This is a genomic window from Arthrobacter sp. S2(2024) (assembly GCF_036662515.1).
GTDB lineage: Bacteria > Actinomycetota > Actinomycetes > Actinomycetales > Micrococcaceae > Arthrobacter.
Map to the genome: position 1 here is coordinate 171,693 of NZ_JAYKZI010000003.1, position 115,343 is coordinate 287,035.

Genomic DNA, 115,343 nt, shown 5'->3' on the forward strand with positions numbered 1-115,343 from the left:
CACCGGATTCCACCTGCACCGCGGTGCCATGGCGGCCATGCATCGCCCCGCACCGGTGCCCCTCGAGGAACTTCTCGCCGATTGCGTTCGTGCACGAGGGCGATCAAGGATCGCAGTGCTTGAGGACCTTACCGACCATACAAATGTCGGAGCCGTGTTCAGGTCAGCCGCGGCCATTGGCGTCGACGCCGTGCTGGTGTCACCTCAGTGTGCCGATCCGTTGTACCGGCGCTCGATCAGGGTCAGCATGGGCACAGTTTTTCAGGTGCCGTGGACAAGGGTCGACCCGTGGCCAGCTAGCATCGAACAGCTGAAAGAGGCGGGCTACTTCGTGGCAGGCATGTCCCTGGGGGAGGGAGCCATCACTCTGGATGAGCTGGTGGCCCAGGATCATCAAAACCTGGTGCTGGTTTTCGGAACCGAAGGCGACGGGCTGAAGCCCGAGACAGATCAACTACTTGACGCCCGCGTGACGATTCCGATGATGAACGGCGTCGACTCGCTGAACGTTGCTGCGTCGTCGGCTGTCGCCTTCTACGCGACGAGGTAACGAATGGCACGAAGGAAAATCTGAGACGGGTCAGGGTGCCCAGACATGCATCTGACCGGGTCATTCGCTTGCTCGAGTCATCACCGCAGGGGATCGTCTTTGCGCCGTGCCGCCTGCTTCAGCTCGGCGATCCGCAGCCGAAGGAAAACAATGACGAGGACCAGGGCGTACACCGCCAGTCCAGCCAGCACGAACGTGACGATCGCGTACAGAACCCAATAACACTGAAGGCTGGACTTAAATTCACTGGTTCCCCCCAATAATCGTTAGCCCTAGGCTACGCGGGCGGGGACAGTTATCAGATCAGGTGGACGCCGCCCTCTGGCGTCACGTCGCTGTCACAGATCGGGCTCGGGTGGTGTCTTCATGTCATAGGACCCAGAACAGACCCGCAGGAGGAGTCATGACCAGCAGGATCCCGGCCGCAGAGATCACCGGTTTCTACGGCGCACTCATCAAGAAATTCAGCGCGAAGATGTTTGGCAAAGTCCCGGAATCGTTGGGCGTCATGTGGCACAACCAGCCCGTTCTCAAGGCATCCATGGGCTTCGGACAGAAGCTGCAGAAGTGGAACAGGTGTGACGAGTCGCTGAAGTCCTACGCGCACATGGCCGTGGCCTCACTCATCGGTTGTACGTGGTGCCTGGACTACAACTACTTCATGGCCCACAACCACGGCCTCGACCTGGAAAAGGCACAGCAGATCCCGCGCTGGCGTGATTCCGGGGTCTTCACGCCCCTGGAGCGGGACGTGCTGGAATATGCCGAAGCGATGAGTACGACCCCCGTAACGGTCACTGACGAGCTCGCTGCCCGGCTGCTGGAGCAGCTCGGCTCACCGGGCCTGGTTGAGCTGACCAGCGTTATCGGCTTTGCCAACCTCACGACCCGCGGCAACGTCGCCCTGGGCATTGAGTCCGAGGGTTTCGCGGATGCCTGTGGCTTGAAGCCGCTCGCGGCACGAAGCGGCGCGCGGTAGCGTGGCGGGCATGAGTAGCTCCGGCGCCGCCGACAGCTTGGACCTTTTCGTCACTCATCGCAGCCTGCTCTTCACCGTCGCCTACGAAATGCTTGGCTCCGCCGCCGATGCCGAGGACGTGGTGCAGGAGGCCTGGCTGCGGTGGTCTGACCTGGGCACCGGAGCCCGCGCGGAGGTGCGTGACCCGCGGGCCTATTTCGTCCGTATCGTCACCCGCCAAGCGCTCAACCGCCTCCGCACGCTGTCACGACGGCGGGAGGATTACGTCGGGGAATGGCTGCCCGAGCCCCTGCTCACCGTGCCGGATGTCGCCGAGGACGTGGAACTGGCCGAAAGCGTCTCGATCGCCATGCTCACCGTTCTCGAATCCCTCACCCCTGTGGAGCGGGCGGTCTTCGTACTACGGGAGGTTTTCGACGTGCCCTACGAGGAGATTGCCGAGGCCGTGGGCAAGTCAGCGGCCGCCGTGCGCCAGATCGTCAGCCGTGCGCGCTCTCATGTGGCCGCCCGCTGCCCCCGCATGCGCGTGGACCGCAGCGAGCAGCAGGAAGTCGTCGAACGGTTCCTGGCGGCGGTCACCACCGGGGATGTGCAGGGCTTGATGGATGTGTTGGCGCCGGACGTCGTACTCATCGCCGACGGCGGCGGCATCGCGCAGGCGGTTCGGGTGCCGGTGTACGGTGCGAAGAAGGTGACAAATCTGCTGCGGTCCTTCCCAGAGGCCGCGCTCAACCCGAAAATCGCTCTGCTTTGGCTCAACGGCGGCCTCGGCATCCGGATCGACGACGAAGCAGGCGGTCCGTCGCTCATCAGCCTGGTGGTGGAGGACGGCAGGATCGCGCGGATCTTCGCCATGCGTAACCCGGACAAGCTGGGCCACTTGGAGGAGGAGACCCAGTTGGTGCGCTAACCGCTCCGACCCTCCATTGCGATCTCGGCGCAAGTCGGCGTGGCCTCGTACAGCTGAAGTGGGATCCACCGCTCCACATGCGGACTTCTGAGACAAAGTGCAGCCTGATTCTTTGGCTGGGGTCTGCTGTCTCTTCGCCAACTCGAGCCCGCGATTCCGACCCGTCGAACACTAGACGGGCGAGCCAAGCAACAGCCGGCGCTCTGCCCCGGTCGGGCACGCCTGCGGCGCGAAGGGTCTGAGCGTCGTTATCCGGCTCATCCGATAGGTGGACCAGGCAAAACCGAATCGGCGCACAATCTAGTCCCAGAGGATGACGTTTCCGTCGACGCCGCAAAATAAAGTGAAAGACGGCTATCACCTTTGGCGTTGCTGATTCCAAGTCAATCAGAGGTTAGGGGACAACTTGATGAATGCACTGAAGAAGTTGCTCACGGGAACCGCGGCAGCGGCAGCTTCCGCGGACTTCTCCATGTCGATCCCGGACGGGTACGTCGCAGAACTCACCAACGACGGCGGCGTGCAGCTCCGCAACCAGTCCTCCCGCATCGTGATTCCATTCATCAGTGCCCCATGGGCACTCGACTCCAACGGCAAGAAGCTCCCGACGTCGTATACCGTCAACGGGTCCAAAATCACCCAGCACGTCAACACCAACGGTGCTGCCTATCCAATCGTCGCGGATCCCTCGATCCAGTGGATTCCATACCCGGTCGTCGCCATGTACGGCTGGGAGGCTGACACCATCAGCAACATCGGAAACGTCTGGCAGTCCAGCTCAGGGCTTCTCCTGTGGGGTTGCTACGGATTCAGGATTTGGAATCCTGGAGCCGGGGCCATACCCATGCCAGCCCGCGACTGCGCATAACGCACGAGGAGAAACATGCTTGTCTTCCGGTACATCTATAGTGCTGTATTCGTCTTCGCAATGTTCTGGGCGATCTTTCTCGAAGACCTCCCTGTCTTCGGGCGGCTCGTCTTCCCGCTCTTTGTGCTCATTCCTCTGATACTCAACGAAATACAGATCCAGAAGACGCGGAAGCTGAAAGCAGAACTCCGCTCACGCGAGGCAGAGTCCCTGCCGAACGACGTCCACCACGACTACAGGGAAGCAAACTAGCCAGGACACTTGCAGGCACTCCTGACAGGCGCGGCCAATGAGGAGACCGCCCCCGCGGCTGACCTCGGTTCGTTTGGCCCTGCGGTTTCCGCTATGATTGGTTGTTGGCCCGACCGCTGAAATTTGCAACATGGAAGCAACGGACCACCTCCATTCATACCTGGCAGCTGGCAAAATCCAGCTGCGTGAACAAAGGTCCCATTATGAAGTCTGATATCCACCCGAAGTACGAAGCTGTTGTATTCAACGACCTGGCTTCCGGCGTCAAGTTCCTGACCAAGTCCACCGTGTCTTCTTCCAAGACCATCGAGTGGGAAGACGGCAACACCTACCCGGTCATCGACGTCGAAATCTCCTCGGAGTCCCACCCGTTCTACACGGGCAAGCAGCGCATCATGGACTCTGCAGGCCGCGTCGAGCGCTTCAACGCTCGCTTCAAGGGCTTCGGCGGCAAGAAGTAATCAACTTCACCTCCAAGCTTCTGTGAAAGCCCGCACCCGCCGTATCTTCGGTGGCTACGGGCTTTTGCGTTTTCCGGCAGGATGGAAGCCATGACTTCCAGCATGGCTTTCGAGCAACCCGATCCCCTGCTCCACGGCGAATATAAGGTCCACGGCGGAAAGCTCGTGGTGGTCGACCTCGACGTCGTGGATGGGCAGTTCGCGCACGTCTCGCTCAGCGGAGACTTCTTCCTGGAACCGGACGAGGCCCTGCAGGACATCAACCGGGCGCTCACGGGCCTTCCGGAAAGTTCGACGCCGGCAGAGATTTCCGCTGCCGTCTCCGCCGCATTGCCCGCGGACGCTGTCCTGTTCGGCTTCTCTGCCGACGCCGTCGCCGTCGCTGTCCGCAGGGCGCTGTCCAAGGCGAGCGGGTGGGCGGACCACCAGTGGGAGGTCATCCCGCCGTCGGTCCTTCCCACCCACCTCAATGTAGCGCTGGACGAGGTCCTCACCGAACAGGTCGGGGCCGGGCTACGCAAGCCCACCCTGCGCTTCTGGGACTGGGAAGAGCCGTCGGTGGTAATCGGCAGCTTCCAGTCTTACCGCAACGAGGTGGATCCCGACGGCGTTGCTCGCCACGGCATCACGGTGGTCCGCCGCATCAGCGGCGGGGGAGCGATGTTCATGGAAGCGGGGAACTGCATCACCTATTCGCTCTATGTGCCACAGAGCCTCGTCGATGGCATCAGCTTCGCCGACTCCTACGCGTTCCTGGACGCGTGGGTCATGGCTGCCCTGGAAAAACTGGGCATTACCGCGTTCTACGTCCCGCTCAATGACATCGCCACCGAGCAGGGAAAGATCGGCGGTGCGGCGCAAAAGCGCCTCGCCAACGGCGGCATGCTGCATCATGTCACCATGAGCTACGACATCGACGCCGACAAGATGGTGGAGGTTCTGCGCATCGGCAAGGAAAAGCTTTCCGACAAAGGCACCCGCAGCGCAAAGAAGCGCGTGGATCCACTCCGGCGGCAAACCGGCCTGGCGCGGACGGACATCATCAAAGCCATGCAGGAAGTCTTCACCGAGCGCTACGGCGCCACGGAGTCCCGCATCACCGACGCTGAATTGGCGATAGCCCGGGAGCGGGTGCAGTCAAAGTTCGGTACTGAAGAATGGCTGCACCGTGTCCCTTAACTGCACCGTGTTCCTTAACTGCGGGTGTTCCCTCGTTAACCGGCCCGGTACGCGTCCACTGCCTGTTCCAGGACCGGACCGTAGAGCGGCCATGAATCGGCGGGAGCCGCCACGATGAGGACGCTGATGCCCTTACTCCCCGCTACGAGGCAAGCCATTTCCCGGTATTGGTTGTTGCCGACGCGGGTCACGTAGCTGTCCTCGACACAGGATCCCGTACCGCCAAGGAAAGCCATTCCGGATCGCTCGGCGATTTTGGTGGGCGACGAGGAGTTCTCGTCCGCCAAGTGATCGATCCTGAAGGTGCTCCAATTGTCCAGCGACTCGCTGCCCTGCCGGGGCGTGGCGTTGAAGTAGATCCGAAGTTCACCGGTTGAGGACGAGACAGCCGCGGACACGCTGCCCGGGTCGCTTTCCGCAGGACTCGCATCGGCAGGGACCGAAAGGACCCCGGTGCCATCCGGGAGGTCCATGGTTCTCCAGCCTGCCGGGGCCGGTGCCGCCGTGAACCACCCGAACGGCGCTTCCGCAGACTGCTCGGGGCGGGAACCCGGGCTTTGACCAGCGGAACTGCAAGCTGCGACGGCGATTATCGCAGCAGCCGTGCCCAAGGAGAGCCCGGCGGACAGTGCCGGTTTATTGCGAGGCGGCGTGCTAGCGGTTTCCATCGCCGTCGTCCGGTCCGCCGTTATCGTCGCCGTCGCGGTCGCCGCCATTGGGGTGCCGCGGGGTCGGCGGCGCCATGTGCGGTGGCGCCGGTACCGGCGGCGGGACCACGGCTGGCGGCGCTGGGGGTGGCGGAACGACGGCTGGCGCTGCGGGTGGAACCGTGGCTGGAACGACGGCGGGTGGGGCAGCAGGCGGCGCGACCGGCGTCGCCGTCGGCGCGGGTGACGGTGTGCTTGGGGCGGGCGTTGTACTCGCCGGCGGCCTTGCGGGCGCCGGAGCGGCAGGTTGTCCGCCGAAGCAGCCCCCGAGCAAAAGGCTGGCACCCAGCGCCGCGACGGCAAGCACGGGGCGAGGAATCTTCATGGTGACCGTCCTCAAGAAAGGCCCATGCGGAGCGCCGGGCTTTGCAACTAAAGACGATGCCGGCGATCCCCTTGGTTCAAGGCCAGCAGTCCACCCCGGGATCGCCGGCTCCTGCGTCAGCCCCGCTCGAGCGCCACAGCTTCCCGTTGCGGGGCACCGGCGGCTTGCGCCGCCAGGGCGCGGAACAAATGGCTTCGCTGCTCAATGACGATGCGTCGGAGCGCCCGCGGGGCTGACGTGTGGGTGCCTAGCCAATCGTCCGTGCGTCGAAGCACCGGATGATCTGCCGGCGCCATGCCGGCCTGAAGATCCTGGGCCGAGGGGAACAGCCCCCGGACAATCCGGCCCGCGATCTCGATGCTCCGGGACTGCCATATGTCTTCCAGGCAGTCGAAGTACGGTTCGGTGAAGCCGTCCAGGAGCCCGGACGGGGCAAGGGAGAAGCCTGCGATTGTCGCGCCCAGAATCTCGTTGGAGAGCCCGGTGTCGTTGACTGCGGCATTCCATGCGGCCGTCTTGACGTCGGCATCGGGACGGGCAGCCGCGGCCAGTGCATGGCCTTCGCGTCCGGAGGCGGTGTGGTCCAGGGCGAGTTCGGCATCCAATTCCGGGAGCGTGGCCGCTCCGTTCGCTGCCAATGCCTGCCACAGGCTCCATCGGAGATCCGCATCCACCGCCAGCCCGTCCACTACGACGTTGCCGGAGAGAATGCCGCGGAAGAATTCGACGTAGGCGCCATCATGCCGCGACAAGTCTGCCAGGGTCCTGGCCCACGCGAGTTGCTGGTCCGAACCCGGCCCGGAGCTTCGCAACCGCATCGCGCTGGCAGCCATCAGGCCCTCCCGGACCTCATCGCGCTGCGGAGCCGGTACGTAGCGCTCGACGGCGGTCACCGCGTTGCCGAGAACGTTGAGGAGGACGCCGATTCCTGGCTCGGCGGGCGCGAAGCGTTCGACGGCGGCGACGTACAGTGCCGCCGGGGTCACGGCGTCGCGAGCTGAATCCCATAAGGCTGTCCAGCACAATGCCCGGGCCATCGGATCGCTGATCCGGTCCAGGGAGGAACGTACTGTTGCTTCGGACCCCGCATCCAGGCGGACCTTCGCATAGCTGAGGTCGTCGTCGTTGACGAGAAGGAGGGCCGGGCGCTGCTTGCCGGCGAGTCCGCCCACGGTAGTGTCGGCGCCGTCGAGGTCGAGCTCGATGCCCTCGGTTCGGAACAACTGTCCGCCGTCGTCAAAGTTGTAAAGACCTATCCTGAGCCTATGCGGCCGGTGCTCCTGCTTGCCGGTGATGGGGTCCACGGAGTCCTGGCGCAGGGTGACCGCCGCCATGGCATCGCCGCTCCCGGAGATCTCGGCCGCAATGGTGGAGATCCCCGAGGTCTGCAGCCACTGCCGGGCCCAGGTTCCAAGGTCCCGGCCCGATGCCGTGCCCAGGGCTTCCAGGAGGTCGGTCAGCGAGGTGTTGCCGTATTCGTGATCCCTGAAGTAGCGTCGCGAGCCGGCAATGAACGCCTCGAACCCGACGTAGGCCACCAATTGCTTGAGGACGGAAGCGCCCTTTGCGTAGGTAATGCCATCGAAGTTCTGCTTGGCGGCTTCCAGGTCGGGAATGTCCGCCACGATGGGGTGGGTCGTGGGCAGCTGGTCCTGCACATAGGCCCAGGACTTGCGCTTGTTCGCAAAATTCACCCAGGCGGTGTCCCAGTCCGTGGCCTTGTCCACGCCGAGGGTGCCCATGTAGTCGGCGAAGGATTCCTTGAGCCAGAGGTCGTCCCACCAGGTCATGGTCACGAGGTCTCCGAACCACATGTGGGCCATCTCGTGCATGAGGGTGTTGGCGCGGGCTTGGTACTGGGCATCGGTGGCCCGTGAGGTGAAGACGTACTTCTCCGTGAAGGTGACCAAGCCGGGATTTTCCATCGCACCGAGGTTGTACTCCGGCACGAACGCCTGATCGTACTTGCCCCACGGGTAGGGGTAGTCGAAGAGATCGTTGAAGAAGTCCAGGCCGTTCTTCGTCAGCCGGAAAAGCTCCGCGGCGTCGAAGGACTCCTGCATGGATGCGCGGCAATAGAGCGCCAGCGGAACCTCAAGGCTGGTGCCGTCGTCGAGCGTCTTGCTCCAGCGGTCAGTAGCGCGGAAATAGGGACCGGCGAGGACGGTGGTGATATAGGTGGACATCCGCTTGGTGGTGGCGAAGTCCCAGCGGCTCGTAGCCGGGTCGCTGGTCAGTTGCGTCCGGGCAAGCTCTGCGCCGTTCGAAGCCACCTGCCAAGCGGAAGGCGCCATGACGTGGAAGGTGAATTCGGCCTTCAGGTCCGGCTGCTCGAAGTTCGCGAACACGCGGCGGGCATCCGCCGGTTCGTATTGCGTATAGAGGTAGCACTGCCCGTCGGCCGGATCGACGAAGCGGTGCATGCCCTCGCCGGATCGGCTGTAAAGGGCGGTTCCGGTGACCGTGACCTGATTTTCGGCCTGGAGATTGTTGAGGTGGATCCTGTCGCCGTCCACCACCTCGGCGACGTCGAGTCCTTTTCCATTGAGGAAGACGCTGTGCACGCCGCCGTGGATGAAATCCAGGAACGTGGAGGAACCAGGCTCCGCGGAGAAGTCAATGATGCTGCGGCTGGTGTACCCCGGCACGCCGGTATCTGCGGCTTCGCGGACGTCAAGGGAGACATCGTAGCTGTGGGTGCTGATCAGGGCTGAACGGGTGGCGGCTTCAGCGCGCGCCAAGTTGTGATTCGACACCCAGCTATCTAATCATGAGGAAGACTGCGCCCAGGCCCAAGATGGCGATAAGGAACCAGGAGCCAAGCGCGACTAGCGCGGCGCGGCCACCCGTGTGCAACAGCGTGCGGACGCGGACCGCCGAACCCAGCCCGAACAAGGCCGAGGCGAGCAGGATGTCCTGGAGCCCTCCTGCGGCGTCCAGCACGCCAGGACCGAGCCAGCCAACGGAACGGACGGCCACCATCGCGATGAACCCGAGCACGAAGAGAGGGACGATCGGCGGAAACTTACCGCCGTCGTCGTTCGCCTCCGTACCGTTGCGCGACTTCCGCCGCATGGACCATCGTTGCGCAAGGCCCGCCCCGGCCACGATGGGGGCCAGCAGGACCACCCTGGTCAGTTTCACGACGACGGCGAGCGCCAGCGCCACCGGACCGGCAGTCTGTGCAGTCGCGACTACCTGGCCGACGTCGTGCACGGAAGCCCCGGTCCAGGCGCCGAATTGTTCCGGGCTCAGGCCCAAGGGGTGCATGAGCAGGGGCAGGACGCCGATCGCGAGCGTGCCGCAAAGGGTCACCAGGGCAACCGGCAGGACGGTGTCCTGGTGTTTGATGCGGCGTACCGCGGCCATGGCTCCGATCGCGGAGGCACCGCAGATGGAGAAGCCGGTGGCTATCAGCAGGGCGCCCTCGCGGGGAAGCTTTACCAAGCGGGCCAGCCCATAGGTGCCCGCGAAACTGAGGAGCACGACGGCGGCAATCAGGACGAGAGCAAACCAGCCAAGGTCGAGGACATCGACAACGCTGACCTTCAGGCCCAACAGCACGATGCCCGCCCGCATGTGGTGCTTGCCGGCGAAGTCGAGGCCCGGGCGGGCGCGTCCGGCAGCCCAAGCCGCGGTGCCCGGTATATTTGCAGCTAACAAACCCAGCGCTACAGCGGCTGTCATGGCAGGGATGGGGGGAAGCAGGGCATGGACAATGAAGGCAAGTCCAGTGGCTGCCACTGCCATGACGATCCCGGCTCCCAATCGGGAGACCGGGGCCGGGAAACGATTGGAGTGCATTCGTCAACCTTGATGCATGCAGGCGCTGAAATGCGAACCGGGTTCACGCTTGGTGTCGCAACATGCAGAACGCGAAATGCGTTCGTAATCGAAAAGGTGATTGTCTGAATCCCATGTCAGAGCTATTCCGGGATTACTCCGAGGCCGCCGCCCGTTCCGGCGCCTACGACGAAATGTTCGCCCCAGGCACCGTTGCCCGAAAGTCCTACGGCCAGGTTGACGGCGCACTTCGCGAGCTTTCGCTTGCGGATGTGAGCGCGCGTGCCGAGTCGATGGCGCGGACCTTCTTGGACCGGGGCGTGACCTTCGATTATGCGGGGGAGGAGAGACCCTTCCCGCTGGATATCGTGCCGAGGGTGATTCCGGCTGACGAGTGGGGTGTCCTCGAGCGCGGGGTGGCGCAGCGGGTGCGGGCGCTGGAGGCTTTCCTGGACGATGTCTACGGGCGGATGGCGGTGGTCGCTGATGGCGTGGTGCCGCGGGCATTGGTGACCACGAGCGCGCATTTCCACCGTGCCGTGCACGGTTTCGAACCGGCCGGTGGCGTGCGGGTGCACGTGTCCGGTATCGACGTTGTCCGCGATGCGGCGGGCACCTTCCGGGTGCTGGAGGACAACGTCCGTGTGCCTTCCGGCGTGTCCTACGTGCTGGAGAACCGGCGGGCGATGGCGAAGGGTTTGCCGGAGGCGTTCGGGCAGCAGCACATCCGTCCGGTCGAGGAATACCCGCGGCGTCTGCTGTCGGCGTTGCGGAAGACGGCGCCGTCCGGGGTCGATGACCCCACGGTGGTGGTGCTTACCCCCGGTGTGTTCAACAGCGCCTACTTCGAACACACGCTGCTGGCCGGGTTGATGGGCGTTGAACTGGTCGAGGGCAGGGACCTGATCTGCCGCGGTAACCGGGTCTACATGCGCACCACGGCCGGTGAACAGCGGGTGGACGTGATCTACAAGCGGATCGACGACGAATTCCTGGATCCGCTGCAGTTCCGCTCCGATTCCATGCTCGGGTGTCCGGGACTCGTGAACGCGGCCCGGGCGGGCGGTGTGACGATCGCAAACGCCGTTGGAAACGGGGTGGCCGATGACAAGCTGGTCTATTCCTACGTGCCGGACCTGATCCGGTACTACCTGCACGAAGAGCCGGTGATCGCGAACGTGGAGACTTTCCGGCTGGAGGAGAAGGAAGCCCGGGAGCAGGTCCTGGACCGGCTCGAGGAACTCGTGGTCAAGCCGGTGGACGGTTCCGGGGGCAAGGGCCTGGTGATCGGTCCGGATGCTTCACGGGACGAGCTGGACGCCTTGCGGAGGCGGGTGCTGGCGGATCCGCGAGGCTGGATCGCGCAGCCGGTGCTGCAGCTTTCCACCGTGCCCACCCTCTCGGGAGACCGCTTCGGGCCCCGCCACGTGGACTTGCGTCCGTTCGCGGTCAACGACGGCGACGACGTCTGGGTGCTCCCGGGCGGGCTGACCCGGGTGGCACTGAAGGAGGGCTCGTTGATCGTGAACTCTTCCCAAGGCGGCGGTTCCAAGGACACGTGGGTACTCTCCGACTCCCCGCAACTGCCCGCCGTCGAACTGCCCCGTTCCTCCATCACGGTGCGTGAACAGGTCTCGGTCTGGCCCGTCGAAAGCAACTGGCGGGACCGCCAATCGGACCAGCAGCAGTGATCCGTCACGCTATGGTGCCGGAGCAGGATACATTCATCGTCACAACGCAGGACCCGAAGGAGGCACAGCCCCATGCTGAGCCGTATTGCTGAATCCCTTTTCTGGATCGGCCGTTACGTGGAGCGGGCCGACGGAACGGCCAGAATCCTGGACGTCCATCTAGAACGCCTAAACCACCTTCCGCTCGAGGAGCAACGCAGTGTGGCGAGGGAACTCCTGGCTGTCATGGGAGCCCGGCCACAGAGCGAGGAATTCGGCTTGCCGGAGCTGCTGCACGCCCTCGCCTACGACAAGACGAGTGCCACCTCGATTGCCGGGTCCCTGGGGGCCGCGCGTGAAAATGCGCGGCGCGCGCGCGAGACTGTGTCCTCGTCATTGTGGGAGAGCCTCAACACCACCTATTACGGGCTGAACCAGCACCGTAAGGACGTCGTGGGTACGTACCGCTTCTGCAACTGGGTCCTGGAACGCACCGCAATGGTCAGGGGACTCGCGGACACTACGGTGAGCCACGACGAAAGCTGGCTCTTCCTGGTCCTCGGCCGCTCGCTCGAACGCGCCGACATGACCGCGCGGATGCTCTCCACCCGGGATGTGCTCTCCGCCGGAATGTCCTGGGTGAACATGTTGCGTTGCGCCGGCGCCTACGAGTCGTTCCTTCGGACCCGCCGTGCGGCGTTCGGAGACCAACACGCCGCGGAGTTCCTCCTGCTGGACCGTTTGTTTCCCCGCTCCATCGTCTTCGCCCTGCGCGACGCCGACGAATGCCTGGCCAAGCTGGATCCCTCCGCCCAGCGGGTGGGCTTCATCAACGACGCCCGTCGGATCGTCGGCCAGGCCCGTACCTTCCTTGAGTTCCATCGCACGGACGATCTCATGTCCGAGCTGCCCGAGCACATGGACCGGGTGCAGAAAGCCGTCACGCAGGCCTCCGACGCGATTTCCCGTAAGTACTTCAATCAGGCGGATGAACTGGCCTGGGTGGGAGAAGTTTCATGACCCGGCTGAGCATCGTCCACAAGACGGCCTACAAATACAACCGCCGAGTGACCCTGTCGTACAACGAGGCACGCATGACCCCGTTGACCGATCCGCAACAGGTGGTGCTTGAATCCTCGCTGAAGATCACGCCGTCGCAAGCTGCCGTGAGCACCTACCGTGACTATTGGGGCACCCGCGTCACCGCCTTCGATATGCAGATGCCGCACGAGCGCCTCGAAGTGGTGGCAACCACCACCGTTGAGGTCCACCGGGTGGAGCGGGTCGCCCTGGACGACGAGATTGTGGGCTGGGATGTGATGGCTTCCGACGAGATCCGGGACCAGTTCAGCGACTGGCTGCCCCAGTCGCAGCTCACGGGTCCGGGGGAGGAAGTCCTCGGCATCATTCCCGCCGTCGTCGCCGGCAAGAATCCGCACGAGACAGCCATGGCCATTTTCGAATGGATGCGCGGCGAAATGAGCTATGTGAAGGGCACCACGGGCGTCACCACCAACGCCGAAGAAGCCTGGAACCAGCGTCAAGGAGTCTGCCAGGACCTGGCCCACTTGGCTATCGGCTCACTCCGCAGCTGCGGCATCCCGGCCCGGTACGTGTCCGGGTACATCCATCCGCGGCCCACGGCAGAGATCGGCGAAACCGTCGCGGGCCAATCCCACGCGTGGCTGGAATGGTGGGACGGCGAATGGCGCAGCTGGGATCCCACCAACCACAAGCCTGCCGGAGATCTCCACGTCACCGTGGCGCGGGGCCGGGATTACCGGGATGTTCCGCCCTTGAAGGGGATCTTGTCCGGGGGCGGCGGCTCAGGCCTCACCGTCACTGTCGAGATAACCCGGCTCACTTAGCAGGACCGCGGCCCTCCGCCTGGATTTACCAGGGGGAGGGCTTGTAGTCCTTCAGGAAGACGCCGTACTGGTCTTCGCCGTTTTCGCCCATGACGATGGGATCGTAGACACGCGCCGCTCCATCCACGAGGTCGAGCGGTGCGTGGAAGCCTTCCTCCATGAGCCGCACTTTGGTGTAATGCGGGCGTTCGTCCGTGATCCATCCGGTGTCGACGGCGGTCATCAGGATCCCGTCGCTGTCCAGCATCTCTTGCGCACTGGTCCGCGTCATCATGTTCAACGAGGCCTTTGCCATGTTTGTGTGCGGGTGCCCGGGGCCCTTGTAGGCGCGGGAGAACTGCCCTTCCATGGCCGAGACGTTCACGATGTACTTCCTGCGTGCGGTGGAACGCTTCATGGCCCCTCGGAGTCGGCTGACCAAGAGGAACGGCGCCGTGACGTTGCAGAGTTGAACCTCGAGCATCTCCAGCGGATCTACTTCGTCCACCACCTGGGTCCAGCTATTGATGGCCGCGAGGTCCGGAACCAGGCCGCCGGCATCGATCGCGGTGCCTGTCGCTATCCGCTCCAACGACGCGGAGCCCGTGGACAGCGCGAGCGAGGTAATCGCATCTCCCGCGAGCACGGGATGTTCCGTGACGCTGTGGGTGATGGCCAACGGGTGTTTGTCGTGGGCATGCCCGAAGGTGACGAGTTCGGGGCCGCCGTTGGCTGCCTCCAAGGCCTCAGGCAGCGGCTCGTCCTCGGCATCGACCAAGGGCTTGTACGCATTCCCCGAACGCCGGACGGTCTGGGCGGCGTTGTTGATGATGATATCGAGCGGGCCGGCTTCGTTGAGGGAATCGGTGAGGGCCATGACCTGTGAGGGGTCCCGGAGGTCGATGCCCACAATCCTGAGCCGGTGCAACCAGTCAGCACTGTCTTCCATGGCGGCGAAGCGTCGTGCCGCGTCTTTGGGGAAGCGGGTGGTGATCGTCGTGTGTGCGCCGTCGCGGAGCAAGCGGAGGGCGATGTACATGCCGATCTTGGCGCGCCCGCCCGTGAGGAGGGCGCGGCGTCCGCTGAGGTCGGTACGGGCATCGCGCTTGCTGTGGCTGAAGGCCGCACATTCCGGGCACAACTGGTGGTAGAACGCGTCTACCTGCGTGTAGTGCTGCTTGCAGATGTAGCAGGGCCTGGACCGGATGAGGTGGCCGGCGATTTCGCCCGTCGCCGAGGTTGCCAGCTTGTTGCCGCGGGTTTCGTCGTCGATCCTGTCCGGGGCCGCGGTGGCGGTCAGTGCGATGACGGCGCGGTCGGCTTCCGCGATCTCGTCCCGTTTGGTGACCCGGCGATGCCGTTTGACGGCTTTGAACATCTTTCCCGTGGCGCGACGGATTGCGACGTAGTCCGGGTGCTCCTCGTCGTAGGCGTGGATGGTGTTCAAGACCTTGAGGCAGGCCTGGATCTCTTCAGGCGTCAAATCGGCGGGGCTCATTGGGTCAATTTTACAGGGTCAGGCACAGCAAAGCCTCCCGGGCAACAGAGGCTGGAGGCCTGCTGTCGGCCGGGAGGCCGGGGGCTATCCTGGTTCCGGTGTTCCGGGTCAGACCTCTACCGAGTCCGCCTGGATTTTCGTGACCTGCTCCGCGGAGTCCCTGATGTCGGGGAACTTCTCCGTGGCAGCCTTGATTGCTTCCGGCACCGAGCGGCGGTACTCGGCAGCCAGGGCAAGCTCGGAACCGTCAGGCTCCGGTACTACCTGACCCTTGGCGAGTACGGTGATTCCGGATTCGGTGACCTTGAAGCCGCGCGCGCGGTCGAGGTCGGCATCCAATCCAATGGCGGCCCCGGCAGGAACCTTCACGTTCTTGTCGATGATGGCCCGCTTGATGACGGCGCCTTCACCGATGCGCACCTTGTCCATCAGCACCGAGTCCTGGATCCTGCTGGCCGGTCCAACGTAGACATCGTTGGAGAGGACGGACCCTTCCACGATTCCTCCGGAGATCACCGAGCCGCTGGCCACGATGGAGTCCAAAGCGGTGCCGACCGTGTTGTTGTCTCCCCGGACGAACTTGGCCGGCGGAGAGATGCTCTGCCGCGTGTAGATGGGCCATTCCGAGTTGTACAGGTTGAACACGGGGACCGGGGAAATCAGGTCCATGTGGGCGTCATAGAACGAATCGATGGTTCCAACGTCACGCCAGTAGGTGCGGTCGCGGTCGGTGGATCCGGGAATGTCGTTGAGCGTGAAGTCGTAGACGCCGGCCTCACCCTGGGACACGAAATAGGGGATGATGTCGCCGCCCATGTCGTGCTTGGTGTCCAAGCGCTCCGCGTCGATGCGAAGTGCTTCCACCAGGGCATCGGCGTCAAAGACATAGTTGCCCATGGAAGCAAGGAACTGCGAGGGATCGGCGGCGAGGCCTTCCGTTTCAGCGGGCTTTTCCACGAACGCCGAGATCTTCTGGGGATCGTTCTTGTCGACCTCGATGACGCCGAACTGGTTGGCCATGTTCAGCGGCTGGCGGACGGCCGCAACCGTGGCCTTGGCTCCGCTCGCAACGTGCTGTTGAACCATTTGCTGGAAGTCCATGCGGTAGACGTGGTCCGCTCCGACAACCACCACAATGTCCGGGTTGGCGTCGTGAATCAGGTTCAGGGACTGGTAGATGGCATTCGCGCTGCCGAGGAACCAGCTCTTGCCCACGCGCTGCTGGGCCGGAACCGAGGCGACATATCTTCCCAGCTGGGTGGACATCCGCCAGGTCTCGGAGATGTGGCGGTCAAGACTGTGCGACTTGTACTGGGTCAGCACCACGATCTGGAGGTACCCGGAATTGACCAGATTCGAGAGAGCGAAATCGATCAACCGATAGCCCCCCGCAAACGGCACCGCAGGTTTTGCCCTGTCTGCCGTCAATGGCATAAGGCGGTTTCCTTCGCCGCCTGCCAACACAATTGACAATACTTTCTTCAACGCCATGGTGTTTGCTCTCCCTGTACGTCTTTGTAGCCCCCGAAAAAAGCCCGGGTTGCCGGACCCTTTCACACTAGAACACATACTCCGGAAGGACTACGTTAGGTAGCGTGCGCGTAGACATTGTGACTAAAGAGTTTCCACCCGAAATCTATGGCGGGGCCGGTGTGCATGTTGCCGAGCTCAGCCGCGTCTTGGCGAAGCACGTGGATCTGCAGGTGCGTGCCTTTGGCGCGCCCCGTGATGCGGACTTCCACGGGGCAACGGTGACGTCGTATTCCACACCGGATGATCTGGGCGCGGCCAATGCCGCTGTCCAGACCCTTGGCGTGGATTTGCGCATCGTGCCGGACATCGCCGGAGCGGACCTGGTCCATTCCCATACCTGGTACGCCAACATGGCCGGCCACCTGGCGTCCCTGTTGCATGGGATACCCCACGTGCTCAGCGCACATAGCCTGGAGCCGTTGCGCCCATGGAAAGCGGAGCAGTTGGGTGGCGGCTACGCGTTGTCCTCATGGGTTGAAAAAACCGCCTATGAGGCTGCCGCCGCTATCATCGCCGTCTCGGAAGGCATGCGGAAGGACATCCTGCGCAGCTATCCGAACGTGGATCCCGCCAAGGTCCGCGTCGTCCACAACGGCATCGACGTCGACATGTGGCAGCCGGACGAAGGCGAAGACGCAATCCGTGCCCTCGGCATCGACCCCGCCAAGCCGAGTGTGGTCTTCGTCGGGCGCAACACCCGGCAGAAGGGCGTTCCTTACCTCCTGAAGGCTGCGGCCAGCCTGCCCGACGATGTGCAGCTTGTGCTGTGCTTGGGCGCGGCGGACACTCCGGAACTCGCGGCCGAAACGGCCCGGCTCATCGAGGAATTGCAGGGCAAGCGCGAAGGTGTCCTGGTCATCGAACGCATGCTTCCGCGGCATGAGCTCATCCAGGTCCTCAGCCATGCCACGGCCTTCGCCTGCCCGTCGATCTACGAACCCCTCGGCATCGTCAACCTTGAGGCCATGGCATGTGGCGCAGCCGTGGTGGCCAGCGCTACGGGCGGCATCCCCGAAGTGGTTCAGCACGGTGAAACAGGACTGCTGGTGGAACTGGAGCAGGTCACGGACGGTACCGGCACCCCGCTGGATCCCGAAAAGTTCGTCGCAGATTTCGCCGCCGCCCTCAACGAGGTGGTGTCCGATCCTGCGCGAGCCAAGGTCATGGGCGCCGCGGGCCGCGTCCGGGCGGAGGAACACTTTTCCTGGGAATCGATCACCGAAACAACCCTTGAGGTCTATCGCTCGGTCCTCACCCAGTAGCCCACCAGCCCAACTGACTCGCAGTAAGTGTCGTTATGAGGGCTCATAACGACAACAAATGCGAGTCAGTTGGGGAAGAACGACGGCGGCGCCGCACTCCCGCTGAGGGGTGCGGCGCCGCCGTCGTTAAAGGATTCGGCAGATGTTCACCGGCCGGTCACGGCAGGATGCTAGCTGGATTTTCTTCCCTTCAAGGCGAGGAGGCTCTTCTCCTCGGCGGGTGCCTCGCCGCTTGCCCTCTGCGCCTGGAAGTAGACCCGGGCTTCGTCCTGGCGTTCCTTCTCGGCCCCCGAGGCGATGGCCGCCCGCAAGTGCTCCGGACCGTAGCCGAAGGAATCGACCAGGTCCAGGGCGTGGGGACGGATCTTGACGAGCAGCCTGTTGATGTAGGCCCCCACAGTGCGTCCGCGCTGCATGGAGAGGCGGCCGTTCATGAGGTACCAGGACAAGTGCTTCTCAATGAGCGAAAGGCCGAACAGGTCGCGGAGCCAGGTCAGCACTCGCAAGGTGCCCGGATCGCCGACCTTGCCAAGGGCTTCCGTGAACGCTTCCCATTGCAGTAGCTCGGCGTGGGCCTGGGCGGCTTCAATCAGATCGTCCTGGTGCTGGTTGAACAGGGCGGCGCCTTGGTGCTGCGGAAGCTTGTTCGCACCCTTGAGCGCCGAACCGACCTCCGCCACCATGGACTGCACCCGGTCCGTCAGGAGCGTGCGTTGGCCTTCCTCGTCCCGCAGGGCCAAAGCAGCCTTCTGGACTGATCCGGTGTCCGCCACGAACTGCGCCACTTGCCGCAGGCCGGTCCGGTTGATGGCGACGTCGGCAGCCTGGGCAGCGACGAAGCGGGCCAGCACGCCAAAGTCGACATTGCGGAACTCTTTGGCATAGTCCGCCAGGAGGCGCTTAGCCACGAGCTGCAGAAGCACGGTGTTGTCACCTTCGAAAGTGGCATAGACGTCCAGGTCCGCACGCAGCGAGGCGAATCGGTTCTCGATCAGGAATCCGGCGCCGCCGCAGGCCTCGCGGCACTCTTGCAGGGTGTCGAGGGCGTGCCAGGTGCTCATGGGCTTGAGGGCGGCGGCCAGGGTCTCGAGGTCCTGGCGGTCGGCGTCAGTGTCGTGCCGGCCGGAGAAGACGTCGTCGAACTTTTCGAGCAGCTGCTCATGCGCGAAGCTCGCCGCAACGGTGGTGGCAAGGCGAGTGAACAAGCGGCGCTGGTGCCGCTGGTAGTCCAGCAGTACTTCCTCGTCCGTGGGGGATGAGGCGTTGAACTGGCGCCGTTCGGCGGCGTACCGGATGGCTGTCGTCAAGGCCACCTTGCTGGCTGCGACTGCGGCTCCGTCGAGGGAGACCCGGCCTTGCACCAAAGTGCCGAGCATCGTGAAGAAGCGCCGTCCCGGGCTGGCGATCGGCGAGGTGTATTCGCCGTCGGGGGCGACGTTGCCGTAACGGTTGAGCAGGCTGGTGCGCGGGACGCGGACGTCGGTGAAGTGGAGGCGGCCGTTGTCGATCCCGTTGAGCCCGCCCTTGATGCCGTCGTCCTCGCCGCCGATTCCGGGCAGGAACTCTTTGGTGTCCGGGTCCCTCAGCTCGACATAGAACGCGTGGACGCCATGGTTCACATTGCGGGTGACCAGTTGGGCGAATACGACGGCGGCCAGGCCATCCTCGGCTGCGTTGCCGATGTAGTCCTTCCACGCGGCGCGGAACGGAGTGTTGATGACGAACTCCTGGGTGGCCTCGTCGTAGGTGGCCGTGGTGGCAATGCTCGCAACATCGGAGCCGTGCCCGGTTTCGGTCATGGCGAAGCAGCCGGGGATCTCCAGGCTCATGATCCCGGGCAGCCATTTGTCCTGGTGCTCTTTCGTGCCGAGGTGCATCACGGCTGAACCGAAGAGGCCCCACTGGACGCCGGCCTTGATCTGCAGTGATGGATCGGCAGTGACGAGCTCCTCGAAGCCGGCGATGTTGCCGCCGTGGTCATCCGAACCGCCCAGGCTGGTGGGGAAAGCCCGGTGCACGGCGTTGTTGTCCACGAGGTACTTGAGCTGCCCGAAGACGCGCTTGCGGTGCTCGGTATGCGTCAAGCCTTCGATCTTGTGCACCTCGGGGCGGCCCGCGAGGTCACGTGCCGTGTGCCGGATGTGGGCCCACTTGCCGAGCAGCAGTTCGCCAAGGGCCGCTACGTCCACCGTGGGGGCGGGCTCAACTGGCTGTGTGGTTGCAGCCGTTTCCGCGGCCACCCGGTTGCTGGAGGAGGTGCGGTCCACTACTTCAGTCATGGTCATTCCTTCTTTGGTTCCGAACAACGTGGAGTCATTGCTGATATTCAGGGGAGTTGATCTTGAGTTCCGGGGCGATTCCCACGCACAGCCAATCGGTGATCCGGGCCGCCATGGTTTCCTGGTCGGGCTTAGCGGGGGAGGCGGGACTGCCGAGCCACCTCTCGCCGGCATTGCGGACAAGCCCGATGGCGGCGGTGGGCCAGTAGTCGATCAACGCTTCCTTTTCCGCCCCCAGGTGTTCCCGCATGGGCCTGGCGATCATGGCGCTGATTGATTCGAAGAAGTGGCCAAGGGCTCCCGAAGCTGCGATGGCGTCTTGCGCCGATGGTTCCCCTTGCGAGAGCCGCGTGATGAACGCGTAGACGGCGGGGCTGGACTCCGCCATCTGCAGGTACGCGGAAACCATGGCGAACAGGCCTTCGCGGGGAGTTTGAGCGCTTTCTGCCGCTTCCTTCATTCGTCGTTGCATTTGTCCGAGGACTACTTCGCCCATGGCTTGCTGCAAGCCGGCTTTGTCCCCGAAATAGCGGTAGTACACCGACTTGGAGGTGCTGGCCGCGGTCGCGATGTCCTCCATGGAGGCGTCGCTGCCCAGTGCATGGACGGCTTTGCGGGCGGCCTTGATGAGTTCCCGCCGGCGTTCTTCGCGGTGGACCTGCCAGCGGGCGGCACGGCCGTCGACGGCGGGAGCCTCGCTGTCCGCGGGGGGCGGGGTCACGGCGTCGCGGTCGGCGGGAAGTCCTGGGCTGGGGATGTTCACGATACTCAGCGTATCAGGTACGCTGGGTATCAGTAACCCGATGTGATCTAAGGAGCAACGCATGCCTGCAGCAGCACATTCCGCGAGCGCGCCACACGAATCCCCGGTAGCCCCGGGTACAGTCCGCAAGGCAGTGGTGGTTGGCGGGAACAGGATCCCCTTTGCCCGTACCGGGGGCGCCTACACCAAATCCTCGAACCAGGACATGCTGACGGCTGCACTGGACGGGCTGATCGCACGCTTCGGCCTTCAGGAGGAACGGATCGGTGAAGTCGCAGCCGGAGCTGTCCTGAAGCACTCCCGCGACTTCAACCTGACACGCGGAGCGGTGCTTGGCTCGGCCCTTTCGCCGGAGACACCCGCCTACGATCTCCAGCAGGCGTGCGCCACCGGCCTTGAAACCGTCCTGGGCCTCGCCAACAAGATCAAGCTTGGCCAGATCGACTCGGCCATCGCCGGCGGCGTCGACTCTGCCTCCGATGCCCCGATTGCCGTCAGCGAGGGCCTCCGCGAGGTCCTGCTCGACCTCAATCGCGCCAAGTCCCTGCCCGATCGGCTCAAGGTCCTCTCGCGGCTGCGTCCCAAGGACCTCGCCCCGGATGCTCCAAACACAGGGGAACCGCGTACCGGCCTCTCGATGGGAGAACACCAGGCGCTGACCACGGCCCAATGGAAGATCAGCCGCGAAGCCCAGGACGAGATCGCGTTCAACAGCCACCACAACCTCGCCGCGGCCTACGATCGTGGCTTCTTCGATGACCTCGTCACTCCATACCGCGGGCTGAGCCGTGATTCGAACCTCCGGCCCGATACGTCCATGGAGAAGTTGGCCACCCTCAAGCCCGTCTTCGGCAAGAGCCTTGGCGCGGAGGCCACCATGACGGCCGGCAACTCGACTCCGCTCACGGACGGCGCCTCCACGGTGCTCCTCGGCACTGAGGACTGGGCTGACGCCCGTGGCCTGCCCAAGCTGGCCGTCGTCGTTGACGGAGAGGCGGCCGCCGTCGATTTCGTCCACGGCAAGGACGGACTCCTCATGGCCCCGGCCTTTGCGGTACCGCGACTCCTCGCACGCAACGGGCTGTCCTTCGAAGACATCGACTTCTTCGAAATCCACGAAGCCTTCGCGGGCACCGTCCTGAGCACGCTCGCCGCATGGGAAGACGAGGAATTCGGCCGAACCAGGCTGGGACTGGACGGTGCGTTCGGCAAGATCGACCGCGCCAAGCTCAACGTCAATGGCTCGTCCCTCGCCGCCGGACATCCTTTTGCCGCCACTGGAGGACGCATCGTGGCTTCGCTGGCGAAGATGCTCCACGACAACGGCCCGGTTGACGGCCGCCCTGCGCGCGGACTCATTTCCATCTGCGCTGCCGGAGGGCAGGGCGTCGTCGCGATCCTCGAGGCCTACTCCGCTCCGGAAGGTCGGTAACCGGCATGACGGACAAATACACGCAGTTTGTCAGCCACGGGATCGGCAAGGACCTGGCCAAAAAGCTCGGACTGCCCCAACCTGCCGTGCTCCGGAGGTACAAAGAGGGAGAGCCGCTGGTTCCGGGTCCGGTCCTGGTACTCGGGAGCGGCAACGGCAGAACCGCCGGCTCCGACGACTTGGCTGCCGCCCTGGCGGGCTGGGGCCTCGACGTTCGGCGTTCCGCCTTGCCCAAGGAAAAGCTGGGTGCGATCGTCCTGGTGCTTGACGCCGTCGAGCATCCGGAAGAGCTTGCCGGACCGGTTCTCACTGCGGCTCCGTCGCTCCGCGATTTGGCCCCCGGCGCGCGGGTGGTCACGATCTCCCGCACCTCCGCGTCCGCTGCCACCCCGGCTGTTGCCGCCGGCCGTCAAGGCGTCGACGGGCTGCTGCGTTCGCTCGCCAAGGAACTCCGGGCGGGTGCCACGGCCAACGGCATTCTCCTCGGGGACGGTGCCGGCACCACGAGCCCGAGCACGCTCGGCGCGCTGCGCTTCTTCCTGTCCGGCCGGTCCGCGTTCGTGGATGGTCAGTTCCTGACCGTCACCTCAGGCGCCGGCCAACTTTCCGCCGACCCCGACAAGCCCTTGGCCGGGAAGGTCGCCGTCGTGACGGGAGCCGCCCGTGGGATCGGCGCGGCGATCGCACGGACGCTGCACCGGGACGGCGCCCGGCTCGTGGTGGTGGATATTCCCGCGGCGGGTGACCACCTCGCCGCCGTCGCCAACGAGGTTCATGGCACTGCCCTGCAATTGGACATCACGGCCGGGGACGCCGGGAGGCGGATCATCGACCACGCCGTGGAACGCCATGGCGCGCTGGACATCGTCATCCACAACGCGGGTATTACCCGGGACAAGCTCCTGGCCAACATGGATGAGGGCCGCTGGAATTCCGTCATCGGCGTGAACATCGCCTCGCAGTTGAGAATCAACGAGGCACTCCTTGGTGCGGACCAGCTCCACAAAACCCCGCGGATCGTATCCGTGGCCTCCACGAGCGGCATCGCGGGCAACCGCGGTCAGACAAACTACGCCGCATCCAAAGGGGGAGTGCTCGGCATGGTGAGGGCCACGGCACCCTTGCTGGCTGAACGCGGCAGTTCCATCAACGCCGTCGCGCCCGGCTTCATAGAGACAGAAATGACCGCCCGGATCCCCTTCGCCACCCGGGAAGTAGCCCGCAGGCTTAATTCGCTGCAGCAGGGAGGCCTGCCCGGCGACGTGGCAGAGGCAATCGCGTTCCTGGCATCGGACGAGGCCGGTGGAATCACGGGAGAAGTGCTCAGGGTCTGTGGACAGAACCTGGTGGGTGCATGACTACGGAACAACCGCTCATCCTGGGGGAACTGCCGTCCCTCTCTAAGCTGTATGTGAACGCGGCGGCGACGGCGGCACGGCGGAGGGTGATGGGGTTCCAGGCAGCCACCGCGCTGCCCCACGGGAGCCACGAGGTCCGCGGGGTGCGGGCCGACGTCGCGAACCTCACCGCCTACCAGCACCTGATCGGCGAGACAGCGAGTGACGCACTGCCGGCGGGCTTCATCCATGCCCTTGCGTTCCCGGTTGCCATGAGCGTGCTTAACCGGGACGACTTCCCGCTTCCCTTGCTGGGGATGATCCATTTGAAGAACCATGTGGAGCAATTGCGGGCAGTCCAGTTCAGTGAGCCGCTCGACGTCCGGTCCTGGGCAGAGCACATGCGCGGCCACAGGGCTGGAACCCAGCTGGACGTCGTCGCCGAAGTCCGGTCAAGCAACGGCGGGGCCTTGCTCTGGCGCGGCGTCTCGACGTACCTCGCCAAGGGGGTCTTCCTTCCGGGAGTCGACAAGGCCGCCGCGGCCGCCGCTCCACCGGAGTTCAGGGCGCCCGCACCAACCGCCGTCTGGCAGCTCGGAGTGGATACCGGCCGCCTGTACGCCGCCGTATCCGGGGACTTCAATCCGATCCACTTGAGCCTGCTCTCGGCCAAGGCGTTGGGCCTGCCGCGGTCGATCGCGCACGGCATGTACCTTGCGTCCCGGGCCTTGGCTGACGTGGGCTCGGTGAAGTCGGAAGCGTTCCGGTGGGACGTGAACTTCGAGGCGCCGGTGTTCCTTCCGGCGCGGGTGGCCCTGGAAATCGGCACGGTCCACTCCGCGTCAGGCTCGTGGGAGCGTTCGGACTACGTGGCCTGGAACCCGCGAAGCGGCAGGAGGCACTTCAGCGGATCCGTGACGGCGCTGTAGGGCGCCGGTTTCGGGTTCCAGGTTCAGGGGCAAGCTTCAGGGTCACGGTCCAGGGTCCAACAACAGCTACGACGACGGCGGTCACCCACGCGGGCGGCCGCCGTCGTCGCGCCTGACGGAGCCGGATTCAGAGCCGGGTCCCGGAGCCGGGCTCGACGGCGGATTCATTACCGGTGGTGAATTCCCAGTAATGCAATTTAATAAATGTGATGAACGCCGCATTAGCGTCCGAAAAGGCAAATTCAGGTTAAACAAACAAGGCCTGGAATTCTCAGAATTCCAGGCCTTGCAATTGTGCGCGGAGGGGGACTTGAACCCCCACCCCCTTTCGAGGACTAGCACCTCAAGCTAGCGCGTCTGCCATTCCGCCACCCGCGCAGGTGGTGTTCGGAGCGTTCGTTCTGCGCCTCTCGGCGCTTCTCTTTCCTCCGAAGCAGCGAGAAAAACTCTAACACGGTTTCTGGGAAATAAAAAAACCGGAGCTCGAGACGGCGCTGTCAACGGCAATTGGGCCTCGCCAATCCGCGCCAAAACGCGGGAAAGCGCGCGGCCAAACGGGCATGCGGTGGGTAGGCTGAGGGAAGCGCGCGGGGAGCGTCCGCACCATCTGCCTTCCCGCCGGAGTACGTCCATCCCAGCCAGCAAGGAGAGTTCCATGACTGATATCCGACCCGAGGACGAAGTAGTCCGGATCTGCCAGGAACTCATCCGCATAGACACCTCGAACTTCGGTGACGATTCCGGTCCTGGCGAACGCGCCGCAGCGGAATACACGGCGGCGCTTATTAATGAAGTTGGATTGGACGCGGAAATCTTCGAGTCGGCTCCGGGCCGGGCCAATGTTGTCACGCGCATGGCCGGGGAGGACCCCTCGGCCGGCGCCCTGGTGGTGCACGGCCACCTCGACGTGGTTCCGGCGCTCAAGGACCAGTGGTCCGTGGATCCCTTCAGCGGCGAACTCAAGGATGGACTCATCTGGGGACGCGGCGCCGTGGACATGAAGGACATGGACGCCATGATCCTCGCGGTCATGCGTGACTTCGCCCGGACGGGACGCAAGCCCAAGCGCGACATCATCTTTGCCTTCTTCGCCGACGAGGAAGCCGGGGGCAACCACGGCGCGCGCTACGCCGTCGGGCATCGCAGGGAACTCTTCGACGGCGCAACGGAAGCGATCTCCGAGGTAGGTGGGTTCTCGGCCACCATCGGGGGCCAGCGCACCTACCTGCTGCAGACCGCGGAGAAGGGACTTTCCTGGCTGCGCCTCGTGGCCCACGGCCGTGCCGGGCACGGCTCGCAAATCAACACCGACAACGCGATCACCCGCCTGGCCGGGGCAGTCACGAGGATCGGCGAATACCCCTGGCCGATTGAGCTGACCCCCACTACCCGTCAGTTCCTCTACGGCGTGACGGAACTGACCGGCGTCGAGTTCGATCCGGACAATCCCGAGGCCCTGCTGAAGGAACTCGGCACCGTCGCCCGCTTCGTCGGAGCCACCCTTCAAAACACCTCGAACCCCACGCTGCTGAGCTCCGGATACAAGCACAACGTCATCCCCGAATCGGCCGAAGCGCTGGTGGACTGCCGCACGCTCCCCGGCCAGCAGGAGATGGTCTTCGAAACCGTCAAGAAACTCGCCGGAGACGGCGTGGAGGTCAGCTACGTCAACAAGGACGTGTCCCTGGAAGTGCCGTTTGCCGGCAACCTGGTGGACGCCATGATCGATGCCTTGCACTCGGAAGACCCCGGCGCCAAAGTGCTGCCCTACACCTTGTCCGGCGGCACCGACAACAAGTCGCTCAGCAAGATCGGCATCACGGGCTACGGATTCGCCCCGTTGATGCTCCCGGAGGAACTCGACTTCACTGGCATGTTCCACGGGGTCGACGAACGCGTTCCTGCCGATTCGCTCAAGTTCGGATCCAGGGTGCTCAACACCCTGCTCAGCAACTACTAGGGAGAACGCCTTGACCCCCGAAGAGATCCTGCCGGACGAGATGCTCCGCCGCATCCGGGACCGCGCCGCGGGGTACGACCAGAACAACTCGTTCTTCCACGAGGATCTTGAGGAGCTCGCCGCGGCGGGATACCTGAAGATCTTCGTCCCGGAGTCCGACGGCGGACTGGGGCTCGGGCTCGAAGCCGCGGCGGCGCTTCAGCGCCGGCTTGCCACGGCTGCCCCGGCCACGGCGTTGGCCGTCAACATGCACCTTGTCTGGACCGGCGTCGCGCACGTCCTGGCGAGGCGCGGCGACGGCTCCCTCGACTTTGTGCTGAAGGAGTCCGGACACGGCGAGGTCTTTGCCTTCGGGATTTCCGAGCCGGGAAATGACTCCATGCTCTTCGACTCAGGGACCACGGCGGAACCGCAGCTGGACGGCGGGTACAGCTTCACCGGGCGGAAGATCTTCACGAGCTTGTCGCCGGCATGGACCCGCCTCGGCATCTTCGGCAAGGATGGCGGCGCACGGGAGGGGAGTGGTGAGCTGGTTTTCGGCTTCATCCAACGCGACGCACCCGGCCACGAGACACTGAATGACTGGGACACCCTGGGCATGCGTGCCAGCCAATCGAACACCACGCTCCTCCACGGCGCCATGGTGCCGCCGGAACGGATCTTCCGGAAACTGCCCGTAGGACCCAACCAGGATCCGTTGATCTTCGCGATCTTCGCGTGCTTCGAAACGCTGCTTGCCGCGGTCTACACAGGCATCGCGGAGCGGGCATTCACGCTGGCGGTCGAGGCCGTCAAGCGCCGTACCTCGGCCAAGTACGGGGGCCGAAGCTTTTCGCAGGACCCGGACATCCGCTGGACGATTGCCGACGCCGCCATGGCAATGGATTCCATCCAGCCGCATTTGGCGTCGGTGGCCCGTGACGTGGATGCCCTGGTCGATCACGGGTCGCAGTGGTTTCCCAAGTTCGTGGGGCTCAAAGTGCGGGCCACGGAGAACGCCCGGACCATCGTGGACGTGGCGATACGAGTTTCGGGAGGCTCCAGCTACTTCCGGGGCTCCGAACTCGAACGGCTGTACCGCGATGTGCTGGCCGGGATCTTCCATCCCTCCAATGAGGAATCCGCGCACACCACAGTTGCCAACGCGTGGCTTGGTCCGCTCGAAAGCTGAAACGCTCGAACACTGGAGCGGGGACCCTGAAATAACGGCCGTGCTGCTTACACGGTGCGCTGTACGTTGAGTACTCTGCGGCGCAGCCAGAACCGGCGACCGCCGCCGATATAGAGGATGCTCCGCTCCAGTTCCCACTTGCCGTATTCGGAGTGCTCCACGAGCCGACGCCGCGCCTCGGGCAAGGAATCGTCAGGGCTGACAGTCAGTACGAGGTACTCGTACTGCCTTGCGTAGTCCCGCTGACGCTCCACTGAACTGCTCAGAAATTGTTCTCTCATCCCTCTCCATTTTCGTCTTTTTCGGGCTAACGTGAAGTCATGAGCATCGATCCGCGTGTCGCGCTTCAGTCATTGACAGCAGCCTTGGAAGAGCACCTGATTGCCGCTTCCGCCCGCCGGGGCGAAGGAGATCCCACTGTGGAGGCAGCGTTTTTCGCCGTTGCAGATGCCTTTGAGGTATATGAGGACTCACTATACGAGGCCTACTCGGAAGTCACACCACTTCAGGTGTTCGACGACGATGAAGAAGATGACGACGAGGACAACAATGAACTCCTCGACGAAGACGAGCTGGAGATCCTCGACCAGTAAGCCCGATCAGTAATGCCCGAGTTTCAGTTGAGTCAGATCGCTGAAACGTCTTCCAGTGCCCTCGAAATTTCGGCGGGAAGAGGCGAAAGCTGCGCATCGAGCAGTTCCTTGAGCTGGACCGCATTGCGTGCGCCCACTATGGCGGTGGATACCCCAGGGCGCGAGAGCAGCCAGCTCAGGGAAACATCGACGGCGGACCGTCCCAAGCCGCGCGCAGCCATGGCTGCCGCTTCGACGATCCGTGCTCCCCGCGCATCGAGGTACTTCTCGACGTAGCCGCTGAGGCGGCCTTCAGCCGCCCGTGATTCGGACGGAATCTGTCCGCGGTATTTGCCGCTGAGCACTCCGCGGCCCAGGGGCCCCCACGCCATGAGGCCGAGGCCGGCGTCCTCGATGGCGGGCACCAGTTCGTCTTCGGGCTTCCTGTGCAGGAGCGAGTATTCGGATTGGTTGGCCACCAGGGTGAATCCCGCGATCGCCGCAGCCTTGGCGGTCTGCCAGCCGTTGTAGTTGGAGATGCCGACGTACCGTGCGCGGCCCGAGCGCAACGCGAGGTCCAGCGCGGAAAGGGTTTCCTCGAGCGGTACGTTTCCGTCCCAAGCGTGCGCGAACCAGATGTCCACGTAGTCGGTTCCCAAGCGGGCGAGGCTGGCGTCGAGAGCGGACAGCATGGATCCGCGGGACGCATCGACGCTGCGCCGGCCGTCCGACGTCGAGACGCCCGCTTTCGTGGAGAGGACAACCTCCGAACGCGCCACAAGGTCCCCCAGCATGGAACCCATCAGGGCTTCGGCCCGTCCACCGGCGTAGGAAGCGGCGGTATCGATCATGGTGCCGCCGGCAGCGATGAACGTATGGAGCAGTTCCCGTGCATCCTGTTCGTCCGTTTCTTCCGCCCAGGACATAGTGCCCAGGGAAAGGGTGGACACCCGAAACCCGCTGTTGCCGACGTAACGCTGCTGCATAGCTGATAGCTTACGGGGAGATCGGGTAGATCATGACGTAGGGTCTATTCACGTGAACTGGATAGAAGCAGCCTTCCTTGGCCTCGTGCAGGGCCTGACAGAATTCCTTCCGATTTCTTCAAGCGCACACCTGCGAATTGTCGGCTCGTTCCTGCCCAATGCGGCGGATCCCGGAGCTGCTTTCACGGCCATTACCCAGCTAGGCACCGAGACGGCCGTCATCGTTTTCTTTTGGCGCGACATCGTCAGGATTGTCGGCGCCTGGCTCGGATCGCTGCGGGGCAAGGTTTCCAGGGACGATCCCGACGCGCGGATGGGCTGGTTGGTCATCCTCGGCAGCGTGCCTATCATCGTGCTCGGCCTGCTCTTCCAGGACCAGATCGAATCCGTCCTGCGCAGCCTGTGGATCGTCGCCACGATGCTCATCGTCTTTGGCATGATCCTCGCGGTGGCCGACGCCCTGGGCAAGCAGGAACGCGAGCTGAGCCAATTGACCGTCAAGCACGGCATCCTTTACGGGCTGGCCCAGGCCATGGCTCTCATTCCGGGCGTCTCCCGCTCCGGCGGAACCATTACGGCCGGCCTCTTGATGGGGTACACGCGTGAAGCCGCCGCACGGTATTCGTTCCTGCTTGCCATACCCGCTGTCTTCGGCAGCGGCCTGTACCAGCTGTACAAGGTGGTCTCGAAGGAAGGAATCACCGGACCCTTCGGCCTTCCGGAAACAGCCTTGGCCACCGTCATCGCCTTCGTGGTGGGCTTCATCATCATTGGCTGGTTCCTGAAATTCATTTCCACCCACAGCTACCGTGCCTTTGTGTGGTACCGCATTCTCCTGGGACTAGCCCTCTATGTATTGCTCGGTTTCAATGTCATCAGCGCCTAGCACTATGGTTGAGGCTGTGAAATCGTGGATCTCCCGCCCTGTGCCTGAACTACCCGGCAGCATGCCCCCGTTGAGGCTGTTCGACACCGCCCTCGGGTCCCTCGTGGAGGTCGAGCCACGTGCGGAGCAATCCATGTACGTCTGCGGCATCACGCCGTACGACGCCACCCACATGGGCCACGCCGCCAGCTACGTCGCCTTCGACCTGCTCAACCGGGCATGGCGGGACAGCGGCCAGCGCGTTGCGTACGTCCAGAACGTCACCGACGTCGACGATCCGCTCCTGGAGCGGGCCACCGCCACCGGCGTTGACTGGCGGGAGTTGGCGGCGAGCCAGATTGAGCTTTTCCAGACCGACATGGACGCCCTCAATGTGCTGGCCCCGAATTACTACATCGGAGCCGTCGAAGCGATCCCGATGATCGTTCCGGCTATCGAGAAATTGATCGCGGACGAGCTCGCCTACCGTGTGCACGGCACGGGTGGCGAACCCGACGGCGACGTCTACTACGACGTCGAGGCAGCCGGCAAGGCGTCGGATAGCCCGGACGCGTGGACCCTCGGGGACATTTCGGGGCTCGGCGAAGTGGAAATGCTCGAGCTTTTCGCCGAGCGCGGCGGCGATCCCGGCCGCTCCGGCAAGCGGAATCCCCTTGATCCCGTGCTATGGCGCGTTGCCCGCGACGGCGAGCCGAGCTGGCCGGGCGCAAGCCTCGGTGACGGACGTCCCGGCTGGCACATTGAATGTACGGTCATCGCGCAGAAGTACCTGCCGGAACCGTTCACCGTGCAGGGCGGCGGATCTGACCTCGTTTTCCCGCACCACGAAATGGGCGCCGGACACGCGTATTCGCTAAGCGGCATTCCCCTGGCACGCCACTACGCCCATGCTGGAATGGTGGGCCTGGACGGTGAAAAGATGAGCAAGTCCAAGGGCAACCTGGTGCTGGTGTCCAAGCTCCGTGCAGCAGGCGAAGAGCCCGCCGCAATCCGCCTGGCGATCCTGGCCAACCACTACCGCTCGGATTGGTCCTGGACCGATGAAGGCTTCGCCCAGGCCAAGGAACGCCTCAACACGTGGCGGGCCGCCCGGGACATCGCTCCCGAGGGAACAGCGGCGGAATTGCTGACGCGGATGCGTGCCGAGCTGGCCAACGACCTGAATGCTCCCGGCGCGGTCGCCGCCGTCGATGCCTGGGCCGCGGCGGCTCTCAGTAATCCGTCCACCGCTAATCCGAGTGCACTGGATTCCGCCCTGGTGAGCGACGCGATCAACGGATTGCTCGGCGTCGAGCTTTAAGCAACGCGGGGTCACTTACGGCCCATAATGTCCCCTTGGACGGGCCGTAAGTGACCCCGCGTTGGGTTAGGGCTTGTCCTTGCCCCTGCGTTTGAGATAGCGCTCGAACTCGCGGGCGATGGATTCGCCACTGGCCTCCGGCAGGTCGGCCGTGTCCTTGGCCTCCTCGAGCTGCCGCACGTAGGCGGCGATTTCGGGGTCTTCGGTGGCCAGTTCGTCCACGCCCCGCTCCCAGGCCTCGGATTCCTCGTTGAGGGCGTGGGTGTCCAGCGGCACCTGGAGCAGGTCCTCGATCCTGTTCAAGATGGCCAGTTGCGCCTTGGGGGAGGGCGGTTGGGCGACATAGTGCGGCACGGCCGCCCACAGCGACACCGTGGGCAAGCCCGCGAGCAGCGCGAATTCCGCCAGCACGCCCACAATGCCTACCGGACCCTCGTACTGCGAAGCCTCCAGGTTCAACCGCTGCCGCAATCCGCTGTCGTCCGAGGTGGTGCTCACGGGGATTGGGCGGCTGTGCGGGACATCGGCCAGAAGGGCGCCGATCAACACCACATAGTCGACCTTGAGCGTTTCAGCGTGGACCAGAAGCTCGGCCGTGTAGGCACGCCAGCGGTAGGACGGCTCGGTGCCGAGCACGAACACCACATCGACGTTGCTGTCCGGGACGCTGGCCTTGTACAAGCGCGTGGAAGGCCACTTCACTTTGCGCGTCCCGGCGGCCGTGCGTCGCACAGTCGGCCTGGTGAACTGGAAGTCGTAATAGTCGTCGGCATCAACGGATGCCACTTTCTTTCCTTGCCACAACTTGTTCAAGTAGTGCAGGGAATCGCTGGCCGCCTCACCGGCGTCGTTCCAACCTTCGAAAGCCGCGAGCATCACGGTGATGCGCTGACCTTCGGCTACAGGCTGGAGAAGGCGCTCAGGCTCCGGTGAAGTGGCCTGTCCGTCAGGGGCTCCGTCCAAACTGTTCATTCACTCACCCTACGTCCAACACCGCCACCGATGCATGGCGTGCGGGGACCGGCGTGGCCATACTTCGCCCCGGGCGTAGAGCGGCAATCGCCCTGCCTCCTTCCACGTAGACTTTAGGCATGCTTGCTTCAGCCACCCAGCCCTTTGTAAAAGCCGAGCTCAAAGCCGCGCTATGGGACATGGATGGCACCCTGGTGGACACCGAGCCGTATTGGATTGCCGCAGAGCGCACCCTCGTGGAGTCCTACGGAGGCGCCTGGAGCCATGAACAAGCCATGCAGCTCGTAGGGCAATCGCTCATGCACTCGGCCGGCATTCTCCAAAAGGCTGGAGTGAACCTGGAGAAGCGGGAGATCGTTGACTCCTTGAGCGCCCAGGTCATCGACCGCCTCCGCGTCGAGGTGCCGTGGCGGCCCGGTGCCAAGGAGCTGCTGGACGAACTGTATCAATCGGGCGTCCGGTGCGCTCTCGTGACGATGTCCGAAGGCCCGATGGCGCGGGAAGTCGTCGCCAACCTCCCCAAGCCCTACTTCGAGTTCCTCATCACGGGGGACACCGTCAGCCGAGGAAAACCCCACCCCGAGGCTTACCTCGCCGCCGTCGAGCGGCTCCAGGACACGGATCCTGCGCTGACCGTGGATCACTGCGTCGCCCTCGAGGATTCCGTGCCGGGCGTTGCGTCCGCGATCGCCTCCGGGGTGGTCACGGTGGGAATTCCGCACCAAATGGCTTTGCCCGAGGATGCCCGCCGGGCAACCTGGGACACCCTGCAGGGACGGAAGGTCTCCGACCTTGAGGCGCTTGTCGCCGCCCGCGCTTCCGCCACCATGCCCGCTGCGGCTTTCCTTGGACAGGCAAACTAAGTGAGCACTCCCCGGAACGGTGGCCACAGCACACGCAGCAGCAGGAAGGACGGGATTCCGCTCGGCCGCATCGCGGGAATCCCCGTGTACCTTGCGTACTCCTGGTTCATCATCGCCGCGTTCACGGTGATCGTCTTCGGCCCGGCGCTGCTCATCCGAGACCACACGTTGGGTATCGCCGCGTACTTCGTTGCCTTTGCTTACGCGCTGCTCCTTGCGTTCTCGGTCCTTGTCCACGAACTCGCCCATGCCTTGAGCGCCAAGGCCTTCAACTGGCCCACCGAGAAGATCGTGTTGAATCTCTGGGGCGGGCACACGCAATTCGAAAGCTTCATCGCGTCCCCGGGCCGTTCGGTGGTTGTCGCCTTGGCGGGGCCCGCCGCGAACTTTGTCCTTGCGGGGGCCACATGGCTGCTGCGAGCGGCAAATGACTTCACTGGGGTAGCGGACACGCTGACGAACATCCTCATGGCCGCCAATGTGCTCATCGGCATCTTCAATGTGCTCCCGGGTCTTCCCCTTGACGGAGGTCGCCTGGTGGAGTCCGCGGTATGGAAAGCCACGGGTAGCCAGGAAAAGGGAACGGTGGCGGCTGGCTGGGCGGGGCGGGTGATCGTGATCGTCTTGATCGTGTGGTTTATCGTGCTGCCCTTGCTGAGCGGAAATACCCCGGATCTCAGCTACACGCTCATCACCGTCCTTGTCTGCAGCTTCCTTTGGATGGGCGCCTCGGGCGCGATCAAGCAAGCGACGCTCCGTGGACGCCTCCCCTCGGTGAGTGCCGCCGCCTTGGCTGAACCCGCCGTCGGAATTCCGAACTCGGCCACGGTCGCCGAAGTCCTGCGCGTGGCACCGTACGGCACGCCCGCCGTCGTGATCTGCGGACCGGATGGCCGGCCACAGGGCCTCGTCGATCCGCATGCCGCCGCAGCCGTGCCGCCCTCCGAGGTATCCACGACCTTCGTGACCGCGGTTTCCACCCCGCTCGCCGACGGTGCCTACGTGCCCTGGACGTCCAGCGGCCAGGAACTGATCCAGTATTTGGCGCAGCTCAGCGGCGCTGAATACGCGGTCGTGGACGAACGCGGCACGGTCATGGGCCTGCTGCGTCAGCAGGCGGTAGTGACGGCCATTACAGGTAAAGTAGCCCGACGGAGCGGACGCCCGTAGGACCTTCCCGGTAGAGTTACCTGCCGGTCGTGAAATAACCCGGCCGGCAGTGTGCATCACTAAGCAGTAACTGCGGCAACAAATGACGGCCCAGCCGTACAGGAGCGAGGAAACACCCATGAGCAGCGAAACCGCCGCCAACTACACGGCCAGTGGCGCCGCCGACACCGCCATTCAGCCGACTGGTGCGGCCCGGCGCCGAGGGCCCTTCCGTGTGGGCGAACGGGTTCAACTCACGGACGAACGCGGCCGGATGAACACCATCACCCTGGAGGAAGGCGGCGCTTTCCATACGCACCGCGGCTTCCTGAACCACGACGAAATCATCGGCCAGGTTGACGGTTCAGTGGTGGCCAACAACATCGGCCAGCAGTACCAGACCCTCCGTCCCTTGCTCTCGGACTTCGTGTTGTCCATGCCCCGCGGTGCCGCAGTGGTGTACCCCAAGGATGCCGGCCAGATCGTCACCATGGCCGATATCTTCCCGGGGGCCCGCGTTGTGGAGGCCGGCGTTGGTTCCGGCGCCCTTTCGATCTCCCTGCTTCGAGCAGTCGGCGACAACGGGTACCTCCACTCCTTCGAGCGTCGCGAAGAATTCGCCGACATTGCCCGCGGCAACGTGGAAACCATTTTCGGCGGTCCGCACCCGGCCTGGAAGATCTCTCTTGGCGACTTCCAGGAGGAAGTCGTCCGCTCCGAAGGGCCCGGATCCGTGGACCGCGTGGTGCTGGACATGCTCGCTCCGTGGGAATGCCTCGACGCCGTAGCCACCGTTTTGGCCCCGGGCGGCGTGTGGATCAACTACGTGGCCACCGTGACCCAGCTCTCCCGTACCGCTGAAGCGATCCGCGCCGACGGCCGTTTCACGGAACCGGACGCCTGGGAGTCCATGGTGCGCGGCTGGCACCTTGAGGGCCTCGCTGTCCGTCCCGACCACCGCATGGTGGCCCACACGGGCTTCCTTTTGGTGACGCGTCGCCTCGCCGACGGCGTGACCGGGATCTCCGTCAAACGGCGACCGTCCAAGACCGAGTTCAGCGAAGAGGACCTGAATGCCTGGACTCCGGGGGCGGTAGGAGAGCGTGCGGTTTCCGACAAGAAACTGCGTCGGGCCGCGCGGGATGCGATTGCCGGCACCAACGTCAAGGACGACCCCACACCCGCTCCCTAGGGAAAGATCACAAACTGGTCCGCATTCCGGATGTCACAGGTTACCCAACGCTTTTGAGGGCTAAGGTCTATTTATAGAAAGCGGGAAGGAGCTGATGCTTCGTGGATACGTCGAACAATGACTTCGGGCGAACAACGCCGGAGGAGCCATCGAACAAGGCTGTGACTGAAGGAAAAGCGGGACACGGGGGTGGAGCAATCCAACCGGTGGACGACTCCGCGGAACTCACTGTCGCGGAACGCCAGATAAACATCCTTCGAGACAAACTGCGCCATATCGACCGTCAGCTTGCCGCCGCCACCCAGAACAACACCAAGCTCGTGACCATGCTGGAGACGGCTAAGGCCGAAATACTGCGACTCAAAGGCGCCCTCGAGCAGGACGGTCAACCACCGTACAGCTTCGGGACCATCCTGCAGATCAATCCAAGGCGCCAGCCGACTGCAGGCAGCACCGGCCAGGCGGCCACCGAGGAATCGGTCGACATCTTCAATGCCGGCCGCAAGATGCGCGTGGGCGTCAGCCCGCTCGTGAACATCAACCAGCTGGCCGTTGGGCAGGAAGTCCTCCTCAATGAGGCCCTCCTCGTGGTGACAGGCCTGGGCTACGAACGGGCAGGCGAACTCGTCACGCTCAAGGAAATGCTGGGCACGGACCGCGCCCTCGTCGTGGGCAGGGCCGATGAAGAGCGGGTAGTCAGGCTCTCAGGCGCATTGCAGAAGGTGCACCTGCGCGTCGGCGATGCTTTGTCGCTCGATTCCCGCACGGGCTACGCACTGGAGAAGGTACCCCGGGCAGAGGTCGAAAACCTGGTCCTCGAGGAAGTCCCGGATATTACGTACGAGGACATCGGCGGCCTGGGCCCGCAAATCGAACAGATCCGCGACGCGGTGGAACTGCCGTTCCTGCACCCGGACCTGTACCGCGAACACGGTCTCAAAGCCCCCAAGGGCATCCTGCTTTACGGCCCTCCGGGTTGCGGCAAGACGCTGATCGCGAAGGCCGTTGCCAACTCGCTCGCCGCCCGCGCCTCCGAACGGGCTGGCAACGTAGATCTGAAGAGCTATTTCCTGAACATCAAGGGGCCTGAACTCCTTGACAAATACGTCGGTGAAACAGAGCGGCACATCCGCCTGATCTTTGCGCGTGCCCGGGAGAAGGCCTCCGATGGCAGCCCCGTGGTGGTGTTCTTCGACGAAATGGACTCGCTGTTCCGCACCCGCGGCACCGGGGTGTCCTCCGACGTCGAAACAACCATCGTCCCGCAGCTCCTGAGCGAGATCGACGGCGTCGAACGCCTGGACAACGTCATCGTGATCGGTGCCTCGAACCGTGAAGACATGATCGATCCGGCTATTCTTCGTCCAGGGCGGCTTGACGTGAAGGTCAAGATCCAGCGGCCCGACGCCGAGGCGGCCGCCGACATTTTCGCCAAGTACATCACCACCGACCTTCCATTCCACGCGACGGATCTGGCAGAGCACGGCGGCGACGTCCAGGCCACGGTCGACGCCATTATCCAGCGCACCGTTGAAGCCATGTATTCGACGGAGAAGTCCAACGAGTATCTCGAAGTCACCTACGCCAACGGCGATACCGAGATGCTCTATTTCAAGGACTTCAACTCCGGCGCGGTTGTCCAGAACGTCGTGGACCGGGCCAAGAAGTACGCCATCAAGGACCTCCTGCTAACCCAGCAGAAAGGCCTGCGGATCGACCACTTCCTGCGCGCCGTCGTCGACGAATTCCGCGAACACGAGGACATGCCCAACACCACCAACCCGGACGACTGGGCACGCATCTCGGGCAAGAAGGGCGAACGCATCACCTACATCCGCACCATCGTCCAGGGCAAGGCCGGCCAGGAGCCCGGGAAGTCGATCGAAACGACTCCCAACACCGGCCAGTACCTGTGACGGCCCGGCCGGAAGGCCTGCCTTCGGACAAGCTTCCCGTGGGCGGGGCCATGCGGGTCATGGGTTCGGAAACTGAATACGGTATCCATGCGCCCTCCGCTCCGGGGGCGAACGCCACGATGATGTCCGCGCGGATCATCCAGGCCTACGCCAACCTCACGCGACAGCGGGCGGCCGGCGGGGCCGAGACCCGCTGGGACTATACGGACGAAGAGCCCCTGCATGACGCACGCGGTTGGACGGTGGAGCGCAGTGCCGCCGACCCCAGCCAGCTGACGGACAGGCCCCCCGTGCTCGACGCCGAGGCAGTCGCCTTGGCGTACGGGCGCCAGGAGCTCGAAGCCGACGGCGGCGACGAGTCAGGCTCGTTGCTGATGAACATGGTCCTCGGCAACGGGGCGCGCCTGTACGTGGACCATGCCCATCCGGAATATTCGAGTCCGGAGGTCACGAATCCCCGGGACATCGTCGCGTGGGACGCGGCCGGCGACCTCGTCGCCCTGGCCACGGTTCGGAAAGTCGCCGCGGATCCGGATCTGCCGGCCATCAACCTGTACAAGAACAACACCGACAACAAATCTGTGTCCTACGGTTCCCACGAAAACTACCTCATGCCACGGTCGGTACCTTTCGGGGACATCGTCCGCGGCCTGACGCCTTTCTTCGTCACGCGCCAGGTCATCTGTGGTGCCGGACGGCTCGGCAAGGGCCAGGACGGTTCAACCGCCGGATTCCAGATCAGTCAGCGAGCGGATTTCTTTGAGGCCGAGGTGGGACTGGAAACCACCATCAGGCGCCCGATCATCAATACCCGGGATGAACCGCACGCGACGGCGGACAAATACCGGCGCCTGCATGTCATCATCGGCGACGCCAACCTGAGCCAGGTGTCGAACTACTTGAAGTTCGGCACCACGGCTTTGGTCATGAGCCTCATCGAAGCCGGCCAGGCTCCGAAGATCGAGGTGCATGAGCCGGTGGCCGGCCTCCAGGCAATCAGCCACGACACCTCCCTGACTGCCACGGTCAGGCTTCTTGACGGACGGCGCGTCACAGCGCTCGATATCCAGTGGATGTACTACGAGGCAGCGGCCAAACTTGGACAGGAAACCGGGGTTTCTGATTCCTTCAGCGGAGACGGCCACACCCGGGATGTCCTGGAACGGTGGGAGTCGACGCTGGGGCTCTTGGGGACCAACCCCGCCGGTGCCGCGTCATCGGTCGAATGGCTCGCCAAAATGTCCTTGCTGGATGGTTATCGGAACCGTGACGGCCTGGAATGGAACGATGCCCGCCTGGGCCTCGTCGATTTGCAATGGTCCGACGTGAGGCCGGAAAAGGGCCTCTATTACCGGATGCTTTCCCGCGACCGCATGCAGACAATCGTGGACGAAGCCGCCATCAGCCGCGCTGTAGTCGAACCGCCGCCGGACACGCGCGCGTTTTTCCGCGGGAAGTGTGTTTCCAGCTTCGGCAAGGACGTGGTCGGTGCCAGTTGGGATTCGGTCATCTTCGACGTTCCCGGCATTGGAAAACTGCAGCGCGTGCCCACCCGGGAACCCCTCCGCGGCACGGAAGCACTCACCGGACAACTGTTTCGGAAACACGACACGGCGGGCGCATTCCTCCGCGAATTGCTCGGCCTGGACCCGGCCCCGCCTGCCTGAACAAGCAGCCGGCTAAAGGGCGTCAAACGGGCCCTTAAAACCGCAGCGTGGCGGCCCGCCCCGTGGCAGTATGGCATTACAGGAAGTCCCCGTTGCCGGGGATGGACAGAATGGAGAAGGAAATGGCAGCTCAGGAGCAGCAGCAACCGCAGTCGCGGGACGTCGAGGTAGAGACCGACGCCCCCGAGGCGCCGCCCGCAGCGCCAGAGGCCCAGGCCTCGGTAGCGACGCAGGGCGTGGACGATCTCCTCGACGAAATCGACGGCGTGCTTGAATCGAACGCCGAAGAGTTCGTCAGGGCATTTGTGCAAAAGGGCGGCCAATAGCCAGCCGCCAGCTAAGCCAAGGGCCCGGCCGGCGCGAGGCCGCCGGGCATCGGATGTCAGAGTCGAAGGAGCGCAGCAATGCAGGATCCATCAACCGGCCACCTGGCCACCCAAGCAACGTCTTCGTTCATAGAGCATCTGCAACGCTCCAGGCCTGAACTCCTCCCCTTTAATCAAGCGCTGCCCGCGGGACAGATTCCCCCCGTGCCCCATGCCACAACGATCGTCGCCCTCAGTTACCCCGGTGGCGTCCTGATGGCGGGGGACCGGCGTGCCACGATGGGCAATGTGATCGCCAGCAGGCACATCGAGAAGGTCTTCCCGGCCGACGAATACTCCGTCCTGGGAATTGCCGGGACCGCGGGGCTGGCCATCGACATCACGCGGTTGTTCCAAGTGGAACTGGAACACTACGAAAAGATCGAGGGCACTCTGCTGAGCCTGGACGGCAAAGCCAACAGGCTTGGCGCCATGATCCGGGGAAACCTGCCGATGGCCATGCAAGGCCTCGCGGTGATCCCGCTCTTCGCGGGCTTCGACCAGGCAGCCGGCGTGGGACGGCTTTTCTCCTACGATGTCACCGGGGGACGGTACGAGGAATTGGAGCACCATTCGGTCGGCTCGGGTTCGGTCTTCGCACGCGGCGCCCTGAAGAAGCTGTGGCGGCCGAACCTCACCGAAGACGAGGCTGTCGCCGTCGCGGTTGAAGCCCTCTACGACGCCGCCGACGACGACTCCGCCACGGGCGGTCCGGACCCGGTCCGGCAGCTCTGGCCGGTGGTCTACACGGTCAACCGTGCCGGTGCCCGCAGGGTGTCGGAACGGGAGCTGGCAGCGATCGCCGGCGCGATCGTTGAATCGCGCGCAGTCGCCGGACGGGAGGCCTGAGATGACCCAGCAGTTTTATGTTTCGCCCGAACAACTGATGAAGGACCGTGCGGACTTCGCGCGGAAGGGTATCGCCCGCGGCCGGTCCGTCGTCGTGATCAGTTGCGCTGACGGCATCGCGCTGGTGGCTGAAAACCCTTCGCCGTCGCTCCACAAGATCGGTGAGATCTACGACAAGATCGCGTTCGCAGCCGTGGGGAAGTACAACGAGTTTGAGAGTCTTCGGCAAGCCGGTGTCCGCTACGCCGACGTCCGCGGCTATTCATACGATCGCGAGGACGTCACCGCACGCGGTCTGGCCAGCGTCTACGCGCAGAGCCTTGGCGCCGTCTTCACTGCGGAACAAAAACCTTTCGAAGTCGAGCTGGCGGTGGCAGAGGTCGGGCACACGCAGGCCGAGGACCACCTCTATCGGCTGACTTTCGACGGCTCGATTGCCGACGAGAACGGTTTTGTGGTGATGGGCGGCTTGGCCGAGCAAGTTGCCGAGACGGTGGGCCGCGGTTGGAAGGCTGACCTCAGCCTGGCCGGGGCGCTTCGATTGGCCGTCAAGGCGCTGGCCACGGACAAGGAAGTGGACGCGCTTCCCGGGACGGCAGTCGAAGCCGCGGTGTTGGACCGGAGTCCGGAAAGCGGGCGCGGATCCCGGAGGGCATTCCGGCGGCTCAGGGCTGACGAAATCACGCAACTGCTGGCAGGGGAGGCCTGAGATGGACAAGAGGATATTCGGGATCGAAACGGAGTTCGGTATTTCGTACTCGAGCCCCGACTCACGGCCGTTGGCTCCCGAGGAAGTGGCCAGGTACCTCTTTCGCAAAGTAGTGAGCTGGGGACGCTCCTCAAACGTCTTCCTCACGAATGGCTCGCGCCTGTACTTGGATGTCGGCTCGCACCCGGAGTACGCCACCGCGGAATGCGACGACCTCGCGCAGCTGATCGCCCACGACAGGGCGGGGGAGCTCATCCTCGATGACCTCGTTGATGAAGCACAGGCCCGGCTTGCGGCGGAGGGATTCAACGGAACGGTCTACCTGTTCAAGAACAACACCGATTCCGCCGGCAATTCCTACGGCAGCCACGAAAACTACCTGATTCCGCGGCGGGGCGAGTTCTCGCGGCTCGCGGAGATCCTCATTCCCTTCCTCGTCACGCGTCAGCTGATCGCAGGTGCGGGCAAGGTCCTGAAGACGCCCCACGGGGCCACGTTCGCGTTCTCCCAGCGTGCCGACCACATTTGGGAAGGCGTGTCTTCGGCGACGACGAGATCCCGCCCCATCATCAACACCCGTGACGAGCCGCACGCCGATGCCGAGTTCTTCCGTCGTCTGCACGTGATCGTCGGCGATTCCAACATGTCCGAGACCACCGCGCTCTTGAAGGTGGGAACGGTGGATCTGCTCCTGCGCATGATTGAGGCCGGAGTGATCATGCGGGACATGCGGATGGAGAACCCCATCCGAAGCATCCGGGAAATCTCCCATGATCTCAGCGGTAAGGCTTTGGTTCGCCTGGCCAACGGCAGGCAACTGACGGCCCTGGACATCCAGCGGGAGTACCTTGCAAAGGTCACCGCTTTTGTCGCATCGAATGGAGCCCACAATCCGCACGTGCCGCTCATCCTGGATCTTTGGGAGCGGACGCTGGACGCGATCGATAGCGGCGATACCAGCGGAATAGACACGGAAGTGGACTGGGCCATCAAGAAGAAGCTGATGGATGGGTACATGCGCCGCCATGGAATCGGCCTGGACTCCCCGCGGATCGCGCAATTGGACCTGACGTATCACGACATCTCACGCAAGCGCGGGCTCTTCTTCCTGCTCCAGTCCCGCGGCGCGGCGCGGCGTCTGGTTGCCGACACGGACATCAAGGATGCAGTGGATGCGCCGCCGCAGACCACCCGGGCAAAACTCCGCGGCGACTTCGTCCGGCGCGCCCAGGAACTCGGCCGTGACTACACCGTGGATTGGGTCCATCTGAAGTTGAACGACCGCGCGCACCAGACGATTTTGTGCAAGGATCCCTTCCGCAGCGTCGACGAAAGAGTAGATGCCCTCCTGGACTCGATGAGCTGACTCCCAGCTTCACCCGCTACTCTGGAGGTTGGCCTTTTAACAGGCCTCTACGCGCATGGCCGAGCCTGGCCCGTCCATGCCCTCCTTTTGCCCCGACGAAAGTTCAATTTGTGCGACGTCTACTAGCAATTCTTATCCCCGGCCTCTTGCTGATGACCGCATGCGGCGGAAGCCCGGCACCAACAGCAACCCCGGAGCCCACCAGTCAGTCCGCCGGCGAAGTCGCCAAGCTGGATTCCCTTAAGGTCTCCGACAATGGAGACAAGAAGGCACCCGGCCTGGAATTCAACAAGCCGCTGGACGTAACGCAGCCGACCATCAAAATGGTCAGCGACGGCACCGGCGACAAGGTGAAGGCCGGACAGGTGGCGCAGATCACCTACATTGCCGTCGACGGCAAGGACGGCAAGACCCTCGAAGACACTTTCCCGACAGGGTCCCAGCCCGTCGAACTGAACGACCAGCTCAAGACCGGCAGCGCTGTGCTCTACAACGCTCTGGTCGGTGCGAAGGTCGGCGCCGACATCGCTTTCGCCGTCCCGGGAACTCCTGCTTCGGCTGAAGCAGCGGCAACGTCATCCCAGCTGGTGGTCTTCAAGGTCACCGGCGTCAAGGACGCTGTCAAGCCCCTGGACAAGCCCGAGGGCGATACCGTTAACCCGCCCGCCGGCCTCCCCACGGTCAAGGTCGACGACAAGGGAATTCCGCAGATTTCCGTTGACGGCGCGAAGGCGCCGTCGGCCCTCGTCGCCCAGGACCTCATCAAGGGCAAGGGCGCGGTCGTCAAGGAAACGGACACCCTGACGGTCAACTACGTCGGCGTCACCTTGGCTGATGGCAAGAAGTTCGACTCCAGCTACGACAAGGGCCAAACCGCCAGCTTCGCGCTCAACGGCGTCATCAAGGGCTGGACGCAAGGCCTTGCCGGCAAGACGGTCGGCTCCCGCGTCCTCTTGGTCATTCCCAAGAGCCTCGCGTATGGCGACGGCGCCGCGGCCCAGGGCCAGCCCACAGGCGACCTCGTCTTCGTCGTGGACATCCTGGGCGCCCAGTAAGCATCCGCAAACCTCCATAACACCGTCCCTATCAAATTGAGGAGTACCCATGTCATTTGGTCAGCGCGATTACGACCGCACTAAGCCGGAGATCGACTTCCCGGAGGGCGACGTCCCGACGGAACTCGTTATCAAGGACATCATCGTTGGTGACGGAGCCGAGGCTCAGGCCGGCGACACCGTCTCCACCCACTACGTTGGCGTTGCTTGGTCCACCGGCGAGGAATTCGACGCGTCCTGGGGCCGCGGCGCACCGCTGGACTTCCGCGTGGGAGTCGGCCAGGTCATCCAGGGCTGGGACCAAGGCCTGCTTGGCATGAAGGTCGGCGGCCGCCGTCGCCTTGAAATCCCGTCCGAGCTTGCCTACGGCTCCCGTGGAGCGGGCGGGGCGATCAAGCCCAACGAAGCCCTCATCTTCGTGGTGGACCTCGTAGCAGTCCGCTAGGTTTCGCAGCATGGGAAGGCGCGTCTGCAGCCGGAGAAATCCGGTTGCAGACGCGCCTTCCGCCTTTGCCGGAGGAATTTAGTAACGTAGCAGGCGTGTCCGCATCACGTACCGAACGACTCCTGAACCTGCTGATCGCCCTTCTGAACACGAAATACGGGCTGTCACGGGCCGTTCTCAGGCAGCAGGTCTATCACGATTCCGGCGAGAGCGACGTCGCGTTCGGACGCATGTTTGAGCGGGACAAGGCGGAGCTGAAGCGGTTTGGCTTCGACATCGAAACGCTCCTTGACCACGGTTTCGGCTCGGACGATCCCGCTTCGACCCGATACCGGATCGGCAAGGAGTCCAATCGATTGCCGTATGTGCACCTGACGCCGGCCGAGGGTACGGTTTTGCTTCTGGCCGCGCAGCTGTGGGAACGCGCGGCGCTTGGCTCTGCCGCTGCAAGCGCGCTACGTAAGCTGCAGGCTTCCGGCGACCTTGCCGACGTCGAACTCCCCGCCGGCGTCCAACCGCGCATCAAGCCCGCCGGCCAGGCTTTTGACGACATCATCGTGGCCATGAACGGCCGGCACCCTGTGAGTTTTGGCTACCGTGCCGCGAGTACCGGCAAAGACGAACGCCGGATGGTAGAGCCCTGGGGCCTCGGGAGCCGGTTCGGCCAGTGGTACCTGGTGGGCTACGACAGGGGCCGGAAAGCGAAACGGTTTTTCAGGCTGTCCCGGATGACGAGCGATGTTCACGTTGAGACGGCGTATCACTGCGAAATCCCCCCAGGGTTTGATACCCGTGCCGAACTGGACGGCCTCAATGAACTTCCCTTGCAGGAGGCCCAGCTCGACGTCGCCGAAGGCCGTCTGCTGGGTCTTCGCAAGCGCGCGGTGGGTGTCGGCGGAGCCGGAGGCGTCAGTGGCTCCCGGATGGGAAGGGACCGCCTCTCCGTGCCGTACCGGGATAGCGAACTGCTCGCCGAAGAACTGGCCTCCTACGGTCCCCACGTGCTCGTGGAGGGACCTCCCGAGCTGCGCGACGCCGTGATCCGTCGCCTTGAGGCTGCCGCCGCGTTCGCTTCGAGCCCCGCCGTCGAGGTCCGCTTCGAAGACGCCGGACCGGCACCGCGGGCGCGTAAGCGGACCTCGGAAGACCAGCTCAACCGCATGCTCCAGCTGGTCCCCTTCCTTGTCCATAACCAGGGCCTGCCCATCCAGGAAGTGGCGGACCGTTTCGGTGTCACCCGCGAGGAACTAGTCGAGGACCTGAAGATCCTGATTTGCTCCGGCCGCCCCGAAGGCTATCCGGATGACTTGTTCGATATCGATTGGGAAAACGAGCACGTCTACATCCGCGAGCACCTCGACCTCAACCGGCCCATCGGCTTCAGTGTTGACGAGGCTTCCGCCCTGCTGACGGGCTTGGCGACCCTGGGCGGGCTTCCCGCCCAGGCCGGAATGTCGGAGGACGAGCAAAGCGGAGCCCTGCAGTCAGTAACACTGAAGCTCACCGGCGCGGCAGGGGAGGCCGGCCGTTTGGCGGCGGCAGTCGCCGGCCCGCCCGTCGCCCCGGCCGACGCCGGGGCGTTCGACACCATCACCCGCGCGATCCAGGCGGGCCGCCAATTGCGGCTTCGCTACCTGTCGCAGCAGCACGACTCCGTGTCCGAACGGGACGTCGACCCTTTCCGGCTTTATTCCTTGGACAACACCTGGTACTTCGAGGCGTACTGCCACAGCAAAGCCGGGCTGCGGAACTTCCGCCTGGACCGCATCGAGGAGATCGAGCCCAACGGCCGTTCCGTTTCCAAGAGCGCAAGCACCGAGGAGGGCGTCCCGGTGAAGCTGTACACACCGAACGACGACGACGTGGTGGTCGTGCTCCAGCTGACCCGGCAAGGCGCGGGGCTGGCGGATGACTATTATGCGGAACGGACGGCCGTGCTTCCCGACGGCGGCTTGCTTGCCGAGGTCCGGTTCGGAAATGCGGACTGGTTGCCGATGTTTGTCGCACAGCACGGCGGTGCGGCCCGCATACTGGCGCCAGAGGGGCTTGCCGACGCCTCGGTCGCCTGGCTGGCTGCCGCACTTGCGCAGTACAAGCAATGAAGGCTGGTTAGACTACTCAGATGCCTTGGTGGTCCTGGATCCTTTTATGGCTCGCGCTGATCGCGGTGTCGCTGCTTTGCTACGTCCTGTTGGGCGTCCGGCTTTTCCGGAAGTTCATGGCCACGGTGCGTGAATTGAGTGCCGCAGGCGAGCGGCTAGGGCACCGCACGCACCTTCCCGAACGCCCCGACGACGACGGCGAGTCTCCAGTGAAAGTGTTCGGTGCGGCCGTTTTTGCCTCACCGGAACAGATGCGTCATGATTACGTGACGGCCAAGGCCTCCCGCCAGGAAGTGCGTCGCCAGAAGCGCGTTAAGCGCAAAGCGGAACGGGGCCAACCCCAGTCTCTGCACGACATCGATTTCAGTTAGACGTAGGATGTATTCCAACGAAAGGACTTCCCGTGGGACGACTATTTGATGGCCCTTGGCCAATTGTCATTATCATCATCGTGGCCCTGCTGCTCTTCGCGGCACCCAAGCTGCCTGCCATGGCCCGCAGCCTCGGCCAATCGATGCGCATCATCAGATCCGAAGTCAAGGAAATGAAGAACGACGGCAAGCCGGCGGCCAAGGACGACACGGACCCCGTTGAAGGCAAAGTGGTCAACCACCCCGAAGCGAACAAGAGCGGCAACGACACCGACGTTCCGCCTGCAAGCCGTAGCTAAGCAGTAGTGGCAACGAAGACGGGCCGCAAAGCCAACCCCGAAGGGCGGATGGCGCTCCTAGACCACCTGAGGGAGCTTAAGAACCGGCTGATCAAGTCTGCCATCGGCATTCTCCTAGGCGCCGTGGCAGGGTGGTTCCTCTATGAGCCGGTAGTCAACAGCCTGTCGGATCCATTGGTCAAGATCGCGCAAGAGACCAAACGCACCGCGGTCCTGAACTTCGCTAGCGTGGCCGATCCCTTCGACTTCAAGCTCCGCATTGCTATCCAGATCGGCCTGGTACTCTCAAGCCCCATCTGGATCTACCAGGTCTGGGCCTTCATTACTCCCGGCCTGACCAAGAAGGAACGCCGGTACACGCTCGGGTACATGGCCGCCGCTGTGCCATTGTTCCTGGTTGGCGTGTACGTCGCCTGGCTGGTGATTCCGAACGTCGTGCGGGCACTGCTGCAGTTCACTCCACAAAACGGTGCCAACAACATCGACGCTTCCCAGTACTTGACGTTCGCTACGCACATGCTTCTTTTCCTGGGTATCGCCTTCCTGGTACCGGTGGTGCTGGTGGGCGTCAACATGGCGGGCGTCTTGAGCGGCAGGACAATCCTCAAGGCCTGGCGCATCACGGTCTTTCTCGTGTTTGTCCTGGCAGCGGTTGCCGCGCCCGGTGCGGACGCGCTGTCAATGTTCATGCTTGCCGGCCCGCTCCTGGTGCTGTTCTTCGCCGCGATTGGTCTCTGCATGCTGAACGACAAACGTCGCGCCCGCCAGCAGTCGAAGATTGCCGCCGAGACGGAAGCCACGGCCGACCTCGCCACACCCGCCTCCGATCTGGAGAACCTGTAGTCCCACGGCCACTAGGCTTGAAGCATGTCCTCCAATTCAGGGGCCCTTTCGCCCTCAGAAGCCTTTCAAGCAGCAGCGCAACGGAGTGCCGAGTCGAAAACTTATCTTGGCACCTTTGCCCAGTCGCTGGAGTTCGAGCTTGACCCTTTCCAGCGTGACGCGTGCCGTTCGCTCCAGGAAGGCAAGGGAGTACTCGTGGCGGCGCCCACGGGGGCCGGGAAGACAATCGTCGGCGAGTTCGCCATCTACTTGGCCCTCGAACGCGGGCTCAAGGCGTTCTACACGACGCCGATCAAAGCGCTGAGCAACCAGAAGTTCTCCGAGCTATCGGCGAAGTATGGTGCCTCAAGCGTGGGACTGCTGACCGGCGACACCACCATCAACGGCGAGGCTCCGATCGTGGTGATGACCACTGAAGTCCTGAGGAACATGCTGTATGCCGATTCGGACACCTTGGGGGACCTTGGCTACGTCGTGATGGATGAGGTGCACTACCTGGCAGACCGCTTCCGCGGCGCAGTCTGGGAAGAAGTGATCATCCACCTGCCCAGCGAAGTGCAAGTGGTTTCCTTGAGCGCCACGGTGTCCAACGCGGAAGAGTTCGGCGCGTGGCTGGACACGGTGCGTGGACACACCGACGTGATTGTCTCCGAACACCGTCCCGTCCCCTTGTGGCAGCACGTCATGGTGGGGCGTGAGATCGTTGATCTCTTCGCGGGGGATACCACCTTTGACGAGATCGCTCCGGAGGCAGCAGACGGCGAAGGATCCGTGCCGGAGCCAGTGCGGGAGCCCGACAGGAACCCCCCGCAAAGGGAATTCGAGGTCAACCCGGAGTTGCTTTCCATGGCACGGGCGGAAAGCCAGATGAACTTCCGCGGCCGCTTTGGCCATGGCGGACGCAGCCGCCGGCGGCAGGACCGCCAGCGTGACAACACAGCCAGTGAGCAGCGCAGCCCGGTGCGCAAGGCCAGCCGGCCCCAGATCATTGCGAGCCTGGACCGTCAAGGACTGCTTCCGGCCATTACCTTCATCTTCTCCCGCGCCGGTTGCGACGGAGCTGTTGCGCAGTGTGCCGCGGCCGGGCTGTGGCTCACGACCGAGCGCGAACAGCAGATCATTGCGTCCCGGGTGGACGAGGCGAGCCGGGAGATTCCCGCCGACGACCTCGATGTCCTGGGCTTTTGGAGTTGGCGCGACGGGCTGCTCCGCGGGCTCGCGTCGCACCACGCCGGTTTGCTGCCGACCTTCAAGGAAGTCGTCGAGAAACTCTTCGCCGATGGCCTGGTCAAAGCCGTTTTCGCCACGGAGACCCTCGCCCTGGGCGTCAACATGCCCGCACGCTGTGTCGTCCTGGAGAAGCTCGACAAGTTCAACGGCGAAGCCCACGTCAACATCACCGCGGGGGAGTACACCCAGTTGACCGGCCGGGCGGGACGGCGCGGAATCGACGTCGAAGGCCACGCAGTGGTGCTTTGGCAACCGGGTACGGATCCTGCTGCCGTCGCCGGCCTCGCTTCGCGGCGCACCTATCCGCTCAACTCAAGCTTCCGCCCTACCTACAACATGAGCATCAACCTGATTGCCCAGTTCGGGCGGCCCCGGGCACGGCAGATCCTCGAATCGTCGTTCGCCCAGTTCCAGGCGGACCGTTCAGTCGTTGGGCTGGCCCGGCAGGTGCGAAGCCGTGAAGAGTCCCTGGCCGGCTATGCCGAATCCATGAAGTGCCACCTCGGCGATTTCACCGAGTACGCCAAGCTCAGGCGGGATCTCAGCGAGGCAGAACAATTCGCCTCGAGGAGCACCTCGCGGGCCCGCAAGTCGCTGACCGTTGACTCCCTGAGCCGGCTCATGCCCGGCGACATCGTCAAGGTTCCGGGCGGACGCACGCCGGGTTACGCCGTCGTGCTCAATGCCGATCCGAACTCGCGCGAACCTCGGCCCGCGGTCCTGACGGAAGACAACCAGCTTCACAGGATCGGTGCCCACGAAGTCGAAGGGCCGGTTGATCCCGTGTCCTGGATCCGGATTCCCAAGGCGTTCAACGCCAAGCTGCCCAAATCCCGCCGTGATCTGGCATCCGCCATGCGGAATGCCGTGCGGGAGGGGCGTCCGCCGGCCCGCGGCACGAACCGGAGCGAGGACTTCGGGCGCGCCCGCTACATGCCGGACCAGGAAAAGAAGATCGCAGACCTTCGCCGGGCACTCCGAGCCCATCCGTGCCACGGTTGCAGCGAGCGTGAGGACCATGCCCGTTGGGCCGAACGCTGGTGGAAACTGCGGCATGAAACCGATGGGCTCATCCGGCAGATCCAGGGCCGTACCAATACGATCGCGAAGACATTTGACCGGGTCTGCGATGTCCTCGCCGTTTACGGTTACCTCCAGACGTCCGACGCCGGCCATGTCACCATCAGCGCGGACGGCCAGCGCCTGCGCCGCATCTACGGCGAAAAAGACCTACTGATCTCCCAATCCATCCGCCAAGGGGCCATCAAGGACCTCGATGGCGCCGAACTGGCTGCGCTGGCCAGCACGATGGTCTACCAAGCCAAGCGCGACGATCGCGGCCTGCGACCCAAAATGCCGTCCGTATCCCTCGAAACGTCCGTGGACATCGTGGTCCGGGAGTGGTCTGCGTTGGAGGACGTCGAGGACAAGAACAGGCTCCCGCTCACCGCCGAACCGGAGCTGGGACTTGTCTGGCCCATCTTCAAGTGGGCGAAGGGCCGCCATCTCCAGGAGGTCCTCAGCGGCACCGACCTCGCTGCAGGCGACTTTGTGCGCTGGGCGAAGCAGGTCATCGACCTGCTGGACCAGATGGCGAAGATTCCAGGGCTCGAACGGCGCCAAACCAAGATGTGCCGCGAAGCGATCGATCTGGTCCGGCGCGGCGTCGTCGCCTACTCCAACGTCTCCTGACACACCACAGATTCCCAGCAAGGAGCATATCCATGACTCATCCAGGCGTGCCCGCCGAAACCCGACCCCGCAAGGTCACGATGTACCGGAACGGCTCCGTCTACACAGCCGCTGATCCCTTCGCGACGGCAATGCTGGTTGACGGTGACACTGTTGCCTGGGTTGGCTCTGAGCAGGCTGCAACATCGATTGCCGACTCATCGATGGAGGTGATCGATCTCCGGGGAGCCTTGCTGGCGCCCGGTTTCGTAGACTCCCACATGCACCTCACGGAGACCGGAATTGCTTCCGATTCCCTCCACCTGGCCGGGGTCCGCTCGGCGCGGGAGTTGCTCGACGCCGTCGCCCTGGCCGCCAAGGCACTCGGTACCAGCGGCGTCGTGCTTGGCCACGGTTGGGACGAGTCGGTGTGGCACGAAAAGACGCTGCCCACGCCCGAGGAGCTCGACCGCGCGGCGGGCGGGCGCAAGGTGTACCTGGCGCGCGTAGATGCGCACTCGGCTCTTGCCTCATCCGCCTTGGCATCCGCGGCCGGGCTGGACGGCCTCGATGGCTACGACGGTTCGGCGCACGTCCTGAGGGCCGCCCACGCCGCGGCCCGGCTGGTCGCCAGGCAGTTCCCCGACTCCGAGCGCCGCCGATACCAGGAACTGGCCCTGCGCGAGGCTGCGGCCCACGGCTATGTCGCCTTGGCCGAGATGGCGGCCCCGCACATTTGCAGCGTCGACGACCTTCGGATGTCTGCGTCGTGGAACTCTGCGTCGTGGAAGGAGGGCAGCGCGGGCGTGCCCCGGATCCTTCCCTATTGGGGCGAACTCGCCACATCGGCCGAGCACGCCTCTGCCATCCTGGAAGGCTTGGGCGTGCCCGTCCTTGGCCTGGCGGGGGACTTGAACATCGACGGTTCCGTCGGTTCGAGAACGGCTGCCCTCAGCGCAGACTACGCCGACGCTCCAGGCCACCGTGGAAGCCTCTACGTCTCCGTCGACGAAGCCGCCGGCCACATTGCGGCCTGTTCAGCGCTCGGTATCCAGGCAGGCTTCCACGTCATTGGCGACGCAGGACTGAAGACGGCGCTGGACGCTTTTGACGTTGCCGCATCGGAGGTGGGGGAGCAGCGGGTCCGTGCCGCCGCGCACCGTCTTGAGCATGTGGAAATGGCCGATGCCGGCGATCTCGCCCGGCTTGCGAAATATTCGATCACAGTGAGCGCACAGCCCGCCTTCGATGCCACCTGGGGCGGGGCGGGAAAACTGTACGAGCAGCGCCTGGGGGCGCGAAGCGTGGCCATGAACCCCTTCGCTTCGTATTACTCCACGGGCGTGCCGGTGTGCTTCGGAAGCGATAGCCCGGTCACCCCGTTGCGCCCATGGTCCAGCGTCAGGGCATGCTTGGAACACAGCAATCCGGATCAGCGCATTTCGGCGCGGGCAGCGTTCCTCGGACACACCCGGGCCGGTTGGCGGGCCGGCAAAGAGCGCAATCCGCTGATGGGACAGTTGGTTCCCGGGGCACCTGCGAGTTTTGCGGTGTGGGAAGTCGAAGAGCTGATGGTGCAGGTGGCCGACGACCGCGTCCAGTCCTGGTCTACCGATCCACGTGCACGGACGCCCCTCCTCCCCGCGCTGGACAGCGGTAGCGATCCCGCTTGCCTGCAGACCGTACGCGAAGGCCAGGAGATCTTCGCGAGCGAAATTTTGCGGTCATAGTTGCAGATAGCTTTGCCGGTCCTGGGGCCCCTGACCTGCATGTATAGATAAAGCCCCAGCTCAGGCGGCGCTTGACAGGATTTGTGAAGTCCGTAGCATTTAGGGTCAACAGGCTTCCACAGGAAATACCTGGTTGTCTGGCCGCGGTGGGGTCCGCTGCCAAAAACAGTCAACGGACCCGTTTTCCAAGACCGTGGCACTCGTAGTGGGCAGGTCCACTGCGCCGCAGAAAACGGTTCGGCCTCGAGTTCAACACGCGTGCCGGCACTGGACCTGCGCTAGTGGGCCTGCCCGCGGCCAAGTGCGACCCATGTGGCGGACGCCACAGGTGTCCCCAGGTACGTCAAGTTGTCGTTCTATAATGGAGAGTTGCGCCTGAATGCCAGCCACGCTGCTGCTCCGGCCCACTGACCGCTCCATCAAGGAAAGGCCTCTTCTTGCGTGTCCTGACGATCATCCCCACGTACAACGAGCTGGAATCGCTACCCAAGACCCTCGGACGGCTGCGCGCGGCTGTGCCCGCCTCAGACGTCCTGGTTGTCGACGACAACAGCCCTGACGGCACGGGACAGCTAGCCGACAGCATCGCCGCCGAGGACGGCCAGGTCCATGTCCTGCACCGCAAGGGCAAGGAAGGCCTCGGAGCCGCGTATATCGCCGGATTCAAATGGGGCATGGCCGCCGGCTACGACGTCCTTGTCGAGATGGACGCCGATGGTTCGCACCAGCCCGAGCAGCTCCCGTTGCTGCTTGACGCGATCAACGACGGCGCCGACCTTGCGATGGGCTCACGCTGGGTTCCCGGTGGCGGCACGGTGAACTGGCCGTTCTACCGTCAAGCGATTTCACGCACGGGGAGCACCTACGCCCGGCTCATGCTTGGCTTGAAGATCAAGGACATCACCGGCGGCTACCGCGCGTTCCGGCGCAGCACGCTAGAGGCGCTCAAGCTGGACCAGGTCGAATCGGTTGGCTACGGTTTCCAGGTGGATCTGGCGTGGCGGGTCGCCAAGCTCGGCCTGAAGATCGTCGAATGCCCTATCACATTTGTTGAGCGCGAGCTTGGTGCCTCCAAGATGAGCGGCAATATAGTTGTTGAGGCCATGATCAACGTCACCAAGTGGGGGCTCGCCTCCCGGTGGGCCGCGCTGACCCGGAAGAAGACCCCGGTCTCAAAGTAGGCTTAACAGACAAGGCCGGTTCCGCACTCTCTGAAGAGTGCGGAACCGGCCTTTTCCGCAGTCCGGCGCTATTTGACCAGGTTCGGCCACCGCTTGGACGTCAGTGCTTTGTTGCCGCGCTTGCGAGCGATGGAGGTTCGGCCCAGCCAACTCCGGCCCCGGGGCGGCCTCGCTTCTGGAAGGGCTGGCGCGGAGATTCCGGATGCCGGTCCGGGTGCTGCCGGCTGGCCCGGGCACAGGTCCGTGATCAGTCCCATTCCCGCGCATGCCCGCACTTCGCGGATTCCCACCACTGCGGCGCGTTTTGTCTCAAAATCCTTCGAGACCGCCATGACGGTCCCGTCCGCTGCCTTAAGCCGGAACCTGTAGCGTTCCCGGGCATCGACAAATAGTTCAAACTTTCCTGCCACGCTGACCTCCCCAATAGAGACATATCGTCCTTCTAACGACCGTACCCGGCGGTCACCTCAAAACAAAGCACCCTTAGCGTTTAGCCCCTTGCGCCGCACAGATCCCGGATTCCGCAGGGATGTGGTTGCCGGATGGGGCGTCGACGTGTAGTTTTGGCGATGCAAAGTAAGCTTAGTAATACCCGCCACCGCCGGGTCCGCGGTTCAGCAGGAGGTACACCAGTGGGTATCGGATCATCCATCTTCCTTATTGCGATAGGCGCCATTCTGGCCTTCGCGATCCCCGGAGATGTCGTGTCATTCATCGACCTCCATATGGTCGGCTACATCCTCATGGTCGTCGGCGTCATCGGCTTGATCGTTTCCCTCTTCGTGTTCGGCCCGCGCCGGACCCGTCGAATCAGCGAAAGCCGCGCCACAGTAGACCCCGTCACGGGGGACCGCATCGTGACCAGGGACACCCGCGACGGCGGAATCTAGCAACAATAGGAACGAAGGGGAGGGTCGGCGTGCCGGCCCTCCCCTTTTCCATGTGCCCGGACGGCGATCAAACGCATTGTTGCCCGTCCTCAGACCAAGCGCCGGTTCCTAACCGCCGTTTCCCTTGCCGTTGCCCTTGTGGCGCCCCGGCGGCACCGGTGCTACAGGAGCCGGAGCAACCGGCGTCGATATCTCAACGCTCGGTGAAGGCGTCGGCGTGGGGGTGCTGGGCGTGGGCGTTGCCGAGACTGACGGGTCCGGTGCGGCGGGCGCAGGCGGCTGGAAGGCACTCACACCAACAATCACCAGTGCGGTGGTAAGAAGTGCCGCACCGACGGCCCACGCCTTTCGGCGCGCTCGGATTACGGGCTTCCCCCGCCCCGCCATTGCCGCGGGCTGCACCCGCATCTGGACGGTGGCCTTCGCGGTGCGGGGCGGCCGATCGGGCATGCGGGGAAGGGTCTGCGTGGCTCCATTCGGGGCAACGGGCGTTGGCGCGGGAACGCCGGAACTGAAGGCATCCCGCAGTGCTTGCTCAACCTCCAGTGCGCCGGGCCGGGCGGAGGGCTCAGTCGATGTCATGGCGGCGAGGAGGTCAACCCACCGCGTCCCGAGGGCCTCCGGCACACGGGGCGGCCGGTGGAGCCGCGCAACGGCCGACTCCACGCTGGTTCCCGGGTACTCGAGCTTTCCGGTCAGGCATTCGAGGAGGAGAAGGCCGAGGGAGTAGATATCGCTGGCCGGTCCGAGGGCAGAGCCGGTGGCCTGTTCCGGACTCAAGTACGCGGCGGTTCCCACCATGGTGCCCGTTGCCGTCAGGCGCGTTCCCTCGATGATGCGGGCGATTCCGAAGTCGGTGAGCTTGGGCCGGATGGGTGACCCTACCGGGGTTTCAGGCAGGAGGACATTCGCAGGTTTGATATCGCGGTGGATGATCCCGCGCCCATGGACGTATTCCAGGGCCGACGCCAGATCCGCTCCTATGTGGGCTACGTCTTGGGTCGTCAGCGGCCGGTCCCGCAATCTGGAATACAGATCCGGACCATGAATCAGTTCCATAGTGAGGAATGTCCGGGCATGCTCCGGGTCCCGATGGTCGGTACCGGCATCGAAGAGAGTCACGAGTGACGGATGGTTGAATGTCGCCAGGAGCCGCATCTCGTTTTCATGCCGGGCAAGCTCGTCCGGCCCTCCGAGCTGGGGAGCAAAGAGCTTTAGCGCCACGTCGCGGCCTAGCCTCTCGTCCTGTGCCCGGTACACCGACGCAGTCGCGCCGCGGCCGATCAGGGTTCCCAGCCTGTACCGACCCGCAATAAGAGCATCGCTGTCTCCAGTGATAGGGCCATCCGGCACGGGTTTACCTCGCATTCTTCGAACCGACGGAGCCCGTACAGTCTAGGCCCCCTTTGCCGGGGACATGGACATTCGTCCCCTGTGGGGTAATCGTCCTGAATGGAGGGAAGGTTACGGTTCGGCGCGGCGGGCCAGATCGAGCTTCCCATCGCTTCAAGCTTGGTGCGGCCGCGTAGGCCCCTACCGCGTAGGCCCTACAAAGAAGGTGCTCATCGACTGACCGGTTCAGGGTTGCCGAGGAGTCTCAGTTCATCGCGCCGGGGGAGCCCCTCCCAGTCGCCGGGCACGAGACACACAAATGCACCGGTTCTGACGGCTGTCTGAAGACGCTCCCCAGCCCCCAAGCCTTCGACGAATTCGGCGAGGTATCCGGCCACGAACGCGTCGCCGGCGCCCACGGTATCGAGGACGTCGATTTCCATGGCTTCCTGTCGGAAGAGTTGGCCGTCGATGAATGCCAACGCGCCATCTGCGCCCAACTTGATAATCACTTGGCCCGGACCCATGGCGGCGATGCGCCTGGCGGCCTCTTCGGCGTCGCGGACTGTCCCGACTGCGAGTTCGGCCCCCTTAAGGCCCGCGAAGACGATGTCCACGTGCGGGATGATCTCGCGGTAGGCGCTTCCGGCGGCCTCGGCGTCCCAGAGCTTGCTGCGGTAATTCAGGTCGAGAGATACCGGAACACCGGCTGCTTTGGCTGCGGCGACAGCGTAGTGAAGGGTGGAAGCGGCCTGCGGAGAGAGTGCCGGGGTGATCCCGCTGACATGGAGCAACGCCGCCCCCGCAATCAGCCGTTCGTCGACGTCGTCGGGCGCAATCCGGGAACCCGCACTGCCGGAGCGATAGTACGCAACTTTCTGGGCTGTGGGGGTCCGGCGTTCCTTGACCATCAGGCCGGTCGGCGCGTCGTCGTCCACCGTCACGTGGACGACGACGCCCTCTGCGCGGATCTCCCGCTCTACAAGCTGGCCGAGGGAATCCGCGCCGATGCGGCTGCACCAGACAGCTTGGACACCCAGGCGTTGCAGGCCGATGGCGACATTGGACTCAGACCCTCCGATGCCGAGGCTCATGGTGGACGCATGGGCCAGCGGGCCGGCCTTGTCCGAAGCCATGAGCGCCATGGTTTCGCCAAGGGTGACGACATATGTTCCTTGACTCATCGGGATTCACGCGCCCCATCAACGAGGTTCCGGACCCGTCGCGCCCGCGTGGTCAACTCAGGCAGACTCCCGCCCTTGAAGGCATCGCCGAGGAGCGGCCCTCCGAGGCTCACCGCCAATGCGCCTGCGCGGATCCATGCAGGTACGTCTTCGATAGTGAGGCCGCCTGACGGGACCACTTGGATGTCAGGGAAGGGGCCGCGGAGTTGCGATATGTAGCCGGGCCCGACTGTGGATGCGGGGAAGAGTTTGACGGCGGTGGCGCCTAGCTTCCAGCCGGTGTGGAGCTCGGTGGGAGTGAGCCCACCGGGAAAGACGGGCACGCCGCGTCGAGTGCAGGCAGTGATGACGTCCGGTTCGGTGATGGGCGTAACGATGTACGCGGCGCCCAGGTCGAGTGCCGTTTCGGCCTCAGCAGGAGTGGTCACCGTGCCGACGCCGATTTCCACGGCATCGCCGAAGCGATCGAGCAACAGGGGAAGCTCCTCAAACACTCCGGGCGTGCTCAAGGTCAACTCGATACTGAGCACACCGCCGACCCGAAGGGCTTCGATGACGGGGCTGTAGTCCTTGGCATGCTTGGCCCGCAACACTGCCACGACCCTGGTGTCGAGGAGGATGGCGGATGGCGCCGGACTGGAGACGGTGTCCGGGGTTTCGAGATGGAACATGGATGCCCTTCGTATCTTGGTTGGTTGGCGGGCCTTCCCGACGGCGGCACTTGCCGCCGTCGGTTGCCCTTCGGGTGCTATTGGACGTGCTGCGCTTCGGAGGTCACCGCGATAATCCCGCTTTTGCCGTGTGCCGCGTCCTCGGGGTCCGTGAGGTCGCGGTTCAGGGTTTCCGGTGACATGCGGGTGGCGATGAAGCTGATCAGCATGGTCGCCGACATATAGATCGCCACGGGAATCCAGGAGTTGCTGAACATCCCCAGCAGTGCCGCGCAGATCATGGGAGCGATGCCTCCGCCGATGATGGAAGAGAACTCGCGGCCCAAGGTGACGCCTGCGTAGCGGTAGCGGCTGCCGAAGATCTCCGGGAAGTAGCTCATGTGCACGCCCACCACGCCTTGGCATGCCAGGACGAAGCCGACCACGATCACCAACACGATGGCTACCGGCGAGCCGGTGGTCAGCAGCAGGAACGCTGGGGCCGGGAACAGGATGAGTGCGCCGGTGATAAGTGATACGACGCGCCGGCGCCCGATCTTGTCGGACAGGATTCCGAAGGAGACCGCCGCGACCCCGCCGCAGAGCGAACCGATGAGCAGCACAGGGGGAATGAACTTCGGGTCCGTTCCGATCACGGTGATGAGGTACGAGGCCATGAACACCTGGATCGTGTATGACTGGGTGCTGACGCCGAGGTTCATCAGGATGACGCGCAGGACGTTGGCCTTGCCGTATTTGGCAACTTCCCGCAGGGGTGCCGGGGGTTCCGTGCGGGCCTGCTTGATCTCTTCGAAGACCGGTGATTCGTCCAGCTTGCGCCGGATGACCAGCGCTGCGATGGTCACGAAGATGCTGGAGAGGAAGACGAGCCTCCAGCCCCACGTGAGCATGTCGTTGGGTGCCAGCGACTGGGCCGCGATCCACACGAGTGCGCCGAGCGCCGTTCCGGCGGCCGCGCCAACCATGATCAGCGAGGCCAGCTTGCCCCGGGTTCCAGGGGCGGCGGATTCGGTGAGCAGTGTTGCGCCGCCGGATTGTTCAGCACCGGCGCCGAAGCCCTGGGCAGCGCGGCAGACACACAGCAGGATCGGGGCAAGGAGCCCTACCTGGCCGAAGGTCGGCAGGAGCCCGATGGCCAGGGTCGCCCCACCCATGAGCAGCAGGGTGACCACCAGGACCCACTTGCGGCCAAGCCGATCGCCGAAGTGGGAGAAGAAGATCCCGCCGAGGGGCCGGAACAGGAATCCAACAGCGAAGGTGCTGAAACTGGCCAGCAGCGCCGCCGCGGGGGAAATGTTGGGGAAGAAGAGCTTGCTGAACACGAGTGCCGACGCGGTGCCGTAGATGACGAAATCGTACAGTTCAAGCGTGGTGCCGATGAGTCCGGCGACGGCGGCTTTCCGGACCTTGCTTTGGTCCACTGGCGTGGGCGGGAGGTTCGCTGCTGTGGTCATTTCCATACTCCTTTGAATGGATGTCCGCTGGCCCGTACGTGGGCCGAGTCAGTAGGTGATGAGGACTTTGAGGTTGGTGGGGTCGCTCACGGGCGCCGTGAGTGCGGCCGCGGCGTTCGCGAGGTCAAACGTGGAGGTGATGATGGACCGGAGGTCCACAGCCCCCGATGAAGCGAGCTGAATCGCCGTCGGGAACGCGTTGGCGTACCGGAACGCGGTCACCAAGTCGATTTCGAAGCGTTGGAGGAAGCCGAGCGGGATCCCGTCGACGGTGGGGCGGGCCTGGCCGACGACGGTTGCCCGGGCGGCAGGGGCAAGTGTCAGGATTCCGTCAGCCAGCGCCCTGGTGTTGCCTGAGCATTCGATCAGGCGATCCATGTCTTTCAGGTCCAAGGCCGTCACCGACGTGTTGATGGTCCGGGTGGCGCCGAACCGGGCAGCAACAGCCAGACGGTCGTCGTTGACGTCGGTCACGACGATCTCCGACGCGCCGCGGCAGGCCGCCACTTGCGCCACGAGCAGGCCGATCGGCCCGGCGCCTGTGATGAGCACCCGGTGCCCGGCCCGCACCTGGGCGCGTTCAACCGCCCAGACGGCGACGGCGAGGGGCTCGATCGCTGCCCCGATCTCGGCCGGGATGTTGGCCGGGAGCTCGTGGAGGGCGGCGCCGGGCACCACCACGTGGCGGGCGAAGAGACCGTCCGTGGGCGGGGAGCCGAAGCAGGTCCCCGCCGGGCAGAGGTTGTAGCGTCCGGAGAGGCAGGTTGGGCAATTCCGGCACGGGAGCGCCGGTTCAATCACGACGGCGGTGCCCGCGGCAATGCTTGCAGCTTCACCGGCCGCAATGACGACGCCGGCTCCCTCATGGCCGAGGACAGTGGGCTGCCGGAGGACATTGGTGCCGTTGCGGCCGTCGGCGAAGTAGTGCATGTCCGAGCCGCAGATGCCGCCCGAACGCATTTCAACGATGACATCTTTCGGCCCCATGGCTTTGAGGGGTTTCTCTTCGATCCGGAGTTCGCCTGCGCCGTGGAGCACTGCGGCTTCCGTGGTCAGCGGCAGGGAGGTTCCGTCAGCGCGGCGGACTGTTTGGGTGGTCATCGGATGCTCCGGGTCTGTGCGGGACGTAGTGACGTTGACTCGGCGGCAGCGTTTGCGGCGGCGAGGGGACCTTGCCGGTGGATGATGTCGATCAGCTCGCCTGTGCGCCGGACGAAGCTTTCGCGGGTCGCGAGTTCGTCACCTAGGAGATGGTGTTCGCCGAGTACCTTCGCCGCGAGGTCCCGCCCGGAGCTTGATCGCTCTGCGAGGTCCTGCAGTGTCCCGCGGGCGGGGTCCTGCATCGCGTTGGCGTGGTTGCCGGGGTCGAATCCTCGAAGAGGTGCGATGCATGAGAGATACGCGGCGACGGTGAGGGCGAGGTAGTGGGGCACGGCCCCGGCGTCGAGCATTTCCAAGGCGGGAATCGGGATCCGCTGGCGGAGTTTGACGGAGCCATCGCTGCCTACCTGGCTGGTCCGGTGCCCCAATGCCGAATTGCGCCAACGCAGGAAGAGTTGCTCCTCGTAGGCGTCGACGTCGACAGCCCCTGGCACAGTGACGCTTGGCAGGTACTCGTCGCGGAGGACCCGGCGGGCGGCGGCTTCGATGTAGTCGATGCCAGCAGCATCCGGAATGGTGGCCGCTCCGGACAGTGCTCCGAGGTACGCGATCAGGGAGTGGGTGCCGTTCAAGAGCCTGACCTTGAGCTGCTCGTAGCCTGCGACGTCGTCCGTGAAGATCGCACCTCCGGCCTCCCAAGCAGGGCGGCCGGCTATGAAGTCGTCCTCCAGGATCCACATCGTGAATGGCTCTGCCGGCACGGGGATCTGGTCCGCATAGCCGAGTTGTTCGGCGACGAGGCTACGGTAGCGGTCCGTCGTGGCGGGCACGATCCGGTCCACCATGGATGACGGAAAGGTGACGTTCGCATCGATCCATTGCAGCGCCTCGGCGGCCTCGCCGGCCGGGAGCAATGAGGCAAATTCGCAGACGAGCCGTTGGGTGTGGTGCCCGTTGTCCGCCAGGTTGTCGCAACTGAGGACCGTCACTGGTTTACCGTGGGTTCGTGCCCGCTGCTGAAGTCCGCGGACGATCTGCCCGATCGGGGTGCGGGGGGCAGCGCCGTTGGCGAGATCGTGCTGCACGTCAGGGTCGGAAACGTTCAGCGAGCCTGTTGCCGGGCTGTAGGTGTAGCCGTTTTCCGTGACCGTCAGGGACACGATGCGCGTGGTCTCGGCACCGATGACGGCCACCACGCGCTGCGGTTCCTGGGCCGCGACGAAGGCATCTGTGTGCACGCGAGGGGTCGAGAACTTCGATCCCTCGGGTGAGATTTCCACCACGGTGTAGAGCATGTCCTGGGCGTGCATGGCGTCGGTAATGGCTGAGGAACGGCTGGAAACTCCGATGATTCCCCAGTCACCGCCGCGGGAGGCTATGGCGGCTTCCGTGTACACGGCCTGGTGTGCGCGGTGGAAGTTTCCGAAGCCGAGGTGCACGATGCCGGGAGCAGGGGCGACGCTTCGGCGAAGGATTCCGGGCGTTTCCGCGCTCAGCGGCGGCAGGATTGGCGTGGCCATGGGTCACCAGTCCTTCATGGAGCCGTCGAGCTCCCGCGCGATGGGCAGGAAGGCCTGCGTGTAGGGGAAGCGTGCTGCGGCATGTTCATCAACCTGGACGCCCAGGCCTGGCTCGTCACCCGGGTGCAGGTAGCCGTCCTCGAAGCGGAAGCTCGATTGGAACACCTCCGAGACCAAGGGGTCGTAGCCCATGTACTCCTGGATGGCGAAGTTGCTCGTGGCCAGGCCCAGGTGCAGCGAAGCGGACAGGTTGATGGGGGAGACATCAGACGGGCCGTGGGGTGCGCCCTTGATCTGGTAGACCTCGGCGAGAGCCAGGATCTTGCGTACGTGGGAGATGCCTCCGGCATGCACGACGGCGGTGCGGATGTAGTCGATGAGCCGTTCAGTGATGAGCAACTCGGTGTCCCAGACGGTGTTGAAGACTTCGCCGATCGCCAGCGGAATGGTGGTCTGCTGGCGCAGCGTGCGCAACAGCCGCTGGTTCTCGGCGGGGGTGGCGTCCTCGAGCCAGAACAGGTCCACGTCTTCCAAAGAGCGGGCCAAGCGGGCGGCTTCGGTGGGGTTGAGCCGGTGGTGGACGTCGTGGAGGAGCTTCAGCTCGGGACCGACGTGCTCACGGACTGCGGAGAGGATCTTCGGGGCGTGGCGCAGGTAGGCAGAGGTGTCCCAGTCTTCTTCGACTGGACCGGCACCGCGTCCGGCCGGTTCATAACTCGCGGCACCCTTGGTGACGCCATAAACCTTGTCGAGGCCGGGGACGCCGGACTGGGCACGGACGGCGCGGAAGCCCTGCTCGCGGCGTTGGTCTATCGAGTCCAGCAACTCCGGAAGGTCCCAGCCGGTGGCGTGCGTGTACGTGAGGATCTTGTCGCGGGCCGCGCCGCCCAGGAGTTGGTAGACCGGAACCCCGAGGGCCTTGCCTTTGATGTCCCAGAGGGCGAGGTCGATGGCGCCGATCGCGGCCATGGTCACCGGCCCGCGGCGCCAGTATGCACCTTTGTAAAAGTATTGCCAGGTGTCTTCGATGCGGTCCGCGTCCCTGCCCAGCAGGGCTGGGGCAAGGTGATCGCGCAGATAGCTCGCGACAGAGAGTTCGCGGCCGTTCAGCGTGGCGTCACCCCAACCGACGATGCCGTCGTCGGTGGTGATCTTGAGGGTGACGAAGTTGCGGCTGGGGCTGGTTACCAGGACGTCGACGTCGACGATTTTTCGGGTCATCGGGAAATCACTACATTCTTCAGCGGCTGGTTCGTGGAAAGGCGGGTGATGTTTTCGGCAATCTCAAGTGCACGGCTGCGGAAGGTCTCTGCAGTGACGCCGGAGGAGTGCGGGGTCATGATGACGTTGTCCAGCCGGCCGAACGGCAGGGTGGAAGGGTCGCCGCGGCCGTCAGTGCCCGGGTATTGGTACCAGACATCGATCGCAGCGCCCGCGATCCGCCGGTCTTTCAGGGCTTCGTAGAGGGCGGCTTCGGCGACGACCGGTCCGCGGGCAATGTTGACGAGCAAGCCGTCCGGGCCGAGGTCGTCGAGTTCGGCTGCGCCTACGATGCCGGTGGTTTGCTCCGTGAGCGGAATGCTGACCACGAGGATGTCGGATTCGCTCAGTGCCTCGCCGAGGCGTTCAGTGGTGCCTGCCCACCGCAAGGAGTTGGCGTGTGCGTCGACGCTTCCGCTGCGGGTGATGGCGATGCCTTCGGCGCCGAAGGCCTTGAGGAGCGACCATGCCGCTCCGCCGATGTGCCCGAACCCGAGGAATGTCACGACGGCGCCGCGCAGTGTTTCCGGTTGCCGGATCTCGGAAGAGTAGACGGACGAAGACCAGACACCGCTCCGAAGCGCCGCGTCTTGACCGATCAGGTTGCGACGGAGGGCCACCAAAACCGTGGCGATGTGTTCGGCAATGGAGCTTTCGTGGTGGAAGGTGTTCGCGCACACCGCCCCTGCGGGCAGTGCGGACGCGTCGATACCGTCGTATCCGGCACCGCCCACGTGGACCAGGCGCAAGTTGCCCGCGGCCGAGCCCATGGCTTCGGTGAAACGTGGCCCGACGTAGACGTCGGCATCTTTGAGGTCGGTGAGCACCGCATGCTCGCTCCAGCTGTCGTGCCAGGAGGCAAGGGCGCCCTCGGGGAGCGCGGTTTCGAAAGTGGAGCGGTGGGGCATCAGGTTGGGGTCTGCGATGACGATTCTCATGGCTACTTTCCCTGGAGGGCTTGCTCTGCGGTGCGCGCGGCAAAAGTGGAGCCACGCACGATGAGTTGTGAACTGAGGTGCACGGCTTCAGTTGCTGTCGGCTTTCCGGCCATCTGCTCCAGGAGGAGCTCAAGGCTGAGGGCGCCGCTTCGGTCAATGGGTACGCGGATGGAGGTGAGCCCCGGCTCTGCCGCGGCGGCAATGTCGAGGTCGTCGATGCCGACAACGCTGATGTCCTCCGGGCAGTGGTAGCCAAGGGTACGGGCGCCGGCGAGCATGCCGATGGCGACCAGGTCGTTGTAGGCGATCACCGCGGTGGCACCGCTGGCGACCACGGAAGCCGCCGCGGCCAGTCCGCCGTCGACCGTTGCATTCTGGTTCCCCACGGTCACGAGTTCGATGCCCCAATCGGCGCAGAAGCGGGTGATAGCTGCACGTCGCTGGCCGTTGGCCCACGATGACGCGGGTCCGGGAATGTAAGCAAGCTTGCGGTGACCGAGGGCGTAGAGATGCTCGACGGCTTGGCGGATTCCCTCGCCGGCCTCCATGAGCACCCGTGCGGCGTGCTCCGCCTCGCCATTGATCACGACCAGCGGTGCGCTGCCCGCGAGATCGTGAATCTGCTCGGAAGGCAGCCGGGGTGAGCAAAGGATGATGCCATCCACGCCCGTGGCAAAGGATTCAAGATGTGCGCGTTCCCGCGAGGACGATTCGGAGGTGTCGGCGAGGACCATCCGGTGGCGGCCATGCCATGCCTGGTCCTGGATGGCTTTGATGAGGGCGGCGAACACCGCATTTGAAATGTCGGGGACGATGACGCCGAACGTCCGGCTGCCCGTCACTCCGGGCACGTCGTAACCCAACTGCTCGGCAGCGGCCATGACCTTCTGCCGCGTTTCGGCTGCCAGCCGGCCGGGATCCCCGAACGCCCGCGACGCAGTTGCCAAGGAGACCCCCGCCAGCTTTGCGACATCCGTGAGTTTTGCCGACATCTGTCCTCCAGTTGCTTCGTTGAAACCTTGTCCTGCAAGTATGGAAAGACTTGTACAAGTTTGTCAATGACTTGCACAAAGTTGTTGCGACTGCCGGCTTGCCTGGATCCGTTGAGCGTCGCGTAGCTCCGGAGTAGGGTGGCCCCACCCACCTCGCACCACCAATTGAGGAGCGACCATGTCACATCGCAAACTTCGACTGGCCACCATGACGGCAGTACTCGCGCTGAGCGTGACGAGCGGGGCCCTCGCCAACCCCGCCTTTGCCGAACCACGGCAGACTGAAAAGACCGCCACCGCCACCGGATACGGCGGCGCGGTCAGCACCGTAGACCCTGAAGCATCCGCTGCCGCCATCGAGGTCCTCCGCAAAGGCGGCAACGCGGCGGACGCCGCCGTCGCCGCCGCCGCGACGCTAGGCGTGACCGAACCGTACAGTGCCGGGATCGGTGGTGGCGGCTACTTCGTGTTCTACAACGCGAAGACCGGCAAGATCGGCACCATCGACGGGCGCGAGACCGCGCCGGAGGCGATGCCGCATGACGCGTTCATCGATCCCGCCACGGGGAAGCCGTACAACTTCACTCCCGAGCTCGTTACCAGTGGCGTTTCAGTCGGTGTCCCCGGAACAGCGGCAACCTGGGAGCGCGCTCTGGAGCGTTGGGGTACTTTAAGCCTTGGAGATGCCCTCCAGCCGGCCATCAAGGTTGCGAGCCGGGGCTTCGTCGTTGACCAAACCTTCCGCCAACAGACACTCGACAACAAGCTCCGTTTCGGGGCGTTCAGCTCCACCAGCAAGCTGTTCCTCCCAGGAGGCGACGCACCCGCCGTCGGCAGCGTCTTCCAGAACCGCGACCTCGCCGCGACCTACCGGCTCCTCGCGAAGCAGGGCATCAGCGCCTTCTACGGCGGCCCGCTGGCAGCCGAGATCGCGGCAACGGTCCAGGCCCCGCCGAAGACTGCTACCACCACGCTGCCCATCCCGGTGGGGCACATGACCACAGCCGACCTCGCCGCCTACAAGCCCCTGGACCAAGCGCCCACCCACGTCGACTACCGCGGCCTCGATGTCTACGGCATGGCGCCGTCGAGCAGCGGGGGCACGACGGTAGGCGAGGCGCTCAACATCCTGGACACGGTCAACCTTTCGGAGATGTCCAAACCCGCCGCCCTGCATCACTACCTCGAGGCGAGCGCGCTCGCGTTCGCGGACCGTGGAAAGTACGTTGGGGACCCTGCCTTCGTCGATGTTCCTACGGAAGCGCTCACCGACCCGATCTTCGGCAAGGAACGCGCCTGCCAGATCGACCCGCTGCACGCGGCTACGAAGCCCGTCGTGCCGGGGGATGTGACCGGGTACGACGGCGTGTGCCCGGCTTCCGGTGCCGCGCTCGCCGATGAGAAGGACACAGAGAACATCTCGACTACCAACATGACGGTCGCGGACAAGTGGGGGAACGTGGTCGAATACACGCTCACCATCGAGCAGACCGGCGGATCAGGCATCGTGGTACCGGGACGCGGGTTCCTGCTCAACAACGAGATGACCGATTTCTCGGCCGTCTACAGCGCGAGCGACCCCAACCGAATCGATCCCGGCAAGCGCCCACGCTCGTCGATGTCCCCGACCATCATCCTCAAGGATGGCAAGCCGTTCCTCGCTCTCGGCTCGCCCGGCGGATCGACGATCATCACAACCGTGCTGCAAACCATCTTGAACAGGGTGGACCTGGGCATGAGCATTTCCGACGCGATCGCCGCACCGCGTGCCTCCCAACGGAACACGGCAAAGGTCACGGCCGAACCGGAGTTCATCACGGCGTACGGTAGCCAACTCACACCATATGGCCACCAGTTCACGCCATCCGGCGACGCATTCACCTCGGCGGCGGAGATCGGTGCCGCAACCGCGATCGAGTTCAGGCCCGGCGGGCTCATGATCGCTGCCGCCGAGCCGGTCAGACGAGGCGGCGGCTCGGCGATGGTGCTGAAACCATCGCCGTGAGACGAATGCGGAATCCATTCAGGCTGCTGACACCGGGGGTGGGGCCGGGGTAGCTTGTCCCCATGGCTACCGAAGCAACCACCCTCACCGTTGACGGGCCGAACGGTCCTCGCGACATACGGATCTCCAGTCCTAGCCGGGTCCTTTGGCCCGAGATCGGCCTGACCAAGCTGGATCTGGCGCGCTATATCGTTGAGGTCGGGGAAGCATTCATCTCCGCAAACGGTGGCCGGCCGGTCTCGCTGCAGCGCTTTTCGGACAACATCGACGGCGATCAGTTCTTCTCCAAGAATCCGCCGAAAGGAACACCGGAGTTTATCCGGTCCGTGAAGGTTGTTTATCCGAGTGCGCGCTCGCATCCCCAATTGGTGCTCGATGAGCCGGCAGCTGCAGTGTGGGCCGTCCAAATGAACACAGTGGTCTTTCACCCTTGGCCCTCGCGGGTCGAAAACACGGACAACCCTGACCAGCTGCGGATCGACCTGGACCCGCAGCCTGGAACGGATTTCGACGACGCGATTCCCGCAGCCCTTGCGCTGAAAGACGTACTCGCGGAGGCCGGATTGACCACTTTCATCAAGACCTCCGGAAACCGTGGGCTCCACGTCTATGCCCCGATCGAGCCTTCGCATGAGTTCTTGGACGTACGGCATGCCGTGATTGCAGCCGCCCGGGAGCTCGAGCGCCGAATGCCGGACAAGGTGACCACGGCCTGGTGGAAGGAAGAACGTGGTGAAAGGGTGTTCGTCGATTTCAACCAAGCCAATCGTGACCGGACCATAGCAGGCGCGTACAGTCCGAGGGCGCTCGCCCACGCTCCGGTCTCTTGTCCAATCACGTGGGACGAACTTGAATCGGCGGACCCGAAAGGCTTCACCATCCTCACGGTGCCTGGCAGGTTGAAATCGGTGGGGGACCCTTGGGGTGACATGAACTCCAAAGCCGGCAAAATCGACGTCCTGCTTCAATGGTGGGAACGCGATCTCGATGCAGGGCTTGGGGAAATGCCGTTCCCGCCTGACTACCCGAAGATGCCGGGCGAACCGCCGCGTGTGCAGCCGAGCCGAGCGCGCAAGCACGACTGACAGACAGCCCGGGAAGGTGGCCCCGGCAGGCAATGAGTGGAAGAATGAGGGCTGGACCAAAACGGCCGGCGGCGCATCTTGCCTGCTGAGACCCAGGTGAGTCCCCCAGTGCGCCGTCGGTCTTGACCTTGTCGAGCTCTTACGCCGCGCCGGTCCATCTTGGCGCGCTTGCCGCGTGCCGGAGTTCCTTGGCGCGGGTGCGGAATCCGTCGGACGCCGTGCGCGGTTCGTCGCATGCCGGGGGAGCCGCACGGTGGGGGACCGCGCTCGGACGCACAGTCACGGCCGGTTCACGCACGCTTGCCACGGGGCAAAGGTCGGTGACCAGCCCCATGCCGGCACACTCCCGCGCAGCGGCGATGCCGGCAACAACTGCGGGCTTGTCCTCGAACGGCGTCGAAACAGCGATGACCGCCCCGTCAGGTGATTTGAGGCGGAACCTGAAGAAGGACTCCCCGTCAAGAAACACTTCGAATATGCCAGCCACTGCTACCTCCCGGTCTGCGGACCCTGCTCGGTAGCGACTTCACTACGAGCGGGTCGGAGCATCGCTGCATTCCCGTCCGCTGCTCTGGTTGAACAACCACCGTGAATCGTCTTTCACGTGATATTCAGTCTGTTCTGACTGCGTTGAGGCTAACAAGACCGCGTGAGTAAATCCTGTGTAAAACGTGTGCAACCCCCGGGGCGGGTCAGCTGCCACTTGCCCGGTTCATCAGGTGCTCGAGCAGCGCCAGTTCCGGAAATCCGGGGTGGCGCGCAATGCTGGACCTCAGTTTTGCACGGAGGTGTTCGCCACTCGGTTCGGTTCCGCCGAGGACTTCGTCGATGATTTCCTGCGCCTGCTCACGCAGGGCGGCCAGGGTGTCGCGGTCGTCACCGGGAACCAGAACCGGTTCCGGCTCGACGAGCGGGTCTTCAGACTCCAAAGGTTCCGACACTGCCAGCTCCTGATATTTCATCCCGGCAACTCCCAGTTAGGTCCGGAATTCGCCCCCATCCACTAGATAGTAATGAGGGCGCCCGGGTTGTTCACCGCTAAATGCTCAGAACGACGAATATGGCTTGGAAACGGTGGTTTGTGACGCGGACCCGACGGCGGCGACGTTCCGCCGTCCGGCCGTTGCTTTTCAGTCCATGACGAGGTCGCGGGCGGCGGCGACAATGTGGCGTGCCGAAATGCCCGCTGCGTTGAGCAAGTCCTTGGGCTCACCGGAACCAGGAAGTTCCCTCACGGCGAGAAGCGCGATATGGAGTTTGGGCGTGTTGGCGCTCGCAAGCGCTTCGAGGACAGCCGAGCCGAGGCCGCCTTGGGCGTAGTGGTCTTCGGCGACAACAATCCGGCCATCGGTTTCGAGGCACGTCCGGCGCAAGGTGTCGACGTCGATCGGCTTGACGGAGTAGAGGTCGATGACGCGCGCTCTGATCCCCGACTCGGCCAGCTGCTCGGCGGCAGCGAGGCATTCGTGGAGTGTGACGCCGGCGCCGATGAGCGCCACTTGGTCATCGGCGCCGGCACCGTGGACCTTGCTTCCGCCAAGGGGGAACTGTTCGTCCGGACCGTAAATCACGGGATAGGCGCCCCGGGTGGCTCGCAGGTAGGAGATTCCGGGTGTGTCCGCCATGGCGCTCACGAGCTGCGCTGTGGACGGAGCGTCAGCCGGATAGAGCACCGTGGAAGTGTGCACCGCCCGCATGGCGGCAATGTCCTCCAGGGCCATCTGCGAGGGACCGTCTTGCCCGATTTCAACGCCGGCATGCGTGCCGACGAGTCGGATGTCCACCTCCGAGACTCCGGCCATGCGGATAAAGTCGAATGGCCGCGAAACCAGGAAAGCCGCGAAACTTGAGGCGAAGGCCACGTAGCCGCGGACTGAGAGGCCGATGGCGGCGGCCACGAGTTGCTGCTCGGCAATGAAAACTTCAAAATACCGCTCAGGGGCCACTTCCTCGAAGTCCCCGGCATGGGTCGAATTCCCCACTTCGCCGTCGAGGACCACCACTTCGGGGCGGGCCGCCAGCGCGGACACGGCGGCCCCAAAGGCGGCCCTGGTCGCCACTTTGTCGCCGACCTTCCAATCCGGGAGCGTGACGGAAACGTGAGTGCCCGGCGTGATTGCTGGAGTGCCGGGTTCCGGAGGACGGGTGGTCACGCGGACGCTGCTTGGCCCTCCAAGGGCCGCTATGGCTTTCTCGGCCATGTCTGCCGGGAGCGCCTTGCCGTGCCAGCCGTTCTGGTCTTCGATCTCAGGTACCCCTTTGCCCTTGATCGTCTTGGCCAGAATGACCGTCGGCTTATCGGGATCGCTCGTGGCCCTGCTCAGTGCATCGTCTATCTGGGAGAGGTCATGGCCGTCGATGATGAGGGCCTGGGCTCCGAACGCTTCGACCCGCCGGGCGTAGGCGTCCATGTTCCACTGAAGTTCTGTGGGGCCGTCCTGGCCAAGCCGGTTGACGTCCACGACGGCGGTGAGGTTGCCGAGCTTGTAGTACGCCGCCTTGTCCACTGCCTCCCACATGGACCCTTCAGCTAGTTCGCTATCGCCGCACAACACCCATGTATGGAAGGGAAGCTTGTCCAGGTACCGTCCCGCGAGGCTCACCCCGACGGCGACCGGCAGCCCTTGTCCCAGCGAGCCGGTCGCCACATCCACCCAAGGCAGCACCGGCGTCGGGTGTCCTTGAAGCCGGGCACCGAACTGACGGTAGGTATTCAGCAGCTCATCTTCCTCGACGACGCCCACAGCCCGATACATGGAATACAGCAGGGGTGAAGCATGTCCCTTGGAGAAAATGAGATGGTCGTTGTTCGGCAACGCCGGCTGTTCCCAGTCGTAGCGAAGGTGCCGCGTGAGGAGGACCGCCATGAGGTCCGCGGCCGACAGCGACGACGTGGGATGACCCGAACCGGCGTTGGTGCTGCACCTGATGGAGTCCACACGCAATTGCGTAGCCAGGGCCCGAAGGGAGTCCATGTCTTCCGTTTGCATCGGTGCCGGCCGCAATTCTGGATCTTTTGACATCTCTCAGTTGCCTTTCATACGCTCCGAGCGGGTGGCCTGTCCTACGTGTCCGGCCTACAAGATCGTCAGGGGCGGCTCTCCCAAGTGCCGCGAGGGCGGGAAGGGAAGGTCCGGGCCCGGCTCGGGGACAGGGGAAGGCCCCGGCTCGGGCAGCGGAACCGGCTCGGGGGTTCCCGGGCGGGGTCCGGGTCCAGGGTCCGGACCCGGGGCCGGTACGGGCGTCGGCCCTGGTTCAGGCAACGGCACCGGCTCCGGCGTCGGGCTTGGGCCGGGCTCCCGGGTAGGGTCAGCGTTAGGGTCGCGCGTCGGGTCGGGAGGGAACTCGCTCATTGTTTGCTCCTCGAATCGTCAATGAAGTTCGGGCGGACGTCCGTGGGGCCGGCCTGCTCGTGGCCGACCCCACGGGGCTCAGCGGTCCGACGGACGAGGACCTGTTTCTGTGCCCGGACCGGCTTCCGTGGCAGGCCACGCTTCGGCGCCGCGTTCCACGGAAGGGTCACGAGGCGTTTCTTCCGTGGTGTAGTCGCCCTCGATCCGCTCGGCGGGCAGATCCGCGACCCGCTCCGTGCCGTAGTCGCCCTCGGTGTATTGTCCGACGCGAGTCGCGTCACCGCCGTCGGCCGCTTCCATAGCGGCAGGGGCCGTCAAATCAGGGTCGACGGCGGGCAGCTCCGACGTGGCCTCAACAGGGGTGGCTGCTGAGCCGGAGTCGTCGACGTCGCCGGCGGCCACGGAACCGCGCCAAGCGCCAGTCTCGTAGCCTCGCTCCTCGATGAATTTCTTGAACTTGTCGAGGTCGGCTGAAACCCGCATATCGTCGATGCCCACCATCGAGCCGGCCTTTTCGGCAAAGCCCTCCGGCTCCCATTCGATCTCCACACTCACGCGGGTACGGTCCGCGCCAAGTGGTTCGAAGCTTACGGTGCCGGCGTTCCTTGGTCCGTCGACGCTGGCCCAGCTGACCAGGGAATCCGGGACCTGCTCAAGGATTTGGGCGTTAAAGCCGCGCTTGACGCCGCCGACGTTGGTGGAAAAATGCAGGGCTGTCTCGTCGATTTGTTCGACCGCTTCGACGCCCTTCATGAATTCCGGGAACGACTCGAACTGGGTCCATTGGTTGTAAGCCACTGAAACGGGAACTTCCACGTCGATTGTTCGGTTGACCGTAGCCATGTTCATTCTCCTTGCTAGCGCTTGTTCCTGCGGATGTAGCTGGGCTTTGGCGATCTAGCCGGCGTCGAATGTTTCGCCGTCGTCGTCTTTCGGGGACTTATCCTCGGGCAGTCCTGTCGCATCGCCCTTCGGTTCGGATGAGAAGGAAGTCCCTGCCTTGCTTCCCTCGGAGTTCGACTCATCCAGCTCGGCGTCGGCCGATGGCACCGCGGCTGATCCGTTGTGCCCGCCCTGATTCGCCTGCCGGGCCCCCCGTCCTGCTGTTTCTTGTTCCGGCGTCGGAGTTCCGTAGCCTCCGGCTGCCTCTTCCTCGGCTCCATGCTGCTCGTCCATTTCCATGCCGTCCTTCCGTATTGGTTGAACTTGTTGGGTGGAAAATCATGACCCCCTACCCAGGACGGCTTCCGTCGGTGACCGGAAGCCGGCCTTGAATGCAGGCCCATGGCCCCGGACAGAAGGCCTCCGGCCCTCTGTCGACGCCCGTTCAAGCCTGTTACCACATCGAAACTAGTAGGCCGGGAGGTCACTTGTCCATGGATTCGGGAAAATTGATCAGCAAACTTACTATGTCGATCGAGAAGGCCTAGACTAGGCCGGCGTCAGGGCCTCGAACTATCGTTTCTGCTCGGACTTCCGGCGCCGGGGAGACCAGGAAAGCAGCGGGTACAGCAGCACGAGCGCCGCGAGGGCGACAAGGATGCTGCCGCCCGCGGCGAGGCCGGCCTCAGGCCCCACGGCAACGCTGAAGATCAGTCCGGCGCACCCGGCGATCAGCAGGGACACACACGCCACGACGGCCTTGACGATCTTGTCGCCTGCAGCCACCAGCCGGTACTTGACGTGATGCTGGAAGAGCCGCCGGTGCAGGCTTACCGGAACCAGCATGAGCCCGGTGGTCATGGTCGCCAGGACAACCAGCAGGAGAAACCACCATTTTTGCATCCCTGTGAGCGTGCCGAATCGCTGCTGGAACGGCAGGGTCAGCAGGAAGCCGCCGATAATCTGCACGCCCGTCTGGAGGACGCGCATCTCCTGGAGCAGCTCATTCCAGTTTCGGTCCATCCGTTGGTCCTCGGACTCGTGCCTGGTGTCGGGAGCCGGCCCGGGGAACAGGGGATCTTCCGGTCCGCTCACGACGGCCGCGGCAGTTCGCAGCCTGCCACGGGATTCAATCCCATGTAGTTCAAGGGACCGGCAACAATATTCAGGCTAATCGTTGCGAACTGGGAGCACTGCGCCGGGACGGCGCTGAAGTAGCCTCGCTGTCCGGCCGCTACTGCTCCTATGACGAGCCAGATCACCACGATCAGCCCGAAAATCGACCCGAATCGCATGGCCATCGACCAACCTCTCATCGATTCCGAATATCAATCAGCTTACTTATTCAGCGACTTCGACCATAGGCTGGCCGGATGGCAACCCACGTAGGGACGTCGGGGTGGAGTTACGACCACTGGGACCACGTGCTCTATCCCGCCGGCACCCCCTCCCGCAACCGGCTCGATTACTACGTGCAGCAATTCGAGACCGTCGAACTCAACGCGAGTTTCTATCGTTGGCCGCGCGATTCATCGTTCGCCAGTTGGCGACGCCGCCTACCTGAAGGGTTCGTGTTTTCGGTCAAGGCGCCCCGTGGGCTCACCCATGGCAAGCGCCTTTACGCACCCGAAGCCTGGATCGGCAGGATCACCTCGGCGTGGCATGAGCTCGGGGACAGGCGTGGGGTCCTGTTGGTCCAGCTGCCGCCGGGAATGGAGCGCGACGACGGCCGGCTGGCCTATTTCCTTGGCCTCCTCCCCGAGTGGATCAAGGTCGCCGTCGAATTCCGCCATGACAGCTGGCATGACGAGGCTGTCTACGAGTTGCTTGAAACGCACCGGACGGCCTATTGCATCATGAGCGGGGCGGAGCTCCCGTGCGTCCTCCGAGCGACGGCGCCGTTTGTCTACATCAGGATGCATGGGCCGGATCACCACCACCTTTATGGAGGTTCATACTCCGATCAGGACCTGCGCTGGTGGACCGACCGAATTGCGGAATGGGAGACGGCGGGCAAGGAGGTTTTCGTCTATTTCAATAACGACGGCGGCGGTAACGCGGTCCGTAATGCCCGCACCCTCCGTTCCTTCCTCGGCAACCACTAGGCGTGGACTCCATGGTTGTTGGGTACGGTAGTTTCCATGGTTGAAACCAAGAAGGTCAGGATGCCAGCTTCATCCCTCATGACCGTGATCTTGGCTTTTGCGGCAAACCTTCTTGTTGCGGTCGCAAAGACTGTTGCCGCCGTGCTTACCGGCTCCGCTTCGATGATCGCTGAGTCCGCCCACTCCTGGGCGGACACGGGAAACCAGGTCTTCCTGCTGGTGGCCGAGAGGAGATCCTCGAAGAAGCGGGACGTGGCCCATCCGATGGGCTACGGCAGGGAAGCATACGTGTGGTCGATGTTTGCCGCCTTTGGCTTGTTCACCGCAGGCGCCGTTGTTTCCGTGATGCACGGCATCCAACAGCTTTTCGCGCCGGAGCCCGCCGGTGATTTCGCGGTCGCCTATATTGTCTTGGCGGTATCGTTCGTCCTGGAAGGGGGTTCGTTCGTCCAGGCATTCCGGCAGGCCCGCAAGTCCGCACGGGAGCTCGAACGCCGGACCTTGGAGCAAGTGCTCAAGAGTTCAGATCCCACCATGCGTGCAGTCTTCGCGGAGGACAGCGCCGCGCTCATAGGCCTGCTCATTGCCTTCTTGGGAATCTTCCTGCACCAGCTCACTGGATCACCACTTCCGGATGCGCTCGGATCCATATTTGTCGGCATTCTTCTCGGTGTCATCGCCGTAGTGCTGATAGATCGCAATCGTCGCTTCCTTGTCGGCCAGGGCGTCACTCCGGAACTCGAGAAGTCGATGGCGATCAGGGTCATGGAACACCGCGAAATCGAGCGCCTGACATATCTTCACCTGGAGTTTGTCGGTCCGCGCAAGTTGTACCTCGTGGCCGCGGTGGATATCACCGGCGACCTCCGGGAGCACGAAGTGGCCATCGCGCTGCGCCGCGTGGAACGGGAACTCGAGGACGAGGAGACCGTCGAGGAGGCCGTCCTGACCCTCGCTACCCCCGACGAGCCCTCGCTGTCCTTCGGCGTTCGGCGTCCGTCGCCGGCCGTGGAGTAAACCAGGACCGTCAGTCCGCTTGAACCTCCGGGGAAAACAAGTACAAGCTACTCGTGTCATGGTTCACACAAAGTTGTTGACTCAAGGGACCGGCATCCGCGCGCTGTCCGAGGACGCCGATCCCGGCTGGCCAACGGCAGGGTCGGCCGATCGATAACACCGGCGTTGCGGAGGCGCAGTCAATTTTCGAGGGGAGTTCCAATGGACGGTCAACTTTGGATTTGGATCGTGGTGGCGGTCGTGATCATCGCGGTGATCGTCGCCGTCGTCGTTTATGGGCGCCGCGCGAAGAACGCCGCTAACCGCAAGCGCGCTGCGGACCTCCGCGAGAAAGCCCGTGCCGACGCCCTCGGAGCTCATGAGCGCAGCGCCGAGGCCGCTCGGGCGGCCGCAGACGCCGCGCGCGCCGAGAGCGAGGCGGAACGCTTGCACCGGGAGGCCGCGGACAAGCAGAAAGCCGCCGAGCGCGCCAACGAAGTCTCGCAGGACAGGTTGCGGCGGGCAGAAGAGTTGGACCCGGATTCCGGCAACCGCTCGGATCCGGATAGTGCGGGAAGCCGCCGGGACCGGGACGACGACGGCGACCGACGGGAACGGGACGACGACCGAGGCGACGGGGAGGGGCGCCGGGACCCGAGACCATAGGCTAACCGGTTGCGATCACGCCCCACCTGCCGTAGGTGCGGCTTGAGGTTGCTCCGCCACTTCCTGGGTGGCTGCCCAGCTCGCGAGGAGGCGCAGGGCGTCCGCAGAGGGGGAGCCAGGTTCTGCAGGGTAGATGAACAGCGAGAGGCCGGTGTCCGCCGACAATTCCATTGCCTCGAAAAGTAGGCGGAGTTCACCCACCACGGGGTGGTGGAAATGCTTGAAACCGCTGTAGTGGCGGCGCACGTTGTGCGCGGCCCAGCGAGTGCGGAATTCATCGCTTCGGGTGGAAATCTCTCCTACAAGGTCGCTCAGCCCGCGGTCGAAGGGGTCGCGGCCGGCCTCGGTGCGGAGGATGGCAACCATATTGTTGGCGGCGAGTTCCCAATCCGGGAAGAACCGCCGGGCCCGTTCTTCATCCAGGAATATGAAGCGTGCGTAGTTGGCGGGCCGGACCGGGTTGACGTACATCTCGGAATGCAAAGCAAGGCCGAGTTTGTTGGCGGCAAGGATGTCCATGCGGGCGTTGCGGACGAATGCCGGCGCGTCAGTAATGGCGTCAAGGGCGAACTGCACACTTGGCCGGACCTGCTGTGGTGCGGATCGACGCTGCCTCTTGCTTGTTCCGGCGGTACGCGCCAGATCGAACAGGTGCGCACTCTCAGCCTCGTCGAGTTGGAGGGCCCTCGCCAGTGCCTCCAAGACGCTCTCGGACACTCCCGCAAGGTTCCCGCGTTCGAGCCGGGTGTAATACTCAACGCTCACTCCGGCGAGGGTCGCGACTTCGCCGCGACGGAGCCCCGGTACTCGCCGATTGCCGCCCGACGTCGGCAGCCCTGCCTGTTCGGGGGTGATCTTCGCGCGCCGGGAAGCAAGGAAGTCGCGAGCGTCGTTGCGGTTGTCCATGCGATCAACGATAGTGACCTCGCAGCGCCCTGAGGGAGTCCCTGACAGTACCTCTATCAACGACACCTCCCGGCAGCGGTGAGGACCCCGACGTCGTCCGGGATCCGGGCGTCGTGCTAGAAAATGTGGAAATCGCCCGCATCGGCGTTCGCGGACGGATAGACCACGGGCTCCCGCCCCAACTCCAGCAGGACGTCGTTGATGCTCATTTGCCCGTCGAGTTGGACGGCCAGGACGAAGGCGGTTTCGGATTCGACTTCAGCGGTCATGGATCGATCTTATGTGCGGCAGGGCCCACGGGCGCGATGAACACGCGAGCTCCAGGCTAAGTCGCCGGGCGCCGTTTTGTGTTCGAGGATCACGGTTTCTGGGATGCGGCCGCGGAGGGGGAGAGATCGGCCAGCGTAAGGGGATGTGCGGGAGCCTCCGGGAAGGGGTGGCTGATGGTCACAGCCAGATCCGGACTGACGTGGACCAGGGCACCACCGGGGAGCGCTCTCCACTCGGGGTTGTCATCCATCGGCTCGGTGGCGATGAGGACGTGTCCTGCACGCGAGGCCTCCCTACTGTGGGCGCGGATCCGGGAGCTCCGTGCGTCCAGGGGAGCCGCCTCGGCCGAGCGGGCAGGAAGCCTCTCCAGAATGTGGAGCTCATGTGTGTCCGGATACCTGACTGCCCAAACGTCGCTCGCCGTCGTCAGGATGAGGTTCAAGCTGAACACCGGCAGTTCCTTGGCGATCCAGCTGATCGCTCGGATGATACCTTCGCCGACGTCGCCATCCGCTCTTCTGCTCTCCGCGGTGATCAAGGCGAAGAGGCGCTCACTGTCTGTTTGGCCCTTCACCAGATCCGCGACTCCGGACTCCGCCAGCCGCTGGTCCAGCCGCTCAAGATCGCCGAAGGCACCGTTGTGGGCGAACAACCTCCCGTCCTGCTCGAAAGGGTGCGTGTTGACCATGGTGTGCGCGCCGGTGCTGGCATATCGCACATGGGCCAGGAATGTCGTGCTCTTCAGGACCCGTGCTTCACGTGCAAAGGCGTGGTCCTCCCATGCGGCGAGCGGCTGCTTGGCGACATGGGCCTTGCCGTCACCGTCAAAGGTGCCTATGCCGGCGCCGTCGGGCTCGCGCCGGCTCTGGTCAGCGAGGCTGTCCGGGGCGTCCAAAAGCCAGAAAGTGGCCCGGACTGCTTGCGAACCGGCATGCAAGCCGAACAATCGGCACATGGCACGCATCCTTCCTTCAATCGTCTGGCGGCGAAGCTGCTGCTGGCTAGTGGTGGAACGCCTGGGTCTGCCCACCGGCGGGCATCGGTGCCGTGAGGCCGTCCAGGTAGGCGACTTCTTTCTTGAGATCGGCCAGGAAACTGGATGCGAGGTCGCGGGTGAATCCGTTGCGGACAACGATCCGTTGGACTGTGATCTCGCTCAATCCTTCCGGCATGGGGTAGGCGGGGACGAGCCACCCATTCATCCGCAGCCTTTCGGACAAGTGGTGAAGGTTCCAATTCTCCGTGTAGCCGTCGGTGAGTTGCCAGGCAAAGACAGGAATGTCGGATCCGTCGCTCCACAAAGTAAACGCCTCCATTGCCCCTATTTCACTGGAGAGATAGAGTGCCACGTCCCGGGAGGTTGCCTGGACGGATTTGTATCCCTCGTATCCGAGCCGGAGGAACAGGTAGTACTGAAGGAGCACCTGGGCGCCGGGGCGTGAGAAGTTCAGGGCGAAGCTCGGCATGTTCCCGCCCAGGTAACTGACATGGAAAATCAGGTCCTCGGGGAGTGCCTGCTCATCACGCCAGATAATCCAGCCGAGGCCGGGGTAGACCAAGCCGTACTTGTGGCCGGAGGTGTTGATCGAGGCAACCCGCGGCAGGCGGAAGTCCCAGACGGTCTCCCGTTGCAGGAAAGGTGCAACCATGGCTCCGGAGGCGCCGTCGACGTGGATCGGAATATCAAGGCCCCGCTTTGCCTGGATCTCGTCCAACGCCGCCGAGATCTTCTCGACGGGTTCATAGACCCCCGTGTAGGTCACGCCCATGATCGCGACAACGCCGATGGTGTTCTCATCGACGTACTTGTCCAGCTCGTAGCCGTCCAGCATTTGGTGTTCCTGCGACACCGGAACGAAGCGGGCCTCCACGTCCCAGTAGTTGCAGAACTTCTCCCAGCACACTTGGACGGCCGAACTGAGGACCAAGTTGGGTTTGTCCGTGGACAGACCGGCCGCCCGCCGTGCGTGCTGCCAGCGACGCTTCAAGGCAAGGCCGCCCAGCATGCACGCCTCGGAAGAACCGATCGTTGAGGTCCCGACTGACTTGGCGGGATCGGGTGCGTTCCACAAGTCTGCGAGCATCCGCCAGCAACGGGTTTCGATCAACGCCGTCTGCGGGTACTCGTCCTTGTCGATCATGTTCTTGTCGAACGTCTCGGCGTACAGCTTCGACGCTTCCGGTTCCATCCACGTTCCAACGAATGTTGCCAGGTTCAAGCGGGAGTTGCCGTCCAACATGGCTTCGTCGTAGACAACCTGATAGGCGGTCGAAGGAAGGGACTCACCGTCCGGAATGGTGAAGCGTGGAAAAATACTGGATTCTCCCGGTCGGCTGAAGACGGGGTTCAGCTCTACTGCAGTGTCGGGTTCATGGGCTGATGTTCGGTGTGACCTATTGATGGTTCGCTCCTTTGACTCGCCGCTGCGCGAGCCGCTGCGGTGGCATGGCCCGCCAAGGCCCCACGCTACCGCGTGCGTACGCCGTACCCAAGCACTTTCGGGAGCCGCCATCGTTCAGATCGTCGCAGCCTGTGGCCTTCCAGGCCATGGTGCCAAAGTGACTCCTGGTGCATAATCGCAGGGGACGGAGCTCTGTCACCCTGAGGCTAGGAGGCACCAATGTCGATGCAGGACACTCCAGAAGATCGTCGGCCGGGGGAGACGCAAAGCGTTCCGCTGCCAGGATCGGACAGGGCTCCCGCCCCGGGCCTCCGGGACATTCTCGGCCCTGTCGATCCTTCCCATCGGATCGAAGCGACAGTCATCCTGAGGCGCCAGGAAGAAGTGCCCGAGGTGCCGTCCGCTGTGCTTTCGCGGGACGAACTTGCCTCCCGATACGGCGCATCGGCCGCAGACCTGGATCTTGCTGTAGGCACTTTCACCAACCTTGGTCTCGACGTCATGGAGTCGGACGCGGCCAGCCGCAGGATTCGGCTGGCCGGAACCGTGGAGCAGATGAGCAGCATTTTCGGGACATCCCTGGACGAGCTGACCAGCCGAAGCCCGGACGGTACCGCTATCACCCACCGGCACCGCACCGGAGGCCTCCACGTCCCTGCGGCCCTCGACGGCGTCATCGTTGCCGTCCTCGGCCTTGACGACCGGCCGCAGGCCCGCGCCCAATTCCGCGCCATTCCCCTCGCTGCGGCCGCTGCGAGCTACACCCTGCCGCAGCTGGGAAGGATCTACAATTTCCCTGCGGGAACGGACGGGACGGGCCAAACCGTTGCCATCCTCGAGCTGGGTGGCGGCTACGGGCAGCAAGACCTTGACGCGTACTTCCAAGGCCTTGGCATCCCCACGCCGAGCGTCACCGCGGTGGGAGTCGACGGCGGGGCGAACCAGCCGGGGCAGGATCCGTCGGGCGCCGACGGGGAAGTCCTGCTGGACATCGAGGTGGTCGGCGCCTTGGCGCCAAAGGCCAACATATTGGTCTATTTCGCCCCCAACACCGACGCCGGGTTCCTGGATGCGATTATCGCTGCCTCGCATGCAACCCCGACGCCGGCCGCGATCAGCATCAGCTGGGGCCAGAGCGAAGACGCCTGGACCGGCCAAGCCCGGACGGCTTTCGACCAGGCCATGGCCGACGCCGCGGCCCTCGGCGTGACGGTGACAGCGGCAGCCGGGGACAACGGCAGTGCCGACGGCGCAACCGACAACAAGGATCACGCCGATTTCCCGGCGTCGAGCCCGCATGTGCTGGCCTGCGGCGGAACCAGACTTCAAGCGGACACCGCAACAGGTGTCATCAGGGCGGAAACGGTCTGGAACGACGGACCCAACTCGGCTACCGGCGGAGGATTCAGCGACGTCTTTCCGGCGCCCTCCTGGCAGTCGGGGATCCCGGGGCACGCCAAGCACAAGCCTGTGCCCAAGAAGGCCGGAAGGGGCGTCCCCGATGTCAGCGGCGTTGCCGACCCGCAGACCGGCTATCAGGTGCGCGTCGACGGGAAAGACATGGTGATCGGTGGAACAAGTGCGGTGGCGCCGCTCTGGGCGGCCCTCGTCGCCCGGCTCGCCCAGGCCACCAACAGGCGCTTCGGCCTGATCCAGCCGCTGCTTTACCAAAACGGCAAGCAACCGGCGTCGGGCTTCCATGACATCATCTCAGGCTCCAATGGAAGCTACCATGCCGGGATCGGTTGGGATCCCTGCACAGGCCTGGGCAGTCCGGACGGCAGTGCCCTCCTTGCGTTGCTCCAAGCCAAGGCTTAGTGGAGCTGCCGGAGCCATTGCGGCGGTCCAAAAACCCGCCACCACATGGCTTTGACTCGGTAAACTGGTTGGTGTCCTTTACAACCCCAGGTTTCAAAGGAGGCTCCACAATGGCTGGATACTTTGAGCTGGTCGATGGACCCAACGATGGGTACAGGATTGCACTGCGCGACGGTGAAGGCCAGATCCTGGCAATGTCTACGACCTTTGCCACCAAACAATCGGCTGTCCGCGGGATATCCACACTCCGGGAGATCGCCGGAACGGCCCTCATCAAGGACAGGAGCCACGGACGGTGGACGCCGTCCCTTGAGCGTCAGGCACTCCACTTGCATCTGTTCCACCAACCCGCATGGCGGAAGCACGAAGTGAGAAGCGCGGCAGGCCGCTTGTAGCCCTGCGATAGCGCGGGTTCGCAAACCGCACCGCACTCCAGTTCCCACAGGGCACTCCGTTACGGATTGAACGGGCTGCAATGACGCATGCCGAAAATGCCGTCCCGCCAAGTCTCCTCGGGGGGAAACGGCACGCCTGCGCCTGCTTTGGCTGCCCCAGCCCGAGCGGATACGATGGACGATGGCTGGCTGTGGTCCCCGTACGCCACAAGCTATGAAGCCTTATCAATGAATAGGAGACACCCGTGTCAGATGCCCAGCAGATCACCCTCATCGTCGATGGCGAAGAGACCAAGGTGACGGAGGGGACCACCGGCGCGGAACTCTTCTTTGAGCGCCGCGACGTCGTTGTGGCCCGAGTCGACGGCGAACTCAAGGACCTCGACCAAGTGCTGCCCGAGGGTGCCCAGGTTGACGGCATCACCATCGACTCGCCGGACGGCCTGAACGTCCTCCGCCACTCCACCGCGCACGTGATGGCCCAGGCTGTGCAGCAGCTTCGTCCGGACGCCAAGCTCGGAATCGGTCCCTACATCACAGACGGCTTCTACTTCGATTTCGATGTCGCCGAGCCCTTCACTCCTGAAGACCTGCGGCAGCTTGAGAAGATGATGCAGAAGATCATCAACCAGAACCAGAAGTTCGTGCGCCGCGTCGTCACCGAGGACGAAGCCCGCGAGGCCATGAAGGGCGAGCCTTACAAGCTTGAACTGCTGGGCAAGAAGAACGACGCCGCCGACGCCGGAGAGGGCGTCAACGTCGAGGTGGGCGCCGGGGACATCACCATCTACGACAATGTGGATCGCAAGAGCGGCGACAGCGTCTGGTGCGATCTCTGCCGAGGCCCGCACCTGCCCAACACCAAACTGATCTCCAACGCTTTCGCCCTGACCCGCTCCTCGGCGGCGTACTGGCTGGGCAACCAGAACAACCAGCAGTTGCAGCGTATCTACGGCACCGCTTGGCCCACCAAGGATGCGCTGAAGGCGTACCAGGAGCGCATCGCCGAGGCCGAGCGCCGAGATCACCGCAAGCTCGGCGCGGAACTTGACCTGTTTTCCTTCCCGGATGAGCTGGGCTCCGGACTGCCGGTGTTCCACCCGAAGGGCGGGATCATCCGCAAGGCGATGGAGGACTATTCGCGCCAGCGCCACGTGGACGCCGGATACGAGTTCGTCTACACCCCGCATATCACCAAGGGACACCTCTACGAGGTCTCCGGCCACCTTGACTGGTACAGGGAAGGCATGTTCCCGGCGATGCACATCGACGCGGAACTGAACGACGACGGCACCGTGCGCAAGCCCGGCCAGGACTACTACCTGAAGCCGATGAACTGTCCGATGCACAACCTCATCTTCCGTTCGCGCGGCCGCTCCTACCGGGAACTGCCCCTGCGGCTCTTCGAATTCGGCTCTGTGTATCGCTACGAGAAGTCCGGTGTTGTCCATGGTCTGACCCGCGTGCGCGGCATGACACAGGACGACGCCCACATCTACTGCACCCGCGAACAGATGAAGGACGAGCTCACCACCACCTTGAACTTTGTCCTTGGCCTCCTCAAGGACTACGGACTGGACGACTTCTACCTTGAACTGTCCACCAAGAACGAAGACAAGTTCGTTGGGGAAGACGCCGCCTGGGAAGAAGCCACACGCACCTTGGCAGAAGTAGCCGAGGCCTCGGGGCTGGAACTTGTTCCGGATCCGGGTGGAGCCGCGTTCTACGGCCCCAAGATCTCCGTGCAGGCGAAGGACGCGTTGGGCCGCACCTGGCAGATGTCCACCATCCAGCTGGACTTCAACCTGCCTGAGCGTTTTGAGTTGGAGTTCCAGGCTGCCGACGGCACACGCCAGCGCCCCGTCATGATCCACCGCGCGCTGTTCGGCTCGGTAGAGCGTTTCATGGGCGTCCTCACCGAGCACTACGCGGGAGCTTTCCCCGCGTGGCTCTCTCCCGTGCAGGTGGTCGGCATTCCGGTGGCTGAGGCGTTCAACGACTACATGTTCGACGTCGTTGGCCAGCTCAAGGCTGCGGGTATCCGTGCCGAAGTGGACATTTCCTCGGACCGCTTCCCAAAGAAGATCCGCACCGCGAGCAAGGACAAGATTCCGTTCGTCCTCATTGCCGGCGGAGAGGACGCAGAGGCCGGTGCGGTGTCGTTCCGCTTCCGTGACGGCAGCCAAGACAACGGTGTGCCCGTTGCCGAGGCCGTCCGAAGGATCGTGGACGCCGTCAAGAACCGCGAGAGCTGACGAGTCGGACACCGCGGGGGCCAGGAAAAATGCAGGAGAACACGGGCGTGACAGCTGACTATCCGGGCGATGCCGAAGTGACTGACGACTTCGGCCTGGCAGGTGTTCCTGATGCCTTCCAACGCCTGTGGACTCCGCACCGCCTGGCCTACATCAAGGGTGGGCAGAACCAGTTCAAGAACGAGGACGACTGCCCGTTCTGCGTGGCTCCGAGCCGCACGGACAAGGAATCCCTCATCGTGCGCCGCGGCAAGACGTGCTACGTGGTCCTCAATTTGTTCCCTTACAACCCCGGTCACTTGCTCGTGTGCCCGTACCGGCATGTTCCGGACTACACGGACATTACCGTGCAGGAAACGGCGGAAATGGCGGAGCTCACGCAGACCGCGATGCGGGTGCTGCGCAAGGTGGCCAACCCGAGCGGCTTCAACCTGGGCATGAACCAAGGTGTGGCCGGCGGGGCGGGCATCGCAGCCCACCTGCATCAGCACGTAGTTCCGCGCTGGGGCGGGGACGGTAACTTTTTCCCCATCATCGCCCAGACGAAGGCTGTCACCCAGACCCTTGACGAGGTCCGCCAGCAAGTGGCCGACGCCTGGCCGGAAGAGTCGGATCTGTCCGGGGAGCCGGATGCTTAATCGGCACGCCCGCGGGTTCTTCACCGGGCTGTTCTCGCCCCTGGCCCGGTTCCTGCTCAAGGTGGGGGTCTCGCCCGACGCCGTTACCGTCGTCGGGACCGCGGGCGTAGTTCTCGGTGCCCTGATTCTCTACCCCCTGGGCCAGCTCTGGTGGGGTTCGCTGCTGATCGCCGTTTTCGCGCTGTCCGACGTCGTGGACGGCATCATGGCAAGGGAACAGGGACGCAGCGGCCCGTGGGGAAACTTCCTCGACTCCACGCTGGACCGGCTGGCAGACGGCGCCATTTTCGCCGGCGTCGCAATCTGGTTCTTCACGGGAGGCGGGAACAGCGCGATTGCTATCGCGTCCCTGGGCTGCCTGGTGCTCGGGATGGTGGTTTCGTACGCCCGCGCCAAGGCTGAATCATTGGGCTTCTACGCCAATGTGGGCATCGCCGAGCGCGCTGAGCGGCTTATTTCCGTGCTCCTCGTCACCGGTCTGACCGGGCTGGGGCTGCCCCCCGTCGTCTTGCTGGTGACCCTTGTCATCCTCGCCGCCGCAACGGCAGTCACCGTCGTCCAAAGGATGGCGGCCGTCCGCGAACAGGCAATGGCAGACGTCGACGGCGGGACGCCCGCTTAAGCGGTGATTCGCCCGTAGCAGGCCCTGCTTTTGCGCGACGGCGGTCAACCCCCGTGTCTCATGCCGGGCGGGTTTATGTCCGGGTGGGTCTGAAGTGGTGGTTGCGGCGGGGTGTTTGGCGGGGGTCGAGGTGGGGTGGTGGTTTGAACCATGCGGTGCCGTTGTCCAGGGTGATGGTCCAGTGTTCTTTGTGGATGACGTGGTGGTGGCTGCAGAGCAGGGTGCCGTTGTCGGTGCTCGTGGTGCCGCCCTGTGACCAGTAGGTGATGTGGTGGGCTTCGCACCAGGGTGCGGGGATGGTGCAGTCGGGGAAGGCGCAGCCTTGGTCGCGGGCGATGATGGCTTTGCGGATGTGGGGCGGGAAGATGCGGGTGGTGCGGCCGATGTCCAGGACGCGGCTGTCGCTGCCGAGCAGGACGGGGATGGTGTCCGCGTCGCAGGCGATCTTGCGGATGATGGCGGGGTGGATGGGGCCCTGGAACGTGGACGCGCCGCTGCTGGGGCGCGGGCCGGGGCGGGTGGGCGTTTCGCGGTCGAGGTGTTCGAGGTGGTCGAGGTGGTCGAGGTGTTGGAGGCGGCCGAGGAGGTCTTGGTAGTCGATGGTGACCATGACCTGGGGCCGGAGGCCGCCGTTGGCGGGCAGTTGCCCGGTGGTCAGGGCCGCTGCGCAGGCGCCGGTGAGCCCGTCGAGGAGTTTCTGGGCCCGGGAGCGGCGGTCCAGGGCGGGGTGCGCGCCGGTGTCAGCCGCGCCGTCGCCGTCGGCTGCGTCGGTGTCGGTGGTGTGCTGGAGGCGGGGGTTGGTGGCGGTGTTCATGGCGGTGGCGAGGGTTTCGTATTGTTCGGCGGTGGCGAAGATTTCCAGGTGGTGCAGTCCGTGGCGGGGTTTGCGGATGAACGCTCCCTGGCGGTGGCGGAGTTCTTCCTCGCCGGGTTCGGTTCCGTCCTGGTCGATGGCGTCGACCCAGCGTTTGGCTGTCCGGTGCACGAAGTCGGGATCGCTTTCCAGGGCGGTGCGGGTGAGGGAGTGTTCCATCTGCCGGGCGGTGTCCGGGTCGGCGTGGTGGCGTACCTGCTCCAGGGCCGTGCTGATGATGGTGGCCGAGCGGGAGGGCACGGCTGCGGTGGACAGGGCCGCGGCGAGGAGTTCGTGGCGTGCGGGGAGGTCTTGTCCGGTGAGTCCTGTCTGTGGGAGCACGCCGGAGGCCAGGGCGAGCCGGCGCCGGGCCTCGCCGATGCCGATCCGCAGCCGGGCGCGCAGGAATTCGGCGGCGTTCCGGTAGCCGTCGTCGACCGCGGCCGCTGCCGAGGGGCCGGGCGCGGACCCCGGCGCATCCGGCGCGGTTGCCGGGTCTGACTGACCTCCCGCGTCCGCTGCTGCGGTTCCCGTATCGGCTGCGGCGGGTTCGGTCCAGCCGGTCCGCCAGCCCGGCGCCGCGGACGGCTGCCGGGAGGCCTGGGCTTCGCTGCGGGTCCGTTCCACGGCGTGGGCCGCGACGAGCTGCAGGAACTCGACCGTCCGGGCGATCTCTTCGACCGTGCCGGCGAAATCCGCCGCATCAAGGAAACCGAACGAGCGGGCGTCGGCGACGGCGGTTGAGCGCAGCGCATCCATCGCCGCGACCGCCAGATCAAGGCCACCCGCGGCGGACGGCACGGCGGCCGGGTTTCGGACCTGGGAAGGGTTTTGGAACTGGGCCGGGTTTTGGAGCTGGGCCGGGTTTTGGAACTGGGAAGGGTTTTGGAACTGCGCTGCGAATTGGGAATGCGCATGCCGGGCGGGGACGGGCTTCAGCCGGCGGGACAGGCGTCCCGGCGACGGGATCCCGCCGTCGGGCGCGGCCGCCCGAGGTGCGACGAGTTGACCGATGCCTTCCATGAATAAACCCTGTCACGGGGGTCGGACATTTTTACCTCCCGCACCGGCGTTCGGGGTCGCGACAAGCGAAACAAGGAAAACACGTCCCAAGAATCAGGTGCTGAGCTCCCAATGAACCCGGATCGCCTCGGCGATCGGGCCGGCGCTGCACTCACAATTGCAGAAGACAGATTCCCGCGCCGTCAATCCGCCCACCAACTTGCTGCCGTCAATGCACCTGAAGTATCCGCGACACGCGGGACCAATATCACCCGGTGCGCGACGCCCGCCGGTGCCGGCGCGACCGCGTGGCCGAGGCTGGTAATCAAGTACGACGGTCACAGCGCGGGGGACTAGTATTGAAGTTACTTGGTCAATGTGACCTGGAAATCCGGTGCGCGCTGTGTGTGGCCCCCGTCCGCCTGCGCCCCGGCCAAGGTCTTCTATCTACCCATAGGGGTTTTTGTGTCTACACCTGATGTAAGCAACGAAGCCGGTTCGTCCGCAGCCAGCGTTACGGGCAGCAGCCGCGTCAAGCGCGGCATGGCCGAGATGCTCAAGGGCGGCGTCATCATGGACGTCGTCAACGTCGAGCAGGCCCGCATCGCCGAAGATGCCGGTGCCGTGGCCGTCATGGCGCTCGAGCGCGTTCCCGCCGACATCCGCGCCCAAGGCGGCGTGTCCCGCATGTCGGACCCGGACATGATCGACCAGATCATTGCCGCCGTGTCCATCCCCGTCATGGCCAAGGCCCGCATCGGCCACTTCGTCGAGGCACAGGTCCTGCAGTCCCTCGGTGTTGACTACATCGACGAGTCCGAGGTCCTGACCCCGGCCGACTACACCCACCACATCGACAAGTGGAACTTCACCGTTCCCTTCGTCTGCGGTGCCACCAACCTCGGCGAGGCGCTGCGCCGAATCAACGAGGGCGCGGCCATGATCCGCTCCAAGGGCGAAGCCGGCACCGGCGACGTCTCCAACGCCACCACCCACATGCGCCAGATCCGCGCCGAGATCCTCCGCCTCTCCACCCTGCCCGAGGACGAACTCTACGTTGCGGCCAAGGAACTGCAGGCACCGTACGAGCTCGTCAAGGAAATCGCCGCCACCGGCAAGCTCCCCGTCGTGCTGTTCACCGCCGGCGGCATCGCCACCCCGGCCGACGCTGCGATGATGATGCAGCTCGGCGCCGACGGCGTGTTCGTCGGTTCGGGCATCTTCAAGTCCGGCAACCCGGCCCAGCGTGCCGCCGCCGTCGTGAAGGCCACCACCTTCTTCGACGACCCCGACGTCATCGCCAAGGTCTCCCGCGGCCTGGGCGAAGCCATGGTGGGCATCAACGTCGAGGAAATCCCCGAACCCCACCGCCTCGCCGAGCGCGGCTGGTAGGTCTTCGTTAAGGCGACGCGCCAGACGGCGCGGTTTGTTGGCGCCGGACGGCGCTGATCCTCGGCCTGCTATTCCCCGCGACTCGCTGCCGCGGCTGCGCCGCCTACGTGTAACCGCGGCTAAGTACGGCGCCTTGCGTTGGCGGGTCGCACCGTCCCTCGCACCGCTCTCCCGCTAAGTACGACGCCGGTCGGTCACCTTCTTCGGTGACCGGCCGGCGTCGTGCGTTAACCCCAGCAGCTACTCGAGGCCGCGGCGCTTGAGGAGCGGCTCGAGGGAGGCGTCGCGGCCGCGGAGCGTGCGGAATGATTCCAACGGATCGCGGCTGTTGCCAAGGGAGAGCAGCTCCGAACGGAATCGTTCGCCGTTCTCGCGCAGCAGCCCGCCTTTTTCCGTGAACCAGTCCACCGTTTCCGCGTCCAGCACTTCACTCCAGATGTACGAGTAGTACCCGGCGGCGTAGAAGTCCCCGGCGAAGATGTGCTGGAAGTACCCCGTGCGGTACCGGGGCGGAATGAGGGAGTGCGCCACGCCTGCAGCAGCCAATGCCTTGGCTTCGAAGTCCAGCGCGTCCTGAGGAACGCCGTCGACGTCCAGCACGTGCCAGGCCAGGTCCAAAAGGGCGGCGCCGAGGTATTCCGTCGTGGCGAAGCCTTCGCCCCAAAGCTTGGACTCGTTGAGGCGGTCGATGATGTCCTGGGGAAGCGCTTCGCCAGTCGCGTGATGCCGGGCGTAGTTACCGATAATCTCGGGCCACATGATCCACATCTCGTTGACCTGCGACGGATACTCCACGAAGTCCCGGGGGACCGAGGTGCCGGAAAACCGGGGATACATGACGTTGGAGAAGAGTCCGTGCAAGGCATGGCCGAACTCGTGGAACGTGGTCCGGACCTCGTCCAGGGTAAGCAGGGTGGGTTCTCCGGCCGGCGGTTTGGAGATGTTCAGGTTGTTGATCACCACCGGCTTGTTACCCAGGAGTGCTGATTGTTCGACGAGCGAGTTCATCCAGGCGCCGCCGCGCTTTGAGTCCCGCGCGTAGTAGTCGCCCAGGAAGAGACCAAGCTCGGAGCCGTCTCCGTTTCGCACCTCCCAGACGCGGACATCGGGGTGGTACCCCTCAAGGTCATTCCGCACGTGGAAAGTAATACCGAAGAGGCTCGTGGCTGCGAAGAACACGCCGTCCACGAGTACCCGGTCCAATTCGAAATAGGGCCGAAGGAGTTGTTCGTCCACTTCGTAGCGCTCCCGCCGGACCTTCGAGGAGTAGTACGCCCAGTCCCATGCTTCCAATGGGTGCCCTGCGCTCTCCGCCAGGGCAGCCGCTTCTGCGTCGGCGTTGCGGATGGCGGCCGGAGCAAGTCGGTTGAGCATCGCTTGCACGGCCGCGAAATCGGGGGCGGTCTGGCGGTCCATGACCATTTCGGCGTAGTTGCCGAACCCGAGGAGTGTCGCCTTCTCGGCCCGCAAACGCACCATCGCCTTCACCAGTTCCTGGACGTCCAGGCTGCCGCCGTCGCTTCCCCTCGCAACGGACGCCTCAAACAGGCGACGGCGGAGCTCGCGGTTCTGCAAAGAAGCCAAAGCAGGCTGGTTGCTCGGCTGTATGAGGGTCAGGAGGTATTTTCCCTCGTGCCCGGCAGTGCGTGCGGCCTCCGCAGCACTGGCGATGTCGTCCGCCGGCAGGCCGGCAAGTTCTGTGGCGTCATCCACCACCAGGGCGGCCGCCTTCATGGCTTCCTTGACCCGTTGCCCGTACTCCGTTCCCAATCGGGAGAGTTCCGCGTTGAGGCTCTTGAGTTTTTCCTGGTCAGCCGGGTCGAGCTGGATCCCCGACTGGCGGAATTCGCGGAGGTACTCCTGCACCAGGCGGGTGGCTTCGTCATCAAGTCCTGAAGTGTCTATGGCCGCGAATCGCCCGTACAGTCCGTGGTTGAGGTAGACCGTGTCCTGATGGCTCGCGAACCGGGGAGACAGCTCGGTTTCGAGTTCGCGGATGGCCTCCGAGGCGTCGGCGGAAACCAATGTGAAGAAGGCCGCCGCTGCCCGCTCCAGCAGGCGGCCGGAGCGTTCCATCGCGACCGCCGTGTTTTCGAAGGATGCGGGCTCCGGGTTGTCGACGATGGACTGGATCTCGGCCAGGTGCTCAACGAGGCCCGCATCAACGGCTTCGGCGAAGTGGCTGTCCTGGATTGTTGCGAAGGGCGGCAAGCCGAAGGGAAGGGTACTCGGCTCCAAGAGGGGGTTCGTCATGAAGCAACCCTTTCATGCAGGGGCCCCACCCACAACGGTTTTCCCCGTGTTAGCGCGGCCGCCGCGCTGCGTGTTCGCGCGCGAGGCGGGCAAAGTCGTCGTCGGGCGTTCCGGGGACGAAAGTACCGTACTTGCGTTCGACGGCGGTCCGGATCAGGAAATCGGCGATGGCCGGATTCTTGGGCAACAGGGAACCGTGCAAGTAGCTGGCAACCACATTCCGGTGCCTGGCGCCTTCGTGGTTGTCTTTGCTGTTGTTGCCGGCGCCCTTGGACACGGTGCCGAGCGGCTCGACGCCGGCACCCAGGGAGGTCTGTCCGCTGTGGTTTTCGTAGCCCATGATTTCCCCGAACTCGGGTGAAGTGAGCGTGACGTTTCCGATGAGGCGTTCGTCCGTACCGATGGTCTCGACGTCAAGGATGCCGATACCGGGGATAACAGGTCCGCTCTTCGTCTTGAAGAACTTGCCGAAAAGCTGGTAGAGCCCGCAAATGACCAGCATGGGCGTTCCGTCCTCGGCCATCCCGCGCAGTTGCTCGCCGCGTGACTGGAGATCGTCCTGGATGACTACCTGGCCGCTGTCCTGGCCGCCACCGCCGACAATGAGATCGACATCTTCGGGGAAGTCGTCGCCCACATTGTATTCAAGGAGTTCGGGCGTGTAACCGTGCCAGAGCAGGCGCTGCCGCAAGACGAGTGCGTTGCCCCAGTCCCCGTAGATGTTCATGTCCCGGGGGTACAGCTGCAGGACCCGGATGGTGCCCTTGCTAGTGTGAGCGGTACCTTCGGCCGGGGTCATGAGACCACCTCTACTGTGGTGATTTTGGAGAGTTCGCGCCGGATGGCCAACATCGCGGTGTACGTGCAGAATACGCGTTTCGGTTTGCCGGCCGAACCCCGGATGAATTCGGCCAAGGCCGCAGTGATGTCGGTGTCCACTGAGCCGAAGTGGACCTCGTCGTACTGGAGGCGCAGTGCCATGTCATAGGCACGGACGCCGGTGACGACCTCGACACCGTCCTCGCGCAGGGAGTCGAATTCAACGTCCCAAAGCCACGACATGTCCCGGCCGTCGGCATAGTTGTCATTGATGGCGATCATGGACGCGTAGCCCTTCGCCGGGAAAGACTTCAGGCCCAGGCGGAAACCGCTCGGGTTCTTCACGAGGACCAACTCAAAAGGCTGGCCGTCCACCGTCAGGCTCTCCCCGCGGCCAAACGCCGGAGCCACTTCGGAGAGCGCCTTGACCAGCTTGGCGGAGTCGCCGGGCCGCCCGCTTGCCCCGGTGATGCTCCTGGCGAGGACCAACGCGGCCGCGGCATTGAAGATGTTGTAGACGCCGCGGAGTTTCATGTGCGTGGACACAAGGGTTCCGTCGAACTCGAAGTCGGCGTCGTCGGTACCGACCCGGCGGAGCACGACGTCGGCCGCCGGGGATGCGGGGACCTCACCGCGGGGGCTGGTTTCCGGAGCCGCGGCCCGCATGTCGTCGTCGTTCGGGAAGGTGCTGCGGAGCGATTCGTCCAATCCGAAGTAGAGCACCTCGGGGCCGCTCACGGCTCCGGCAATACGGGCGACCCGGGGATCCTCGCGGTTCAGGACCACGGTCCCGGTGGTTCGCTCGGCGATGCGCTGGAGGAGTAGCGCCGTGGTGTCGATTTCGCCGAAACGGTCCAGTTGGTCGCGCAGGACGTTGAGGAGAAGGCAATAGCGCGGCGGCACCTTGTTCACGAAATGCACGGCGTGTGCCTCGTCGAGTTCCAACACCGCGACGTCGGCGTCCAACCTGCCGCGCCAGTCCACCTCACCCAGGAGAGCGGCCGCAACGCCACGGGTGAAGTTGCTGCCCGTCCGGTTGGTGAAGACCTTCAAGCCCTGGCTTTCCAGGAGCTCCACCACCATTTTTGTGGTGGTCGTCTTGCCGTTGGTTCCGCTCACCACCGCCACACCGTGGGGGAGCGAGGACAGCGTCCTCTGCATGAAGCCGGGGTCGATCTTCTCGACCACGAGGCCGGGCAAAGCCGAACCCCCGCCGCGCAGCCGGGACACAGCACGGACCAGCTTGCCGAGTGGAACGGTGAACGAAAACATGCTCTGTAATATATCCCAGTTGGTGCATAAACCACGTGCCGTAAAGCCGCGATCGGGTTGCCGGCGCAAGCCCGGCAGTGGCAGCGCATTATGATGGTCGAATGACCAATCCCCCTTCCGAGGCGTCATCAAGCGTGGGCGCTGGCCTGCGCATCGGCGTCCTCGCACTACAAGGCGATTTTCGTGAGCACATCCACGCCGTCGAAGCGGCCGGTGCCACCGGCGTCGGCATCCGGCGTCCGGCGGAGCTCGACGACATTGACGGCCTCATCATTCCCGGCGGCGAGTCGACTACCATCGACAAGCTGGCGCGGATCTTCGAACTCGCCGATCCCATCCGCAAGCAGATCGCGTCCGGGCTGCCGGTGTATGGATCCTGCGCCGGCATGATCCTGCTGGCGGACGACATCGCCGATCCCGCCACGGACCTCGCCGGAAATCCGCAGCAGACTTTCGGTGGATTGGACATCACGGTCCGTCGCAATGCCTTCGGCCGGCAGCGCGAGTCCTTCGAAACCGATCTTGACTTCAAAGGCCTCGAGTTCAGCGCAGGCGAGTCCGGCGTCGACCCCGTCCACGCCGTCTTCATCCGCGGACCGTGGGTGGAACGGGTCGGACCCGGCGTCGAAATCCTTGCGCAGGTGGAACCGGGCAAAGCGACCCACACGGACACTTTGCACGGGTTGGCTAGAATTGTTGCAGTGCGCTCAGGTCGGTTGCTGGCCACCTCCTTCCACCCGGAAGTGACTGGGGAGAAGCGCGTGCATGAATTGTTTATTCGAATGATCAGAGGGGAAGTTTAAAGCATGTCAGGCCACTCCAAATGGGCGACGACCAAGCACAAGAAGGCCATCCTCGATAGCCGCCGGGCCAAGTCGTTCGCCAAACTGATCAAGAACATCGAAGTCGCGGCCCGCATGGGCGGACCGGACCTTGCCGGCAACCCGAGCCTCGAACTGGCTGTGACCAAAGCCAAGAAGACCTCGGTCCCCGCCGACAACATCGACCGCGCCATCAAGCGCGGAGCCGGCCTCACCGGCGAAGTGGTCGACTACACGGAGATCATGTACGAGGCTCGCGGCCCGCAGGGTTCCGCCCTCCTGATCGAGTGCCTCACGGACAACAAGAACCGTGCCGCCTCCGAGGTCCGCCTGGCGATTTCCCGCAACGGCGGCACTATCGCCGATCCCGGCTCCGTGAGCTACCTCTTCACCCGCAAGGGCGTCGTCAACCTGCCCAAGAACGGGCTCAGCGAAGACGACATCCTGATGGCAGTGCTCGACGCCGGCGCAGAAGAAGTCAAGGACAATGGCGACAACTGGGAGATCCACTCGGAACCCACCGATCTCCCGGCAATCCGCGAAGCCCTCACGGAGGCCGGCATCGAATACGACACGGACGAAGCTGAATTCGTCCCGTCCATGCAGGTGCCGCTGGACCTTGACGGTGCCAAGAAGTTCATGAAGCTCGTCGACGCCCTCGAGGATCTCGACGACGTCCAGAACGTTTATACCAACGCGGACATGAGCGAGGAAGTCCAGGCTGCGCTCGAAGCCGAGTAGCGCCCGCTTGCCACACAGCTTCACAACAAACAGGGAGGCCCGGACTTGACTCTTCGCGTATTGGGAGTCGATCCGGGCCTCACCCGTTGCGGCATCGGAGTGGTCGACGTCGAACGGAACCGCCGCGCCACGATGGTGGCTGTCTGCGTCGTGGGAACCTCCCCGGAGCAATCATTGGACCAGCGACTGCTGGTCATAGCCAAGGCCATCGATGAATGGCTGGACCTCTATAAACCCGACGTTCTCGCGGTCGAACGGGTCTTCTCCCAGTTGAACGTCAGTACGGTCATGGGCGTTGCCCAGGCATCCGGCGTCGTCATCGCGGCCGCCGCGCGGCGGGGCATCCCGGTGGCGCTCCACACGCCGTCGGAGGTCAAAGCCGCCGTGACGGGAAGCGGCACCTCCAACAAGGAAGCGGTGACGAAACTCATCACCAAGATCCTTCGTCTTGACGCCCCGCCCCGCCCGGCCGACGCCGCGGACGCGTTGGCCCTCGCTGTCACCCACGCGTGGCGGGCCGGCAGCGGTGCCGCAGTTGCCACCACCGGACCGGGGAGCAGCGCATTGACGCCCGCCCAGCGAGCCTGGGCTGAAGCCGAAGCGAAAGCGCGCCGCGCCCGGTAATTGTCGGTGGCCCTTGCTAGGGTATTCGTAGATATGTTCGGATAGCCCGCGGCGCAGCATGCGCGGGGCAGTACTTCAGGAGCCGGGTCTTGATCAGTTTTCTCCGCGGAACCGTGGCACACGTCAGTCTCTCCACGGCCGTCATCGATCTCAACGGCGCCGGTATGAGCGTCTACGCCACGCCCCAAACCCTCAGCCACCTGCACGTCGGCGACGAAGCGAAGCTGTTCACTTCGTTGATCGTCCGGGAGGACTCCCTGACGCTCTTTGGTTTCTCGAACGACGACGAACGCGAAGTTTTCGATGTCCTGCTCAGTGTGAGCGGGGTGGGGCCGCGCCTCGCCCTTGCAGTCCTGGCCGTCCACGAGCCCGAGGCGATCCGGGTGGCCGCGCATTCCGGTGATGCCAAGTCATTCACCAAGGTCCCCGGTATCGGCCCGAAAGTGGCCGGCAGGATCGTCCTGGAACTGGCGGGCAAACTCGTTCCCCACGGCACCGCGCCCGGGGCCGCCCCCGCCGTCGCGGCCGAGTCTGTCTGGAAGCCGCAGGTGGTCGCCGCGATGACGAGCCTGGGCTGGTCGGAGAAGGACGCTGCCGGCAGCATCGACAAGGCAATGGCCGATTCCCCGGAACTTGCCGACGCCGGCAACGTCGCCCAGATCCTGCGCGCAACCCTTCGCTGGCTCGGGCAGGACGGCGCCCGCGCCGGAAACCGGGTAGGCAGCCGTGGCTGAGCAGTCCCTCGTTACCGGGGGGGAGGAACCCGAAGAGCGCATCATCGAAGCCGCACTTCGCCCGAAGAACCTCCACGACTTCGTAGGCCAGCACCGTGTCCGAAAGCAACTCTCGCTCGTGCTGGAAGCCTCGAGGATGCGCGGCCGCAGCGCGGACCACGTCCTGCTTTCGGGCCCTCCTGGGCTCGGCAAGACCACTCTCTCCATGATTATCGCCGCCGAGATGAACGCTCCCTTGCGCATTAGCAGCGGGCCGGCCATCCAGCACGCCGGAGACCTTGCGGCCATCCTCTCCTCGCTTTCTGAAGGCGAAGTGCTCTTCCTCGACGAAATCCACCGGATGTCCCGGCCCGCAGAGGAAATGCTGTACATGGCCATGGAAGACTTCCGGGTGGACATCGTGGTGGGCAAGGGCGCAGGCGCCACTGCCATTCCGCTTGAGCTGCCGCCCTTCACCCTCGTGGGCGCCACCACGCGGGCCGGCCTGCTGCCTGGACCGCTGCGTGACCGCTTTGGTTTTACCGGGCACCTGGAGTTCTACTCAGTGGCGGAGCTGGAACTGGTACTGCGCCGCTCGGCCGGACTGCTTGACCTGAAGGTCAACTCGGCAGGCTTCAGCGAGATCGCGGGCCGTTCCCGCGGAACCCCGCGTATCGCCAACCGGCTGCTTCGCCGTGTCCGGGACTGGGCTTTGGTACACGGCATCGAACAAATCGATGCCCGTGCCGCCTCCGCTGCGTTGGACATGTACGAGGTGGACCAGCGTGGCTTGGATCGCCTGGACCGTGCTGTGCTGGAAGCCCTGATCCTCAAGTTCAACGGCGGTCCCGTAGGGCTCTCCACCCTCGCTATCGCCGTGGGGGAGGAACCGGAGACCGTCGAAACGGTCGCTGAGCCGTACCTGGTGCGCGAAGGCCTCTTGGGACGGACGCCGCGCGGCAGGATTGCCATGGCGTCAGCCTGGACGCACCTCGGATACGCCGTGCCGCCAGGAGTGTTCGGGCAGGACCCGCTGGCGTTGTTCGAGGATAGCGAAAACGGGGCGGAAAGCATCGACACCGGCCGTTAGCACGATCCATTCAGCTTAACCCTCTAGACTGGTATGACACTCGGCACGTTCGAGTCCTTGGTTCTGTGCCCGCCCGTCGGAGCATTGTGCGGCCAAGTGGGCGAAAGCTCCACGGCCGCCGGATCCACCGGGCAGACATGGCCGTGAAACCAAAAACGTAAGTAAAGAACGGAACTTCCCTGTGGATCCAATGACAATCCTGCTGTTCGCCATGCTCGGCGTCTTCATCTTCATGATGTTCCGCCGCAACAAGAAGACGCAGCAACAGCAGGCCAAGCTGCAGTCCCAGTTTGCCCCCGGCGTTGACGTCATGACCAGTTTCGGACTGTTCGGCCGAATCGTCTCGATGGACGACGCCGAGAACAAGGTTGTCCTGGAACTGTCCCCGGGCAACCTCGCCACGGTGCACCGCCAGGCCGTCACCAAGATCGTTGAGCCCGCCGAGGAGGCCGCAGTTGACGTTCCGGACGACGCGTCATCGCTGACGGCCGCGGATGCCGATGCATCTGCATCCGCGGAGACCCCGGACGAGACCCTCAAGCGCCTCAACGACGAGGGCAAGAAGGACAACTAGCCCGTACCCGCTCTACAAGCGGGAATAGTTCTACGGCAATGAATCGCCGCCGGCCTGCGCTCACCCGTGCACGTCGGCGGCTGTTCCGTCATCAACAGGAAGATCGAACATGGCACGAACCGGCCACAAAAATGCAGCCCGCAGGGTGCTGATCTGGCTTGTCGCAATATTCGCTGTACTGACAGCAGTCCTCGGTGGCGGCGTCATCACTGGTCACGCCAGCTGGGCCCCAAAGCTCGCGCTTGACCTCGAGGGCGGCACGCAAATGATTCTCGCGCCCAAGGTCGAAGGATCAACCGGCATCAACGAAGAACAGTTGAACCAGGCCGTCGCGATTATCCGCCAACGCGTTGACAGCTCCGGTGTCGCCGAAGCGGAAATCACCACGCAGTCCGGCCGTAACGTCGTGGTAAGCCTTCCCGGTACGCCAAGTTCGGAAACCCGTGCCCTGATCCAGGCATCTGCCGACATGAACTTCCGCCCAGTGATCACCACCGGTGACCCTGCGGCCGTTCCGGTCGCATCCCGCACGCCGGACGCGAGCCTGCCCAAGCCCACCGCTGCGCCGACCAACGCCAGCGACAGCAACTGGGTCACAGCCGACGTCTACAAGGCCTTCGAAGCCTTGGACTGCGTCAACCCGGCCCAGGATAAGCAGCCGCGGTCGGATCCCGCCAAGCCGCTGGTGACCTGCGAGCCGGCAACGGCCAAGACTCCTGCCGTCAAGTACATCCTTGGCCCGGTCGAAGTGAAGGGCCAGGACATCGTGTCGTCCTCCTTCGATCCCGTCCAGGGCGCGCAGGGCTCGGTCACCAATGCGTGGGGCGTGACCATCACGTTCGATGCCAACGCCACCAAGACTTTCAAGGACGTTACGCAGAGGCTCAACCAGTTCTACGTGGCATCGCAGGCGCAGGGCGGCAACGACCCCAAGGCGCAGTTCGCCATCGTCCTGGATGACCAGGTTATTTCCGCGCCGCGTGCCCTCGCAGTCATTACCGATGGCAAGCCGCAGATCACGGGTAACTTCACGCAGGCCTCGGCACAGGCGTTGTCGGACCAGCTTCGCTACGGCGCTTTGCCCATCAGCTTCGATATCCAGTCCGAGGAACAGATTTCCGCCACCCTCGGTGGCGAGCAGCTTCGTCTTGGCCTGATGGCCGGTGTGATCGGGCTCCTGCTCGTGGTGGTCTATTCGCTCTTCCAGTACCGGGCCTTGGGCTTTGTCACCATCCTCTCGCTCGTTGTGGCCGGTGGACTGACATACCTAGCCATCGCGATCCTCGGCTGGACTGAAAACTACCGGCTGTCCCTTGCCGGTGTGGCAGGTCTTATCGTGGCCATTGGCCAGACAGCCGACTCCTTCATCGTGTACTTCGAACGCATCCGTGACGAACTTCGTGAGGGCAAGGGCCTCGTGTCCGCCGTCGCTAACGGTTGGAAGCGCGCCAAGCGCACGGTCCTCGCGTCCAAGGCCGTCAACCTGCTCGCGGCCTTGGTGCTGTACTTCGTCGCTGTTGGAAACGTCCGCGGCTTCGCCTTCACCCTTGGCCTCACCGCGCTGGCAGACCTCCTGGTCGTGTTCATGTTCACGCACCCCACGCTCCAGGTGCTGGCCCGGACCAAGTTCTTCGGCGAGGGGCACCGCTTCTCCGGCCTCGACCCTGAGCGACTGGGCGCCGTGCCGCTGTACCGCGGTGCCGGCCGGCTCCGCACGCCAACGGAGAAGCCCGCCGTCGTGCGCGCCCGCAACACCGGTGCTGCCGCTGAAGCCGAGCGCCGCATGACCATCGCCGAACGCCGGCTTGCCGAGAAGCAGGCCCAGTTGACTGGTTCTTCCAACGGCACCAAGGAGGAGAAGTAATGACCACGAGCTTCGCAAAGTTCGGCAACGAGCTCTACACGGGCAAGCGTTCTTACAACTTCGTTTCCAGCAAGAAGATCTGGTTCATCATCGCCGCAGTAGCGGTGGCGATCTCCATCCTCCTGCCGGTGGTCAAGGGCGGGTACAACCTCGGAATCGACTTCCGGGGCGGCTCCGAGTTCACGGTGTCCAACGTGAAGACCACCGAATCCGCCCCGGGCGAGAAGGCAGTCCACGACGTCGTTGCTGGTGCCGTTCCGCGCGTCGCCAACGTCGCTGGTAGCACTATGCGCATCCAGACCGACAAACTCAGCGATGACCAGACCATCAAGATCAAGACGGATCTCGCGAAGGCCTACGGCGTGACCGAAAACCAGGTCACCTCGACCTTCATCGGCCCCACCTGGGGGCAGGATGTCACCAAGCAGGCCCTGATCGGCCTCGCGGTGTTCGTTGGGCTGGCCGCTCTTTTGATGGCGTTGTACTTCCGCACCTGGAAGATGTCGGTTTCTGCCCTTGCCGGCATGCTGGTCACGATGTTCACTACGGCCGGTGTCTACTCCTTGAGCGATTTCGAGGTGACACCGTCGGCCATCATCGGCTTCCTGACGGTCCTCAGCTACTCCCTGTACGACACCGTGGTGGTTTTCGACAAGATCCGTGAAAACACCTCGGACATCGCGACCTCCAGCCGGCGCACTTTCGCCGAAGAGGTCAACCTTGCCGTCAACCAAACCCTGGTGCGCTCCATCAACACCATGATGGTGGCAGTATTGCCGGTCGCCGCGATTCTGTTCATCGGCGCCGGACTGTTGGGCGCCGGCACGCTCCGCGACCTGTCCCTCGCCTTGTTCGTCGGCATCCTGATCGGTACGGCGGCGACGATCTTCATCGCGGCTCCGCTCTACGCGTGGCTGCGCCAGAGCGAACCCGAGCTGCAGAAGCAGGCCAAGAAGGTGGCGACCCGGCGCGCGGCAGCCATCAGCGCGAACTCGGAAGCAGCGGCCGTTTAGCCTCGTTTCCCCTTGAAGGGCCGGTCACCGCCGAAAAGTGGTGACCGGCCCTTTTGCGTTCCCGGCTCCGTCATCTGGGTACCGGTTCTTGGAGAGCTCACCAGCGGGAATAGACTGGGAGAATTAAGTCAGTCGTGAGAGGTGCTTTTGTGGAGGAACGTACGACGTCGGCGCCGCCGGCGGGCGGAGAGGACGGCCTGAGCCGCGTGCCCGGCACCGCAACTGCAGCTACGGGAAGCACCGTGGACGGTGTGCCCGTGGACAGCCCGGGCGTGCGCCCGACGTTCCCCGGACGACGCGAGCGGACGCGCTCCAGGCTGGCGAAGTTGACAGGACGGGGCACGAGCACCTATTCGCCCATCCTCGAACCGCTCCTGCGGACCGTCAGGGCCAACAACCCCAAAGAAGACCTCGATCTCATCCAGCGGGCCTTTACCGTGGCAGAGCGCAGCCATCAGGGCCAGAAGCGGAAGAGCGGCGATCCGTACATCACCCACCCCGTTGCGGTGGCCACGATCCTGGCCGAGCTGGGCCTCACAGGCACAACCCTTGCTGCTGCACTCCTGCACGACACCGTGGAGGACACTCCCTACACCCTCGCTGACCTGACGCGTGATTTCGGCCCCGAGGTCGCGATGCTCGTGGACGGCGTCACCAAGCTCGACAAAGTCCAATTCGGTGAGGCCGCACAGTCCGAGACCGTCCGCAAGATGGTCGTGGCCATGGCCAAGGACATCCGGGTACTGATGATCAAGCTGGCGGACCGGCTGCACAACGCCCGTACGTGGCGCTTTGTTTCCGCTGAATCTTCCGCCCGCAAAGCGCGCGAAACACTTGAGATCTTTGCGCCGCTGGCCCACCGCCTTGGTATGAACACCATCAAATGGGAACTTGAGGATCTTTCCTTCGCCGCCTTGTACCCGAAGGTGTATGAAGAAATCGTCCGGATGGTGGGGGACCGCACTCCAGAGCGCGAGAAGAGCCTGAGCGTCATCCGCAACCAGATTGCCGAAGACCTGCGCGTCGCCCGCATCAAGGCCACCATCACGGGCCGCCCCAAGCATTACTACTCGATCTACCAAAAGATGATTGTCCGGGACAAGGACTTCGACGACATCAACGACCTCATGGGCGTGCGTGTCCTCGTGGATTCCGTCCGTGACTGTTACGCGGCTCTTGGCACCTTGCATTCGCGCTGGAACCCCCTTCCGGGACGGTTCAAGGACTACATCGCCATGCCGAAGTTCAACATGTACCAGTCCTTGCACACCACCGTCATCGGGCCCGGGGGCAAGCCCGTTGAGATCCAGATCCGTACCCACGAAATGCATCGCCGTGCCGAGTATGGCGTGGCGGCACACTGGAAGTACAAGGACCAGCCCAACCGGACCGCCGTAGGTCCGGGGAGCCCCAAGGACGGCGACATGGGCTGGTTGCGTTCCCTGGTCGACTGGCAGCAGGAAACATCGGATCCGGGCGAATTCCTGGACTCGCTGCGTTTTGAAATCAATGCCCGGGAAGTGTTCGTCTTCACCCCCAAGGGCGAGGTCATGGCCCTTCCCGCAGGATCGACACCGGTGGACTTCGCCTACGCGGTGCACACCGAAGTGGGTCACCGGACCATCGGTGCGCGCGTCAACGGCAAGCTGGTTCCGCTCAACAGTGAACTCAATCACGGCGACTGGGTGGAGATCTTCACCTCCAAGGCCGAGGGCGCAGGACCGAGCCAGGACTGGCAGCATTTCGTCAAAAGCGCCCGGGCGCGCAACAAGATCCGGCAGTGGTTCAGCAAGGAACGGCGCGAAGAGGCCATCGAGCGCGGCAAGGACCAGCTGACCCGCGCCATGCGTAAGCAGAACCTGCCCCTGCAACGTCTCATGACACATGACGCCTTGTCCACGGTGGCCGAGGAATTCCACTACGTCGACATTTCCGGACTGTATGCCGGCGTCGGAGACGGGCACACTTCGGCGCAGTCCGTCATGGAAAAGCTCATGGAGCACCTCGGTGGGCATGAGACGCCCGATGAGGACCTGGACGAAGTCAGCATTCCCTCGCAACTCCAGAAGACCCGGTACTCGGACTCCGGCGTCATTGTCCGCGGCGTGGGGGATGTCTGGGTAAAGCTGGCCCGCTGCTGCACGCCGGTACCGCCTGATCCGATCCTCGGGTTCGTGACCCGCGGCTCGGGGGTGTCGGTACACCGCACGGACTGTACGAATGTCTCGGACCTCCGTGACCAGCCCGATCGCATCGTCGAGGTTGAATGGGCTCCGACCCAATCCAGCGTCTTCCTGGTGGAGATCCAGGTGGAAGCCTTGGACCGGAAGTCGTTGCTTTCGGATGTCACCCGCGTGCTTTCGGAAAACCACGTCAACATCCTGGCTGCTTCCGTGCATACCTCCAGCGACCGGGTAGCCATCTCCCGCTTCGCGTTCGAAATGGGCGATCCGAAGTACCTTCACCACGTGCTCAGTGCCGTGCGCAGGATCGACGGGGTCTTTGACGTCTACCGGACCACGGGCAACCGCAGGAGAAGCTGAACCTAGCAACTCAGGCGGCTACCTTAGGCGGCAAGACGTCGGAAGACAGCGGGTCAGCGGTCCGAGCCAACGCGGCAATCTTGCGCAGTGCAGCCTTCTTGTGGGGCACCCTCGTGGACGCCTCCACCGCGAGGGTCAAGAGCCGCAGCCGGACGCCCAATTCATCCCGGGACAGCAGCATCCGCAGTGCGGGCAAGGCCCTGCTGGCTTCTACGTGTAGGGCCACATCCACGGCCGTCCGCAGGGGACTGGTCACGAGCAGCCCGCCGATGCTGACCACGTCCAGCTGGCCCAAACGGACTTCGTGCAGGATACAGCCGCGGGCCGAACGCAAGCTCGATATACGGTGTTTGGCGTCCACGAGGAGCGAAAGCCTCTCTGGGGCATCCGCGCAACCGTAAATCCAGGCCGCCGTCATGCGCCCCGCGATGACCTTCCTGCGAATGCGATCCGGAACCACCAGGGCGGCCGCGCGGGCTCGGAGCCGAGGCGTGACATCCAGCCCCGAGGGAGTGAAGCTCTTCTCGTAGAGTGGTGTGAGCACGCCGTCCGTAGCCATTGATTGAAGCTCGGCCCACGTGAACTGCGGGCTGGGCGCGTACAGCTCTTGGGCAGGGAAGTCCTGTTGCTGCGGAGGCGGTAATCTCGGGGCCATTCAGCAATCATCGCGTGGCTGCCGCAACGGGAACAGGCCCCGTGCCGGTTATGTGGATAACCGGCACGGGGCCTGTTGGTTCAAGCTCTACTACTACTACTACAACTACTACAACTACTACTACGCGAGATCGCTTGCCGAACGCTGGATCTGGTCAAGCCAGGCCTCTCGTGCTTCAAGGGCCTCACGGGCGTTCTTGATGCGGCGCTGGTCTCCGGCCTTTTCGGCCTTTTCCAGGTCTTCCCTCAGGCCGGCGATAGCCGCTTCCAGCTGCGACAAGGCGCTGTTGGTGCGGGCCTTCGTCTCCGGGTTGCTCCGGCGCCATTTGTCCTCTTCGGCGTCGCGGACGGCGTCCTCAACCTTGCGAAGGCCGGCTTCGATCCTGCCCATGTCGGCGCGGGGGACCTTGCCGGCTTCTTCCCAGCGGTCGCGGATGGACTGCAGGGCCTTCTTGGCAGCATTGAGGTCCGTGATCGGCAGCAGGGCCTGTGCCTCGACAACGAGCTCTTCCTTGACGGCAAGGTTTGCCGTGTACTGCTGGTCGATCTCGTCGTTGGCAGCCTGGCGGTTGCTGAAGAATACGTCCTGCGCGGCACGGAAACGGAGCCAGAGGGCGTCGTCATCCTTGCGGCTGGCGCGAGGCGTAGCCTTCCACTGGTCCATGAGACGGCGGTATTCGCCGGCGGCGAATCCCCAATCCGTGGAACTGGAGAGGGCTTCGGCCTCGACGATCAGCTGTTCCTTGGCGACCTTGGCCGCCGAGTTGGTGCTGTCCAATTGGGAGAAGTACGCACGGCGGTGGCGGTCAAAGACGGTACGGGCCGAGCGGAACCGCTTCCACAGCGCGTCCTCGTTGCTTCGTCCAAGCCGGATGCCGTTCTTCTGGGCTGTCTTCCAGCTCTCGAAGAGTTCGTTCATGCGGGCGCTGGACGTCTTCCACTGGACCTGGGACGGATCCTGGGATGCGATGGATTCGGCTTCGGCGACGATCGCCTCGCGTGCCGCGAGCTCCGCGGATCGTGCGGCGTCGTGTGCAGCTTTCTCGGACTTCTCCAACTCGGAAATCTGTCCAGCCAAGGCATCGAGTCGAGCCTCGGCAGTGCGGATGTCGCCCACCATGTTTCGCTCTGCCAGCTGCTCACGCAGGTGCTCGACCGTCTTCTGCATGTCCGTGGCCGGGGCCTTGGACTCCACGCGGTGTTCCATCAAAACGATCTGCGCAACAACGTCGTCGTACTTCCGGGCGAAGTATGCCAGCGCCTCGTCGGTGCTCACTCCCGGGTACTGTCCCACCGGCTGCTCTTCGCCGTCGATGGTCAGGAAGACGTGGCCGTCACCCTCGGCGCGCCCCCACTTGGCGGCTTCCGCCAGGGACACAGCCGTAGGCTGGGCTGCCGGCGCGGCCGGAATAACACTGGCGGCTGCCTTGGGGCGGGCAGCAAATGCTGCGGGGGAAGGCGCATGCGAGGGGGCCGGACGTGGCGCCGGAGAGGCAGGCTTGGGCGCGGGCTCTGCCGCGTCGGCCACTGGGGCGTCGGATTCTGCCGCGTCGGCCACCGGGACGACGGGTTCTGCCGCGTCGGCCACCGGGGCGTCGGGTTCTGCCGCGTCGGCCACCGGGGCAACCGGCGCAACGCCGGCCTGCTCAGCTACGGGAGCCTGGGTTTCTTCGTCGTTGGCCACTACTGCAGTTTCGTCGGATTTCTGACTGTCTGTCACCGCTAAAAGTCTTTCGCTTGGAGGGATTACTAAGGTAATGCGCCGTGGACCATGGTCCGGGCTAGTTACTTCAGAGAAAACGAGTCTATCGTGACAGCTGCCACAGGGGTGCCGTCGGTGGCGCTGCTCCCCGGATTAGTACCGGCTTGGGCGATCTTCGTCACCACGTCCATGCCGCTCGTCACCTTGCCGACCACCGTGTACCCGCCGGCGGAGTCCGGGGGAATGACGGTGTCCTTGTACACAATGAAGAACTGGTGCCCGTTGCCATAGGCGTTGTTGCCGGTCCTGGCGACGGCGATGGTTCCGGCCGGGTAGGTGTTGTTCGCCGGGGTGTTCTCAAGTGGTCCCCAGTGGAAGTTGGGGTCGTCTGTGGTGTCCGTCCCCTTGGCTCCGCACTGCAGCACCGAGAAATTGTCGGCGGTAGTCAATCGAGGGCACTTGAGGCCGCTGTAATAACTCGCGTCAGTGAGGGATTTGAACACTGCTGCGGCCTGGGGAGCTGTTGTGCCATCCAGTTCGACGCCGACTGTCCCTCCATTGAGGCTGAGCTGGCCAGTGAAAGTCTTACCTGCGGCCGTGTCCGCTTTGGGAATGCCGGCGCTATTCGAGCCCGTCGCCGCGGCCGAAGCGGAGGGGTTGGCAGAGGCGGACGGCGAACTCAGCCCGGCTTGGGCCGCTGCGAACTCCGATTCGCTCGGATTCGAGTTGAACACCGTGAGTTGGAGCACGACGGCGGCAATCAGGGCGGCGGCACCCACGCTGACCGCGATCACATTGTCCCGGCGGCGGCGCTTGCCCTGTGCACGCCGAAGCTCGCGCTTGGCTTCCATCTGCCTGATGCGCCGTTTGGCTTCACGGTTGTCCCGCGGCCTTGTAGACAATGGTCCTCCTGGTTGTCTGGACAAGCTTCCCTCGCAAGCAAGCCGAACCCGGGCGCCCGCATTAGATGTGCAGGCGCCGAAAGCATAAACTGGCTGCCGCACATAGTTTATGCATGACTGGCTGGACGCCAGCCCATCCTGAGCCGAATCGGCCCGTGGTTCGTGGCGCTGGGTCCGGCCCGCGCAATCATTGAGGAGAAATTTCCACCATGGCCCGTACCGCCTCCCTGTCCGGATTCCCCGAGTGGCTTCCCCAGGAACGGTTGGTGGAACTGCATGTGCTGGACACGTTGCGCAAGACGTTTGAACTCCACGGCTTCTCTTCCATCGAGACGCGCGCTGTCGAAACCGTCGGCCAGCTTCTCCGCAAGGGCGAGATAGACAAAGAGGTATACGGACTGAGCCGGCTGCAGGAAGACGAGGACGGCGGCGAAGGCGGAAAGTCGGACAAGGCAGATCCCAACGCCTTGGCGCTCCACTTCGACCTCACGGTGCCGTTTGCCCGCTATGTCGTCGAGAACGCCGGCTACCTGGCGTTCCCGTTCCGCCGCTACCAGATCCAGAAGGTGTGGCGGGGGGAGCGGCCCCAGGAGGGCCGCGCCCGCGAGTTCACGCAGGCGGACATCGACGTCGTGGGCGACGGCGAGCTGCCTTTCCGCTACGACGTCGAGATCGCCCTCGTCATCGCGGAAGCGTTGAGCGCCCTTCCCATTCCGGACTTCCGCCTGCGCATCAACAACCGCAAGCTCGCCGAGGGCTTCTACCGCGGTATCGGCCTCACCGACACTGCCGGCGTGCTTCGCAGCATCGACAAGCTCGAAAAGATCGGCGAAGCGAAAGTTGCCGAATTGCTCAGGAGCGAGCTTGGCGCCACGGATGAGCAGGCAGCGCTTGCCTTGAAACTTGCCAGCATCCGCACCGAGGACACGTCCTTCGTGGCGCAGGTGCGTGCGCTTGGCGTATCGGACGAGCTTCTTGAAGAGGGCCTCAGCGAGCTGGAACAAGTCATCGAGGCTGCCGTGCAGCGCGCCCCCGGCAAAGTTGTTGCCGACCTCAGCATCGCCCGCGGCCTCGACTACTACACCGGTACGGTCGTCGAAACCGTCCTGGTGGGACACGAGCAACTCGGTTCCATTTGCTCCGGCGGCCGCTACGACGCCCTCGCCAGCAAGGGCAACCGCAAGTTCCCCGGCGTCGGGCTGTCGATCGGCGTGACCCGCCTGGTCTCCCGCATCCTGAGCCAGGAATTCGCGACGGCGTCGCGCTCGGTTCCCACGGCAGTCCTGGTGGCGCTGAACAACGACGACAGCTGGTCTGCGGCCCAGGATGTGGCGGCCCAGCTGCGTGGACGGGGGATCGCCACCGAAGTTGCGGCGAAGGCCGAGAAGTTCGGCAAGCAGATCAAATTCGCCGACCGACGCGGCATTCCCTTCGTCTGGTTCACGGACGACGACGGCAAGCACCAAGTGAAGGACATCCGCACCGGGGAGCAAGTCGACGCGGATCCGGCCAGCTGGGAGCCGTCACCCGAGGATCTCCACGTCCGCATCACCACGCGATAGCCACGAACCGGCGCCTCAAGGCAAAAGCCCGCGGGCCCGGGCGGGAGCGGGCCGCGCCCGGTGGGGCCACGCTTCGTTCATACGGGTAAACTCGAACGGGATCGTTTTGTCATGGTCCTGAAAATCATGTTGAAAGGAATGCTGTGCTGCGCACACATGACCTCGGATCCCTGCGTTCCGAGCACATTGGACAGACCGTCACCCTGGCTGGCTGGGTAGGCCGCCGCCGAGATCACGGTGGCGTGGCCTTCGTCGATCTGCGTGACGCGTCCGGTGTCGCCCAGGTGGTTGTCCGCGAGGAAGAGGTCTTCCACGGCCTGCGCAATGAATACGTGCTGCAGATCGTGGGCACCGTCAGCAAGCGTCCCGAGGGCAACGAGAACCCGCACCTCGCCACCGGCGAGATCGAGGTCATCGCCGAGAAAGTGGTGATCCTCAACACTTCGGATCCCCTTCCGTTCCAGATCGACGAGCACGTGGAGGTCGGTGAAGAAGCGCGACTCAAGCACCGTTACCTTGACCTGCGCCGCCCCGGCCCCGCCCGGAACCTGCGCCTGCGTTCCGAAGCGAACCGTGTGGCCCGCGAGCTGCTTCACCAGCAGGGTTACGTCGAGATCGAGACTCCCACGCTGACGCGCTCGACGCCGGAAGGCGCCCGCGACTTCGTGGTTCCGGCGCGTCTGGCACCGGGTTCCTGGTATGCGCTTCCGCAGTCCCCGCAGCTTTTCAAGCAGCTGCTCCAGGTTGGCGGTTTCGAAAAGTACTACCAGATCGCCCGTTGCTACCGCGACGAAGACTTCCGTGCGGACCGCCAGCCGGAATTCACCCAGCTCGACATCGAAGCCAGCTTCGTTGACCAGGACGACATCATTGAGCTCGGCGAAGGCATCGTCAAGGCACTATGGCAGCTGATCGACGTCGAGATCCCGACGCCGATCCGCCGCATGACGTACCACGAGGCGATGGCCAAGTACGGCTCCGACAAGCCGGACCTGCGCTTCGGCCTGGAGCTCACTGAATTGACGGAGTTCTTCAAGGACACGAACTTCGGTGTCTTCAAGGCGCCCTACGTTGGCGCCGTCGTCATGCCTGGCGGGGCCTCGCAGGCCCGCCGCGCGCTGGACGCCTGGCAGGAATGGGCCAAGCAGCGTGGCGCCAAGGGTCTCGCCTACGTGTTGTTCAAGGAAGACGGCGAGCTCACGGGCCCCGTTGCCAAGAACCTCACGGACGCGGAGCGTGCCGGCCTGGCTGACGCCGTCGGCGCAAAGCCCGGCGACTGCATCTTCTTCGCCGCCGGCGAGAAGTCACCATCCCGCGCCTTGCTGGGTGCTGCCCGCGTCGAGATCGGCCACCGCACCGGCCTGATCGATCCCAAGGACTGGGCTTTCGTCTGGATCGTGGACGCCCCGATGTTCGAACCGGCTGCCGCAGCCGTCGCTTCCGGCGACGTCGCGGTGGGTGGCGGACAGTGGACGGCCCTGCACCACGCCTTCACCTCCCCGAAGCCCGAGTTCCTGGACTCCTTTGACAAGGACCCGGAAGCGGCCCTGTCGTACGCCTACGACATCGTGTGCAACGGCAACGAAATCGGCGGCGGATCCATCCGTATCCACGAGGCCGATGTCCAGGAGCGCGTTTTCGAGCTCATGGGCCTGGACAAGGAAGACGCGCAGACCAAGTTCGGCTTCCTGCTCGAGGGATTCAAGTACGGCGCACCTCCGCACGGCGGCATGGCCTTCGGGTGGGACCGGGTCGTGGCCCTTCTGGCCGGCGTGGACTCGATCCGCGACGTCATCGCTTTCCCGAAGTCCGGCGGCGGCTACGACCCCCTGACCGCTGCTCCTGCGCCCATCACGGCGCAGCAGCGCAAGGAAGCCGGAGTCGACTTCAAGCCTGAAGCCAAGCCGCAGGCAGCGGCAGCCAAGCCGGAGTAGCTGGAACCGTAGAAGTAGCCCGAAGGCCCTCGCACATTGTGGGGGCCTTCGGCGTAGCATGTCGTCGACTGAATTCGAGGAGGACGCGTGACACAGGAAATGGGCCTTGCATCGATCGAGGAGCTCATGGACCGGGCATGGCCCGCCCCGGACCGTGAGGACACCGGGGGATGGGTCATGCGGGCCGCCGGAGGCGTGACACAGCGGGCAAACTCGGTCTGGCCCAGGGAGCAGGCCAGCGACCACGAGTCGGCAGTACGGGCCGCCACGCAGTGGTACCGCTCCCGGCGCCTGCCGCTGATCTTCCAGATTTTCGACGATGAGCGAAGCGCGGGCCTCAACAGTGTGCTCGATGCGCAGCGATTCACCCGGCAGTCGGAGACCCTCATCATGGTCCGTCCGGGCGGCGCCTTTCCAGCTACCCTGCCCGGTGGCCCGGCAACCGGCGTCGAGATCTCGGAGGAGCCTTCCGAAGAGTGGCTCCGGCTGTGGTGGTCCGTTGACGGCCGCGGGGGAGACGCCGAGCTGGACATCGCCCGGAGGATTCTGGTGTCTTGCCCTTCCGTCTACGCTCTCGCGAAGGACGACGACGGCGTCCCGGCCGCCGTCGGGCGCCTCGCCCTGGTGGAAGGCAAGGGAGGCATCTACTGCATGGCAACTGCGGCCAAGCACCGCCGCCGTGGCTACGGGCGGCAGGTGCTTGAAGCGCTTCTGGAAGCGGGCGCCCACCGAGGCGTGTCCGAGTTCTGGCTACTGGTAATGGCCTCGAATACCGGCGCCCGGGCCCTGTACGAAGGCGCGGGGTTCGCAGAGCACGGCAGGTACCTCTACCGGCAGGCCCGGCCGCAGCGGGCGTTGTCGGGCTGTTAGCTGGCCCGGCGCCCCTCCTACAACGGATCCGTGACGTCGATCCGCACGGCGCAGGCATCTGCCGCAGCCCTGCGAAGTACGGTTGCGTTGGGGTCGGCAACTGTCAGGAACGCGAGCTTCGCCCGGGACGAATATTCCTTCAACGCCTTTTCTTCGAGGACCGCCGCGGAGAGTGCGGTGTCTCCGCCCAGAACGAGATATTCAATACTGTCTCCGGCGAACACAGCGGCGGCATAACCGGCCACCGCTTCCGTCAGTGCGTTGGCCTGGTTCTCACGACGACGGGCAAAGCGCTGCTGCGAGGATCCACCTGCAGCCGAGCGGGATTGTACGTAACGTGAGCCCGATTTGGAGGCGGCCACTTTGCCGCCACTCACCACCCCCACCGCGTAGCCGCCCCGGCGCACCAGGATGATTCCGAGCCGCCGTTCCTGCGAAGCAAGCGAGGCCAGGCGCTCAACCGCGGTTGCGCCCCTCCCGGGCCGTCCATCGACAGGCCAGGGGGCCCTTAGTAGAGCGGTAGCGCCATCGGCCGCCCGCAGGAGCGTGCCGCCGTCGTCGGGCTCTTCCTTAACGGCGCCATGGCTCGCGGCGAAGCGCTCCACCCAGCCGGTCAACCGCGGACCGGGGATGAAAGCGGTGCGCACCGCCCCTGGCGGCGGCTTTTCGTTGGGGCCGGACGGCCGGGTCTCCACGTCGATGTCTCCTTCGCTGGAATCATGAGTAGCCTATCCATGTGGAAGATCTCTTTGGTGCCGACGCGGACAATGACGACGACGCCGGCAGCCAGGCGGATTCGGACCGTTCCAGCGATGGACGCGCAGGCACAGGGCGTCCGGCGTCGCCGCGGAGCCCTTTGGCTGTCCGTATGAGGCCCCGGACTCTCGACGACGTTGTGGGCCAGCAGCATTTGCTGGGCCAGGGGTCTCCGTTGCGGCAGCTTGCCGCAGGGGCCAACGCCGCCGGTCCTGCCGGCCCGAGTTCGGTCATCTTGTGGGGACCCCCGGGTACGGGCAAGACGACGCTGGCACACGTCATTGCCCGCGGACCCGGCCGGAAGTTCGTCGAATTGTCCGCCATTACCGCGGGCGTCAAGGATGTCCGCCTGGTCATGGAAAATGCCTTGACTGCCCGGGATCTCTATCGGACCACCACGGTGCTGTTCCTGGATGAGATCCACCGCTTCAACAAAGCCCAGCAGGACGCCCTGCTTCCCGGCGTCGAGAACCGCTGGGTGGTCCTGGTCGCAGCTACCACCGAGAACCCTTCGTTCTCGGTGGTCTCGCCGCTGCTTTCCAGGTCACTGCTGCTTACCTTGAAACCGCTCACCGATAGCGACATCGAAGCGCTGCTGCAGCGCGCCGTTGCCGATGCCCGCGGCTTGGCAGGAGGAGTGGAGCTCACCCCGGAAGCCTTGGAGCACCTGGTCCGCTTGTCCGGGGGCGATGCCCGCCGTGCGCTCACCGCGCTCGAGGCCGCTGCCGGCGTCGCCTACGGTGACAGGAACCACGACGACGGCGACGCGTCCGAAGACGCTTCTGAAGAGGAAGGGCTGGCAGGTGACGGCGCCCCCGAGGCTCCGGTCGTCGTCGAACTCCGCCATACGGAGCGGGCGCTGGACGTGGCTGCCGTCCGATACGACCGCGCGGGCGACCAGCACTATGACGTCGCCAGTGCGTTCATCAAGTCGATCCGCGGTTCCGACGTCGATGCGGCCCTCCACTATCTGGCCCGCATGCTTGAAGCGGGCGAGGATCCGCGCTTCGTGGCCCGCCGGATCGTCATTTCGGCCGCCGAGGACATCGGCATGGCGGATCCGACGGCGCTGCAGACCGCCGTCGCCGCTGCCCAGGCAGTGCAGTTGATCGGCATGCCCGAAGGCCGGATCATCCTCGCCGAAGCGGTGGTGCATCTGGCGACTGCGCCCAAGTCAAATGCCGCCTACCTGGGCATCAACAAAGCCATCGCAGATGTGCGTGCGGGGATGGGGGTCGGGATTCCGGTGCATTTGCGGGACGCGCACTACCAAGGAGCGAAAGGCCTTGGCCACGGCCAAGGCTACAAGTATGCCCACGATGCCCCGCATGGCGTTGCCACCCAGCAGTACGCTCCGGACGATCTGGTCGGCAGGGACTATTACGAGCCCACGGCAAACGGCGCCGAACGGGATATTGCTCCGAGGCTTGAGCGGCTGCGCAGGATCATCCGGGGCAAGTAGCCGTCATGGTAGGCTAGATGCTTGTCTGGCAAGGCTCGGGCGCACAATCCATCAAAATCCAGGTTTTGATGCTGTGCCCTGCGCCCCGTAGCAAAAGGCAGCGGTTGGCCGATGCTCTCCCTCATGGAGGCCAGTAACACTGACACACCGCAGATATTGGAAGGACACAAGTGGCTAACAACACTCGTGCTCGCCGTACCGCACGCCTTTCGCGTGCACTCGGCATCGCTCTGACTCCCAAGGCCGCCAAGTACATGGAGCGCCGTCCGTACGGCCCCGGTGAGCATGGCCGTGCCCGCAAGAAGCAGGACTCTGACTACGCCGTACGTCTGCGCGAAAAGCAGCGTCTGCGCGCCCAGTACGGCATCCGCGAAGCCCAGATGACCCGTGCCTTCGAAGAAGCACGTCGCACCAAGGGCCTGACCGGTGAAAACCTGATCGAACTGCTCGAAATGCGTCTCGACGCCCTCGTGCTGCGTGCCGGCTTCGCCCGCACCATCGCCCAGGCCCGCCAGCTGGTTGTGCACCGCCACATCCTCGTTGACGGCATCCGCGTGGACCGCCCGTCGTTCCGCGTTGCGGAAGGCCAGCTCATCCACGTTCACAGCCGTAGCGAAGTCATGGCTCCGTTCCAGGTTGCAGCTGCCGGCGCACACGTCCTGAACGTCGTTCCGGCATACCTGGACGTCAAGATCGACGCCCTCCAGGCACGCCTGGTTCGTCGCCCGAAGCGCTCCGAGGTCCCCGTGACCTGCGAAGAGCAGCTCGTGGTCGAATTCTACGCTCGCTAATTCCCAGCAAGCACATACAAAGAAGCCCGTGGCACGCGCCGCGGGCTTCTTTGTATGTAAGGTACTTGGGGAAGCCACGCCGGGGTGCCTGTGTAGAACCACATGGCGAACCAGCGGCAAAGCAACAAATGCTAGGAGATGAGTATCCATGACTGGTGGCGATATTGCAGGCCTGATCGCAGCCGGAGTTTTCGCGCTCCTTGTAGTCCTGTTGGCCGTGCCGATCCTCAAACTCGGGCGGGTCTTCGATGAGGTCCGCACCTCCATCCGTTCCTTGAGCGACGGAGCGACCCCCCTGATGGACGAGGTCACGGCGACGGTTTCCACCACCAACCAGCAGCTGAAAAAGGTGGATGGCATCACCTCCAACGTTTCCGACGCCTCCGCCAACATCTCTGCCTTGTCCTCGCTGGTGGCCGCAACAGTCGGTTCGCCGCTCATCAAGGTGGCAGCGTTCAGCTATGGAGTGCGCTCGGCTTTTGCCGCCCGCCGCAAACCGGGCAGTGGCCGCCGCAGCCGCTGAATCCGTTCGTAAGTCACGACCTTCGTATGTCAGGAAAACTGTGAAAAGAATTGTCTGGATGGGGATCGGCATGGCAATCGGAGTCATCGCCTTCCGCAAGATCACCCAAGCACAGGCCGCCATTGGCCCCGAAGGCCTGAACCGTGCCGTTGCGCGGCTGGCCGACGGCGTGTACGACTTCGCCGACGCCGTGCGCGCCGGAATGAATGAACGCGAAGTCGACCTCAGGGCCGCGCTTGGCATCGTAGAGTCCGACGCCGGCAGCCGCTAGCAGCCGCGGTTCGCCCAAGCGGCCGTCAACAGGGCAGAATTAGAAGCTGCGGCAATGGCGCATGCCAGAACCGCGCACAAACTCATGTGCAGTGAATTGAGAAGGGTAAGTAATCAGCTAATGAAGTCGCAGGAGATCACCAAACGCTGGGTGGACTTTTTTGTCAGCAAGGGCCACACAGCCGTCCCCTCAGCGTCGCTCGTATCTAGCGACCCTTCCCTACTCTTCACTGTGGCCGGCATGGTTCCCTTCATTCCCTACCTCACCGCCCGCGAGGAGCCGCCTTTCGACCGCGCCACGAGCGTCCAGAAGTGCATCCGCACCGGCGATATCGAGGAAGTGGGCAAGACCGCCCGCCACGGCACGTTCTTCCAGATGTGCGGAAACTTTTCCTTCGGGGACTACTTCAAGGAAGACGCCATCAAGTTCGCCTTCGAGTTGCTCACCAAGAGCGTCGACGACGGCGGTTACGGACTCGACGTTGAGCGCCTCTGGGTGACCGTCTACGAGGAAGACGACGAAGCCCAGGACTTGTGGCTCAAGAACACCGGCATCCCTGCCTCGCGCATCCAGAGGATGGGGAAGGCGGACAACTACTGGTCCACCGGGCAGCCTGGTCCTGCTGGCCCGTGCTCGGAAATCTACTATGACCGCGGCCCGGCCTATGGCGCCGAAGGCGGTCCCATCGCGGACGAAAACCGCTATGTCGAAATCTGGAACCTCGTGTTCATGCAGTACCAGATCGAGAACGTCCGCTCGAAGGTGGACTTCGACATCGTTGGCGAACTGCCCAAGAAGAACATCGATACCGGCCTCGGCATGGAACGCCTCGCGATGATCCTGCAGGGCGTCGAAAACATGTACGAAACGGACCAGGTCCGTCCCGTCATTGACAAGGCCGCAGCCCTTTCCGGCAAGGAATACACCTCTGCCGAGTCCGCTGACGACCCGCACCACACGGACGACGTCCGGATGCGCGTCGTCGCCGACCACATCCGTTCGGCCCTCATGCTCATTTCCGACGGCGTGTCCCCGTCCAACGAAGGCCGCGGCTACGTCCTGCGCCGGCTGATCCGCCGTGCCGTCCGTGCGATGCGCCTCCTCGGGGTCGAAGAAGCCTGCCTGCCGCAATTGCTCCCGGCTTCCCGCGACGCCATGAAGGGTGTCTACCCCGTGGTGGAGACCGAC

Annotated in this window: 106 protein-coding genes and 1 tRNA gene (2 of these 107 cut by a window edge); 66 read left to right on the forward strand and 41 right to left on the reverse strand. The window is 64.2% G+C overall.

Annotated elements, in window-relative coordinates:
- From VLA65_RS07330 to VLA65_RS07360, 7 genes are all read left to right on the forward strand, one after another.
- A protein-coding gene (locus VLA65_RS07330; protein WP_332602128.1) for a TrmH family RNA methyltransferase crosses the window boundary here: on the forward strand, positions 1-550 show its 3' portion. The gene continues 269 nt to the left of window position 1, outside the view; the window shows 550 of its 819 coding nt (coding positions 270-819); its start codon lies off the left edge, out of view; it ends in the stop codon at positions 548-550.
- Between the two features lie 403 nt (positions 551-953).
- Positions 954-1,529 (forward strand): carboxymuconolactone decarboxylase family protein, encoded by a 576-nt coding sequence (locus VLA65_RS07335; protein WP_332602129.1) that lies wholly within the window; start codon positions 954-956, stop codon positions 1,527-1,529.
- 10 nt (positions 1,530-1,539) lie between these two features.
- Positions 1,540-2,439, forward strand: a complete 900-nt coding sequence (locus VLA65_RS07340; protein ID WP_307053027.1) for an RNA polymerase sigma-70 factor — start codon at positions 1,540-1,542, stop codon at positions 2,437-2,439.
- A gap of 409 nt (positions 2,440-2,848) precedes the next feature.
- Entirely contained in the window at positions 2,849-3,307 is a 459-nt protein-coding gene (locus VLA65_RS07345; protein WP_332602130.1) for a hypothetical protein, read from the forward strand.
- Positions 3,308-3,322: 15 nt separating this feature from the next.
- Complete coding sequence (locus VLA65_RS07350) at positions 3,323-3,559, forward strand: hypothetical protein (protein ID WP_059389251.1); 237 nt, start codon at positions 3,323-3,325, stop codon at positions 3,557-3,559.
- A 203-nt stretch (positions 3,560-3,762) separates the two neighbouring features.
- A complete protein-coding gene (locus VLA65_RS07355) occupies positions 3,763-4,020 on the forward strand; it encodes a type B 50S ribosomal protein L31 (RefSeq protein ID WP_009358283.1) in 258 nt (85 codons plus the stop codon).
- Positions 4,021-4,101: 81 nt separating this feature from the next.
- Entirely contained in the window at positions 4,102-5,199 is a 1,098-nt protein-coding gene (locus VLA65_RS07360) for a lipoate--protein ligase family protein (RefSeq protein ID WP_442880235.1), read from the forward strand.
- A gap of 35 nt (positions 5,200-5,234) precedes the next feature.
- Here the strand turns inward: VLA65_RS07360 and VLA65_RS07365 are convergent, their stop codons facing one another.
- From VLA65_RS07365 to VLA65_RS07380, 4 genes are all read right to left on the reverse strand, one after another.
- Positions 5,235-5,867, reverse strand: a complete 633-nt coding sequence (locus tag VLA65_RS07365; protein ID WP_332602132.1) for a hypothetical protein — start codon at positions 5,865-5,867, stop codon at positions 5,235-5,237.
- On the reverse strand, positions 5,854-6,231 hold the full coding sequence (locus tag VLA65_RS07370) for a hypothetical protein (protein ID WP_307053030.1): 378 nt from the start codon (positions 6,229-6,231) through the stop codon (positions 5,854-5,856). Before VLA65_RS07370 ends, VLA65_RS07365 begins: the two co-directional genes overlap by 14 nt.
- Before the next feature lie 116 nt (positions 6,232-6,347).
- Positions 6,348-8,987 (reverse strand): aminopeptidase N, encoded by a 2,640-nt coding sequence (gene pepN / locus VLA65_RS07375; protein ID WP_332602133.1) that lies wholly within the window; start codon positions 8,985-8,987, stop codon positions 6,348-6,350.
- 4 nt (positions 8,988-8,991) lie between these two features.
- Entirely contained in the window at positions 8,992-10,035 is a 1,044-nt protein-coding gene (locus VLA65_RS07380; RefSeq protein WP_284988188.1) for a YeiH family protein, read from the reverse strand.
- Positions 10,036-10,148: 113 nt separating this feature from the next.
- Here VLA65_RS07380 and VLA65_RS07385 point away from each other — a divergent pair, with 113 nt between their 5' ends.
- The 3 genes from VLA65_RS07385 (at position 10,149) to VLA65_RS07395 (ending at position 13,552) form a co-directional block, all read left to right on the forward strand.
- Complete coding sequence (locus tag VLA65_RS07385; protein WP_332602134.1) at positions 10,149-11,705, forward strand: circularly permuted type 2 ATP-grasp protein; 1,557 nt, start codon at positions 10,149-10,151, stop codon at positions 11,703-11,705.
- Positions 11,706-11,777: 72 nt separating this feature from the next.
- Positions 11,778-12,704, forward strand: a complete 927-nt coding sequence (locus VLA65_RS07390) for an alpha-E domain-containing protein (protein WP_078108851.1) — start codon at positions 11,778-11,780, stop codon at positions 12,702-12,704.
- The gene (locus VLA65_RS07395; RefSeq protein ID WP_284988187.1) at positions 12,701-13,552 is read left to right on the forward strand and encodes a transglutaminase family protein; all 852 of its coding nucleotides are present in this window, start codon (positions 12,701-12,703) and stop codon (positions 13,550-13,552) included. The genes VLA65_RS07390 and VLA65_RS07395 overlap by 4 nt, the downstream gene beginning before the upstream one ends.
- A 25-nt stretch (positions 13,553-13,577) precedes the next feature.
- On the opposite strand, the gene VLA65_RS07400 is transcribed toward VLA65_RS07395, so the two are convergent.
- Complete coding sequence (locus tag VLA65_RS07400) at positions 13,578-15,029, reverse strand: SDR family oxidoreductase (protein ID WP_332602135.1); 1,452 nt, start codon at positions 15,027-15,029, stop codon at positions 13,578-13,580.
- Between the two features lie 108 nt (positions 15,030-15,137).
- Positions 15,138-16,520 carry a glucose-1-phosphate adenylyltransferase gene (gene glgC, locus VLA65_RS07405; RefSeq protein WP_059389246.1) on the reverse strand — a complete coding sequence of 461 codons (1,383 nt, stop codon included), beginning with the start codon at positions 16,518-16,520 and terminating at the stop codon, positions 15,138-15,140.
- Positions 16,521-16,624: 104 nt separating this feature from the next.
- Here glgC and glgA point away from each other — a divergent pair, with 104 nt between their 5' ends.
- A complete protein-coding gene (gene glgA, locus VLA65_RS07410; RefSeq protein WP_284988186.1) occupies positions 16,625-17,824 on the forward strand; it encodes a glycogen synthase in 1,200 nt (399 codons plus the stop codon).
- A 170-nt stretch (positions 17,825-17,994) separates the two neighbouring features.
- Here glgA and VLA65_RS07415 read toward each other — a convergent pair whose 3' ends face one another.
- Both VLA65_RS07415 and VLA65_RS07420 read right to left on the reverse strand, forming a co-directional pair.
- Positions 17,995-20,103, reverse strand: a complete 2,109-nt coding sequence (locus VLA65_RS07415) for an acyl-CoA dehydrogenase family protein (protein ID WP_332602136.1) — start codon at positions 20,101-20,103, stop codon at positions 17,995-17,997.
- Between the two features lie 34 nt (positions 20,104-20,137).
- On the reverse strand, positions 20,138-20,929 hold the full coding sequence (locus tag VLA65_RS07420) for a TetR/AcrR family transcriptional regulator (RefSeq protein ID WP_306959669.1): 792 nt from the start codon (positions 20,927-20,929) through the stop codon (positions 20,138-20,140).
- Here VLA65_RS07420 and VLA65_RS07425 point away from each other — a divergent pair.
- The 3 genes from VLA65_RS07425 to VLA65_RS07435 are packed head-to-tail and all read left to right on the forward strand — an operon-like array spanning position 20,928 to position 24,564.
- Entirely contained in the window at positions 20,928-22,298 is a 1,371-nt protein-coding gene (locus VLA65_RS07425; protein WP_332602137.1) for an acetyl-CoA C-acetyltransferase, read from the forward strand. The genes VLA65_RS07420 and VLA65_RS07425 overlap by 2 nt on opposite strands.
- A 5-nt stretch (positions 22,299-22,303) precedes the next feature.
- Positions 22,304-23,656, forward strand: a complete 1,353-nt coding sequence (locus VLA65_RS07430) for a 3-oxoacyl-ACP reductase (RefSeq protein ID WP_332602138.1) — start codon at positions 22,304-22,306, stop codon at positions 23,654-23,656.
- A complete protein-coding gene (locus VLA65_RS07435; protein ID WP_284988182.1) occupies positions 23,653-24,564 on the forward strand; it encodes a MaoC family dehydratase in 912 nt (303 codons plus the stop codon). Before VLA65_RS07430 ends, VLA65_RS07435 begins: the two co-directional genes overlap by 4 nt.
- 295 nt (positions 24,565-24,859) lie before the next feature.
- On the opposite strand, the gene VLA65_RS07440 is transcribed toward VLA65_RS07435, so the two are convergent.
- Positions 24,860-24,942 (reverse strand) — tRNA-Leu (locus tag VLA65_RS07440).
- Positions 24,943-25,219: 277 nt separating this feature from the next.
- On the opposite strand from VLA65_RS07440, the gene VLA65_RS07445 reads away from it, so the two are divergent.
- Both VLA65_RS07445 and VLA65_RS07450 read left to right on the forward strand, forming a co-directional pair.
- Positions 25,220-26,524: a M20/M25/M40 family metallo-hydrolase gene (locus VLA65_RS07445; RefSeq protein ID WP_332602139.1), complete on the forward strand. Its 1,305-nt coding sequence runs from the start codon at positions 25,220-25,222 to the stop codon at positions 26,522-26,524.
- 10 nt (positions 26,525-26,534) lie between these two features.
- Positions 26,535-27,695 (forward strand): acyl-CoA dehydrogenase family protein, encoded by a 1,161-nt coding sequence (locus VLA65_RS07450; RefSeq protein WP_332602140.1) that lies wholly within the window; start codon positions 26,535-26,537, stop codon positions 27,693-27,695.
- A gap of 47 nt (positions 27,696-27,742) precedes the next feature.
- Here VLA65_RS07450 and VLA65_RS07455 read toward each other — a convergent pair whose 3' ends face one another.
- Positions 27,743-27,976 (reverse strand): DUF5703 family protein, encoded by a 234-nt coding sequence (locus tag VLA65_RS07455; RefSeq protein ID WP_059389241.1) that lies wholly within the window; start codon positions 27,974-27,976, stop codon positions 27,743-27,745.
- 39 nt (positions 27,977-28,015) lie between these two features.
- Here VLA65_RS07455 and VLA65_RS07460 point away from each other — a divergent pair, with 39 nt between their 5' ends.
- Complete coding sequence (locus VLA65_RS07460; RefSeq protein ID WP_059389240.1) at positions 28,016-28,288, forward strand: hypothetical protein; 273 nt, start codon at positions 28,016-28,018, stop codon at positions 28,286-28,288.
- A gap of 32 nt (positions 28,289-28,320) precedes the next feature.
- Here VLA65_RS07460 and VLA65_RS07465 read toward each other — a convergent pair whose 3' ends face one another.
- Positions 28,321-29,253: an aldo/keto reductase gene (locus VLA65_RS07465; RefSeq protein WP_332602141.1), complete on the reverse strand. Its 933-nt coding sequence runs from the start codon at positions 29,251-29,253 to the stop codon at positions 28,321-28,323.
- A gap of 52 nt (positions 29,254-29,305) precedes the next feature.
- On the opposite strand from VLA65_RS07465, the gene VLA65_RS07470 reads away from it, so the two are divergent.
- Both VLA65_RS07470 and mshC read left to right on the forward strand, forming a co-directional pair.
- Positions 29,306-30,139: an undecaprenyl-diphosphate phosphatase gene (locus VLA65_RS07470; RefSeq protein ID WP_332602142.1), complete on the forward strand. Its 834-nt coding sequence runs from the start codon at positions 29,306-29,308 to the stop codon at positions 30,137-30,139.
- A gap of 16 nt (positions 30,140-30,155) precedes the next feature.
- A complete protein-coding gene (gene mshC / locus VLA65_RS07475) occupies positions 30,156-31,439 on the forward strand; it encodes a cysteine--1-D-myo-inosityl 2-amino-2-deoxy-alpha-D-glucopyranoside ligase (RefSeq protein WP_332602143.1) in 1,284 nt (427 codons plus the stop codon).
- A 66-nt stretch (positions 31,440-31,505) separates the two neighbouring features.
- Here mshC and VLA65_RS07480 read toward each other — a convergent pair whose 3' ends face one another.
- Positions 31,506-32,411: a PAC2 family protein gene (locus tag VLA65_RS07480; protein WP_284755619.1), complete on the reverse strand. Its 906-nt coding sequence runs from the start codon at positions 32,409-32,411 to the stop codon at positions 31,506-31,508.
- Between the two features lie 119 nt (positions 32,412-32,530).
- Here VLA65_RS07480 and VLA65_RS07485 point away from each other — a divergent pair, with 119 nt between their 5' ends.
- The 18 genes from VLA65_RS07485 (at position 32,531) to VLA65_RS07570 (ending at position 53,414) form a co-directional block, all read left to right on the forward strand.
- Entirely contained in the window at positions 32,531-33,274 is a 744-nt protein-coding gene (locus VLA65_RS07485; RefSeq protein WP_332602144.1) for an HAD family hydrolase, read from the forward strand.
- Positions 33,275-34,444 carry a site-2 protease family protein gene (locus VLA65_RS07490; protein WP_332602145.1) on the forward strand — a complete coding sequence of 390 codons (1,170 nt, stop codon included), beginning with the start codon at positions 33,275-33,277 and terminating at the stop codon, positions 34,442-34,444. It abuts the gene before it with no gap.
- Between the two features lie 118 nt (positions 34,445-34,562).
- Positions 34,563-35,615: a tRNA (adenine-N1)-methyltransferase gene (locus VLA65_RS07495; protein ID WP_332602146.1), complete on the forward strand. Its 1,053-nt coding sequence runs from the start codon at positions 34,563-34,565 to the stop codon at positions 35,613-35,615.
- A gap of 101 nt (positions 35,616-35,716) precedes the next feature.
- Complete coding sequence (gene arc / locus VLA65_RS07500; protein ID WP_084784542.1) at positions 35,717-37,531, forward strand: proteasome ATPase; 1,815 nt, start codon at positions 35,717-35,719, stop codon at positions 37,529-37,531.
- 50 nt (positions 37,532-37,581) lie between these two features.
- Positions 37,582-39,198: a depupylase/deamidase Dop gene (dop, locus tag VLA65_RS07505; RefSeq protein ID WP_332602337.1), complete on the forward strand. Its 1,617-nt coding sequence runs from the start codon at positions 37,582-37,584 to the stop codon at positions 39,196-39,198.
- A gap of 122 nt (positions 39,199-39,320) precedes the next feature.
- Entirely contained in the window at positions 39,321-39,524 is a 204-nt protein-coding gene (locus VLA65_RS07510; RefSeq protein WP_059389233.1) for a ubiquitin-like protein Pup, read from the forward strand.
- Between the two features lie 78 nt (positions 39,525-39,602).
- Complete coding sequence (prcB, locus tag VLA65_RS07515) at positions 39,603-40,412, forward strand: proteasome subunit beta (protein WP_332602147.1); 810 nt, start codon at positions 39,603-39,605, stop codon at positions 40,410-40,412.
- Between the two features lies 1 nt (position 40,413).
- Positions 40,414-41,121: a proteasome subunit alpha gene (gene prcA, locus VLA65_RS07520; RefSeq protein WP_284988172.1), complete on the forward strand. Its 708-nt coding sequence runs from the start codon at positions 40,414-40,416 to the stop codon at positions 41,119-41,121.
- 1 nt (position 41,122) lies between these two features.
- Positions 41,123-42,487: a Pup--protein ligase gene (gene pafA / locus VLA65_RS07525; RefSeq protein WP_284988171.1), complete on the forward strand. Its 1,365-nt coding sequence runs from the start codon at positions 41,123-41,125 to the stop codon at positions 42,485-42,487.
- A 110-nt stretch (positions 42,488-42,597) separates the two neighbouring features.
- Positions 42,598-43,542 (forward strand): FKBP-type peptidyl-prolyl cis-trans isomerase, encoded by a 945-nt coding sequence (locus VLA65_RS07530; protein WP_332602148.1) that lies wholly within the window; start codon positions 42,598-42,600, stop codon positions 43,540-43,542.
- Positions 43,543-43,591: 49 nt separating this feature from the next.
- Positions 43,592-43,987, forward strand: a complete 396-nt coding sequence (locus tag VLA65_RS07535) for an FKBP-type peptidyl-prolyl cis-trans isomerase (protein WP_059389230.1) — start codon at positions 43,592-43,594, stop codon at positions 43,985-43,987.
- A 95-nt stretch (positions 43,988-44,082) separates the two neighbouring features.
- Positions 44,083-46,089: a helix-turn-helix transcriptional regulator gene (locus tag VLA65_RS07540; protein ID WP_332602149.1), complete on the forward strand. Its 2,007-nt coding sequence runs from the start codon at positions 44,083-44,085 to the stop codon at positions 46,087-46,089.
- Between the two features lie 20 nt (positions 46,090-46,109).
- Positions 46,110-46,460, forward strand: coding sequence for a hypothetical protein (locus tag VLA65_RS07545; protein WP_059389228.1), 351 nt, complete (start codon positions 46,110-46,112; stop codon positions 46,458-46,460).
- Between the two features lie 32 nt (positions 46,461-46,492).
- Positions 46,493-46,759 (forward strand): Sec-independent protein translocase subunit TatA, encoded by a 267-nt coding sequence (gene tatA / locus VLA65_RS07550; protein WP_059389227.1) that lies wholly within the window; start codon positions 46,493-46,495, stop codon positions 46,757-46,759.
- A gap of 48 nt (positions 46,760-46,807) precedes the next feature.
- Complete coding sequence (gene tatC / locus VLA65_RS07555; RefSeq protein ID WP_059389226.1) at positions 46,808-47,602, forward strand: twin-arginine translocase subunit TatC; 795 nt, start codon at positions 46,808-46,810, stop codon at positions 47,600-47,602.
- A 24-nt stretch (positions 47,603-47,626) separates the two neighbouring features.
- The gene (locus tag VLA65_RS07560; protein WP_306959705.1) at positions 47,627-50,524 is read left to right on the forward strand and encodes a DEAD/DEAH box helicase; all 2,898 of its coding nucleotides are present in this window, start codon (positions 47,627-47,629) and stop codon (positions 50,522-50,524) included.
- A gap of 32 nt (positions 50,525-50,556) precedes the next feature.
- Complete coding sequence (locus VLA65_RS07565) at positions 50,557-52,233, forward strand: amidohydrolase (protein WP_332602150.1); 1,677 nt, start codon at positions 50,557-50,559, stop codon at positions 52,231-52,233.
- Between the two features lie 437 nt (positions 52,234-52,670).
- Positions 52,671-53,414, forward strand: a complete 744-nt coding sequence (locus tag VLA65_RS07570; RefSeq protein WP_059389224.1) for a polyprenol monophosphomannose synthase — start codon at positions 52,671-52,673, stop codon at positions 53,412-53,414.
- 68 nt (positions 53,415-53,482) lie between these two features.
- Here VLA65_RS07570 and VLA65_RS07575 read toward each other — a convergent pair whose 3' ends face one another.
- Positions 53,483-53,824, reverse strand: coding sequence for a YegP family protein (locus VLA65_RS07575; protein WP_307053961.1), 342 nt, complete (start codon positions 53,822-53,824; stop codon positions 53,483-53,485).
- Positions 53,825-54,046: 222 nt separating this feature from the next.
- On the opposite strand from VLA65_RS07575, the gene VLA65_RS07580 reads away from it, so the two are divergent.
- The gene (locus tag VLA65_RS07580; RefSeq protein ID WP_078107972.1) at positions 54,047-54,304 is read left to right on the forward strand and encodes a DUF6458 family protein; all 258 of its coding nucleotides are present in this window, start codon (positions 54,047-54,049) and stop codon (positions 54,302-54,304) included.
- 108 nt (positions 54,305-54,412) lie between these two features.
- Here VLA65_RS07580 and VLA65_RS07585 read toward each other — a convergent pair whose 3' ends face one another.
- The 9 genes from VLA65_RS07585 to VLA65_RS07625 all read right to left on the reverse strand — a co-directional run bounded on the left by VLA65_RS07585 (position 54,413) and on the right by VLA65_RS07625 (position 64,756).
- A complete protein-coding gene (locus VLA65_RS07585; protein WP_332602151.1) occupies positions 54,413-55,657 on the reverse strand; it encodes a serine/threonine-protein kinase in 1,245 nt (414 codons plus the stop codon).
- Between the two features lie 209 nt (positions 55,658-55,866).
- Positions 55,867-56,820, reverse strand: coding sequence for a sugar kinase (locus VLA65_RS07590; protein ID WP_332602152.1), 954 nt, complete (start codon positions 56,818-56,820; stop codon positions 55,867-55,869).
- On the reverse strand, positions 56,817-57,491 hold the full coding sequence (locus VLA65_RS07595; protein ID WP_284988162.1) for a bifunctional 4-hydroxy-2-oxoglutarate aldolase/2-dehydro-3-deoxy-phosphogluconate aldolase: 675 nt from the start codon (positions 57,489-57,491) through the stop codon (positions 56,817-56,819). Before VLA65_RS07595 ends, VLA65_RS07590 begins: the two co-directional genes overlap by 4 nt.
- A gap of 77 nt (positions 57,492-57,568) precedes the next feature.
- Positions 57,569-58,945 carry an MFS transporter gene (locus tag VLA65_RS07600; protein WP_307053964.1) on the reverse strand — a complete coding sequence of 459 codons (1,377 nt, stop codon included), beginning with the start codon at positions 58,943-58,945 and terminating at the stop codon, positions 57,569-57,571.
- A 48-nt stretch (positions 58,946-58,993) separates the two neighbouring features.
- Complete coding sequence (locus tag VLA65_RS07605; RefSeq protein ID WP_332602153.1) at positions 58,994-60,046, reverse strand: alcohol dehydrogenase catalytic domain-containing protein; 1,053 nt, start codon at positions 60,044-60,046, stop codon at positions 58,994-58,996.
- The gene (locus VLA65_RS07610) at positions 60,043-61,566 is read right to left on the reverse strand and encodes a mannitol dehydrogenase family protein (protein ID WP_332602154.1); all 1,524 of its coding nucleotides are present in this window, start codon (positions 61,564-61,566) and stop codon (positions 60,043-60,045) included. The genes VLA65_RS07605 and VLA65_RS07610 overlap by 4 nt, the downstream gene beginning before the upstream one ends.
- 3 nt (positions 61,567-61,569) lie before the next feature.
- Complete coding sequence (gene manD / locus VLA65_RS07615; RefSeq protein ID WP_332602155.1) at positions 61,570-62,787, reverse strand: D-mannonate dehydratase ManD; 1,218 nt, start codon at positions 62,785-62,787, stop codon at positions 61,570-61,572.
- Complete coding sequence (locus VLA65_RS07620) at positions 62,784-63,764, reverse strand: 2-hydroxyacid dehydrogenase (RefSeq protein WP_332602156.1); 981 nt, start codon at positions 63,762-63,764, stop codon at positions 62,784-62,786. The genes manD and VLA65_RS07620 overlap by 4 nt, the downstream gene beginning before the upstream one ends.
- Positions 63,765-63,766: 2 nt before the next feature.
- Complete coding sequence (locus VLA65_RS07625) at positions 63,767-64,756, reverse strand: LacI family DNA-binding transcriptional regulator (protein ID WP_307053968.1); 990 nt, start codon at positions 64,754-64,756, stop codon at positions 63,767-63,769.
- A 178-nt stretch (positions 64,757-64,934) separates the two neighbouring features.
- Between VLA65_RS07625 and ggt the strand changes: the two genes are divergently transcribed.
- Positions 64,935-66,761, forward strand: a complete 1,827-nt coding sequence (ggt, locus tag VLA65_RS07630) for a gamma-glutamyltransferase (protein WP_332602157.1) — start codon at positions 64,935-64,937, stop codon at positions 66,759-66,761.
- 62 nt (positions 66,762-66,823) lie between these two features.
- Complete coding sequence (gene ligD / locus VLA65_RS07635) at positions 66,824-67,846, forward strand: non-homologous end-joining DNA ligase (RefSeq protein ID WP_306959734.1); 1,023 nt, start codon at positions 66,824-66,826, stop codon at positions 67,844-67,846.
- Positions 67,847-67,985: 139 nt separating this feature from the next.
- Here the strand turns inward: ligD and VLA65_RS07640 are convergent, their stop codons facing one another.
- The 7 genes from VLA65_RS07640 to VLA65_RS07670 all read right to left on the reverse strand — a co-directional run bounded on the left by VLA65_RS07640 (position 67,986) and on the right by VLA65_RS07670 (position 73,382).
- On the reverse strand, positions 67,986-68,333 hold the full coding sequence (locus tag VLA65_RS07640) for a YegP family protein (protein ID WP_284988155.1): 348 nt from the start codon (positions 68,331-68,333) through the stop codon (positions 67,986-67,988).
- A gap of 205 nt (positions 68,334-68,538) precedes the next feature.
- Positions 68,539-68,787: a hypothetical protein gene (locus VLA65_RS07645; RefSeq protein ID WP_148667615.1), complete on the reverse strand. Its 249-nt coding sequence runs from the start codon at positions 68,785-68,787 to the stop codon at positions 68,539-68,541.
- A gap of 189 nt (positions 68,788-68,976) precedes the next feature.
- Positions 68,977-70,869 carry a transketolase gene (locus tag VLA65_RS07650; RefSeq protein WP_332602158.1) on the reverse strand — a complete coding sequence of 631 codons (1,893 nt, stop codon included), beginning with the start codon at positions 70,867-70,869 and terminating at the stop codon, positions 68,977-68,979.
- A 408-nt stretch (positions 70,870-71,277) separates the two neighbouring features.
- The gene (locus tag VLA65_RS07655; protein ID WP_284988153.1) at positions 71,278-72,042 is read right to left on the reverse strand and encodes an SRPBCC family protein; all 765 of its coding nucleotides are present in this window, start codon (positions 72,040-72,042) and stop codon (positions 71,278-71,280) included.
- Positions 72,043-72,096: 54 nt separating this feature from the next.
- The gene (locus VLA65_RS07660) at positions 72,097-72,375 is read right to left on the reverse strand and encodes a hypothetical protein (RefSeq protein WP_284988152.1); all 279 of its coding nucleotides are present in this window, start codon (positions 72,373-72,375) and stop codon (positions 72,097-72,099) included.
- A 279-nt stretch (positions 72,376-72,654) separates the two neighbouring features.
- Positions 72,655-73,176: a DUF6328 family protein gene (locus VLA65_RS07665; RefSeq protein WP_332602159.1), complete on the reverse strand. Its 522-nt coding sequence runs from the start codon at positions 73,174-73,176 to the stop codon at positions 72,655-72,657.
- On the reverse strand, positions 73,173-73,382 hold the full coding sequence (locus VLA65_RS07670; RefSeq protein ID WP_284755563.1) for a hypothetical protein: 210 nt from the start codon (positions 73,380-73,382) through the stop codon (positions 73,173-73,175). The genes VLA65_RS07665 and VLA65_RS07670 overlap by 4 nt, the downstream gene beginning before the upstream one ends.
- 72 nt (positions 73,383-73,454) lie before the next feature.
- Here VLA65_RS07670 and VLA65_RS07675 point away from each other — a divergent pair, with 72 nt between their 5' ends.
- The 3 genes from VLA65_RS07675 to VLA65_RS07685 all read left to right on the forward strand — a co-directional run bounded on the left by VLA65_RS07675 (position 73,455) and on the right by VLA65_RS07685 (position 75,848).
- The gene (locus VLA65_RS07675) at positions 73,455-74,186 is read left to right on the forward strand and encodes a DUF72 domain-containing protein (RefSeq protein WP_332602160.1); all 732 of its coding nucleotides are present in this window, start codon (positions 73,455-73,457) and stop codon (positions 74,184-74,186) included.
- A 36-nt stretch (positions 74,187-74,222) separates the two neighbouring features.
- The gene (locus VLA65_RS07680; protein ID WP_307053973.1) at positions 74,223-75,203 is read left to right on the forward strand and encodes a cation diffusion facilitator family transporter; all 981 of its coding nucleotides are present in this window, start codon (positions 74,223-74,225) and stop codon (positions 75,201-75,203) included.
- A gap of 201 nt (positions 75,204-75,404) precedes the next feature.
- Complete coding sequence (locus VLA65_RS07685; protein WP_332602161.1) at positions 75,405-75,848, forward strand: hypothetical protein; 444 nt, start codon at positions 75,405-75,407, stop codon at positions 75,846-75,848.
- Positions 75,849-75,863: 15 nt separating this feature from the next.
- Here the strand turns inward: VLA65_RS07685 and VLA65_RS07690 are convergent, their stop codons facing one another.
- The 4 genes from VLA65_RS07690 to VLA65_RS07705 all read right to left on the reverse strand — a co-directional run bounded on the left by VLA65_RS07690 (position 75,864) and on the right by VLA65_RS07705 (position 79,426).
- Positions 75,864-76,754 carry a helix-turn-helix transcriptional regulator gene (locus VLA65_RS07690; RefSeq protein ID WP_332602162.1) on the reverse strand — a complete coding sequence of 297 codons (891 nt, stop codon included), beginning with the start codon at positions 76,752-76,754 and terminating at the stop codon, positions 75,864-75,866.
- Between the two features lie 116 nt (positions 76,755-76,870).
- Positions 76,871-77,023 carry a hypothetical protein gene (locus VLA65_RS07695; protein ID WP_332602163.1) on the reverse strand — a complete coding sequence of 51 codons (153 nt, stop codon included), beginning with the start codon at positions 77,021-77,023 and terminating at the stop codon, positions 76,871-76,873.
- A gap of 89 nt (positions 77,024-77,112) precedes the next feature.
- Positions 77,113-77,979, reverse strand: a complete 867-nt coding sequence (locus VLA65_RS07700; RefSeq protein ID WP_284988148.1) for a class II glutamine amidotransferase — start codon at positions 77,977-77,979, stop codon at positions 77,113-77,115.
- A 46-nt stretch (positions 77,980-78,025) separates the two neighbouring features.
- On the reverse strand, positions 78,026-79,426 hold the full coding sequence (locus VLA65_RS07705) for a glutamate decarboxylase (protein WP_332602338.1): 1,401 nt from the start codon (positions 79,424-79,426) through the stop codon (positions 78,026-78,028).
- Between the two features lie 219 nt (positions 79,427-79,645).
- On the opposite strand from VLA65_RS07705, the gene VLA65_RS07710 reads away from it, so the two are divergent.
- The 5 genes from VLA65_RS07710 (at position 79,646) to pgsA (ending at position 85,154) form a co-directional block, all read left to right on the forward strand.
- On the forward strand, positions 79,646-81,244 hold the full coding sequence (locus tag VLA65_RS07710) for a S53 family peptidase (protein ID WP_332602164.1): 1,599 nt from the start codon (positions 79,646-79,648) through the stop codon (positions 81,242-81,244).
- 110 nt (positions 81,245-81,354) lie between these two features.
- On the forward strand, positions 81,355-81,639 hold the full coding sequence (locus VLA65_RS07715) for a YegP family protein (RefSeq protein ID WP_332602165.1): 285 nt from the start codon (positions 81,355-81,357) through the stop codon (positions 81,637-81,639).
- Positions 81,640-81,884: 245 nt separating this feature from the next.
- Entirely contained in the window at positions 81,885-83,894 is a 2,010-nt protein-coding gene (gene thrS / locus VLA65_RS07720) for a threonine--tRNA ligase (protein ID WP_284988146.1), read from the forward strand.
- A 29-nt stretch (positions 83,895-83,923) separates the two neighbouring features.
- A complete protein-coding gene (locus tag VLA65_RS07725; RefSeq protein WP_059389209.1) occupies positions 83,924-84,532 on the forward strand; it encodes an HIT family protein in 609 nt (202 codons plus the stop codon).
- On the forward strand, positions 84,525-85,154 hold the full coding sequence (gene pgsA / locus VLA65_RS07730) for a phosphatidylinositol phosphate synthase (protein WP_284988145.1): 630 nt from the start codon (positions 84,525-84,527) through the stop codon (positions 85,152-85,154). Before VLA65_RS07725 ends, pgsA begins: the two co-directional genes overlap by 8 nt.
- 73 nt (positions 85,155-85,227) lie before the next feature.
- Here pgsA and VLA65_RS07735 read toward each other — a convergent pair whose 3' ends face one another.
- Positions 85,228-87,030 (reverse strand): HNH endonuclease signature motif containing protein, encoded by a 1,803-nt coding sequence (locus VLA65_RS07735; protein ID WP_332602166.1) that lies wholly within the window; start codon positions 87,028-87,030, stop codon positions 85,228-85,230.
- A gap of 444 nt (positions 87,031-87,474) precedes the next feature.
- On the opposite strand from VLA65_RS07735, the gene pdxS reads away from it, so the two are divergent.
- Positions 87,475-88,401 carry a pyridoxal 5'-phosphate synthase lyase subunit PdxS gene (gene pdxS, locus VLA65_RS07740; RefSeq protein ID WP_306959754.1) on the forward strand — a complete coding sequence of 309 codons (927 nt, stop codon included), beginning with the start codon at positions 87,475-87,477 and terminating at the stop codon, positions 88,399-88,401.
- Positions 88,402-88,641: 240 nt separating this feature from the next.
- Here pdxS and VLA65_RS07745 read toward each other — a convergent pair whose 3' ends face one another.
- Genes VLA65_RS07745 through VLA65_RS07755 form a run of 3 tightly spaced genes read right to left on the reverse strand, consistent with a single transcriptional unit; the run spans position 88,642 to position 92,745 of the window.
- Positions 88,642-90,654, reverse strand: a complete 2,013-nt coding sequence (locus VLA65_RS07745) for a M3 family metallopeptidase (RefSeq protein WP_332602167.1) — start codon at positions 90,652-90,654, stop codon at positions 88,642-88,644.
- Between the two features lie 49 nt (positions 90,655-90,703).
- Positions 90,704-91,453: a type 1 glutamine amidotransferase gene (locus VLA65_RS07750; RefSeq protein ID WP_284989256.1), complete on the reverse strand. Its 750-nt coding sequence runs from the start codon at positions 91,451-91,453 to the stop codon at positions 90,704-90,706.
- Positions 91,450-92,745 carry a Mur ligase family protein gene (locus tag VLA65_RS07755; protein WP_332602168.1) on the reverse strand — a complete coding sequence of 432 codons (1,296 nt, stop codon included), beginning with the start codon at positions 92,743-92,745 and terminating at the stop codon, positions 91,450-91,452. The genes VLA65_RS07750 and VLA65_RS07755 overlap by 4 nt, the downstream gene beginning before the upstream one ends.
- Before the next feature lie 101 nt (positions 92,746-92,846).
- On the opposite strand from VLA65_RS07755, the gene pdxT reads away from it, so the two are divergent.
- From pdxT to VLA65_RS07800, 9 genes are all read left to right on the forward strand, one after another.
- Positions 92,847-93,548, forward strand: a complete 702-nt coding sequence (pdxT, locus tag VLA65_RS07760; protein WP_059390283.1) for a pyridoxal 5'-phosphate synthase glutaminase subunit PdxT — start codon at positions 92,847-92,849, stop codon at positions 93,546-93,548.
- A 3-nt stretch (positions 93,549-93,551) separates the two neighbouring features.
- On the forward strand, positions 93,552-94,307 hold the full coding sequence (locus VLA65_RS07765) for a YebC/PmpR family DNA-binding transcriptional regulator (protein WP_307053979.1): 756 nt from the start codon (positions 93,552-93,554) through the stop codon (positions 94,305-94,307).
- A 45-nt stretch (positions 94,308-94,352) separates the two neighbouring features.
- Complete coding sequence (ruvC, locus tag VLA65_RS07770; RefSeq protein WP_078108969.1) at positions 94,353-94,931, forward strand: crossover junction endodeoxyribonuclease RuvC; 579 nt, start codon at positions 94,353-94,355, stop codon at positions 94,929-94,931.
- An 89-nt stretch (positions 94,932-95,020) separates the two neighbouring features.
- Complete coding sequence (gene ruvA, locus VLA65_RS07775) at positions 95,021-95,665, forward strand: Holliday junction branch migration protein RuvA (RefSeq protein ID WP_332602169.1); 645 nt, start codon at positions 95,021-95,023, stop codon at positions 95,663-95,665.
- On the forward strand, positions 95,658-96,734 hold the full coding sequence (ruvB, locus tag VLA65_RS07780) for a Holliday junction branch migration DNA helicase RuvB (RefSeq protein ID WP_284989259.1): 1,077 nt from the start codon (positions 95,658-95,660) through the stop codon (positions 96,732-96,734). Before ruvA ends, ruvB begins: the two co-directional genes overlap by 8 nt.
- A 190-nt stretch (positions 96,735-96,924) precedes the next feature.
- Positions 96,925-97,308: a preprotein translocase subunit YajC gene (gene yajC / locus VLA65_RS07785; RefSeq protein WP_059389206.1), complete on the forward strand. Its 384-nt coding sequence runs from the start codon at positions 96,925-96,927 to the stop codon at positions 97,306-97,308.
- Positions 97,309-97,417: 109 nt separating this feature from the next.
- Complete coding sequence (gene secD / locus VLA65_RS07790; protein WP_284989260.1) at positions 97,418-99,172, forward strand: protein translocase subunit SecD; 1,755 nt, start codon at positions 97,418-97,420, stop codon at positions 99,170-99,172.
- On the forward strand, positions 99,172-100,185 hold the full coding sequence (gene secF, locus VLA65_RS07795) for a protein translocase subunit SecF (protein WP_332602170.1): 1,014 nt from the start codon (positions 99,172-99,174) through the stop codon (positions 100,183-100,185). Before secD ends, secF begins: the two co-directional genes overlap by 1 nt.
- 149 nt (positions 100,186-100,334) lie before the next feature.
- Positions 100,335-102,728, forward strand: coding sequence for a RelA/SpoT family protein (locus tag VLA65_RS07800; RefSeq protein ID WP_272909578.1), 2,394 nt, complete (start codon positions 100,335-100,337; stop codon positions 102,726-102,728).
- A gap of 10 nt (positions 102,729-102,738) precedes the next feature.
- On the opposite strand, the gene VLA65_RS07805 is transcribed toward VLA65_RS07800, so the two are convergent.
- The 3 genes from VLA65_RS07805 to VLA65_RS07815 all read right to left on the reverse strand — a co-directional run bounded on the left by VLA65_RS07805 (position 102,739) and on the right by VLA65_RS07815 (position 105,935).
- Positions 102,739-103,383, reverse strand: a complete 645-nt coding sequence (locus VLA65_RS07805) for a type IV toxin-antitoxin system AbiEi family antitoxin (RefSeq protein ID WP_332602171.1) — start codon at positions 103,381-103,383, stop codon at positions 102,739-102,741.
- 120 nt (positions 103,384-103,503) lie between these two features.
- The gene (locus tag VLA65_RS07810; RefSeq protein ID WP_332602172.1) at positions 103,504-105,102 is read right to left on the reverse strand and encodes a DUF349 domain-containing protein; all 1,599 of its coding nucleotides are present in this window, start codon (positions 105,100-105,102) and stop codon (positions 103,504-103,506) included.
- 65 nt (positions 105,103-105,167) lie between these two features.
- Complete coding sequence (locus VLA65_RS07815; RefSeq protein WP_442880271.1) at positions 105,168-105,935, reverse strand: peptidylprolyl isomerase; 768 nt, start codon at positions 105,933-105,935, stop codon at positions 105,168-105,170.
- 260 nt (positions 105,936-106,195) lie between these two features.
- On the opposite strand from VLA65_RS07815, the gene hisS reads away from it, so the two are divergent.
- The 3 genes from hisS (at position 106,196) to VLA65_RS07830 (ending at position 110,352) form a co-directional block, all read left to right on the forward strand.
- Positions 106,196-107,548 (forward strand): histidine--tRNA ligase, encoded by a 1,353-nt coding sequence (gene hisS, locus VLA65_RS07820; protein ID WP_284989265.1) that lies wholly within the window; start codon positions 106,196-106,198, stop codon positions 107,546-107,548.
- Positions 107,549-107,691: 143 nt separating this feature from the next.
- Entirely contained in the window at positions 107,692-109,482 is a 1,791-nt protein-coding gene (gene aspS / locus VLA65_RS07825) for an aspartate--tRNA ligase (RefSeq protein WP_306959769.1), read from the forward strand.
- A gap of 99 nt (positions 109,483-109,581) precedes the next feature.
- A complete protein-coding gene (locus VLA65_RS07830) occupies positions 109,582-110,352 on the forward strand; it encodes a GNAT family N-acetyltransferase (RefSeq protein WP_332602339.1) in 771 nt (256 codons plus the stop codon).
- A 17-nt stretch (positions 110,353-110,369) separates the two neighbouring features.
- On the opposite strand, the gene VLA65_RS07835 is transcribed toward VLA65_RS07830, so the two are convergent.
- Positions 110,370-111,047, reverse strand: a complete 678-nt coding sequence (locus VLA65_RS07835) for an acVLRF1 family peptidyl-tRNA hydrolase (RefSeq protein WP_332602174.1) — start codon at positions 111,045-111,047, stop codon at positions 110,370-110,372.
- Between the two features lie 41 nt (positions 111,048-111,088).
- Between VLA65_RS07835 and VLA65_RS07840 the strand changes: the two genes are divergently transcribed.
- The 5 genes from VLA65_RS07840 to alaS form a co-directional block, all read left to right on the forward strand.
- Positions 111,089-112,570, forward strand: a complete 1,482-nt coding sequence (locus VLA65_RS07840; protein ID WP_332602175.1) for a replication-associated recombination protein A — start codon at positions 111,089-111,091, stop codon at positions 112,568-112,570.
- A gap of 170 nt (positions 112,571-112,740) precedes the next feature.
- Positions 112,741-113,361 carry a 30S ribosomal protein S4 gene (gene rpsD / locus VLA65_RS07845; protein ID WP_028267147.1) on the forward strand — a complete coding sequence of 207 codons (621 nt, stop codon included), beginning with the start codon at positions 112,741-112,743 and terminating at the stop codon, positions 113,359-113,361.
- 148 nt (positions 113,362-113,509) lie between these two features.
- Positions 113,510-113,884, forward strand: a complete 375-nt coding sequence (locus VLA65_RS07850; RefSeq protein WP_059389201.1) for a DUF948 domain-containing protein — start codon at positions 113,510-113,512, stop codon at positions 113,882-113,884.
- A 58-nt stretch (positions 113,885-113,942) separates the two neighbouring features.
- Positions 113,943-114,155: a hypothetical protein gene (locus VLA65_RS07855; protein ID WP_059389200.1), complete on the forward strand. Its 213-nt coding sequence runs from the start codon at positions 113,943-113,945 to the stop codon at positions 114,153-114,155.
- Between the two features lie 120 nt (positions 114,156-114,275).
- Positions 114,276-115,343 carry the 5' portion of an alanine--tRNA ligase gene (gene alaS / locus VLA65_RS07860; protein WP_332602176.1) on the forward strand. It continues 1,611 nt past the right edge of the window, so 1,068 of the gene's 2,679 nt are visible here — the first part of the coding sequence; its start codon is at positions 114,276-114,278; its stop codon lies beyond the right edge, outside the window.

Coding starts and splice junctions, on each gene's coding strand:
- VLA65_RS07710 (WP_332602164.1), top strand. CDS start 79,646: ATGTCGATGCAGGACACTCCAGAAGATCGTCGGCCGGGGGAGACGCAA.
- VLA65_RS07485 (WP_332602144.1), top strand. CDS start 32,531: ATGCTTGCTTCAGCCACCCAGCCCTTTGTAAAAGCCGAGCTCAAAGCC.
- tatC (WP_059389226.1), top strand. CDS start 46,808: ATGGCGCTCCTAGACCACCTGAGGGAGCTTAAGAACCGGCTGATCAAG.
- VLA65_RS07695 (WP_332602163.1), bottom strand. CDS start 77,023: ATGACCGCTGAAGTCGAATCCGAAACCGCCTTCGTCCTGGCCGTCCAA.
- VLA65_RS07620 (WP_332602156.1), bottom strand. CDS start 63,764: ATGAGAATCGTCATCGCAGACCCCAACCTGATGCCCCACCGCTCCACT.
- hisS (WP_284989265.1), top strand. CDS start 106,196: ATGGCCCGTACCGCCTCCCTGTCCGGATTCCCCGAGTGGCTTCCCCAG.
- VLA65_RS07595 (WP_284988162.1), bottom strand. CDS start 57,491: ATGTTCCATCTCGAAACCCCGGACACCGTCTCCAGTCCGGCGCCATCC.
- pdxT (WP_059390283.1), top strand. CDS start 92,847: ATGACCAATCCCCCTTCCGAGGCGTCATCAAGCGTGGGCGCTGGCCTG.
- prcB (WP_332602147.1), top strand. CDS start 39,603: ATGCAGGATCCATCAACCGGCCACCTGGCCACCCAAGCAACGTCTTCG.
- glgC (WP_059389246.1), bottom strand. CDS start 16,520: ATGGCGTTGAAGAAAGTATTGTCAATTGTGTTGGCAGGCGGCGAAGGA.
- VLA65_RS07725 (WP_059389209.1), top strand. CDS start 83,924: ATGCAGGAGAACACGGGCGTGACAGCTGACTATCCGGGCGATGCCGAA.
- VLA65_RS07370 (WP_307053030.1), bottom strand. CDS start 6,231: ATGAAGATTCCTCGCCCCGTGCTTGCCGTCGCGGCGCTGGGTGCCAGC.
- VLA65_RS07455 (WP_059389241.1), bottom strand. CDS start 27,976: ATGAGAGAACAATTTCTGAGCAGTTCAGTGGAGCGTCAGCGGGACTAC.
- dop (WP_332602337.1), top strand. CDS start 37,582: ATGCGGGTCATGGGTTCGGAAACTGAATACGGTATCCATGCGCCCTCC.
- VLA65_RS07465 (WP_332602141.1), bottom strand. CDS start 29,253: ATGCAGCAGCGTTACGTCGGCAACAGCGGGTTTCGGGTGTCCACCCTT.
- VLA65_RS07590 (WP_332602152.1), bottom strand. CDS start 56,820: ATGAGTCAAGGAACATATGTCGTCACCCTTGGCGAAACCATGGCGCTC.
- VLA65_RS07625 (WP_307053968.1), bottom strand. CDS start 64,756: ATGTCGGCAAAACTCACGGATGTCGCAAAGCTGGCGGGGGTCTCCTTG.
- VLA65_RS07735 (WP_332602166.1), bottom strand. CDS start 87,030: ATGGAAGGCATCGGTCAACTCGTCGCACCTCGGGCGGCCGCGCCCGAC.
- ggt (WP_332602157.1), top strand. CDS start 64,935: ATGTCACATCGCAAACTTCGACTGGCCACCATGACGGCAGTACTCGCG.
- VLA65_RS07415 (WP_332602136.1), bottom strand. CDS start 20,103: ATGACTGAAGTAGTGGACCGCACCTCCTCCAGCAACCGGGTGGCCGCG.
- VLA65_RS07535 (WP_059389230.1), top strand. CDS start 43,592: ATGTCATTTGGTCAGCGCGATTACGACCGCACTAAGCCGGAGATCGAC.
- VLA65_RS07650 (WP_332602158.1), bottom strand. CDS start 70,869: ATGTCAAAAGATCCAGAATTGCGGCCGGCACCGATGCAAACGGAAGAC.
- VLA65_RS07445 (WP_332602139.1), top strand. CDS start 25,220: ATGACTGATATCCGACCCGAGGACGAAGTAGTCCGGATCTGCCAGGAA.
- VLA65_RS07565 (WP_332602150.1), top strand. CDS start 50,557: ATGACTCATCCAGGCGTGCCCGCCGAAACCCGACCCCGCAAGGTCACG.
- VLA65_RS07685 (WP_332602161.1), top strand. CDS start 75,405: ATGGACGGTCAACTTTGGATTTGGATCGTGGTGGCGGTCGTGATCATC.
- VLA65_RS07600 (WP_307053964.1), bottom strand. CDS start 58,945: ATGACCACAGCAGCGAACCTCCCGCCCACGCCAGTGGACCAAAGCAAG.
- VLA65_RS07675 (WP_332602160.1), top strand. CDS start 73,455: ATGGCAACCCACGTAGGGACGTCGGGGTGGAGTTACGACCACTGGGAC.
- VLA65_RS07510 (WP_059389233.1), top strand. CDS start 39,321: ATGGCAGCTCAGGAGCAGCAGCAACCGCAGTCGCGGGACGTCGAGGTA.
- VLA65_RS07850 (WP_059389201.1), top strand. CDS start 113,510: ATGACTGGTGGCGATATTGCAGGCCTGATCGCAGCCGGAGTTTTCGCG.
- secF (WP_332602170.1), top strand. CDS start 99,172: ATGACCACGAGCTTCGCAAAGTTCGGCAACGAGCTCTACACGGGCAAG.
- VLA65_RS07425 (WP_332602137.1), top strand. CDS start 20,928: ATGCCTGCAGCAGCACATTCCGCGAGCGCGCCACACGAATCCCCGGTA.
- VLA65_RS07340 (WP_307053027.1), top strand. CDS start 1,540: ATGAGTAGCTCCGGCGCCGCCGACAGCTTGGACCTTTTCGTCACTCAT.
- VLA65_RS07480 (WP_284755619.1), bottom strand. CDS start 32,411: ATGAACAGTTTGGACGGAGCCCCTGACGGACAGGCCACTTCACCGGAG.
- VLA65_RS07435 (WP_284988182.1), top strand. CDS start 23,653: ATGACTACGGAACAACCGCTCATCCTGGGGGAACTGCCGTCCCTCTCT.
- VLA65_RS07390 (WP_078108851.1), top strand. CDS start 11,778: ATGCTGAGCCGTATTGCTGAATCCCTTTTCTGGATCGGCCGTTACGTG.
- VLA65_RS07360 (WP_442880235.1), top strand. CDS start 4,102: ATGGAAGCCATGACTTCCAGCATGGCTTTCGAGCAACCCGATCCCCTG.
- VLA65_RS07430 (WP_332602138.1), top strand. CDS start 22,304: ATGACGGACAAATACACGCAGTTTGTCAGCCACGGGATCGGCAAGGAC.
- VLA65_RS07400 (WP_332602135.1), bottom strand. CDS start 15,029: ATGAGCCCCGCCGATTTGACGCCTGAAGAGATCCAGGCCTGCCTCAAG.
- VLA65_RS07680 (WP_307053973.1), top strand. CDS start 74,223: ATGGTTGAAACCAAGAAGGTCAGGATGCCAGCTTCATCCCTCATGACC.
- VLA65_RS07660 (WP_284988152.1), bottom strand. CDS start 72,375: ATGGACGAGCAGCATGGAGCCGAGGAAGAGGCAGCCGGAGGCTACGGA.
- ligD (WP_306959734.1), top strand. CDS start 66,824: ATGGCTACCGAAGCAACCACCCTCACCGTTGACGGGCCGAACGGTCCT.
- VLA65_RS07715 (WP_332602165.1), top strand. CDS start 81,355: ATGGCTGGATACTTTGAGCTGGTCGATGGACCCAACGATGGGTACAGG.
- VLA65_RS07855 (WP_059389200.1), top strand. CDS start 113,943: ATGGGGATCGGCATGGCAATCGGAGTCATCGCCTTCCGCAAGATCACC.
- VLA65_RS07700 (WP_284988148.1), bottom strand. CDS start 77,979: ATGTGCCGATTGTTCGGCTTGCATGCCGGTTCGCAAGCAGTCCGGGCC.
- VLA65_RS07395 (WP_284988187.1), top strand. CDS start 12,701: ATGACCCGGCTGAGCATCGTCCACAAGACGGCCTACAAATACAACCGC.
- VLA65_RS07335 (WP_332602129.1), top strand. CDS start 954: ATGACCAGCAGGATCCCGGCCGCAGAGATCACCGGTTTCTACGGCGCA.
- VLA65_RS07605 (WP_332602153.1), bottom strand. CDS start 60,046: ATGACCACCCAAACAGTCCGCCGCGCTGACGGAACCTCCCTGCCGCTG.
- VLA65_RS07545 (WP_059389228.1), top strand. CDS start 46,110: ATGCCTTGGTGGTCCTGGATCCTTTTATGGCTCGCGCTGATCGCGGTG.
- VLA65_RS07345 (WP_332602130.1), top strand. CDS start 2,849: ATGAATGCACTGAAGAAGTTGCTCACGGGAACCGCGGCAGCGGCAGCT.
- VLA65_RS07750 (WP_284989256.1), bottom strand. CDS start 91,453: ATGACCCCGGCCGAAGGTACCGCTCACACTAGCAAGGGCACCATCCGG.
- VLA65_RS07350 (WP_059389251.1), top strand. CDS start 3,323: ATGCTTGTCTTCCGGTACATCTATAGTGCTGTATTCGTCTTCGCAATG.
- manD (WP_332602155.1), bottom strand. CDS start 62,787: ATGACCCGAAAAATCGTCGACGTCGACGTCCTGGTAACCAGCCCCAGC.
- yajC (WP_059389206.1), top strand. CDS start 96,925: ATGACAATCCTGCTGTTCGCCATGCTCGGCGTCTTCATCTTCATGATG.
- VLA65_RS07420 (WP_306959669.1), bottom strand. CDS start 20,929: ATGCGTTGCTCCTTAGATCACATCGGGTTACTGATACCCAGCGTACCT.
- VLA65_RS07495 (WP_332602146.1), top strand. CDS start 34,563: ATGAGCAGCGAAACCGCCGCCAACTACACGGCCAGTGGCGCCGCCGAC.
- VLA65_RS07460 (WP_059389240.1), top strand. CDS start 28,016: ATGAGCATCGATCCGCGTGTCGCGCTTCAGTCATTGACAGCAGCCTTG.
- prcA (WP_284988172.1), top strand. CDS start 40,414: ATGACCCAGCAGTTTTATGTTTCGCCCGAACAACTGATGAAGGACCGT.
- VLA65_RS07815 (WP_442880271.1), bottom strand. CDS start 105,935: ATGGAAGCCAAGCGCGAGCTTCGGCGTGCACAGGGCAAGCGCCGCCGC.
- VLA65_RS07610 (WP_332602154.1), bottom strand. CDS start 61,566: ATGGCCACGCCAATCCTGCCGCCGCTGAGCGCGGAAACGCCCGGAATC.
- VLA65_RS07755 (WP_332602168.1), bottom strand. CDS start 92,745: ATGTTTTCGTTCACCGTTCCACTCGGCAAGCTGGTCCGTGCTGTGTCC.
- VLA65_RS07560 (WP_306959705.1), top strand. CDS start 47,627: ATGTCCTCCAATTCAGGGGCCCTTTCGCCCTCAGAAGCCTTTCAAGCA.
- VLA65_RS07655 (WP_284988153.1), bottom strand. CDS start 72,042: ATGGCTACGGTCAACCGAACAATCGACGTGGAAGTTCCCGTTTCAGTG.
- VLA65_RS07765 (WP_307053979.1), top strand. CDS start 93,552: ATGTCAGGCCACTCCAAATGGGCGACGACCAAGCACAAGAAGGCCATC.
- VLA65_RS07670 (WP_284755563.1), bottom strand. CDS start 73,382: ATGGCCATGCGATTCGGGTCGATTTTCGGGCTGATCGTGGTGATCTGG.
- secD (WP_284989260.1), top strand. CDS start 97,418: ATGGCACGAACCGGCCACAAAAATGCAGCCCGCAGGGTGCTGATCTGG.
- pgsA (WP_284988145.1), top strand. CDS start 84,525: ATGCTTAATCGGCACGCCCGCGGGTTCTTCACCGGGCTGTTCTCGCCC.
- VLA65_RS07690 (WP_332602162.1), bottom strand. CDS start 76,754: ATGGACAACCGCAACGACGCTCGCGACTTCCTTGCTTCCCGGCGCGCG.
- VLA65_RS07385 (WP_332602134.1), top strand. CDS start 10,149: ATGTCAGAGCTATTCCGGGATTACTCCGAGGCCGCCGCCCGTTCCGGC.
- VLA65_RS07745 (WP_332602167.1), bottom strand. CDS start 90,654: ATGACGAACCCCCTCTTGGAGCCGAGTACCCTTCCCTTCGGCTTGCCG.
- VLA65_RS07805 (WP_332602171.1), bottom strand. CDS start 103,383: ATGGCCCCGAGATTACCGCCTCCGCAGCAACAGGACTTCCCTGCCCAA.
- VLA65_RS07380 (WP_284988188.1), bottom strand. CDS start 10,035: ATGCACTCCAATCGTTTCCCGGCCCCGGTCTCCCGATTGGGAGCCGGG.
- VLA65_RS07365 (WP_332602132.1), bottom strand. CDS start 5,867: ATGGAAACCGCTAGCACGCCGCCTCGCAATAAACCGGCACTGTCCGCC.
- VLA65_RS07355 (WP_009358283.1), top strand. CDS start 3,763: ATGAAGTCTGATATCCACCCGAAGTACGAAGCTGTTGTATTCAACGAC.
- VLA65_RS07830 (WP_332602339.1), top strand. CDS start 109,582: ATGGGCCTTGCATCGATCGAGGAGCTCATGGACCGGGCATGGCCCGCC.
- pafA (WP_284988171.1), top strand. CDS start 41,123: ATGGACAAGAGGATATTCGGGATCGAAACGGAGTTCGGTATTTCGTAC.